This window comes from Streptomyces sp. NPDC101165 (assembly GCF_044768135.1).
Lineage (GTDB): Bacteria > Actinomycetota > Actinomycetes > Streptomycetales > Streptomycetaceae > Streptomyces.
In genome coordinates this window covers 57,672-154,543 of the sequence record NZ_JBIWPG010000013.1, presented here as the reverse complement: position 1 = coordinate 154,543, position 96,872 = coordinate 57,672, and the positions used below count along the sequence as shown (strand labels likewise).

The 96,872-nt window shown below is 70.9% G+C and carries 88 protein-coding genes, 1 pseudogene and 1 riboswitch (1 of these 90 only partly in view); of the genes and pseudogenes, 46 read left to right on the top strand and 43 right to left on the bottom strand.

The window, feature by feature from the left end:
- The first annotated feature begins 426 nt into the window (after positions 1-426).
- Positions 427-1,968, top strand: coding sequence for an RNA polymerase sigma factor (locus ACIRVH_RS27825; protein ID WP_403958335.1), 1,542 nt, complete (start codon positions 427-429; stop codon positions 1,966-1,968).
- Between the two features lie 122 nt (positions 1,969-2,090).
- Positions 2,091-2,951: a serine protease gene (locus ACIRVH_RS27820; RefSeq protein WP_403958332.1), complete on the top strand. Its 861-nt coding sequence runs from the start codon at positions 2,091-2,093 to the stop codon at positions 2,949-2,951.
- A gap of 102 nt (positions 2,952-3,053) precedes the next feature.
- Here the strand turns inward: ACIRVH_RS27820 and ACIRVH_RS27815 are convergent, their stop codons facing one another.
- The gene (locus ACIRVH_RS27815) at positions 3,054-3,284 is read right to left on the bottom strand and encodes a hypothetical protein (protein ID WP_403958330.1); all 231 of its coding nucleotides are present in this window, start codon (positions 3,282-3,284) and stop codon (positions 3,054-3,056) included.
- 440 nt (positions 3,285-3,724) lie between these two features.
- On the opposite strand from ACIRVH_RS27815, the gene ACIRVH_RS27810 reads away from it, so the two are divergent.
- From ACIRVH_RS27810 to ACIRVH_RS27785, 6 genes are all read left to right on the top strand, one after another.
- Positions 3,725-5,848, top strand: a complete 2,124-nt coding sequence (locus ACIRVH_RS27810; RefSeq protein ID WP_403958327.1) for a type IIA DNA topoisomerase subunit B — start codon at positions 3,725-3,727, stop codon at positions 5,846-5,848.
- Positions 5,849-6,130: 282 nt separating this feature from the next.
- A complete protein-coding gene (locus ACIRVH_RS27805; RefSeq protein WP_403958324.1) occupies positions 6,131-6,652 on the top strand; it encodes a DUF1453 domain-containing protein in 522 nt (173 codons plus the stop codon).
- The gene (locus ACIRVH_RS27800) at positions 6,649-7,800 is read left to right on the top strand and encodes a histidine kinase (protein WP_403958321.1); all 1,152 of its coding nucleotides are present in this window, start codon (positions 6,649-6,651) and stop codon (positions 7,798-7,800) included. Before ACIRVH_RS27805 ends, ACIRVH_RS27800 begins: the two co-directional genes overlap by 4 nt.
- The gene (locus tag ACIRVH_RS27795; protein ID WP_403958318.1) at positions 7,797-8,480 is read left to right on the top strand and encodes a response regulator; all 684 of its coding nucleotides are present in this window, start codon (positions 7,797-7,799) and stop codon (positions 8,478-8,480) included. Before ACIRVH_RS27800 ends, ACIRVH_RS27795 begins: the two co-directional genes overlap by 4 nt.
- 69 nt (positions 8,481-8,549) lie before the next feature.
- Positions 8,550-9,098, top strand: a complete 549-nt coding sequence (locus ACIRVH_RS27790) for a DUF485 domain-containing protein (RefSeq protein WP_403958315.1) — start codon at positions 8,550-8,552, stop codon at positions 9,096-9,098.
- Positions 9,095-10,687 carry a cation acetate symporter gene (locus tag ACIRVH_RS27785; RefSeq protein ID WP_403958313.1) on the top strand — a complete coding sequence of 531 codons (1,593 nt, stop codon included), beginning with the start codon at positions 9,095-9,097 and terminating at the stop codon, positions 10,685-10,687. The genes ACIRVH_RS27790 and ACIRVH_RS27785 overlap by 4 nt, the downstream gene beginning before the upstream one ends.
- Before the next feature lie 49 nt (positions 10,688-10,736).
- Here ACIRVH_RS27785 and ACIRVH_RS27780 read toward each other — a convergent pair whose 3' ends face one another.
- Positions 10,737-11,429 carry a response regulator gene (locus ACIRVH_RS27780; protein ID WP_403958310.1) on the bottom strand — a complete coding sequence of 231 codons (693 nt, stop codon included), beginning with the start codon at positions 11,427-11,429 and terminating at the stop codon, positions 10,737-10,739.
- A 159-nt stretch (positions 11,430-11,588) separates the two neighbouring features.
- On the opposite strand from ACIRVH_RS27780, the gene ACIRVH_RS27775 reads away from it, so the two are divergent.
- The 3 genes from ACIRVH_RS27775 (at position 11,589) to ACIRVH_RS27765 (ending at position 14,422) form a co-directional block, all read left to right on the top strand.
- Positions 11,589-12,404 carry an ABC transporter ATP-binding protein gene (locus tag ACIRVH_RS27775; protein ID WP_386575892.1) on the top strand — a complete coding sequence of 272 codons (816 nt, stop codon included), beginning with the start codon at positions 11,589-11,591 and terminating at the stop codon, positions 12,402-12,404.
- A complete protein-coding gene (locus tag ACIRVH_RS27770; RefSeq protein ID WP_403958307.1) occupies positions 12,394-13,272 on the top strand; it encodes an ABC transporter permease in 879 nt (292 codons plus the stop codon). The genes ACIRVH_RS27775 and ACIRVH_RS27770 overlap by 11 nt, the downstream gene beginning before the upstream one ends.
- An 88-nt stretch (positions 13,273-13,360) precedes the next feature.
- The gene (locus tag ACIRVH_RS27765; protein ID WP_403958304.1) at positions 13,361-14,422 is read left to right on the top strand and encodes an ABC transporter substrate-binding protein; all 1,062 of its coding nucleotides are present in this window, start codon (positions 13,361-13,363) and stop codon (positions 14,420-14,422) included.
- A gap of 18 nt (positions 14,423-14,440) precedes the next feature.
- Here the strand turns inward: ACIRVH_RS27765 and ACIRVH_RS27760 are convergent, their stop codons facing one another.
- From ACIRVH_RS27760 to ACIRVH_RS27745, 4 genes are all read right to left on the bottom strand, one after another.
- Positions 14,441-15,121 carry a response regulator gene (locus tag ACIRVH_RS27760; protein ID WP_403958301.1) on the bottom strand — a complete coding sequence of 227 codons (681 nt, stop codon included), beginning with the start codon at positions 15,119-15,121 and terminating at the stop codon, positions 14,441-14,443.
- On the bottom strand, positions 15,118-16,827 hold the full coding sequence (locus ACIRVH_RS27755; protein ID WP_403958299.1) for an ATP-binding protein: 1,710 nt from the start codon (positions 16,825-16,827) through the stop codon (positions 15,118-15,120). The genes ACIRVH_RS27760 and ACIRVH_RS27755 overlap by 4 nt, the downstream gene beginning before the upstream one ends.
- A gap of 122 nt (positions 16,828-16,949) precedes the next feature.
- Positions 16,950-17,891 carry a sucrase ferredoxin gene (locus ACIRVH_RS27750; RefSeq protein WP_403958296.1) on the bottom strand — a complete coding sequence of 314 codons (942 nt, stop codon included), beginning with the start codon at positions 17,889-17,891 and terminating at the stop codon, positions 16,950-16,952.
- 54 nt (positions 17,892-17,945) lie between these two features.
- Positions 17,946-19,202, bottom strand: coding sequence for a citrate synthase (locus tag ACIRVH_RS27745; RefSeq protein WP_403958294.1), 1,257 nt, complete (start codon positions 19,200-19,202; stop codon positions 17,946-17,948).
- 113 nt (positions 19,203-19,315) lie between these two features.
- Here ACIRVH_RS27745 and ACIRVH_RS27740 point away from each other — a divergent pair, with 113 nt between their 5' ends.
- Complete coding sequence (locus tag ACIRVH_RS27740; protein WP_403958292.1) at positions 19,316-20,479, top strand: citrate synthase/methylcitrate synthase; 1,164 nt, start codon at positions 19,316-19,318, stop codon at positions 20,477-20,479.
- 122 nt (positions 20,480-20,601) lie between these two features.
- Positions 20,602-21,663 (top strand): CobW family GTP-binding protein, encoded by a 1,062-nt coding sequence (locus ACIRVH_RS27735; RefSeq protein WP_403958290.1) that lies wholly within the window; start codon positions 20,602-20,604, stop codon positions 21,661-21,663.
- On the opposite strand, the gene ACIRVH_RS27730 is transcribed toward ACIRVH_RS27735, so the two are convergent.
- Entirely contained in the window at positions 21,660-24,119 is a 2,460-nt protein-coding gene (locus tag ACIRVH_RS27730; RefSeq protein ID WP_403958288.1) for a DNA topoisomerase (ATP-hydrolyzing) subunit A, read from the bottom strand. The genes ACIRVH_RS27735 and ACIRVH_RS27730 overlap by 4 nt on opposite strands.
- Before the next feature lie 270 nt (positions 24,120-24,389).
- Here ACIRVH_RS27730 and ACIRVH_RS27725 point away from each other — a divergent pair, with 270 nt between their 5' ends.
- The 4 genes from ACIRVH_RS27725 to ACIRVH_RS27710 all read left to right on the top strand — a co-directional run bounded on the left by ACIRVH_RS27725 (position 24,390) and on the right by ACIRVH_RS27710 (position 29,217).
- A complete protein-coding gene (locus ACIRVH_RS27725) occupies positions 24,390-25,784 on the top strand; it encodes a M16 family metallopeptidase (protein WP_403958286.1) in 1,395 nt (464 codons plus the stop codon).
- Complete coding sequence (locus tag ACIRVH_RS27720) at positions 25,781-27,169, top strand: M16 family metallopeptidase (protein WP_403958284.1); 1,389 nt, start codon at positions 25,781-25,783, stop codon at positions 27,167-27,169. Before ACIRVH_RS27725 ends, ACIRVH_RS27720 begins: the two co-directional genes overlap by 4 nt.
- Before the next feature lie 223 nt (positions 27,170-27,392).
- Positions 27,393-27,555: riboswitch (cyclic di-AMP (ydaO/yuaA leader) on the top strand.
- 12 nt (positions 27,556-27,567) lie between these two features.
- Entirely contained in the window at positions 27,568-28,323 is a 756-nt protein-coding gene (locus ACIRVH_RS27715) for a M23 family metallopeptidase (protein ID WP_403958281.1), read from the top strand.
- Positions 28,324-28,521: 198 nt separating this feature from the next.
- Positions 28,522-29,217 (top strand): GntR family transcriptional regulator, encoded by a 696-nt coding sequence (locus ACIRVH_RS27710; protein ID WP_403958278.1) that lies wholly within the window; start codon positions 28,522-28,524, stop codon positions 29,215-29,217.
- 183 nt (positions 29,218-29,400) lie between these two features.
- Here ACIRVH_RS27710 and ACIRVH_RS27705 read toward each other — a convergent pair whose 3' ends face one another.
- Positions 29,401-29,682 (bottom strand): HPr family phosphocarrier protein, encoded by a 282-nt coding sequence (locus ACIRVH_RS27705; protein ID WP_403958275.1) that lies wholly within the window; start codon positions 29,680-29,682, stop codon positions 29,401-29,403.
- 177 nt (positions 29,683-29,859) lie between these two features.
- Here ACIRVH_RS27705 and ACIRVH_RS27700 point away from each other — a divergent pair, with 177 nt between their 5' ends.
- The 5 genes from ACIRVH_RS27700 to ACIRVH_RS27680 are packed head-to-tail and all read left to right on the top strand — an operon-like array spanning position 29,860 to position 35,635.
- A complete protein-coding gene (locus tag ACIRVH_RS27700) occupies positions 29,860-32,724 on the top strand; it encodes a GNAT family N-acetyltransferase (protein ID WP_403958272.1) in 2,865 nt (954 codons plus the stop codon).
- Positions 32,725-32,740: 16 nt separating this feature from the next.
- Entirely contained in the window at positions 32,741-33,151 is a 411-nt protein-coding gene (locus tag ACIRVH_RS27695; protein ID WP_403958269.1) for a hypothetical protein, read from the top strand.
- 1 nt (position 33,152) lies between these two features.
- Positions 33,153-33,749 carry a DUF5998 family protein gene (locus tag ACIRVH_RS27690; RefSeq protein WP_145882922.1) on the top strand — a complete coding sequence of 199 codons (597 nt, stop codon included), beginning with the start codon at positions 33,153-33,155 and terminating at the stop codon, positions 33,747-33,749.
- On the top strand, positions 33,749-34,939 hold the full coding sequence (locus tag ACIRVH_RS27685; protein WP_403958266.1) for an alkaline phosphatase family protein: 1,191 nt from the start codon (positions 33,749-33,751) through the stop codon (positions 34,937-34,939). Before ACIRVH_RS27690 ends, ACIRVH_RS27685 begins: the two co-directional genes overlap by 1 nt.
- A gap of 45 nt (positions 34,940-34,984) precedes the next feature.
- Positions 34,985-35,635: a thymidine kinase gene (locus ACIRVH_RS27680; protein ID WP_403958263.1), complete on the top strand. Its 651-nt coding sequence runs from the start codon at positions 34,985-34,987 to the stop codon at positions 35,633-35,635.
- 94 nt (positions 35,636-35,729) lie between these two features.
- Here ACIRVH_RS27680 and ACIRVH_RS27675 read toward each other — a convergent pair whose 3' ends face one another.
- The 5 genes from ACIRVH_RS27675 to ACIRVH_RS27655 all read right to left on the bottom strand — a co-directional run bounded on the left by ACIRVH_RS27675 (position 35,730) and on the right by ACIRVH_RS27655 (position 39,431).
- Entirely contained in the window at positions 35,730-36,170 is a 441-nt protein-coding gene (locus ACIRVH_RS27675) for a methyltransferase domain-containing protein (RefSeq protein ID WP_403958260.1), read from the bottom strand.
- Positions 36,171-36,188: 18 nt separating this feature from the next.
- Entirely contained in the window at positions 36,189-37,004 is an 816-nt protein-coding gene (locus ACIRVH_RS27670) for a glycosyltransferase (protein WP_403958257.1), read from the bottom strand.
- On the bottom strand, positions 37,001-37,456 hold the full coding sequence (locus tag ACIRVH_RS27665) for a tetratricopeptide repeat protein (protein WP_403958255.1): 456 nt from the start codon (positions 37,454-37,456) through the stop codon (positions 37,001-37,003). Before ACIRVH_RS27665 ends, ACIRVH_RS27670 begins: the two co-directional genes overlap by 4 nt.
- A gap of 312 nt (positions 37,457-37,768) precedes the next feature.
- Positions 37,769-38,548, bottom strand: a complete 780-nt coding sequence (locus ACIRVH_RS27660; RefSeq protein WP_403958252.1) for a hypothetical protein — start codon at positions 38,546-38,548, stop codon at positions 37,769-37,771.
- A gap of 295 nt (positions 38,549-38,843) precedes the next feature.
- Positions 38,844-39,431 carry a dTDP-4-dehydrorhamnose 3,5-epimerase family protein gene (locus ACIRVH_RS27655; RefSeq protein ID WP_403958572.1) on the bottom strand — a complete coding sequence of 196 codons (588 nt, stop codon included), beginning with the start codon at positions 39,429-39,431 and terminating at the stop codon, positions 38,844-38,846.
- A 321-nt stretch (positions 39,432-39,752) separates the two neighbouring features.
- Between ACIRVH_RS27655 and rfbB the strand changes: the two genes are divergently transcribed.
- Both rfbB and rfbD read left to right on the top strand, forming a co-directional pair.
- On the top strand, positions 39,753-40,727 hold the full coding sequence (gene rfbB, locus ACIRVH_RS27650) for a dTDP-glucose 4,6-dehydratase (RefSeq protein ID WP_403958249.1): 975 nt from the start codon (positions 39,753-39,755) through the stop codon (positions 40,725-40,727).
- Complete coding sequence (gene rfbD / locus ACIRVH_RS27645; RefSeq protein ID WP_403958246.1) at positions 40,724-41,620, top strand: dTDP-4-dehydrorhamnose reductase; 897 nt, start codon at positions 40,724-40,726, stop codon at positions 41,618-41,620. Before rfbB ends, rfbD begins: the two co-directional genes overlap by 4 nt.
- 21 nt (positions 41,621-41,641) lie before the next feature.
- On the opposite strand, the gene ACIRVH_RS27640 is transcribed toward rfbD, so the two are convergent.
- On the bottom strand, positions 41,642-42,430 hold the full coding sequence (locus tag ACIRVH_RS27640) for a VOC family protein (RefSeq protein ID WP_403958243.1): 789 nt from the start codon (positions 42,428-42,430) through the stop codon (positions 41,642-41,644).
- A gap of 316 nt (positions 42,431-42,746) precedes the next feature.
- Between ACIRVH_RS27640 and ACIRVH_RS27635 the strand changes: the two genes are divergently transcribed.
- Positions 42,747-43,598 carry a sulfurtransferase gene (locus ACIRVH_RS27635; RefSeq protein ID WP_403958241.1) on the top strand — a complete coding sequence of 284 codons (852 nt, stop codon included), beginning with the start codon at positions 42,747-42,749 and terminating at the stop codon, positions 43,596-43,598.
- Between the two features lie 60 nt (positions 43,599-43,658).
- Here ACIRVH_RS27635 and sepH read toward each other — a convergent pair whose 3' ends face one another.
- The 3 genes from sepH to ACIRVH_RS27620 all read right to left on the bottom strand — a co-directional run bounded on the left by sepH (position 43,659) and on the right by ACIRVH_RS27620 (position 48,034).
- Positions 43,659-44,699, bottom strand: coding sequence for a septation protein SepH (sepH, locus tag ACIRVH_RS27630; protein WP_403958238.1), 1,041 nt, complete (start codon positions 44,697-44,699; stop codon positions 43,659-43,661).
- Positions 44,700-45,507: 808 nt separating this feature from the next.
- A complete protein-coding gene (locus ACIRVH_RS27625; protein WP_403958235.1) occupies positions 45,508-46,836 on the bottom strand; it encodes a D-arabinono-1,4-lactone oxidase in 1,329 nt (442 codons plus the stop codon).
- Positions 46,796-48,034 carry an MFS transporter gene (locus ACIRVH_RS27620; RefSeq protein ID WP_403958231.1) on the bottom strand — a complete coding sequence of 413 codons (1,239 nt, stop codon included), beginning with the start codon at positions 48,032-48,034 and terminating at the stop codon, positions 46,796-46,798. Before ACIRVH_RS27620 ends, ACIRVH_RS27625 begins: the two co-directional genes overlap by 41 nt.
- Positions 48,035-48,204: 170 nt before the next feature.
- Between ACIRVH_RS27620 and ACIRVH_RS27615 the strand changes: the two genes are divergently transcribed.
- Together ACIRVH_RS27615 and ACIRVH_RS27610 are read left to right on the top strand one after the other, a co-directional pair.
- Complete coding sequence (locus tag ACIRVH_RS27615) at positions 48,205-49,332, top strand: ferrochelatase (protein WP_403958229.1); 1,128 nt, start codon at positions 48,205-48,207, stop codon at positions 49,330-49,332.
- An 8-nt stretch (positions 49,333-49,340) separates the two neighbouring features.
- A complete protein-coding gene (locus ACIRVH_RS27610; RefSeq protein ID WP_403958227.1) occupies positions 49,341-50,156 on the top strand; it encodes an inositol monophosphatase family protein in 816 nt (271 codons plus the stop codon).
- Positions 50,157-50,241: 85 nt separating this feature from the next.
- On the opposite strand, the gene ACIRVH_RS27605 is transcribed toward ACIRVH_RS27610, so the two are convergent.
- Positions 50,242-50,415 (bottom strand): hypothetical protein, encoded by a 174-nt coding sequence (locus tag ACIRVH_RS27605; RefSeq protein ID WP_403958224.1) that lies wholly within the window; start codon positions 50,413-50,415, stop codon positions 50,242-50,244.
- A 413-nt stretch (positions 50,416-50,828) separates the two neighbouring features.
- On the opposite strand from ACIRVH_RS27605, the gene ACIRVH_RS27600 reads away from it, so the two are divergent.
- From ACIRVH_RS27600 to ACIRVH_RS27585, 4 genes are all read left to right on the top strand, one after another.
- Complete coding sequence (locus ACIRVH_RS27600; protein WP_016432179.1) at positions 50,829-51,482, top strand: response regulator transcription factor; 654 nt, start codon at positions 50,829-50,831, stop codon at positions 51,480-51,482.
- 6 nt (positions 51,483-51,488) lie between these two features.
- Positions 51,489-52,757, top strand: a complete 1,269-nt coding sequence (locus tag ACIRVH_RS27595; RefSeq protein ID WP_403958221.1) for a sensor histidine kinase — start codon at positions 51,489-51,491, stop codon at positions 52,755-52,757.
- Between the two features lie 393 nt (positions 52,758-53,150).
- Positions 53,151-53,447 carry a DUF4193 domain-containing protein gene (locus ACIRVH_RS27590; protein WP_005481602.1) on the top strand — a complete coding sequence of 99 codons (297 nt, stop codon included), beginning with the start codon at positions 53,151-53,153 and terminating at the stop codon, positions 53,445-53,447.
- A 13-nt stretch (positions 53,448-53,460) separates the two neighbouring features.
- A complete protein-coding gene (locus tag ACIRVH_RS27585; RefSeq protein ID WP_403958219.1) occupies positions 53,461-54,381 on the top strand; it encodes a hypothetical protein in 921 nt (306 codons plus the stop codon).
- Between the two features lie 16 nt (positions 54,382-54,397).
- Here the strand turns inward: ACIRVH_RS27585 and ACIRVH_RS27580 are convergent, their stop codons facing one another.
- Positions 54,398-54,886, bottom strand: a complete 489-nt coding sequence (locus ACIRVH_RS27580) for a DUF3093 domain-containing protein (protein ID WP_403958217.1) — start codon at positions 54,884-54,886, stop codon at positions 54,398-54,400.
- A 112-nt stretch (positions 54,887-54,998) separates the two neighbouring features.
- Between ACIRVH_RS27580 and ACIRVH_RS27575 the strand changes: the two genes are divergently transcribed.
- The 9 genes and pseudogenes from ACIRVH_RS27575 to ACIRVH_RS27535 all read left to right on the top strand — a co-directional run bounded on the left by ACIRVH_RS27575 (position 54,999) and on the right by ACIRVH_RS27535 (position 63,467).
- Entirely contained in the window at positions 54,999-55,583 is a 585-nt protein-coding gene (locus tag ACIRVH_RS27575; RefSeq protein WP_403958215.1) for a PaaI family thioesterase, read from the top strand.
- 23 nt (positions 55,584-55,606) lie between these two features.
- Positions 55,607-56,158 carry a dUTP diphosphatase gene (gene dut / locus ACIRVH_RS27570; RefSeq protein ID WP_403958568.1) on the top strand — a complete coding sequence of 184 codons (552 nt, stop codon included), beginning with the start codon at positions 55,607-55,609 and terminating at the stop codon, positions 56,156-56,158.
- Position 56,159: 1 nt separating this feature from the next.
- A complete protein-coding gene (locus ACIRVH_RS27565; protein ID WP_403958212.1) occupies positions 56,160-56,921 on the top strand; it encodes a DUF3710 domain-containing protein in 762 nt (253 codons plus the stop codon).
- A gap of 74 nt (positions 56,922-56,995) precedes the next feature.
- Positions 56,996-57,997 (top strand): annotated as a pseudogene (locus ACIRVH_RS27560) (alginate lyase family protein); the annotation flags it as partial.
- Positions 57,998-58,075: 78 nt separating this feature from the next.
- On the top strand, positions 58,076-58,768 hold the full coding sequence (locus tag ACIRVH_RS27555) for an ABC transporter ATP-binding protein (RefSeq protein ID WP_403958209.1): 693 nt from the start codon (positions 58,076-58,078) through the stop codon (positions 58,766-58,768).
- A gap of 126 nt (positions 58,769-58,894) precedes the next feature.
- Entirely contained in the window at positions 58,895-61,453 is a 2,559-nt protein-coding gene (locus tag ACIRVH_RS27550) for an ATP-binding protein (RefSeq protein ID WP_403958206.1), read from the top strand.
- Positions 61,447-62,166, top strand: coding sequence for a response regulator (locus ACIRVH_RS27545; protein WP_403958204.1), 720 nt, complete (start codon positions 61,447-61,449; stop codon positions 62,164-62,166). The genes ACIRVH_RS27550 and ACIRVH_RS27545 overlap by 7 nt, the downstream gene beginning before the upstream one ends.
- Before the next feature lie 131 nt (positions 62,167-62,297).
- Positions 62,298-62,696, top strand: coding sequence for an OB-fold nucleic acid binding domain-containing protein (locus ACIRVH_RS27540; protein WP_145882904.1), 399 nt, complete (start codon positions 62,298-62,300; stop codon positions 62,694-62,696).
- A 3-nt stretch (positions 62,697-62,699) separates the two neighbouring features.
- The gene (locus ACIRVH_RS27535) at positions 62,700-63,467 is read left to right on the top strand and encodes a DUF3159 domain-containing protein (protein ID WP_403958201.1); all 768 of its coding nucleotides are present in this window, start codon (positions 62,700-62,702) and stop codon (positions 63,465-63,467) included.
- 60 nt (positions 63,468-63,527) lie between these two features.
- Here ACIRVH_RS27535 and ACIRVH_RS27530 read toward each other — a convergent pair whose 3' ends face one another.
- Positions 63,528-64,196 (bottom strand): TrkA family potassium uptake protein, encoded by a 669-nt coding sequence (locus ACIRVH_RS27530; protein WP_145882902.1) that lies wholly within the window; start codon positions 64,194-64,196, stop codon positions 63,528-63,530.
- Positions 64,196-64,867: a TrkA family potassium uptake protein gene (locus ACIRVH_RS27525; protein ID WP_145882901.1), complete on the bottom strand. Its 672-nt coding sequence runs from the start codon at positions 64,865-64,867 to the stop codon at positions 64,196-64,198. The genes ACIRVH_RS27530 and ACIRVH_RS27525 overlap by 1 nt, the downstream gene beginning before the upstream one ends.
- Before the next feature lie 436 nt (positions 64,868-65,303).
- Between ACIRVH_RS27525 and ACIRVH_RS27520 the strand changes: the two genes are divergently transcribed.
- Both ACIRVH_RS27520 and ACIRVH_RS27515 read left to right on the top strand, forming a co-directional pair.
- Positions 65,304-67,352, top strand: a complete 2,049-nt coding sequence (locus ACIRVH_RS27520; RefSeq protein ID WP_403958197.1) for an APC family permease — start codon at positions 65,304-65,306, stop codon at positions 67,350-67,352.
- A 141-nt stretch (positions 67,353-67,493) separates the two neighbouring features.
- Positions 67,494-68,822, top strand: coding sequence for a class I SAM-dependent RNA methyltransferase (locus ACIRVH_RS27515; RefSeq protein ID WP_403958195.1), 1,329 nt, complete (start codon positions 67,494-67,496; stop codon positions 68,820-68,822).
- On the opposite strand, the gene ACIRVH_RS27510 is transcribed toward ACIRVH_RS27515, so the two are convergent.
- A complete protein-coding gene (locus tag ACIRVH_RS27510; protein WP_403958192.1) occupies positions 68,774-69,787 on the bottom strand; it encodes a bile acid:sodium symporter in 1,014 nt (337 codons plus the stop codon). The genes ACIRVH_RS27515 and ACIRVH_RS27510 overlap by 49 nt on opposite strands.
- Before the next feature lie 76 nt (positions 69,788-69,863).
- Here ACIRVH_RS27510 and ACIRVH_RS27505 point away from each other — a divergent pair, with 76 nt between their 5' ends.
- From ACIRVH_RS27505 to ACIRVH_RS27495, 3 genes are read left to right on the top strand one after another with little or no spacing between them, the layout of a single operon-like run.
- Positions 69,864-70,517: a response regulator transcription factor gene (locus ACIRVH_RS27505; RefSeq protein ID WP_403958190.1), complete on the top strand. Its 654-nt coding sequence runs from the start codon at positions 69,864-69,866 to the stop codon at positions 70,515-70,517.
- Positions 70,508-71,776, top strand: a complete 1,269-nt coding sequence (locus tag ACIRVH_RS27500; protein ID WP_403958187.1) for a sensor histidine kinase — start codon at positions 70,508-70,510, stop codon at positions 71,774-71,776. The genes ACIRVH_RS27505 and ACIRVH_RS27500 overlap by 10 nt, the downstream gene beginning before the upstream one ends.
- Positions 71,777-71,814: 38 nt before the next feature.
- Positions 71,815-73,089: a hypothetical protein gene (locus tag ACIRVH_RS27495; protein ID WP_403958184.1), complete on the top strand. Its 1,275-nt coding sequence runs from the start codon at positions 71,815-71,817 to the stop codon at positions 73,087-73,089.
- 280 nt (positions 73,090-73,369) lie between these two features.
- On the opposite strand, the gene ACIRVH_RS27490 is transcribed toward ACIRVH_RS27495, so the two are convergent.
- The 6 genes from ACIRVH_RS27490 to ACIRVH_RS27465 all read right to left on the bottom strand — a co-directional run bounded on the left by ACIRVH_RS27490 (position 73,370) and on the right by ACIRVH_RS27465 (position 78,519).
- A complete protein-coding gene (locus ACIRVH_RS27490; RefSeq protein ID WP_403958181.1) occupies positions 73,370-74,146 on the bottom strand; it encodes a polysaccharide deacetylase family protein in 777 nt (258 codons plus the stop codon).
- Positions 74,147-74,177: 31 nt separating this feature from the next.
- On the bottom strand, positions 74,178-75,317 hold the full coding sequence (locus tag ACIRVH_RS27485; protein WP_403958178.1) for an acyltransferase family protein: 1,140 nt from the start codon (positions 75,315-75,317) through the stop codon (positions 74,178-74,180).
- Between the two features lie 12 nt (positions 75,318-75,329).
- A complete protein-coding gene (locus ACIRVH_RS27480) occupies positions 75,330-76,133 on the bottom strand; it encodes a class I SAM-dependent methyltransferase (protein WP_403958174.1) in 804 nt (267 codons plus the stop codon).
- Between the two features lie 90 nt (positions 76,134-76,223).
- Positions 76,224-77,180 carry a transporter gene (locus ACIRVH_RS27475; protein ID WP_403958171.1) on the bottom strand — a complete coding sequence of 319 codons (957 nt, stop codon included), beginning with the start codon at positions 77,178-77,180 and terminating at the stop codon, positions 76,224-76,226.
- Positions 77,177-78,091, bottom strand: a complete 915-nt coding sequence (locus tag ACIRVH_RS27470; RefSeq protein ID WP_403958168.1) for an ATP-binding cassette domain-containing protein — start codon at positions 78,089-78,091, stop codon at positions 77,177-77,179. Before ACIRVH_RS27470 ends, ACIRVH_RS27475 begins: the two co-directional genes overlap by 4 nt.
- Entirely contained in the window at positions 78,088-78,519 is a 432-nt protein-coding gene (locus tag ACIRVH_RS27465; protein WP_403958166.1) for a GntR family transcriptional regulator, read from the bottom strand. Before ACIRVH_RS27465 ends, ACIRVH_RS27470 begins: the two co-directional genes overlap by 4 nt.
- A gap of 302 nt (positions 78,520-78,821) precedes the next feature.
- On the opposite strand from ACIRVH_RS27465, the gene ACIRVH_RS27460 reads away from it, so the two are divergent.
- Positions 78,822-79,502 (top strand): phosphatase PAP2 family protein, encoded by a 681-nt coding sequence (locus ACIRVH_RS27460; protein WP_403958163.1) that lies wholly within the window; start codon positions 78,822-78,824, stop codon positions 79,500-79,502.
- Between the two features lie 17 nt (positions 79,503-79,519).
- On the opposite strand, the gene ACIRVH_RS27455 is transcribed toward ACIRVH_RS27460, so the two are convergent.
- The 15 genes in view from ACIRVH_RS27455 to ACIRVH_RS27385 are tightly spaced (at most 13 nt apart) and all read right to left on the bottom strand, a layout consistent with a single transcriptional unit that may run on beyond the window.
- Positions 79,520-80,854 carry a glutamate-1-semialdehyde 2,1-aminomutase gene (locus ACIRVH_RS27455; RefSeq protein ID WP_403958161.1) on the bottom strand — a complete coding sequence of 445 codons (1,335 nt, stop codon included), beginning with the start codon at positions 80,852-80,854 and terminating at the stop codon, positions 79,520-79,522.
- 7 nt (positions 80,855-80,861) lie between these two features.
- Positions 80,862-81,413, bottom strand: a complete 552-nt coding sequence (gene rfbC, locus ACIRVH_RS27450; protein ID WP_403958158.1) for a dTDP-4-dehydrorhamnose 3,5-epimerase — start codon at positions 81,411-81,413, stop codon at positions 80,862-80,864.
- Positions 81,410-82,642: a polysaccharide pyruvyl transferase family protein gene (locus tag ACIRVH_RS27445; protein WP_403958155.1), complete on the bottom strand. Its 1,233-nt coding sequence runs from the start codon at positions 82,640-82,642 to the stop codon at positions 81,410-81,412. The genes rfbC and ACIRVH_RS27445 overlap by 4 nt, the downstream gene beginning before the upstream one ends.
- Entirely contained in the window at positions 82,639-83,586 is a 948-nt protein-coding gene (locus tag ACIRVH_RS27440) for a glycosyltransferase family 2 protein (RefSeq protein ID WP_403958153.1), read from the bottom strand. Before ACIRVH_RS27440 ends, ACIRVH_RS27445 begins: the two co-directional genes overlap by 4 nt.
- Positions 83,583-84,872, bottom strand: a complete 1,290-nt coding sequence (locus ACIRVH_RS27435) for a hypothetical protein (RefSeq protein ID WP_403958150.1) — start codon at positions 84,870-84,872, stop codon at positions 83,583-83,585. Before ACIRVH_RS27435 ends, ACIRVH_RS27440 begins: the two co-directional genes overlap by 4 nt.
- A 5-nt stretch (positions 84,873-84,877) precedes the next feature.
- Entirely contained in the window at positions 84,878-86,152 is a 1,275-nt protein-coding gene (locus ACIRVH_RS27430) for a DUF4910 domain-containing protein (protein ID WP_403958147.1), read from the bottom strand.
- Positions 86,149-87,174 carry an NAD-dependent epimerase/dehydratase family protein gene (locus tag ACIRVH_RS27425; RefSeq protein WP_403958144.1) on the bottom strand — a complete coding sequence of 342 codons (1,026 nt, stop codon included), beginning with the start codon at positions 87,172-87,174 and terminating at the stop codon, positions 86,149-86,151. Before ACIRVH_RS27425 ends, ACIRVH_RS27430 begins: the two co-directional genes overlap by 4 nt.
- A 3-nt stretch (positions 87,175-87,177) precedes the next feature.
- The gene (locus ACIRVH_RS27420; protein ID WP_403958141.1) at positions 87,178-87,825 is read right to left on the bottom strand and encodes a PIG-L deacetylase family protein; all 648 of its coding nucleotides are present in this window, start codon (positions 87,823-87,825) and stop codon (positions 87,178-87,180) included.
- Positions 87,822-88,643, bottom strand: a complete 822-nt coding sequence (locus tag ACIRVH_RS27415) for a glucose-1-phosphate cytidylyltransferase (protein WP_403958139.1) — start codon at positions 88,641-88,643, stop codon at positions 87,822-87,824. The genes ACIRVH_RS27420 and ACIRVH_RS27415 overlap by 4 nt, the downstream gene beginning before the upstream one ends.
- Entirely contained in the window at positions 88,640-89,875 is a 1,236-nt protein-coding gene (locus tag ACIRVH_RS27410) for a class I SAM-dependent methyltransferase (protein ID WP_403958136.1), read from the bottom strand. Before ACIRVH_RS27410 ends, ACIRVH_RS27415 begins: the two co-directional genes overlap by 4 nt.
- On the bottom strand, positions 89,872-91,113 hold the full coding sequence (locus tag ACIRVH_RS27405; protein ID WP_403958133.1) for a glycosyltransferase: 1,242 nt from the start codon (positions 91,111-91,113) through the stop codon (positions 89,872-89,874). Before ACIRVH_RS27405 ends, ACIRVH_RS27410 begins: the two co-directional genes overlap by 4 nt.
- A 2-nt stretch (positions 91,114-91,115) precedes the next feature.
- Complete coding sequence (locus tag ACIRVH_RS27400; protein WP_403958130.1) at positions 91,116-92,357, bottom strand: O-antigen ligase domain-containing protein; 1,242 nt, start codon at positions 92,355-92,357, stop codon at positions 91,116-91,118.
- Position 92,358: 1 nt separating this feature from the next.
- Complete coding sequence (locus ACIRVH_RS27395) at positions 92,359-93,879, bottom strand: right-handed parallel beta-helix repeat-containing protein (RefSeq protein WP_403958127.1); 1,521 nt, start codon at positions 93,877-93,879, stop codon at positions 92,359-92,361.
- Between the two features lie 13 nt (positions 93,880-93,892).
- A complete protein-coding gene (locus ACIRVH_RS27390; protein ID WP_403958124.1) occupies positions 93,893-95,857 on the bottom strand; it encodes an alginate lyase family protein in 1,965 nt (654 codons plus the stop codon).
- Positions 95,858-95,859: 2 nt separating this feature from the next.
- Positions 95,860-96,872, bottom strand: the final stretch of a protein-coding gene (locus ACIRVH_RS27385) for a bi-domain-containing oxidoreductase (protein WP_403958121.1). Its footprint extends 1,159 nt past the window's final position; the window shows 1,013 of its 2,172 coding nt (coding positions 1,160-2,172); its start codon lies beyond the right edge, outside the window — the gene reads right to left on this strand; its stop codon occupies positions 95,860-95,862.

The window sequence follows — 96,872 nt, the reverse complement described above, 5'->3', positions numbered from 1 at the left end:
GGCGGGGGCCCCCGGCCGGCGGCGGGGGGGGGGGTGGGGGGGGGGGCGGCGGGCCCGGCCCCCCCGCCCCCCCCCCCCCCCCCCCCCCCCCCCCCCCCCCCGCCCCCCCCCCCCCCCCGCGGCCGGCCGCCCATGCCGGTGGAGTGGTCCCGGCCGGTACAACAGTGATCTCGTCTGCCCATGTCTGACCGCTTTTGACCGCTTACGGGGTGTGACTCGGGCCACGCAGATTGGGCGTAACGCTCGCGGGAGCAGCGCGATGACCTAAGAGGTGACAGCCGCGGAGGGAATACGGACGCCATGACAGGCGCTGTGCATCTTCCCGGCCCCCGCCCGCTCCGTCGGCCCATCCCCAGGCCGGTGGTCGGCTCCTGTCCGCTGTGGACGGGGCCGGAAGCCGTTTTCCAACGTTCCGAGAGGTTGTTCGTGTCGGCCAGCACATCCCGTACGCTCCCGCCGGAGATCGCCGAGTCCGTCTCTGTCATGGCGCTCATTGAGCGGGGAAAGGCTGAGGGGCAGATCGCCGGCGACGATGTGCGTCGGGCCTTCGAAGCTGACCAGATTCCGGCCACTCAGTGGAAGAACGTACTGCGCAGCCTCAACCAGATCCTTGAGGAAGAGGGTGTGACGCTGATGGTCAGTGCAGCAGAGCCCAAGCGCACCCGAAAGAGCGTCGCAGCGAAGAGCCCGGCGAAGCGCACCGCCACCAAGACGGTCGCGGCGAAGACGGTGACCACCAGGAAGGCCACCGCCACCACGGCCGCCCCGGCCGTGCCCGCCGCCCCGGCAGCCGACGACCCCGCCGAGGAAGTCGCACCCGCCAAGAAGGCAGCAGCCAAGAAGACGACCGCCAAGAAGGCGGCCGCGAAGAAGACCGTCGCCAAGAAGACGGCCGCCAAGAAGACCACGGCCAAGTCGGACGACGCCGAGCTGGCCGAGGACGAGGTCCTCGAGGAAACCAAGGCCGCCGACGAGCCCGAGGGCACCGAGAATGCCGGCTTCGTACTCTCCGACGAGGACGAGGACGACGCTCCCGCCCAGCAGGTCGCCGCAGCCGGTGCCACAGCCGACCCGGTCAAGGACTACCTCAAGCAGATCGGCAAGGTCCCCCTGCTCAACGCCGAGCAGGAGGTCGAGCTGGCCAAGCGCATCGAGGCGGGTCTGTTCGCCGAGGACAAGCTGGCGAACGCCGACAAGCTCGCCCCGAAGCTGAAGCGCGAGCTGGAGATCATCGCCGAGGACGGCCGCCGCGCCAAGAACCACCTCCTGGAGGCCAACCTCCGTCTGGTGGTCTCCCTGGCCAAGCGGTACACCGGCCGCGGCATGCTCTTCCTGGACCTCATCCAGGAGGGCAACCTCGGTCTGATCCGCGCGGTGGAGAAGTTCGACTACACCAAGGGCTACAAGTTCTCCACGTACGCCACCTGGTGGATCCGTCAGGCGATCACCCGCGCCATGGCCGACCAGGCCCGCACCATCCGTATCCCGGTGCACATGGTCGAGGTCATCAACAAGCTCGCGCGCGTGCAGCGCCAGATGCTCCAGGACCTGGGCCGCGAGCCCACCCCGGAGGAGCTGGCCAAGGAACTCGACATGACCCCGGAGAAGGTCATCGAGGTCCAGAAGTACGGCCGCGAGCCCATCTCGCTCCACACCCCGCTGGGTGAGGACGGTGACAGCGAGTTCGGTGACCTCATCGAGGACTCCGAGGCCGTCGTCCCCGCCGACGCCGTCAGCTTCACGCTTCTGCAGGAGCAGCTGCACTCCGTTCTGGACACCCTGTCCGAGCGCGAGGCAGGCGTTGTCTCCATGCGTTTCGGTCTCACCGACGGTCAGCCGAAGACCCTCGACGAGATCGGCAAGGTCTACGGCGTGACGCGTGAGCGCATCCGTCAGATCGAGTCCAAGACCATGTCGAAGCTGCGCCACCCGTCGCGTTCGCAGGTGCTGCGCGACTACCTCGACTAGGTCCCGGTCGTACGACGACGAAGGCCCGGCTCCCCTCGCGGGAGCCGGGCCTTCGTGCTGCGCGCAGTCGTGCGGTGACTGACTCTGGGTGTTCCAGCACCACCGCAGAGTGAGGAGCATGCATGCGCCGTTCCATTGCCCGGGCCCTGATCCGGCCCCTGGTCCTGGCGGCCACCATGACCGCCATACCCCTGATGGGAGCTGCCCCGGCGACCGCCGACAGCGTGGTCGTAGGGGGTTTTCCGATAGAGATTTCGCAGGCGCCGTGGACCGTGGCGCTCTCCAGCCGTGACCGGTTCGGGGGTACGCGCGCGGGGCAGTTCTGCGGCGGCGTGGCGGTCTCCCGGACCACCGTGCTCACCGCGGCCCACTGCGTGGACGAGGAGGTCCTGGGAGCGCCTCCGAACGAGGCGCGCGACTTCAAGGTCATCGCAGGCCGCACGGACCTGCTGTCGGGTGAGGGCGAGGAGATCGCCGTACAGAGCACCCGGGTGAATCCGCGCTACAACCCGGTCACCAACTCCGGCGACTTCGCCGTGCTCACGCTTGCAGCACCGCTGCCGCAGAGTGCGGTCGTGGCCATGGCGTCGGCGGGCGATCCGGCATACAAGGCGGAGACACAGGCCCTGGTCTCCGGATGGGGCGACACGACGGGCGGCGGCACCTACGCGCATCGGCTCCACGCCGCACGCGTACGGGTGCTGGCCGACGATCTGTGTGCTCGTGCCTACCCGGGCGGCCTGGACGGCGCCTACCGGGCCGACTCCATGCTCTGCGCCGGAGAGGTCGCGGGCGGTCCGGACGCCTGTCAGGGCGACAGTGGCGGCCCTCTGGTGGCCTCAGGGCGGCTGATCGGGCTCGTTTCCTGGGGGAGCGGCTGTGGGCGCCCCGGTAGCCCTGGTGTCTACACGCGTGTGTCCGACGTCCTGCGCACGCTGAAACCGGCCCTCGCCGGTCCACAGAGGCCCCACAAGGGCACCTGAGGGACTGCGTAGGGCATGAGCACGGGCGGCCGCTCCTGGTGGTGAGGAGCGGCCGCCCGTTCGCTGGCCTGTGCCAGGGCTGGCTCGTCGTGGTGCGAGATGTCAGCGCTCTTCGTCGGAAGCGGAGCCAGGAGCGGTCGTCAGCCGCTCCGTCTCGTCCTGTATCTCGGCGGCGATCTTCTTGAGTTCCGGCTCGAACTTGCGACCGTGATGGGCGCAGAAGAGCAGTTCTCCGCCGCTGAGCAGGACCACGCGCAGGTATGCCTGGGCGCCGCAGCGGTCGCAGCGATCGGCGGCCGTCAGTGGGCTCGCGGGGGTCAGAACAGTAGTCACGTCGCCTCTTCTCTAGCTCGACGAGCTGTCGTACCAGGGTCAACATCCAACCAGCCCGAAAACGTTCCCGCTCGTGGCTTTTCCTCGAAAAAATCTTTCCGGGGCTGCTGTCTGCTGCCGGTTGGCGGCGAATGTGCCGTAGTGCGTGTCTTATGTGCTTACGGTTTCGCGCTGTCTTGGGTTCACGTCCTCCCGGCCGGGTTGCCGGTTGTTCATGAGGACGTGCCCGGAGCCTAAATGGTTCATGCCTCCAAGGGAACGTGATATGTACTTCACTCCATCGAGGGATCGAACATGCATGCGAGCCTGCACTAGGCTGACATCCAGACGAGGGTGGCGTTACAACGGCTCTACCAGGCCTCGGTACCCTCTGAGCGGCGACCGAAGCCGCCCCCTTACCCAAAAGGGGGTCACCTGAAATTCAGCGAGGAGCGAACCGCGTGACCGCCGATACGTCCGTGCCGTCCACAGCGCTGCTGGCAGGAGCAGACCGGGACGGTTCCAACTACACCGCGCGGCACCTGCTCGTCCTCGAGGGCCTCGAGGCCGTGCGCAAGCGCCCGGGCATGTACATCGGCTCGACCGACAGCCGCGGTCTGATGCACTGCCTGTGGGAGATCATCGACAACTCCGTGGACGAGGCCCTCGGTGGCTACTGCGACCACATCGACGTGATCCTCCACGACGACGGCTCCGTGGAGGTGCGGGACAACGGCCGCGGCATCCCCGTGGACGTGGAGCCCAAGACCGGCCTGTCCGGCGTCGAGGTCGTGATGACCAAGCTCCACGCCGGCGGCAAGTTCGGCGGCGGCTCCTACGCCGCCTCCGGTGGTCTGCACGGCGTGGGTGCCTCCGTGGTCAACGCGCTCTCGGCCCGTCTCGACGTCGAGGTGGACCGCAGCGGCCACACCCACGCCATCAGCTTCCGGCGTGGTGTGCCGGGCGCCTTCCGAGGAGACGGCCCGGACGCGAAGTTCGAGTCCAAGAGCGGGCTGGCCAAGGGCAAGAAGATCCCCAGGACCCGTACCGGTACGCGTGTGCGGTACTGGGCCGACCGGCAGATCTTCCTGAAGGACGCCAAGCTCTCCCTCGAGACGCTGCACCAGCGTGCCCGGCAGACCGCCTTCCTGGTGCCCGGCCTCACGATCGTCGTCCGCGACGAGTTCGGCCTCGGCGAGGGCGGCAGCAAGGGCGAGGAGTCCTTCCGCTTCGACGGCGGCATCAGCGAGTTCTGTGAGTACCTGGCCAGCGACAAGCCGGTGTGCGACGTCCTCCGCTTCTCGGGGCAGGGCACGTTCAAGGAGACCGTCCCGGTCCTGGACGAGCACGGCCAGATGACCCCCACCGAGGTCACGCGTGAGCTGGGCGTGGATGTCGCGATGCGCTGGGGCACGGGCTACGACACCACGCTGAGGTCCTTCGTCAACATCATCGCCACCCCCAAGGGCGGCACCCACGTGACCGGCTTCGAGCAGTCCATCACCCAGACGCTGAACGACGTGCTGCGCGCCAAGAAGATGCTGCGTGTGGCCGAGGACAACATCGTCAAGGACGACGCCCTCGAGGGTCTCACCGCCGTCGTCACCGTGCGCCTGGCCGAGCCGCAGTTCGAGGGGCAGACCAAGGAGGTCCTCGGTACCTCGGCGGCCCGCCGCATCGTGAACAACGTGGTCTCCAAGGAGCTGAAGGCGTTCCTGACCGCCACCAAGCGTGACGCGGCCGCCCAGGCCCGGGTCGTGCTGGAGAAGGCGGTCGCCGCCGCCCGTACGCGCGTCGCGGCCCGCCAGCACAAGGACGCCCAGCGGCGGAAGACCGCTCTGGAGTCCTCGTCCCTGCCGGCCAAGCTCGCCGACTGCCGCAGTGACGACGTCGACCGCAGTGAGCTGTTCATCGTCGAGGGCGACTCCGCGCTCGGCACGGCGAAGCTGGCCCGGAACTCCGAGTTCCAGGCGCTGCTGCCGATCCGGGGCAAGATCCTCAACGTGCAGCGGTCTTCGGTGACCGACATGCTCAAGAACGCCGAGTGCGGCGCGATCATCCAGGTCATAGGAGCCGGGTCGGGCCGTACGTTCGACATCGACGCGGCCCGCTACGGCAAGATCATCATGATGACCGACGCCGATGTGGACGGCTCCCACATCCGGTGCCTGCTGCTGACGCTGTTCCAGCGCTACATGCGGCCGATGGTCGAGGCGGGCCGGGTCTTCGCCGCGGTGCCGCCGCTGCACCGCGTCGAGCTGATCCAGCCGAAGAAGGGCCAGGACAAGTACGTCTACACGTACTCGGACCGTGAGCTGCGCGACAAGCTCATGGAGTTCCAGAGCAAGGGCATCCGGTACAAGGACTCCATCCAGCGCTACAAGGGTCTGGGCGAGATGGACGCCGACCAGCTGGCCGAGACCACGATGGACCCGCGCCACCGCACCCTGCGCCGGATCAACCTCTCCGACCTGGAGGCCGCCGAACAGGTCTTCGACCTGCTCATGGGCAACGACGTGGCGCCGCGCAAGGAGTTCATCTCCAGCTCGGCGGCGACACTGGACCGGTCGCGGATCGACGCGTAACCGCTGAGCCGGGCTTCGGCCGACCGGGCCGCTCACCAGGAGCGGGCCGGTCGGCCGGTGCGCGTGGTCGCTCCGTGCAGCGAACGCTCTCGGCCGGCCGCCCCGACCTCCCGAGCAGCGCCCCACCGCAGGCCTCTCCACCCGTGGGTGGAGGCAGGCCGGTCGCCGGATTCCACCCACGATCCACCCCTGCGCCGATCTCCTGACCTGCGCATTTCCGTAACTTCGAAGGCGTCGGAAGCACTCGCTCCCGACACCACCTTCCCGCTTACGGAGGCTGTGATGTCCGGGCTCGTCAACGTGTTGATGATCGTGGCCGTCGTCGCCGTGGTGGTCGTGCGGCAGTTCCGTGCCCGTGCGATCGACACCGACCGACGCTGGTGGCTGCTGCCCGTGATCCTCGCGGTCATGGCGTTGCGCGAGCCCGGCATACTCGACGCCCACCACCGCGCCGGATCCGCCGTGCTGCTCGCCGTGGAGGTGCTTATCGGCCTGGCCACGGGCGCCGGCTGGGCCTGGACCACCCGGATCTGGACGGCGTCGGACGGTGTCGTGTGGACCAAGAGCACCAAGGCCAGCGTCGTCGTCTGGCTCGTCGGCATCGCCCTCCGGGTCGGTGTCTTCGTCCTCGGCATGGCGTTCGGTGTGCACCAGGACAGCTCGGCGCTGATGCTCGGCCTCGCCGGCACCCTGCTCGTCCGTGCCGGGTTCCTGGTCTGGCGGGCCCGGTCCCTCGGCTCCGCGAGCCGCCCGGCCCCGGCGTACGGTGACGGCATGCGGTCGGCGTGGGAGGAGAGGGTGTGAAGGACAACGCCTGGACGCGCTGGCCGTCGCGAGAGGCGCTCGGCCGGGAGGGGACCAGCCGCCCCCGGCGCATGATCGCCTGGGCCGTCAGGCTGCTTGTGATCGCCCTGCTCCTGTGGAGCGCCTTCAGCCAGAAGCACGTCGGCATCTGGGGCGCGCTCGCGGCCGCGTCGGGAGTCGTGCTGGCCGGCATCGTTTCCTGGGCCTTCTTCCGCACCACCTACGAGCACCGACTGCTGCCGTCCCTGGGGCTCATCGGCGTGCTCCTGGGAATCGCGCTCGCGGCCCAGGCCACCGGGTTCAAAGGACCGGCCCTGCTGATCTGGTGCGGCTGCGGGGTCTCCGCCCTGGAGCGGATGCCCATCGCGGCCGCTCTGCCGGTGACGTCGGTGGCACTGGCCTCGTACTCCGCGTCCAACAACGACGTGTGGCTGACCACGGCCGCCACGGTGGCGGGCATGGCCCTCGCCGGATACGTCCTGCGACTGGACGCGGAGGCCCGGGGCGGCGCGCAGCGGCTGCTCGCCCAGGAGCGGGCCGCGAGGGCCGCCGAGGCGGAGTCGGCGGCGCTGGGCGAGCGGGCGAGGATCGCCCGGGAGATCCATGACGTGCTGGCCCACAGCCTCTCGGCACAGCTGGTCCACCTCGAGGCCGCCCGGCTGCTGATCGAGCGCGGCGCCGACCGGGAGCAGATCCTGGAGCGCGTGGTGGCGGCCCGGGGCATGGCCCGCGACGGCCTCGCCGAGACCCGGCAGGCGCTGTCCGCGCTGCGCGGCGAGCTGACCCCGCTGGAGGACTTCCTGACCGAACTCGTCAGCGGGTCCGACGGCGCCGAGGTCACCGTCACGGGTGAGCGCAGACCCCTGCCCGCCGAGGCGTCCCAGGCCGTGCGCCGGGTGGCGCAGGAGGCACTGACGAACGTCCGCAAGCACGCCCACGGCGCCAAGGTGCACCTGCGGCTCGACTACGGCCCGCACGAAGTGACCCTGGGTGTAAGGGACTCGGGCGGCCTGCCGGGCGAACTGACCGGGTCCGGCGGCGGGTACGGTCTGCTGGGGATGCGTGAGCGCGCCGAACTGCTGGGCGGCTCGCTCGACGCGGGGCCGGACGAGGAGGGGTTCCTGGTGACGTTGAAGGTGCCGGTATGACGGAGGCGGAGGGGGAGAGGAAGCCTGCGCGGGTGGTCGTCGCGGACGACCAGACCGTGGTGCGGGAAGGCATCGTGATGCTGCTCGGGCTGCTGCCCGGTGTGGAGGTCGTGGGTTCCGCGGGGGACGGCGAGGAGGCCGTGCGGCTGGTCGGGGAACTCGCCCCCGACGTGATCCTGATGGACCTGCGGATGCCCCGCTGCGACGGCGTGGAGGCCACGCGCCGGATCCGGGCCCGGTACCCGGGGACCCAGGTCGTGGTGCTCACCACGTACGCGGACGACGAGTCGCTGTTCCCCGCGCTGCACGCGGGAGCCCGGGGCTATCTCACCAAGGACGCGGGTGGCGACGAGATCGTGCGCGCCGTGGAGAGCGTCCTGTCGGGGGACGCGGGACTGTCGCCGAGCGTCCAGCGCCGACTGCTGGAGCGGCTGTCGGAGCCCGAGCCCAAGCCGGCCGAGGCCGAGGCGCCCGACGGGCTGACCGCGCGGGAGACCGAGGTCCTGGTGCTGATCGGCGAGGGGCTGAGCAACCAGGAGATCGCCCGCAAGCTGCACGTCTCCACCGCGACGGTGAAGACACACATCAACAACCTCTTCGCCAAGACGGGCCTCAAGGACCGGGCGCAGGCGGTGCGGTACGCGTACGGGAAGGGACTGGTGCGGCCCCGCGCCGAGTGAGTCACCTGATGGGGTGAAGAGCCGAGGGAAGAAGAGTCAGGGAACTTCCCGATCTGTCCATCCTTGGACATGCAGTCAAGCAACGGTCGTGCCCGCGGAGCCGGGGACGGTTCCGGGGACCCGGCCGAGAGCCAGGAAGACCCCGGCACGGTGTCCCGCGACGCGAGGTACGAGGACCCTTGGTACGACGCCCTGGCCACCGGCTGGGGCGAGCTGGACGGCGCCGGTGCGCCGGCACGGGCCGTACCGTCCGCGCGCGGGGAGCAGGACCCAGCGGATCTTCGCGCTCGTAACGTGTACGTCGAGGTGCAGCGCAGCGAGGCCTTCCAGGAGGTGCGCAGCAGGTACCGGCGGTTCGTGGTGCCGGGGGCCGCCGCCTTCCTCGCGTGGTACGTGGGGTACGTGGTCACTGCGACGACCGCTCCCGGCCTCATGGCCCGTCCCGTGGTGGGAGCGGTGAACGTGGCGATGCTGGCGGGGCTCGGGCAGTTCCTGACCACGTTCCTGTTCACCTGGGCCTACGCCCGGCATGCGCGGCTGCGCCGGGACCGGGCGGCGCTGGAGCTGCGCTGGGACACCCAGGAACTGACGCGCGGAGCCCGGGGAGGCGCCTCGTGACCGGCGATCACCAGATGCTGGCACTCATGCTGTTCAGCAGTTTCGTGGCCGTCACCCTCGGGATCACGACATGGGTGAGTCGCAGGCGGCAGGGTTCGGCGGAGGAGTTCTACGCCGGCGGGCGGCTCTTCTCCCCGATGGAGAATGGTTTTGCCATCGCGGGCGACTACATGTCGGCCGCCTCCTTCCTGGGGGTCACCGGGCTCATCGCGCTGTTCGGCTACGACGGGCTGCTGTATGTGGTGGGCTTCCTCGTGGCCTGGCTGGTCGTGCTGTTCCTGGTGGCTGAACTGGTGCGCAACTGCGGGCGGTTCACCCTGGCCGACGTGGTGGCCGCCCGGATGAGCGAGCGGCCGGTGCGAATCGCCGCGGGAACTTCCTCGGTCACGGTGTCCGTTCTGTATTTGGTGGCGCAAATGGTGGGCGCGGGCAGCCTGGTGGCGTTGCTGCTGGGGCGGACGAGCGGGGCGGCCCAGGCCTGGACGGTCATCGGCGTGGGCGCGCTGATGGTGATCTATGTGTCCCTGGGAGGCATGCGGGCCACCACCTGGATCCAGATCGTGAAGGCGGTCCTGCTGCTCGGTGGGACGGTCGTGCTGACCGCGCTGGTGCTGGTGCGGTTCCACGGCGACTTCGACCGGCTGCTGGTCACGGCCGCGGAGCGCAGTGGTCACGGGAGCGCGTTCCTGGCGCCGGGACTGAAGTACGGCGGCAGCTGGACCGCCCGACTCGACTTCATCAGTCTGGGGCTCGCGCTGGTGCTGGGAACGGCAGGGCTGCCGCACATCCTGTCCCGCTTCTACACGGTGCCCACCGCGCGGGCGGCCCGTCGCTCGGCGGTGTGGTCCATCGGGCTGATCGGCGGCTTCTACCTGATGACGGTCGTCCTCGGCTTCGGGGCCGCCGCCGTGGTGGGGCCGGACGCCGTGAGCCGCTCGAACGCGTCCGGGAACACAGCGGTACCCCTGCTGGCGCTCGATCTGGGCGGCGGCGCCGGTTCCACCGGTGGAACGGTTCTGTTCGCGGTCGTCGCAGCCGTCGCCTTCGCGACGATCCTCGCGGTGGTCGCCGGGATCACCCTCGCCTCCTCGGCGTCCGTGGCGCACGATCTGTACGCGTCGCTGCGGCGGCGGCACGTCAAGGCGCGCAGTGAGGTGGCGGTGGCGCGGGTCGCGGCGGTCGGTATCGGCGTCGTCGCGATCGCCCTGGGTCTGCTGGCCCGCGACCTCAACGTCGCCTTCCTGGTGGGCCTCGCCTTCGCCGTGGCCGCGTCCGCGAACCTCCCGGCGCTGCTCTACTCGCTGTTCTGGCGTGCCTTCACCACACGCGGTGCGGTGTGGGCCGTCTACGGCGGGCTGATTCCCGCGCTAGGTCTGGTGCTCCTGTCCCCGGTGGTGTCCGGCAGCCCGGACTCGCTCTTCCCGGACGTCGACTTCCAGTACTTCCCTTTGCAGAACCCGGGCATCGTCTCCATCCCGCTCGGCTTCCTCGCCGGCTGGCTGGGCACCGTCACCTCGGAGGAGTCCGCGGACGAGGCCAAGTACGCGGAGACCGAGGTGCGGTCGCTGACCGGGGCGGGAGCCGTCTAGCCGGCGGCGTCCGCACGGCCGTGGCCCGGCAGACGGCCACCCGGCCGCCCTACGGCGCCACCCACGCGTACCGGTGTTCCGGGCGGCCGGTGTCGCCGTACTTCAGCGAGAGGCGGAGGCGGCCCGCCTGTTCCAGGTGGCGGAGGTAGCGCTGGGCCGTGGAGCGGCTCAGGCCGGTTCGGGCGGCGACCTCGTGGGCCGACAGCGGCTGGTCCGCGTGGTGCAGGACGCCGCAGATGAGGTCCGTCGTGGGCTCCGAGTGGCCGCTGGGCAGGCCCGGCGCGGACGGCGCGGGAGACGTACGCAGGGCGCCGAAGATCCGGTCGACCTGTTCCTGGCCCGTCAGACCCCGGCCGCCCACCCGGTCGACGGTGCGGCGCAGGGCCGCGTAGGAGTCCAGCCGGGTGCGCAGGGCGGCGAAGGTGAAGGGTTTGACCAGGTAGTGCAGGGCGCCCAGCCGCATCGCCTGCTGCACGGTCGTCACGTCGCTGGCCGCCGTGATCATGATGACGTCGGTGCCGTGGCCCTGCTCCCGCATGCGGTGGACGAGTTCGAGGCCGGTCAGGTCCGGCAGGTAGTGGTCGAGCAGGACGAGGTCGATGGCGCGGCGTTCGACGGCGGCCAGGGCCTGGGCGGCGCTGTGCGCGCGGGCGGTCACCCGGAAGCCGGGAACCTTCCCCACGTACTTGGCGTTTATCTCAGCGACGCGGAAGTCGTCGTCCACCACCAGGACGTCAATCATCAGGCCTCTCCTTCAAGGCCGGCGAGCGTTAAGCCCGTGTTTCGTGCTCCGCAGTTGTAGCGCGAGCAAAATGAGCACAACAGGCTCTTGCGAGCAAAAGAACAGCTTGTGCTCACAAGACTGCAGCTGTGGCCGGGGCCACACCTACCGTCCCGGCCCATGAGCACAGACACCAGCCCCGCCATCGAGCTACGGGGCGCGAGCAAAACCTTCAGGACCCCGTCGGGGGGTCTGCACACGGCCGTGCGCGACCTGGACCTCACCGTGCGGCGTGGCGAGTTCGTGGCCGTCGTCGGACCCACCGGCTGCGGGAAGTCCACCACGCTGACCCTCGTCAGCGGCCTGGAGGAGCCCACCGAGGGCGAGGTGCTGGTGGCCGGGCAGCCGGTCGACGGCGTCGGCGACAAGGTCGGCTTCGTCTTCCAGCAGGACGCCACCTTCCCCTGGCGGACGGTCCTGTCCAACGTCATGGCCGGCCCCCGCTTCCGGGGCGTGCCCAAGGCGGAGGCCAGGCAGAAGGCCCGCGAGTGGCTGGCCCGTGTCGGACTCGCGGCCTTCGAGGACCGCTACCCGCACCAGCTCTCCGGCGGCCAGCGCAAGCGTGTCGCCCTCGCCGCCACCTTCGTCAACGACCCCGAGATCCTGCTCATGGACGAGCCGTTCTCGGCGCTCGACGTGCAGACCCGCGCGCTGATGTCGGACGAACTGCTGGAGCTGTGGGAGGGCACCGGCGCCTCCGTCGTCTTCGTCACCCACGACCTCGAGGAGTCCATCGCGCTGGCCGACAAGGTCGTCGTGATGACCGCCGGGCCCGCGACCGTGAAGCAGGTCTTCGACATCGACCTGCCGCGGCCGCGCAAGGTCGAGTCGGTGCGCCTGGAGCCGCGGTTCATCGAGATCTACCGCGAGATCTGGGAGTCCCTCGGCGAAGAGGTCCGCATCACCCGCGAGAGGGGTGCCGCGAATGTCGCCTGACGTCATGCCCGAGGCCCAGGTCGCGCTGACCATGACCGAGCCCGGCAACAAGACGGACCGTACGCAGTCACGCGTGCGCGCCGCCCGCAGACGCAAGGCCGTCGTCATGGGCGCCCGCGTACTGCTCCTGATCGCCGTCCTCGGCCTCTGGGAGGCGCTCTCCCGGGCCAAGACCATCGATCCGTTCAACTTCTCGATGCCCTCGAAGATCTGGGACCAGATCTGGACCTGGGTGATGCACGGGACCGCCCAGGGCTCCCTCGGCGAGCAGATCTGGGCCACGGTCCACGAGGCACTGCTCGGCTGGGTGCTCGGCGTGGTCGCCGGTGTCGTGTGCGGTATCGCCCTCGGGCGGATCGCCTTCCTCGCCGACGTCCTCGGTCCGTACATCAAGGTGCTCAACTCGATACCCAGGATCGTCCTTGCCCCGATCTTCGTGATCTGGTTCGGACTCGGCCCCGCCTCCAAGGTCGCGTCGGCCGTGGTGCTGGTGTTCTTCCCGGTGTTCTTCAACGCCTTCCAGGGCGCCCGTGAAGTCGACCGCAACCTGGTCTCCAACGCCCGGATCCTCGGCGCGAGCGACCGCAGGGTGACGCTCCAGGTGGTCATCCCGTCGGCCACCTCGTGGATCTTCACCAGCCTCCACGTCAGCTTCGGCTTCGCCCTCATCGGCGCCATCGTCGGCGAGTACATCGGCGCGACCAAGGGCATCGGCCTGCTCGTCGCGCAGTCGCAGGGCACCTTCAACGCGGCCGGCGTCTACGCCGCGATGGTCATCCTCGCCGCCGTCGCCCTCGTCGCCGAAGGGCTGCTCACCTTCGCCGAGCGCCGCATCTTCCGGTGGAAGCCGTCGGGCTCCGACAGCTGAACGCCCCCGAGCCACCCCCCCCTTGCGAACGCTTCTCCGAGCCACCCCCCTTTCCCCGCACCGCCCTCTCACAAGGACGTGAACCGCCATGCGCAAGTCCGCCAGATACACCACCCTGGCCGCCGCCGGTCTGCTCGCCCTCTCCTCCCTCACCGCCTGTGCCAGTGACGCGGCGAGCACCGCCTCGGCCGGCTCCGGCAGCAAGGGCGACGGCAAGGGGACGAAGGTCAAGATCATGGTCGGTGGCCTCGACAAGGTCATCTACCTGCCCGCGATGCTCACCCAGCGGCTCGGCTACTTCGACACCGAGGGCCTCGACGTGGAGCTGCTGAGCGAGCCCGCCGGCGTCCAGGCCGAGACCGCGCTCGTCTCCGGCCAGGTGCAGGGGGCGGTCGGCTTCTACGACCACACCCTCGACCTCCAGGTGAAGGGCAAGTCCGTGGAGTCCGTGGTGCAGTTCTCGCACGCACCCGGCGAGGTCGAGGTCGTCTCCGACAAGGCGGCGGGCGACATCACGTCACCCAAGGACTTCAAGGGGAAGAAGCTCGGCGTCACCGGTCTCGGATCCTCGACCGACTTCCTCACCAAGTACCTCGCCGTCAAGAACGGCGTGAAGGTCAGCGAGTTCACCCCGGTCGCCGTCGGTGCCGGACCGACCTTCATCTCGGCGCTCCAGCAGGGCGCGATCGACGGCGGCATGACCACCGACCCGACCGTCGCCACCATCCTGGACAAGAAGGCCGGCAAGGTCCTCCTCGACATGCGCACCCCCGAGGGCTCACAGGAGGCGCTGGGCGGGCCGTACCCGTCGTCGAGCCTGTACATGCAGACGGACTGGGTCAACAGCCACAAGGACACCGTCCAGAAGTTGGCCAATGCATTCGTCAAGACGCTCAAGTGGATGTCCACCCACAGCGCGGACGAGATCGCGGCCAAGATGCCCGCCGACTACTCCCAGGGCGACAAGGCGCTCTACGCCGCGGCGATCAAGAGCACGCTGCCGATGTTCACCAAGGACGGCGTGATGCCCGCGAACGGCCCCGAGACCGTCGAGAAGGTCCTCAAGTCGTTCAACCCCGCCATCCAGAACGCCAAGGTGGACCTGAGCAAGACGTTCACGACCGAGTTCGTCGAGAAGGCGGCCGAGTGACGGCTCGCTGACGCCCGCTCAGGCGCGGGTCGCCCACACGTAACGGTGTTCCGGGCGGCCCGCGTCGCCGTATTTGAGGGTCAGCCGGGCTCGTCCCGTGCGCTCCAGGAGCTTGAGGTAGCGCTGGGCGGTCTGACGACTCACCCCGGTCCGCTCGGCGATCTCCTGGGCGGACAGCGGCCCCTCGGCGCTCATCAGGGACTGGCGCACCAGCTCGGCCGTGGTGGGGGAGTGCCCCTTGGGCAGCTGCGGCTCCGACGGCGCCGACAGGGCGCCGAAGATGCGGTCCACCTCGGCCTGTTCGGCCTCGCCGCCGCCGTCCAGCGTGCGGCGCAGCCGGGCGTACGCCTCCAGCTTGGCCCGCAGCCCGGCGAAGGCGAACGGCTTCACCAGGTACTGCAGGGCGCCGTGCCGCATGGCCGCCTGGACGGTCGACACGTCCCGCGCGGCCGTCACCATGATCACGTCGGTCTGGTGGCCGCGCCGGCGCATCTCCTGGACGACCGCGAGCCCGGTGTCGTCGGGCAGGTAGTGGTCCATGAGGACCAGGTCGAGCCGCGGGAGCGTCTCCAGCCGGCGCAGCGCCTCGGCCGCGTTGTGCGCCTCAGCGGCCACATGGAAGCCGGGCACCTTCTCGACGTAGGCGGCGTTGACCCGAGCGACCCGCACGTCGTCGTCCACGACCAGGACCTCGATCATCGCGCCTCCTCCTCGGCGGCGGTGGGAACATCCCCGGGGGCCGGCTCCCCGGGCCCCGTGAGGACCGGCTGCCCGGACCCCGTGAGGGCCGGTTCCGGCTCGGTCAGTGCCTCGGGCAGGACGACCGTGAACTCCGCGCCTCCGCCGTCCGCCGCGCCCACCTCCGCGCTCCCGCCCTGCCGTTCGGCGAGCCGGCGCACCAGCGAGAGCCCGAGGCCCCGCTTGCCGTGCGCGGGCGGCTTCTTGGTGGACCACCCCTCCGTGAAGATCAACTCACGTTGGTCCTCCGGGATCCCGGGCCCGGTGTCGTGCACGCGGAGGACGACCGTACGGCCCTCGGTGCGCAACTCGACCTCCACGCGCGCGTGCGGAGTGCCCGCGACCGCGTCGAGCGCGTTGTCCACGAGATTGCCCACGACCGTGACCAGACCCCGGGGGTCGATCAGCCGGTCCGGGAGCCGGGTGCGCTCCGACACCCACAGGGCGACCCCCCGTTCGGCCGCCACGGTCGCCTTGCCGACCAGCAGGGCGGCGAGCAGTGGGTCCTGGATCTTCTCGGTGACCTGCTCGGCGGTGACCCGGTGGTCCCCGACGACCTCGCCGACGAACTCCACGGCGTCGTCGTACATCTCCAGTTCCAGCAGCCCGAGCAGGGTGTGCATGCGGTTGGCGTGCTCGTGGTCCTGGGCACGCAGGGCGTCGATCAGGCCGCGCGTGGAGTCGAGTTCGCGGCCCAGCTGCTCCAGTTCGGTGCGGTCGCGCAGGGTGGCCACGGCGCCGCCGTCGTCCGTGGGCATGCGGTTGGCGACCAGGACGCGCTGGCCGCGCACGGTCAGAAGGTCGGTGCCGGTCACCCGCCCGGCCAGGACGTCCGCCGTACGACCCTCGCCCAGCGCTTCGTCCAGGGACTTGCCGACGGCCTCGTCGCCGATGCCCAGCAGCCGCCGTGCCTCGTCGTTGAACAGCCGGATGCGGCCGCCGCGGTCGAGGGCGACCACGCCCTCGCGGATGCCGTGCAGCATCGCCTCGCGCTCCGCGAGCAGCGCCGCGATGTCCGAGAAGGCCAGGTCCCGGGTCTGCCGCTGCACCCGCCGGGAGATCAGCCAGGCGGCCAGCGCGCCCACCGCGAGAGCACCGCCGGCGTAGGCGAACAGCCCCGGGATCGCGCCGATCAGCCGGGCGCGCACGCTGTCGTACGCGATACCGACCGAGACCGCCCCGATGATCCGGTGGTCGGCGTCGTACAGGGGCACCTTGCCACGGGCCGAGCGGCCCAGGGTGCCCTTGTCGATCTCCATGACCTCCTTGCCGGCCAGGGCGTCGCGCGGGTCGGTGGAGACGGGGCGGCCGATCTCGCTCGGGGTGGGATGCGACCAACGGATCTTTCGCCGGTCCAGCACCACGATGTACTCGGCGTTCGTGGCGTGCCGGATCCGCTCGGCCTCCTGCTGCACCGGGCCGTTCCTGGTCGGCGGGGTGTGCTCGACGCCCTCGGCGATCTGCGGGTCCTGTGCCGTGGTCTGGGCGATGGCCAGCGCGCGGCGCATCGCCTCCTGGTCCAGCTGTTTGCTCAGCGGAGCCAGGAAGAGCCCGGTCGCGAGTACCGCGACCCCCGCGGCGATCGCCACCTGCATCAGCAGCACCTGCGAGAAGACCCGCCGGGGCAGGCCGAGGCGCAGGCGGCGTGCGGGGGGAGTGGGGCTCATACCCACGACGGTACGTGGGGGGACGGCTGTGGCCGTAGCGGGTGTGGCGTGGGTCTCTTGACCATTTCTTGAAGAAGCGGGTGGCGGGGTTCTTGGAGCAGCGGCCCCTGGAGCGGTCCGGATCAGCTCGCCAGTGCCGTCGTCCGCAACTCGCGCACGGCCACCACGTCCATCCGCGCCGGCGTCCCGAGCACCGCCGCGCCGCAGCTCTCCGGGCGCGGCGGCAGGGACGCGCCCTGGGCCACGGTGACGAGCCAGTGGCGGCCGTCGGTGTGGGCGACCACGACCTCCCAGCGCGGTGCCCTGCCCTCGGTCCGTACGACCCTCAGCGCGCCCGCCGCGTACTCGCCCGCCGTCGAGCGCACGGCCAGCTCGGCCGCCTGGCCGGGCCGGTCCCAGGCGGAGCACCCGCGGCACCCCTCGACCACCACGCGGCCCTCCTGGACCCCGTGCAGCGCCTCCTTGATGGTTCGCGCCTCCGCGCGGCCGTACGCGTAGCCGTACGGCAGGACGAGCACCGTGGGTGAGAAGCGATGACCACCCAGATGGGTGACCTCCCAGACGCCCCGCACACCGGACGAGGCCAGCTCTGCGGCGAGGGGGCGGCCCAGGAGGGCGCAGCAGCGGTCGCGCTTGCCGTTGGTGCACACGAGCGCGAGCGGGTCGCCCGGGTGCGGCCGGCCGCCCAGCGCCGTGCCGAAGGAACGGTGGTCGCCCGCGCCCAGGGCGGCGAAGTCGAGGCCGAGCAGCCGGTACGGATCGCTGGTGGTGGCTCTGTGCAGCCAGCCGGTCCCGGGGACGGTGTGGGCCACGTACACCTGCCGGGGCGCGGGCGTGCCGGGGTCGGCGTGACGGCCGGGGCGCCGGATCAGCGCGACGCGGACACCGGTTCCCTCGGCGGCGGCCTCCAGGGCACGGCCCAGCGCGGGGTCCAGATGGCTCGAAGTGAGTGCCTTGACGCCCCACGGGCCGGGCTGTTCCAGCAGCAGCCACGTCGTCGCCGTGGCAGCCGTTCCGGAAACGGGCTCGTCCAGGCTCCGGGAGACGGTCGCACACCTACTCACAGAGGTGAGCCTAACCTGACTTTGCCCGGGGTGACTTCCGGCCGTGCCCGTGCCCTACTCCGGGAGGGGCTGCGGAGGGCGCGGACCGACGTAGTGACCGCTGGGGCGCATGCGCAGCGGACGCTCGCCGTACTCCTCCAGGGCGTGGGCGATCCAGCCCGCCGTACGCGCCACGGCGAAGATGGTCTCGCCGGCCGTGGCGGGCATGCCGCAGGAGGCGGTGAACACGGCGAGGGCCAGGTCGACGTTGGCGTGCAGCGGGGCGTGGCGCGCGGTCGTGGCGACGATGTCGCGGGCCGCGAGCAGGGCGGGTTCCGCTCGCGGGAGTTGCTCCAGGAGGCCGAACAAGACCCGCGCGCGCGGGTCTTCGCCGGCGTAGAGGCGGTGACCGAGTCCGGGGACACGACGTCCCGCGCGCAGCTCGTCCGCGATCACCGGGACGGCGGTGCCCTGGTCGAGGACGTCGAGCAGCATCCGGTGGGCCAGGCCGCTGGCGGCGCCGTGCAACGGCCCCTCCAGGACGCCGAGTCCGGCCGAGACGGCCGCGTAGGCGTGCGCGCGGGCCGAGGCGGCGACCCGGACGGCGAGCGTGGAGGCGGCCAGGTCGTGGTCGACGAGCAGGGCGAGGGCGGTGTCCAGGACGCGCAGTGCCGCCTCGTCGGCGGGGCGTCCGGTCAGCCGGCCCCACAGCCGGTGGGCCAGCGGGCCGTCGTCCTTGGGGCCGTGCAGGACCGGCGGCAGCGCGGCGACGAGCGTGGGGATGAGGGTGCGCGCCGTGCCCAGCACGGCCTCCTCGGACAGGTCGAAGCGCAGCGGGTCCTCGGCCGCCGCGGCGATCGCCGCCACCCGCAGCCGGTCGGTGGGGGAGGTGTGCTCGGGCAGGGCGCGCACGGCGTGTCGGGCGACCTCTACGGTCTCCTCGGGCGCGGTGAAGGTCGCGCCCCGTGTCATCCGGCCCGTCCACAGCCACTCCGCGACCTCCTCGTAGGAGTGGCGGGTGGCCAGTTCCGTGGCGTCGACGCCACGGAAGTAGTACCGGTCCTTGTCGATGAAGGTGAGCCGGGTCCGGACGGACAGATCCCCGCCGGATCCCGGACTCCCCGCCGCTTCCCGCCGGTTGCGCCGGGCGAGGGCCTCGACTTCGCGCGCCTCGAAGGTGCTGGCGCGCCCGCCCGGCTCGCGCGTGCTGCTGAGCAGGCCGCGGCTCACGTAGGCGTACACCGTCTCCGGCTTCACGCCGAGCAGTTCGGCGGTCTCCTTGGTGGTCAGCCTTCGCCCGGGACGGTCGGGAACGGCTTCGTGATCGCGCATGGAGGTCACGGTAGCCGCCTCTGCACACCTTGATGACAATACATTGATTAGATCAACGTTGACAGGGATGTCGTCAAGCATGGACAGTCGGATCAAGTCCAGGGAGGAACATCATGTCCATCAACAGGACCGCACCCCGTGTCGACGTACCGCGCGGCCTCGCGGGAGTCGTCGTCACCGACACCGAGATCGGAGACGTACGGGGGCTCGAGGGCTTCTACCACTACCGCCAGTACTCGGCCGTCGAACTCGCGCGGACCCGCGGCTTCGAAGACGTCTGGCACCTCCTCGTCCACGGTGCGCTCCCGGACGCGGAGCGCCGCGCCGCCTTCACCGCCGAGACCGCGCGACTGCGCCGGCTGCCCGAGGAGGTCCGCGCGGCCCTCCCCGCCATAGCGGCGGCGAGCCGCATCTCCGGACCGCTGGCCGGGCTGCGCACGGCGCTGTCGCTGCTGGGCGCGGCGCAGGGGTTCCGGCCGGTGTACGACATCGACGCCGACCGGCGCCGCGCGGACACCGTCGCCGTCTGCGCGGCCGTACCGACCCTGCTGACCGCGCTCCACCGGCTGGGGCAGGGCCTCGACGCGGTGGAGCCGCGCGAGGACCTGTCGTACGCGGCCAACTACCTCTACATGCTCACGGGTGAGGAACCGGACCCGCGGCGGGCCCGTGCGGTCGAGCAGTACCTGATCTCAACCATTGATCACGGATTCAATGCATCAACCTTCACCGCGCGGGTCATCGCCTCCACGGGTGCCGACGTGGCGGCCTGCCTGGTCGGGGCCGTGGGTGCACTGTCCGGGCCGCTGCACGGCGGGGCGCCCAGCCGCGCCCTCGACACCCTGGACGCGATCGGAACGCCCGACCGCATCGACTCCTGGATCCGGGAGCGGGTGCTTGCCGGCGACCGCATCATGGGCTTCGGGCATGCCATCTACCGCACGGAGGACCCCCGTTCGCGGATGCTGCGCGAGATCGCCCAGGGCTTCGGAGGTACACGCGTCGCCTTCGCCGTCGAGGTCGAGCGGCAGGTCGAGGCGATCCTCGCCGAGCTGAAGCCCGGCCGCGAACTGCACACGAACGTCGAGTTCTACGCGGGCGTGGTCATGGAACTGTGCGGCCTGCCCCGGGAGATGTTCACCCCCACCTTCGCGGCGGCCCGAGTGGTGGGCTGGAGCGCCAACATCCTGGAGCAGGCGGAGGACTCGAAGATCATCCGGCCGATTGCGAGGTACGTGGGCCCGGAGCCGCCGGTCGCGGTGCCGGCACAACTCTGAGGGACCCCCGCAAGCCGTCGGCGCCCGGCCCGGTGTGCACGCGGGCCCCGGCGGCGCCGCTCCCCGGGACGCCCCGCTCTTATCCTGGTCCGGCAGTCGGTCCACGTGAGAGAGGGCGCCCGTTGGGCAACAGCCGTACCCCGCAGCAGATCCCCGTCGTCGTGCTCGCCGGATTCCTCGGCTCGGGGAAGACCACGCTCCTCAATCACCTGCTGCACCGCAGCGGAGGCAGCCGCATCGGGGCGATCGTCAACGACTTCGGGGCCATCGAGATCGACGCCATGGCCGTCGCCGGCGCCCTCGGCGACTCGACCGTCTCGCTCGGCAACGGCTGTCTGTGCTGTGCGGTCGACGCGAGCGAACTCGACGTCTATCTGGAGCGGCTCGCCGCGCCCGACGCAGGCATGGACGTCATCGTCATCGAGGCCAGCGGCCTCGCCGAGCCGCAGGAACTCGTGCGGATGGTGCTCGCCAGCGAGCATCCCGGCATCGTCTACGGCGGCCTCGTCGAGGTCGTCGACGCCGCCGAGTTCGACGGCACCCGGGCCCGCCACCCCGAGATCGACCGGCACCTCGCCCTCGCCGACCTCGTCGTGGTCAACAAGCTCGACCGGGTGCCGGACGCCGACCGCGTCCTCGGCCTGGTCCGCTCGCTCACCGAGCGGGCCGCCGTCGTCCCCACCACCTACGGCCGCATCGACCCGGAGTTCCTCTTCGACTGCCGCCCCAGCGAGGAGCGCATCGGGCAGCTGTCCTTCGACGACCTGCACGAGCACGGCGGCGACGACCACCGCCACCTGCACACCGGCTACGACAGCCTGTCCTTCACCTCCGACGCGCCGATGGAGCCCCGTCGGCTGATGCGGTTCCTGGACAGCCGTCCGGAGGGGCTGTACCGGATCAAGGGGTACGTGGACTTCGGGCCGCACGACACCGTCAACCGGTACGCCGTCCATGCCGTCGGCCCGTTCCTGCGCTTCTACCCCGAACCGTGGCCGCCCGCCGACGCCCGCCGCACCCAGCTCGTGCTGATCGGCTCCGGCATCGAGGCGGACACCCTCGGCAAGGAGCTGGAGGGGTGCAAGAACGACGCCCCACACGCCGACGAGCACGGCATGTGGGGCGTCCTGCGGTACGTACCGGGCTCCGAGGAGGAGCCCGACGCAGTGGCGTACGAGGGCTAGAACACCGGTCCCGCGACCACCGACACCGTCTTCGCCAGCGACGTGCCCGAGCCGTCCCGGCGCGGGTCCGGCTCCGGCAGCTCCGCCGGGGTGCCGTTCTTCTGGGCCGCCCGGGCCGGGACGGGACCCGCCCAGGCCAGCGACAGGCAGTCCTCGCCCTTCAGGAACCGCTGGCAGCGCACGCCACCGGTGGCCCGGCCCTTGCGCGGGTACTGGTCGAACGGAGTCAGCTTGGCCGTCGTCTGCACGGAGTCGTCCAGCGTGCCGCGCGAGCCCGCCACCGTGAAGACCACCGCGTCGGCTGCCGGGTCGACCGCCGTGAACGAGATGACCTTCGCGCCCTCGGTGAGCTTGATGCCGGCCATACCGCCGGCCGGACGGCCCTGCGGGCGGACGATGGAGGCCTGGAAACGCAGCAGCTGCGCGTCGTCCGTGATGAACACCAGGTCCTCCTCGCCGGTGCGCAGCTCCACCGCGCCGACGATCCGGTCGCCCTCCTTGAGCGCGATGACCTCCAACTCGTCCTTGTTGGACGGGTAGTCGGGCACCACACGCTTGACGACACCCTGCTCGGTGCCGAGCGCCAGCCCCGGGGACGACTCGTCCAGCGTGATCAGGCAGACCACCGTCTCGTCGTCCTCCAGCGAGACGAACTCCGCCAGCGGTGCTCCTCCGGCGAGGTTCGGCGCGGTCGCCGTCCCGGGCAGCTGCGGCAGGTCGACCACGTTGATCCGCAGCAGGCGGCCCGCCGAGGTCACCGCGCCGATCTCACCGCGCGCGGTCGCCGGGACCGCCGAGACGATCACGTCGTGCTTGGTGCGCCGGGCGTCGGCGTCCTCCGCGAACGGCTCGTTGTCCGCCGTACGGGCCAGCAGCCCCGTGGAGGACAGCAGCACCCGGCACGGGTCGTCGGCGACCTGCAGCGGGACGGTGGCCACCGGCGCGCCGGCCGACTCCAGCAGGACCGTGCGCCGGTCGGTGCCGAACTGCTTGGCCACGGCGGCCAGTTCGGTCGAGACCAGCTTGCGCAGCTCCGTGTCCGAATCCAGGATCCGGGTCAGCTCCGCGATCTCCGCAGTGAGCTTCTCCTTCTCCGACTCCAGCTCGATGCGGTCGTACTTGGTGAGTCGGCGCAGCGGCGTGTCGAGGATGTACTGCGTCTGGACCTGGCTCAGCGAGAACCGCTCCATCAGGCGCTCCTTGGCCTGCGCGGAGTTCTCGCTGGAGCGGATCAGCCGAATGACCTCGTCGATGTCGACCAGCGCGGTCAGCAGACCCTCGACCAGGTGCAGACGGTCACGGCGCTTGCCGCGGCGGAACTCGCTGCGGCGCCGCACGACGTTGAAGCGGTGGTCGAGGTAGACCTCCAGCAGCTCCTTCAGGCCCAGGGTGAGCGGCTGCCCGTCCACCAGGGCCACGTTGTTGATGCCGAAGGACTCCTCCATCGGAGTGAGCTTGTACAGCTGCTCCAGGATCGCCTCCGGCACGAAGCCGTTCTTGATCTCGATGACCAGACGCAGGCCGTGCTCGCGGTCGGTGAGGTCCTTGACGTCGGCGATGCCCTGGACCTTCTTCGCGTTGACCAGGTCCTTGATCTTGGCGATCACCTTCTCCGGACCGACCGTGAACGGCAGTTCGGTGATGACCAGGCCCTTGCGGCGGGCGGTCACGGCCTCGATCGAGACCGTCGCGCGCATCTTGAAGGTGCCGCGGCCCGAGGCGTAGGCGTCCCGGATGCCGTCCAGGCCGACGATCCGGCCGCCGGTGGGCAGGTCGGGACCCGGGACGTGCCGCATCAGCGCGTCCAGGTCGGCGTTCGGGAACCTGATCAGATGGCGGGCGGCCGCGATGACTTCGCGCAGGTTGTGCGGCGGCATGTTCGTCGCCATGCCGACCGCGATGCCCGAGGAGCCGTTGACGAGCAGGTTCGGGAAGGCGGCGGGCAGCGCCACCGGCTCCTGCTCCTGGCCGTCGTAGTTGGGCGTGAAGTCGACCGTGTCCTCGTCGATCGACTCCGTCATCAGGCTCGTCGCAGAGGCCATCCGGCACTCGGTGTACCGCATGGCGGCCGGCGGGTCGTCGTTGCCCAGCGAGCCGAAGTTGCCGTGGCCGTCGACCAGCGGGAGGCGCATCGAGAACGGCTGGGCCATGCGCACCAGGGCGTCGTAGATCGACGCGTCGCCGTGCGGGTGCAGCTTGCCCATGACCTCGCCGACGACCCGGGCGCACTTCACGTAGGCACGGTCGGGGCGCACGCCCATCTCGTTCATCTGGTACACGATCCGGCGGTGCACCGGCTTGAGGCCGTCACGGGCGTCCGGCAGAGCGCGCGAGTAGATGACCGAGTACGCGTACTCAAGGTAGGAGCCACGCATCTCGTCCACGACGTCGATGTCGAGGATCTTCTCCTCGTACGAGTCGTCGGGCGGCGGGGTCTTCGTGCTGCGGCGGGCCATCCTGCCTGGCTCCTTGCTGAAGCGTTTGACGGATCTGACGCGGACCATTGTGGACCGAGGCACTGACAACCCGGGCCACGACCCGGTCCGTGCGGTTCTGCCCGGTGCCGGAAAGCCGTCCCAGGGCACGCCTGACGCAGGCTACGCGATCCGCTGTGGGCGTACGTCCGGCGGGAACTTCGCCGAGGCCCCGCACGCTTTGCATACAGTGGCAGGACCGGCAGGAAATCAGCGGTTTCGACGACCGCCTCCGCTCGCGAAGGGACGTACATGCCCATGGGTCACACGACCACAGCCGAGGCAGGCTCCGGGGGCCTGACAGCGACCGAGCACCGCCTGGCCAACGGTCTGCGCGTGGTGCTCTCCGAGGACCACCTGACCCCGGTGGCAGCGGTGTGCCTCTGGTACGACGTCGGCTCCCGCCACGAAGTCAAGGGACGCACCGGCCTGGCTCACCTTTTCGAGCACCTGATGTTCCAGGGGTCGGCGCAGGTCAAGGGAAACGGCCACTTCGAGCTGGTGCAGGGCGCCGGCGGCTCCCTGAACGGCACCACCAGCTTCGAGCGCACCAACTACTTCGAGACCATGCCCACCCACCAGCTGGAGCTCGCTCTCTGGCTGGAGGCAGACCGCATGGGCTCCCTGCTCACCGCCCTGGACGACGAGTCCATGGAGAACCAGCGGGACGTCGTCAAGAACGAGCGCCGCCAGCGCTACGACAACGTGCCCTACGGCACCGCGTTCGAGAAACTGACCGCCCTCGCCTACCCGCAGGGCCACCCCTACCACCACACGCCGATCGGCTCGATGGCGGACCTGGACGCGGCCACCCTGGAGGACGCGCGCCAGTTCTTCCGCACCTACTACGCGCCCAACAACGCGGTGCTCTCCGTGGTCGGCGACATCGACCCCGTGCAGACCCTCGCCTGGATCGAGAAGTACTTCGGGTCGATCTCCTCCCACGACGGCAAGCCCGAGCCCCGCGACGGCTCCCTGCCCGAGATCATCGGGGAGCAGCTGCGCGAGGTCGTCGAGGAGGAGGTCCCGGCGCGCGCCCTGATGGCCGCCTACCGGCTCCCGCAGGACGGCACCCGCAAGGCGGACGCGGCCGACCTCGCCCTGACCGTCCTCGGCGGCGGCGAGTCCTCCCGCCTGTACAACCGGCTCGTGCGCCGCGACCGCACGGCCGTCGCGGCCGGCTTCGGTCTGCTGCGCCTGGCCGGCGCGCCCTCGCTCGGCTGGCTGGACGTGAAGACCTCCGGTGACGTCGAGGTGCCGGTGATCGAGACCGCGATCGACGAGGAGCTGGCCCGCTTCGCCGAGGAGGGCCCCACGGCCGAGGAGATGGAGCGCGCCCAGGCCCAGTTGGAGCGCGAGTGGCTGGACCGGCTCGGCACGGTCGCCGGCCGCGCCGACGAACTGTGCCGGTTCGCCGTCCTGTTCGGCGATCCGCAGCTCGCCCTGACCGCCGTCCAGCGCGTCCTCGAGGTGACCCGCGAGGAGGTCCAGGAGGTCGCCAAGGCCTGTCTGCGCCCCGACAACCGCGCGGTCCTCGTCTACGAGCCGAAGCACCCGGAGACCGTCCAGGACGCCGACGTCCCCGAGGACCCGGAGCAGGAAGCCACCGTAGAGGCCGGCAACGACAACGAGGAGACGGCCAAGTGACCGAGCTCGCCACGATGGACTTCCACCCCCAGCCGCAGCCGGGCGAGGCCAGGCCGTGGGCGTTCCCCGCTCCCGAGCGCGGCACGCTGGACAACGGCCTGACCGTGCTGCGCTGCCACCGCCCCGGCCAGCAGGTCGTCGCCGTCGAGGTGCTGCTGGACGCGCCCCTGGACGCCGAGCTGCCCGCCCTGGAGGGCGTCGCCACGATCATGGCGCGGGCCTTCTCGGAGGGCACCGACAAGCACTCCGCCGAGGAGTTCGCCGCCGAGCTGGAGCGGGCCGGCGCCACGCTCGACGCGCACGCCGACCACCCCGGCGTCCGCCTCAGCCTGGAGGTCCCGGTCTCCCGCCTGGCCAAGGGCCTCGGCCTGCTCGCCGACGCCCTGCGCGCGCCCGCCTTCGACGACAGCGAGGTCGAGCGGCTGGTCCGCAACCGCCTGGACGAGATCCCGCACGAGCTGGCCAACCCGGCCCGCCGCGCCGCCAAGGAGCTCTCCAAGGAGCTGTTCCCGGCGACCTCGCGCATGTCGCGGCCGCGCCAGGGCACCGAGGAGACGGTCGAGAAGATCGACGCGGCGGCCGTACGCGCCTTCTACGACCGCCATGTGCGGCCCGCCACGGCCACCGTGGTCGTGGTCGGCGACCTCACCGGCACCGACCTGGACGAGCTGCTCGCCGACACCCTGGGCGCCTGGACGGGCACCCCGGCCGCGCCGCGGCCCGTGCCGCCGGTGAGCGCCGACGACACCGGCCGGGTGGTCATCGTCGACCGGCCCGGCGCCGTCCAGACCCAGCTGCTCATCGGCCGGATCGGGCCCGACCGGCACGACCGCGTGTGGCCCGCCCAGGTGCTCGGCACCTACTGCCTCGGCGGCACCCTCACCTCCCGCCTGGACCGCGTCCTGCGCGAGGAGAAGGGCTACACCTACGGCGTGCGCTCCTTCGGGCAGGTCCTGCGCTCCGCGCCGGACGGCACGGGCGCCGCGATGCTCGCCATCAGCGGCTCCGTGGACACCCCGAACACCGGTCCCGCGCTGCAGGACCTGTGGACGGTGCTGCGCACGCTCGCGGCGGAGGGCCTGACCGACGCCGAGCGGGACGTCGCCGTGCAGAACCTGGTCGGTGTGGCGCCGCTGAAGTACGAGACCGCGGCGGCCGTCGCGAGCACGCTGGCGGACCAGGTCGAGCAGCACCTGCCCGACGACTTCCAGGCGACTCTGTATCAGCAGCTCGCCGGCACCGGCACCGTGGAGGCCACCGCGGCGGTCATCAACGCCTTCCCGGTGGACCGCCTGGTGACCGTCCTCGTCGGTGACGCGGCCGAGATCAAGGCACCGATCGAGGCGCTCGGCATCGGCGAAGTCACCGTCGTGGCAGCCGAGTAGAGGCTGTACGGCGCCCCGCGCGCGTGGGGCCCTGACGATCCGACGGGTCGTCAGGGCCCTTTGTTGTGCGCAGCCCTTCCCCAGATGTCCGAATTGGGGCAGAGGTTGCCTGTCTGACCTGTGGGATGCGCTACAAAAGCCCGGATCCGTTTGGGGATCGAAAGTCGGGCCGCATAGCGTCGACCGGGCTGTTCGTCAGGCAGTGCGCCGCGCCCGCGGCACCGGACAGTCATCGCCGAGTCCCCCTACGGCGCGAGCCAGGGGAGCCGGGGACCCACGCAGTCCCTGGGGTGAATCGGACGCCCGCGCACCTGCGAGGGGGTCCGTAGGAGACCTTCCTGCTCCGAACCCGTCAGCTAACCCGGTAGGCGAGAGGGAAGGAAAGGACCAGCCACTTCATGGCGTTCATGTACGCCACCGGGAAGCACCGCAAGCCCGGCCGGGTCAAGCGCACCACCGTTCAGGCGGCCGGTGTCGCGGCCCTCACCACCACCGGTGTCGTCGGCACCCTGGCGGCCTCCCCGGCGCTCGCCGCGGACAACTCCGTCGAGGACACCGGCCTCACCCCGGTCATCACCGTCAGCGACACGGTGGCCGAGCAGATCGACGCCCAGGCCGAGGCCCAGCTGGTGGCCGCCCGGCAGAAGGCGGCCGAGGAGGCCGCGGCCAAGGTGGCCGCCGAGGAGGCGAAGAAGGAGCGCGAGGCCCAGGCCCGCGCCGCGCGAGAGGCCGAACGCAAGCGCCTGAACGCGTTCGTCGCCCCGATCGCGCACTCGTACGTCTCCACCGGCTACAAGGCCAGCAGCTCCCTGTGGTCCTCCGGTTCCCACACCGGCATCGACTTCCACGCGGCCAGCGGGACGTCCGTCCACGCGGTCGGCGCCGGCACGGTCGTCTCCACCGGCTGGGGCGGCGCGTACGGCAACCAGATCGTGATCCGGATGGCCGACGGCATGTACACCCAGTACGGCCACCTGTCGTCCATCGGCGTCGTCGTGGGCCAGAAGGTCCTCCCGGGCCAGCAGATCGGCCTGTCCGGCGCGACCGGCAACGTCACCGGACCGCATCTGCACTTCGAGGCCCGTACGACCCCCGAGTACGGCTCGGACGTCGACCCGATCGCCTATCTCCGTCAGCACGGCGTGAACGTCTGACGCTCCGGCGCACGACATCCCGAAGCCCCGGCTCACGAGCCGGGGCTTTCGCCGTTTTTCGCAGCGCCTGCGGCATCCGCTGTCCAAAAAATATCCATGGATTCCGGCCTCCCGTCGGAAATTCCGGCTCATTGCAATAGAGTCACGGAACACACGTCCATCGTCGACGTTTCACGGGGATTAAGGCGGAGGTCGGTCATGCGTATTCCGGCGCACTCGGTGTGCACGGCGATCCGGGACGACATCGTCGCGGGTGTCTACGAGCGCGGCGGCCGCCTCACCGAGGAAGTCCTCGCCCGCCGCTACGGCGTCTCGCGCGTCCCCGTCCGTGAGGCCCTGCGCACCCTGGAGGCGGAGGGCTTCGTGGTGACCCGGCGGCACGCGGGCGCGTGCGTGGCCGAGCCGACCGAGCAGGAGGCCGCCGACCTGCTGGAGATGCGCACGCTCCTGGAGCCGCTCGGCGCCTCCCGGGCCGCCCAGCGGCGCACCGAGGCCCATCTGAAGGTGCTGCGGGGGCTGGTCCGGCTGGGCCAGGAGCGGGCCAGGCGGGGCAACAGCGACGATCTGCGCTCGCTGGGCGGCTGGTTCCACGAGACGCTGGCGCAGGCCTCCGGAAGCCCCTCGCTGTCCTCGATGCTGACCCAGCTGCGGCACAAGATCGCCTGGATGTACACGGTGGAGGCGCCGCCGAGTCCGGTGGACTCCTGGGCGGAGCACGGCGCGATCGTGGACGCGGTGGCACGCGGCGACAGCGAGCGCGCGCGGGCGATAACGGCGATGCACACCGAGCGCGCGACGGGTGCGCACCGGTTGCGGTTCACCTCGGGCGGGGACCGTTCCGAGCGTGTGAGGAACTCGCAACACGCCGTAAACATGCCGAGCCTGCGGCATTAACACGGGCGCCGTATACAAAGAGGAGATATTCGGTGGGCGGGTATTTTCGCTGCCCTTTTCCCGGCGCGCCGTGAATTCACGGTCGTGTGCCCCCGGTGTGCCTGCGGTGAATTCTCCGGACCGGGCGCCAAAAACGCGGAAGCCGCGCCACCCGGAAAGGGTGACGCGGCTTCATGGCATACCTCAGACGGTCTCGGGGAGCTCTTCCAGGCCCTCGGAGACCAGCTTGGCCAGACGGTCCAGGGCGATGTCCGCGCCCTCGGCGTCGGAGGCGAGGACGATCTCCTCGCCGCCCTGGGCGCCCAGGCCCAGGACAGCCAGCATGGAGGCCGCGTTGACGGGGTTGCCGTCAGCCTTGGCGATCGTCACCGGGACACCTGTGGCCGTGGCGGCCCGGACGAAGATGGAGGCGGGACGGGCGTGGAGGCCCTCGGCCCAGCCGACGTTGACGCGGCGCTCAGCCATGTGTTGCTGCCCTTCGGTGTTCAGGGTTGTCTAGACCAGTTTCCCATATCGCGAAGCGTGCCCGGAGCGGTCCTTCGTCCCGCTCCGGTGTGACATCGGACCGCGGCCTCGGTCCGGCTTCCGTCCTCCACAGACTGCCTCGCGCCGTTGTCGTACGCGAGCCTTACTCTGGGGCCCATGCAGAGCCCGGCGGACCGGCAGGACCGGCACGAGTACCCCGCCCACTGGGAGGCGGACGTGGTGCTGCGCGACGGGGGTACCGCGCGCATCCGGCCCATCACCGTTGATGACGCCGACCGCCTCGTCAGCTTCTACGAGCAGGTCTCGGACGAGTCGAAGTACTACCGCTTCTTCGCGCCCTACCCACGACTCTCCGCCAAGGACGTCCACCGCTTCACTCACCACGACTTTGTGGACAGGGTGGGACTTGCCGCCACGATCGGCGGCGAGTTCATCGCCACCGTACGCTATGACCGGATTGGTGCCGACGGTCTGCCCGCCTCCGCGCCCGCCGACGAGGCCGAGGTCGCCTTCCTGGTGCAGGACGCCCACCAGGGCCGCGGGGTCGCCTCGGCCCTCCTGGAGCACATCGCCGCCGTCGCCCGCGAGCGCGGGATCCGCCGCTTCGCCGCCGAGGTGCTGCCCGCCAACAACAAGATGATCAAGGTGTTCACGGACGCCGGGTACACGCAGAAGCGCAGCTTCGAGGACGGCGTCGTACGCCTGGAGTTCGACCTCGAGCCCACCGACCGCTCCCTCGCGGTACAGCGAGCACGGGAGCAGCGCGCCGAGGCCCGTTCGGTACGGCGGCTGCTGGCACCCGGCTCCGTCGCGGTCGTCGGCGTCGGCCGCACGCCCGGCGGGGTGGGCCGCAGCGTCCTCGGCAACATCCGGGAAGCCGGCCATCCCGGCCGTCTGTACGCCGTGAACAAGGCCTTCCCCGAGGACCTCAAGGACGTCGACGGGGTGCCCGCACACCGCTCGGTGCGGGACATCGAGGGCCCGGTGGACCTCGCCGTCGTCGCCGTACCGGCCGAGCACGTGCCCGCGGTCGTCTCCGAGTGCGGCGAGCACGGGGTGCAGGGACTGGTCGTCCTGTCCGCCGGGTACGCCGAGAGCGGGCCCGAGGGGCGCGAGCGGCAACGGGCCCTGGTCCAGCTCGCGCGCGCGTATGGCATGCGGATCATCGGCCCGAACGCCTTCGGTGTCATCAACACCGCGCCGGACGTCCTGCTGAACGCCTCGCTCGCCCCAGAGATGCCCCGCCCGGGCCGCATCGGCCTGTTCACACAGTCGGGGGCCATCGGCATCGCGCTGCTGTCCCGGCTGCACCGGCGCGGGGGCGGCGTCACCGGGGTCACCGGGGTGTCCACCTTCGTGTCCGCCGGGAACCGGGCCGACGTGTCCGGCAACGACGTCCTCCAGTACTGGTACGACGACCCGGAGACCGACGTCGTCCTGATGTACCTGGAGTCCATCGGCAACCCGCGCAAGTTCACCCGCCTCGCCCGGCGCACGGCGGCGGCGAAGCCGCTGGTCGTGGTGCAGGGCGTCGGCTCCGCTCCGCAGGGGCACGCGGTACGGGCCACCCGGCTGCCGCACGCGACCGTCTCCGCTCTGCTGCGGCAGGCCGGGGTGATCCGGGTCGACACCATCACCGAACTGGTCGACGCGGGGCTGCTGCTCGCCCGGCAGCCGCTGCCCGCGGGGCCGCGCGTGGCGATCGTCGGGAACTCCGAGTCGCTGGGGGTGCTGACGTACGACCGCTGTCTCGCGGAGGGGCTGCGGCCGTCGCCGCCGCTGGACCTGACGACCGGGGCGACGGCGGAGGACTTCCATCGGGCGTTGTCGCGGGCGCTGGCGGACGAGACGTGTGACGCCGTCGTCGTCACGGCGATCCCCGCGATCGGAGAGGGGTCGCCGGGGGACGCGGAGCTGGCGGAGGCGCTTCGGTCGGCCGCGGCCGCCGTTCCGGGTAAGCCGGTCCTCGTGGTGCACGTGGAGCTCGGTGGGCTTGCGGAGGCGTTGTCGGCTGCGGCCAGTACGTCACCACAGGCCCTCGCGAAGGCACCCGGGGTTGAGGGCGGCGCCCACCCGTTCCACCCCGCGGACCGACTGCCCACCGAGGCGGCGGCCGCACCCGAAAGCCCCGAAAGTCCCACCCCCGAAGGCGCCGACTCCCGCCTCATCCCCGCCTACCCCGCCGCCGAGCGCGCCGTCCGGGCCCTTGCCGAAGCCGTGAAATACGGGCAGTGGCGACGGGAGGCCGCCGATCCGGGCAAGGTGCCGGAGTACGACGACATCGACGAGAAGGGGGCGGCCGAGCTGATCGGAGGGCTGCTGGAGCGTGGGCAGGGACTCACGATCGGGCAGGCGGAGACCTGCGAGCTGCTCGAGAAGTACGGCATCCACGTGCGCCGGGCGCTGGCCGCCCCCACCCCGGACGCCGCCGCCGAGGCCGCCCGCGCCCTCGGCTACCCCGTGGCCCTCAAGGCCACTGCCCCGCACCTCAGGCACCGGGCCGACCTGGGCGGCGTACGCCTCGACCTGGCGGACGAGGAGCAACTGCGGAGGGCCTACGCCGAGTTGACCGAGCTGTTCGGGCCGCCCGAGGAGCTGCGGCCGGTGGTTCAGGGGATGGCGCCCCGGGGCGTCGACACGGTCGTACGGGCGGTGATCGATCCGGCTGCCGGAGCCGTGCTGTCCTTCGGCCTCGCCGGGGCCGCCTCGCAGCTGCTCGGGGACATGGCGCACCGGCTGATCCCGGTCACCGACCGGGAGGCGACCTCGCTGGTGCGGTCCATCCGGACCGCGCCGCTGCTGTTCGGCTGGCGCGGCTCCACACCCGTGGACACGCCCGCGCTGGAGGAGCTGCTGCTGCGGGTGTCCCGGCTGGTGGACGACCACCCCGAGGTCGTCGCCGTCACGCTGGAGCCGGTCGTCGTCGCCCAGCACGGCGTGAGCGTCCTCGGCGCCACCCTGCGGCTCGCCCCGCCACCCGCCCGCGACGACCTCGGCCCGCGCACACTGCCGGCCTACTGAGAGGGAGGGGGACCGCATGGAGATCGCCGGCCACCGGCTGCCCGAGGGCAGCTGGTGGGACTGGGAAGTGATCGTCCGGGACGGCGGGTGGCTGCGGCTGGCCGCCGGGTACGACCTCACCTACCACCACGGCCTGGAGCTGGTCTTCGGCGCCCCGCTCGTCTCCTGCCCGCCCAGCTTCCAGGACCCCGTCTTCCGCGCCCCCACGGCCGAGGAGACCGCGAGCCTGGTGCGCGCCCTGGGCGAAGCACCGCCCGTCGTCGTCGCGTTCGAAGCGGATGCCGGCGGGCGCGAACGCCTCTCCTGTCTGATCGCCGCCGAGAGCCTGGACATCCTGTCCGGGGTCGTCCCGCGGCAATCGCGCACGGGTGCGAAGGCCGCCACAGGTGCGCACGACTGGCCCGGACCCCCCTTGCCCACGGATTAAGATGGACGCCATGGCCAAGACCAGTACGACGACCCAGGGGCTGCGCACGGCGATCGAGCGCAGCGGCTACTACCCGGCCCTCGTTTCCGAGGCGGTGGAGGCCGCTGTGGGCGGCGAGCCGATCCGGTCGTACCTGGTCCACCAGGAGACGACGTTCGACCAGAACGAGGTGCGGCGGCATGTGACCGTGCTCGTCCTCACCGGCAACCGGTTCATCGTCAGCCACACCGACGAGCAGGCCGCCGACAGCACCTCCCCGACGCCGTACGCCACGACGTCCACGGAGTCCGTGAAGCTCGGCCGGATCTCGTCGGTCGTGGTCAGCCGGGTCGTCGCGAACCCGGAGCAGTACACGCCGGGCACGCTGCCCCGCGAGGTCGTGCTGACCATCGGCTGGGGCGCGGTCAGCCGTATCGACCTGGAGCCCGCCGCCTGCGGCGACCCCAACTGCGAGGCCGACCACGGCTACACGGGCAACTCCACGGCGGACGACCTCAGCCTGCGCGTCAGCGAGGCCGGGGACGGCCCGGAGACGGTGCGCCAGACGCTCGCCTTCGCGCAGGCCATTTCCGAGGCGACCGCGGACATCACGCGCTAATGGCCCAGACTTACTCCTGGGACCACCCGGAACCGCTCGCCCTGGACACCGCGCCGCTGCCCGAGTACGGCAGCGGCTCCCTCGCCGACCTCCTCCCGACCCTGGCCGCAGGCCTCGGTGTCCCCGGCACGACCGCCACGATCACGGAACTGACCCCGGTGGACCGGGCCTGTGTCTTCCTGGTCGACGGGCTCGGCTGGGAGCAGCTCCGGGCGCACCCCGACGAGGCTCCCTTCCTCACCTCGCTGCTCGGCAGCTCGCGCGGCGGCACCGGACGCCCGCTCACCGCCGGCTACCCGGCGACCACCGCGACCTCCCTGGCCTCCGTCGGCACCGGCCTGCCCCCGGGCGCCCACGGACTGCCCGGCTACACCGTCCGCAACCCGGCCACCGGCCAGCTGATGAACCAGCTCCGCTGGCAGCCGTACACCGACCCCCGCCCCTGGCAGCCGTACCCCACGGTCTTCCAGCTGGCGCACGAGGCCGGGGTGCACTCCGCCCAGGTGTCCTCGCCCACCTTCCAGCACACCCCGCTGACCAAGATCGCGCTCAGCGGAGGCACCTTCCACGGACGGCTCACCGGCGAGGACCGTATGGACCTCGCCGCCGAGCAACTGGCCGCCGGTGACCGCTCCCTGGTGTACACGTACTACGCCGAGCTGGACGGTGCCGGACACCGTTACGGCGTCGCCTCCGACACCTGGCGCGGACAGCTCATGTGCGTCGACCGGCTCGCCCAGCGCCTCGCCGAGCAGCTGCCCCCGCGCAGCGCCCTGTACGTCACCGCCGACCACGGCATGGTCGACGTCCCCTTCGACGAGCAGCACCGCATCGACTTCGACGAGGACTGGGAGCTGCGCGCCGGAGTCGCCCTGCTCGGCGGGGAGGGGCGGGCGCGGCACGTGTACGCGGTGCCGGGCGCCGAGAACGACGTACTGACCGTCTGGCGCGAGGTGCTCGGCGAGCAGTTCTGGGTGGCCTCGCGGGACGAGGCGATCGCGGCGGGCTGGTTCGGGCCGCAGGTGGACGACCGGGTGTACGCGCGCATCGGTGACGTGGTCGCGGCCGCGCACGACGACGTCCTGATCATCGCCTCCGAGCGGGAGCCCAAGGAGTCGTCGCTGGTCGGCAACCACGGTTCGATGACCCCTGCCGAGCAGCTCGTCCCGCTGCTCGAAGTACGCTCCTGACCGTCCCTGCCCTGTGACCACTCCCCGAAAGGTGCTCAACTCCTCATGCCCGAGCTGGTGTTCTTCTCCGGAACGATGGACTGCGGGAAGTCGACACTGGCTCTCCAGATCGCGCACAACCGTTCGGCTCGCGGTCTGCAGAGCGTGATCTTCACGAGGGACGACCGTGCGGGGGAGGGCAAGCTGTCCTCGCGCCTGGGGTTGGTGACCGAGGCGGTGGAGGCGACGCCCGAACTGGATCTCTACGCGTTCGTGGTGGAGCTCATGTCGCGAGGCGGCAAGGTCGACTACGTCATCGTGGACGAGGCCCAGTTCCTGCTGATGGAGCAGATCGACCAGCTGGCCCGGATCGTGGACGATCTGGGCCTCGACGTGTTCGCGTTCGGCATCACCACGGACTTCCGGACCAAGTTGTTCCCCGGTTCGCAGCGTCTGATCGAGTTGGCGGACCGGGTCGAGACGCTGCAGGTCGAGGCGATGTGCTGGTGCGGGGCACGGGCCACCCACAACGCGCGGACGGTGGGCGGCGAGATGGTCGTCGAGGGCGAGCAGGTCGTGGTGGGCGACGTGGGCGTGGCTGCGGAGATCGTCGGGTACGAGGTTCTGTGCCGCCGTCATTACCGCAAGCGGATGACGAGTGCGGCGGCGCGAGCGGCGGCACTGTCGCCCGACGTGCTGCCGGTCACGTCCAGCTGACCTGTGCTGTCACGGCGAGGCCGGGCAGTGGGCATGACGGACGCCGTCCGTTGGTCGCTCTGCCCGGCCGGCACCGCCCGAAGCGACGCAGGCATCACACCATCAGAAGACCGCCGCACCGCTCCGCGCCGTCCTTGACCGCGATCAAGTTGGCCTGCACGTAGGAGATGTTGTTCGTGGAGTGCCATTCGGTCGGGTAGTAGGTGACCAGTCGTGAACGCTGGAACCGGGCCTCGATCTCGGGTACGAAGGCGCGGTACTGGTTGTCGGTGTAGTACCAGAACGAGTTCTCGTTGTAGTACGCGACATGCGTCGGGTCCTGGTAGGCGCCACGGCCGTCGGAGCTCGGTGTCAGAGAAAGAAGCATGCCGCCCGGCGCCAGCAGGCGGTACAGCTCGTTGATCAGCGGAATCTTCGCCGGCACGTGCTCCAGGAAGTCCACAGCGCGGAGCAGTCCGACCGAACCGTCGGGGAGCTCCAGCGGCTCGGGCAGCGTCGCGACGATGTCGACGCCGTCCCTCGGGTACTGGTCCACTCCCAGGTAGCCGAGCGGCTATCGGTGCGCAGCACCGAGGTCCAGCGCATGCAGACCGCGCCGCTCGGCCCAGGCGAGCATGGTGGGCTCGATGTATTTGTCGTACAGAGCGACGGTCTCGTGCTGGATGTGCGCGTTGATCTCGGCGTCGCGCTGGGTGTTGTCGGGGTGCATCCGCTGCAGATAGAGGCAGCGAGGGATGTGGTGGAATTCGCCCGCCTGGAAGAGACGGCACATCAAGTCCTGGTCGTCCAGCACCGTGCGCGTGGCGTCATAACCGCCGACCTGCTCGTACGTGTCCTTGCGGAACGCCCGCACATGGTTGGGGGCGTACCAGATGTACGACACGTTGTGCGGAGTCGGTGCCATGGCGTGGGACTGCAGGAATCGGCGACCGTCGACGTCCACCTCCTCGTACTGCCAGCCGTGCGCCGCGTTGAACCGCGAGTCGTCACGGCCTCCGTCCTCCGTGACATGAGCCGTGTTGCTGTAGACGAAGACGGCGTACGGATTCTCGTCGAAGGCCTTCGCCAGTTCCGCCAGACAGTCCTTCGCCAGCAGATCGTCGTGGTCGAGCTCGACGAGGATCTCGCCGCGCGCCAGTTCGCAGGCGCGGCGCTTGGCCGCTCCGACCCCCTGCAGTTCGTCGGAGATCTCCACCCGGACACGGTCGTCGGGGTGCTCCGGCCGCCATCGCGCACCGTTGTTGAGAAGCACGATCCACTCCCAGTCGGAGCAGGTCTGCGCTTGCAGCGTCGCGAGGGATTCGTCCAGGAAACGCGGTCGGTGGCTGGGGGTGAAGACGGAGAACTTCGGGGTCGGGGATGAGGTCATCTTCCGGTACCTGTCTGAGTGGCTGTCGGTGTTGCACGCGCGGAATCCCGGAACTGCTCCGGGACGAGCTGCTGGATGGACCGGTCGGTACGGACGGCGCGGCCGAAGGCGTCGTCGGCCTCGCCGTCACGGCCCTTCTTCGCGAGGGCCTGCCCAAGGTGCAGGTAGGCCGTGGAAGCCTTCGGATCGGCGCTCACGATGCGCCGGTAGATTGCGATCGCTTGATCGGTGTCGCTCGACTCGAGCAGGATCGCCTTGTTGTAGAGGGCCGATTCGAAATCCGGATCGACGTCGAGGGCGTGGTCGTACAGTGCGCGCGTCGGCCGTTCTGTTGTCGGACTGAGCGATGACGCCGAGGTTGTACCAGGCGTGTTTGTTGGCGGGATCCAGGTCCAGGACCTGCCTGAAGCTCTTGGCCGCAGCAGAGAGATCCCTGTTCTCGCCCTGCTCAATGCCGCGTTGGAGCAGTTCGTCCGCTCTCGGCACGGGCTTGGCCGCTGATGCCGCGGGTCTGGATGCAGCCGTGGGTGTGGTCCTCGAACCACCGTTGAGGAGGTGGACCCAACCGGCCGCCACATTGGCGACCACGACGGCCGAGGCGAGTGCCGTCCACAGTCCCGTCCGCCTTTTCACGGGGATCCCCCTCGCCGATCCGACAACTCGACTGACTCGGCCGACAGGGACGAGCACGGGAATCGGCCGAGGCCGGCGCTCGGTTGACCCGAGCGCCGGCTCGCCGGCCCTGAGGCTCACGGCCGGTGGGTCTACGACGTGCAGATCACGTACGCGGTAACAGTGCGGGAGTTGCCGCTGCTGTTGCGCTCGACGACCTGCCAGCCAGTCGCCGGAGTCGACGTGGTTCCCCCCGTGGGGCGGCTGGTCTGGAACGTGGACGCGGTTGAGGTCGACTGGAATCCGCCGCCGACAGCGTTTGGCCAGCCGGCTGGGCACGAGACAGGGACGGTGATAGAAGCGGCGGAACTCGTGGAGGATGCCGTCCGGACGTTGCTCTGCGCCCCGAGGGGCGAGCCTTGGTTGCCTTGGAAGCCCTGGAAGACCTGGAAACCTCGGTTGCCCTGGAAGCCTTGCTCGCCTTGGTAGCCCTGTTCGCCCTGTTCGCCCTGGGTGCCCGAGCCTGAGTCGCCCTTCTGGCCTTGGTACCCCTGGTTGCCTTGGTTGCCCTGTGCGCCTTGGGCGCCCGAGCCCTGCTTTCCCTGGCAGCCCTGGCAGCCCTGGCAGCCCCGGGCACCCTGGCAGCCCCGGGCACCCTGGCAGCCCCGGGCACCCTGGCTGCCCTGAGCGCCTTGTGCTCCCTGATGCCCTTGCTGGCAGTCGTGCGGCTTGGACGTGCCGTTGTCCCGGCACTCTCCGTCTTCTCCTCCGTAACTGCCGTAACCGCTGCCACCGGCCATCCGTCGGGCGCGGGGCTTGAAATCCGCGCTCGATGCGCCATTCGGTCCCGGCACGCCGACGGCGTAATCAGAACTGGCCTTCTCGATCGCAGCGGCCGGGGTGGTCACCGAGGAAGCGAGGTTGATCGCCAAGCCGAGAGTTCCCGCCGAAAGCAGCGTGGCGGTCTGGACTCAAGATCTGCGCAGAGATTGAGGTCTCATCACAGAACATTCCTGCAGAGCTGAAAGCTGATGCGTGGATACACGCCGATTTCATCGGTGCGTAGGGGGATTACTGCGCAGGCCTCCGCGAGGAGCGTGAGTGGGCTACTCGTAACCGTCGTTGGACTACGTCGATTCCAGCTTGCGGTATCCCAAATTCACTGTACGGCTTATGCTTTCTGAACTCTGGGTTGACGGTGTGGGTATCAGCGAATTCCACTGCACTTCATTCCTTTGGCGCACGAGTTGCCGGGCAGGCGTCGTACGAGGGCAGCATTCCCCTCTCCAGCGCCTCCGCCAGGGACGGTGCCGTCGAGTCCCTGTCGGAGAGTTGGGGCGTGTCGGCCGGCCACTCGATGCCCAGGTCCGAGTCGAGCGGGTGGACCGCGTGTTCGCCCGCCGGTCTGTACGTCTCCGAACACAGGTAGACCAGCGTCGTGTTGTCGGTGAGCGCGCAGAAGCCATGCCCCAGACCCTCCGGGAGGTAGACCGCGCGACGCTCGACGTCGTCCAGCCGGACGCCCTCCCAGCGGCCGAAGTCGGGCGAACCGACCCGCAGGTCGACCACCACGTCCAGCACCGCACCGCGCACGCAGGTCACGTACTTGGCCTGCCCGGGCGGCACGTCGGCGAAGTGGATGCCGCGCACCACGCCCTGGGCGGACACCGAGAGATTGCCCTGGGCGAGTCGCAGTGGCCGGCCCACGGCCTCGGTCAGCCGGTCGAAGCGGTACCACTCGGTGAACAGCCCACGCCGGTCGCCGTGCAACTGCGGGACGATCTCGAACGCGCCCTCGATGGTCAACTCGCGGATTTTCACCGCGCGCCCTCCTTCAGTAGGTGGAGAAGGTACTGGCCGTCCCTGCTTCTGACTTCCGTGATCTCCAACTCCCCGCGAGCGCCGGGAAATGCATACGCCGTACGCCGGCGGGTCGGCGACAGGGTAGGCGAAAACCCTGCCGCATTTCATGTAGGCATGCTGGTCGGCGGTGTGGTGGCGATCGGTATCATGCAACTGGCCATCTCCGGAGTGGAATTCGGATAGTAGATCATCGGTTAATCGAAAACTGGCAGTAGTTATGTGGAATTTGAGCTCGGTTCGGACACGTGCCGCGTGCGCTACACTCCGCGGACCATGCGCATCCTGATCACCGGCGGTGCCGGATTCATCGGCTCCGAGTTCGTCCGCTCCATGCTGAGCGCGGATATCGACTGCAGGATTACCGTCCTGGACCAAATCACTTATTCGGGTGTCGAGGAAAACCTCGCGCCGGTGGCTCACCTTCCGGCGTACACCTTCGTCCGCGGCGACATCTGCGACAGGGACACGGTGGACGCGGTGACAGCGGGCCATGACGCGATCGTCCACTTCGCGGCCGAGTCCCACGTCGACCGTTCCATCGAGGGCGCGGTACCGTTCGTACGGACCAATGTGGTCGGCACCCAGGTGTTGTTGGACGCCGCGCGCAGGCACGGCGTCGGCCGGTTCGCGCATGTGTCCACCGACGAGGTGTACGGCTCGATCGACGTGGGCTCCTGGACGGAGAAGTCGCCGCTCGCCCCCACCTCGCCGTACTCCGCCTCGAAGGCCGGCTCCGACCTGCTCGCCCTGGCCTGCCACCGTACGCACGGCCTGGACGTGGTCGTGACCCGCTGCTCCAACAACTACGGGCACCACCAGTTCCCGGAGAAGGTCATCCCGCTGTTCATCACCCAACTGATCGACGGTCAGAAGGTGCCGCTCTACGGTGACGGCGCCAACGTCCGCGACTGGCTGCACGTCTCCGACCACTGCCGCGCCATCGAACTGGTGCTCCGGGGCGGCCGGGCCGGCGAGGTCTACCACATCGGCGGGGGAACCGAGATCACCAACAAGGAGCTCACCGGCATGCTGCTGGAGGCGACCGGGCGCGGCTGGGAGATGGTCCAGCAGGTGCCCGACCGCAGGGGGCACGACCGGCGGTATTCCCTCGACATCACCAAGATCCAGGAGGAGTTGGGATACCGGCCCCGGATCTCCTTCGCGGAGGGCCTGGCCGCCACGGTCGACTGGTATCGCGAAAACCGTGCCTGGTGGGAGCCGCTGAAGGCCCGGGCGGCGCTGTCATGACGCGCTGGCTGATCACCGGCGCAGGCGGGATGCTCGGCCGCGACGTGCACAGTCTGCTGGCGGACAGGCAGGTCACGGCCCTCGACCGCGCCGCCCTCGACATCACCGACCCCGAGGCCGTGCGCGCTGCGGTCGCCGGGCACGATGTGGTGATCAACTGCGCAGCCTGGACGGACGTCGACGGCGCCGAGTCCGCGGAGGCCGCGGCCACCGCCGTCAACGGAACAGGCGTACGTCACCTGGCCGTCGCCTGCCGGGACAACGGTGCCCGCCTGCTGCACGTCTCCACCGACTACGTCCTGTCCGGAGACGGCACCGAGCCCTGTCCCGAGTCGGCCCCGACCGCACCGGTCAACGCCTACGGCCGCAGCAAGCTGGCCGGCGAACAGGCGGTCGCCGAACTTCTCCCCGACACCGGCTACATCGTGCGCACCGCCTGGCTGTACGGCGAACACGGCCGCAACTTCGTCACCACGATGCTCGGCCTGGCCCAGCGGAGGAACACCGTCGACGTGGTCAACGACCAGCAAGGACAGCCCACCTGGACCCGCGACCTGGCTCGACTGCTGCTCGCCCTCGGCAGCGCCGACCAGGCCCCACCCGGCGTCTACCATGCCACCGCGTCCGGTCACACCACCTGGTACGGCCTGGCCCGCGCAGCATACGAACTCGCCGGCCTCGACCCCGACCGCGTCCGCCCGACCACATCTTCGGCCTTCCCCCGCCCCGCCCGCCGACCCGCGTACAGCGTCCTGGGCCACGCCCGGTGGACCGCGGCAGGCCTGCCCGAACTCCCCGACTGGCGCGCATCCCTCACCGAGGCGATGCGCTGCCCGTCGTTCAGCTCGCTCGCGCGTGAGGCGGTTCCTTCGTACCGGTCATCGCCCCATTGAGGATGCCGGGCGGCGGCCGCTTCACCTCCCCTGGACCACCGAGAAGACCGCTCCCTCCGGATCCGCCACCGTGGCGACCCGCCCGTGCTCGCTGTCATGGGCCGGCCCGAGCACCCGGCCGCCCAGCTCGGCGACCTGCCGCAGCGTCGCGTCGACGTCCGCGACCTCGAAGTACGTCAGCCAGTGCGGCCCCCGGTCCCGGGGCAGACCGTGGCCGACGCCGTGGATACCGGCCACCGGACGCCCCCCGATGCGCAGGGTCAGGTAGTCGAAGCCGGCGGACAGCACCGGCTCCTCCTCGTAACCGAACACCACTTCGTAGAACTTGCTGACGCTCTCCGTCTCGAAGGTGAGCAGCTCGTTCCAGGCGGGGGTACCGGGGACGCCGCTGAGCGACGTGCCGAAGTGGGCGCCCGCCTGCCAGATCCCGAACACCGCCCCGGTGGGGTCGGCCGCGATGGCCATCCGCCCGGCCTCGGCCGCGTCCAGCGGTCCGACGGCCACCGTGCCGCCGCACAGCCGCACCTGGTCGGCCGTCTGGTCCACGTCGTCCGAGGCGAGGTAGGGCGTCCAGGCGACCGGCAGCCTGCGGTCCGGCGGCAGCTGGCCGATGCCCGCCACCTCGTGCCCGTCCAGCAGCGCCCGCACATAGGGGCCGAGCTGCTGCGGGCCCGGCCGGAACTCCCAGCCGAACAGCTCCCCGTAGAACTCCTCGGTCGTGGCCAGCCCGTGCACCATCAGGCTCACCCAGCAGGGCGTACCCGGCGTGTGCCGCGCGTGCGGACCGGCCGACTCCCGTGCCTCGGTCATCGATCACTCTCTCCCCGGCCCCTCGCGGTGGCCGTGTCGCTTCCGCTCCCCGGAAGGGGTGTGCCGCTGGCGCGTGCACGCCCGTGCCGGTACCCACATCCTCCGGCGTGCCGCGTACCGTGCGCCGATGCCCGGGCGGTACCCCTGGGAGGATGTCCGATCTGCCGTCTTGGGACGCTTCCTGACGGTGGCCGACGGGTGTCCGTCAGCGGTACAGCGTGTGCCCGATCCCGTACGCCTCGTGATCGAGCCTGCCCGGCGGAGCAGAGTAGCCGGACCTGGACGCCTCGGCCACCCCTGACGTAAGGATGGACCCATGACAGCCATCATCACCGCGACCGAACTCGCCGCCGACCTGACCGGGGGGCGCCCGCCCGTCCTGCTGGACGTCCGCTGGCAGCTGACCATGGCCAAGGCCGCGGGCGCCCCCGCCTTCGACGGCCGGGCCGAGTACACGGCCGGGCATCTCCCCGGCGCGGTCTTCGTCGACCTGGACCGGGAGCTGGCCTCGGCCCCCGGGGAACACGGTCGCCATCCGCTGCCCGACCTCGAGGAGTTCGGCGCGGCCATGCGCCGCGCGGGCGTGTCGGCCGGCCGGCCGGTCGTCGTCTACGACGGCGGACAGGGCTGGGCGGCGGCGCGCGCGTGGTGGCTGCTGCGCTGGACGGGTCACCCGGACGTGCGGGTCCTCGACGGCGGGTTGCCGGCCTGGCAGGGCCGGCTGTCGACGGACGTGCCCGACCCGGCGGAGGGCGACTTCGAACCGGCGCCCGACGCGGCCGGGTTGCTCGACGCGGACGGAGCCGCCGCCCTGGCTCGCTCGGGCGTGCTGCTCGACGCGCGCGCGGGGGAGCGGTACCGCGGCGAGGTGGAGCCGATCGACCGGGTCGGCGGGCACATCCCCGGCGCGGTGTCGGCGCCGACGAACGAGAACGTGGGCCCGGACGGCCGTTTCCTGCCCGCGGCGGACCTGCGGGACCGCTTCAAGGCCCTGGGCGTGTCCGAGGAGGCGCCGGTGGGCGTCTACTGCGGCTCGGGCGTCTCGGGCGCGCACGAGGTGCTGGCCCTCGCGGTCGCGGACATTCCGGCGGCGCTGTACGTCGGCTCCTGGTCGGAGTGGTCCTCGGACCCGTCGCGTCCGGTCGCGGTGGGGCCGGACCCGCAGTAGCCAACGGAAAAAGTGGGGGCACGCACGCGTGCCCCCACTTCATACGGCCGTACGGCCGGTTTACTCCTGTTTCTTGCGCCGGGTCCCGAACACGATCTCGTCCCAGCTCGGTACCGCGGCGCGGCGGCCCGGGCGGACGCCGTCGGCCTCGGCCTGGCGGTCGGTGGCGCCGATGAGCCGGTCGCGGTGGCTGCCCACCGAGCGGGGCATGAGCACGTCCGCGTAGGCGGAGCCGGCCGAGGCGGCGGGCGCCGGGGGCTCCTCCGTCGCGGGTTCCTCGACGGGCTCCTCCGGGGACTCCACGGGCCGTTCCGGGACCACCAGGTCGCCCCGGAAGCTCGGCACCGCCTCCAACAGGCTGGTGAGCGAGTCGCGTTCGCCCGTGCTCTCCTCGGCGGGCTCGGACGACTGGGCCGGCAGGCTCGGCCGCTCCCGGTCGCCCCGGTCGAGGGCACGGTCCATCGAACGCTCGCGCGGCAGCCTGGCGATGCGCGGGACGAACGGGAAACTCGGCTCCGGTACGGCGAGGTCGTCGGACTCGCCGATCAGCGAGCGCGCCTCGTCGTCCACGGCCTGGACGAGCCGCCTGGGCGGGTCGTAGGTCCAGCTCGCCGAGTGCGGTTCGCCCGCGACCCGGTAGACGAGGAGGACCTCCCAGGTGCCGTCGTCGCGGCGCCAGGAGTCCCACTGCACGGTGTCCTTCTCGGCACCGCGCAGCAACAGCCGCTCCTGGACGGTCTCGCCGAGCAGCGGACCGGAGTTCTCGCCGGGGCGGCGGACCGGGGTCTTACGGGCCCGCTCGGCCATGAAGGCGCGCTCGGCCAGTACCGGACCCTCGAAGCGCCGCACCCGGTCGACGGGGATGCCGGCGAGCTGAGCCACCTCTTCCGCGGTGGCACCCGCACGTATACGGGCCTGGATGTCGCGGGGGCGGAGATGGCTCTCCACCTCGATCTCGATCTGACCGAGGCGCGGCCGGTCGCCGCGCACCGCGGCACGCAGCCGTTCGTCGATCGGAAGCGTGTACTCCGTAGAGTCGGCAGCCTTGAGCACCAGCCGTGTGCCGTCATTCGAGACGGCCACGACACGCAGTTCGGGCATGGGGACCTCCCGGGTGGTGCCTGCCGACGTCACGTGCGTCGCTGCTTCCGCTAGTCGAGTGTGGCCTGCCCGGGTGCAGCCTGCCACAACCTTGCCGAGTTGCCCGGCGTGTCGGGCGCTGGCCCTGAGTCGCCGTTATGGCACGGTTACCTATTCGCAACGCTAAGTGACGAACTTCATCACCCTGTGCAACAAGCCCCCTCCCGGCGGTCCTGCAAGGCCGCGGACACCCTGGTGGGAGACCGGACCCAGGGCTCGCAACAGTACTCCATTCGGACCACGTGCGTGGATTGGCGCGCCGCCCAACTTCTCGTAAGGGATGCGACTTGGCCGTACGCAACCCGGTTTGCCGATCATGAACGTGGCGAACTTCACGCAATCCCCAGAAACGGAACTAATGGTTTCGTCCGGGGAGCGGATCCGGGAGGCCCCGGGCCCCGTCCGGCAGAACGGCCGTAGTAGGGCGACCAAGTGTCACCGGCTCCGGGCCAGCTCACCGAGGGGACCGTCCACCGCGCGCGGGTAGCGGAGCTCGAAGCGCCCGGTCCTCGCGGCCACCCTCGTTTTCGGCGTCACCATGGCCGGGGCCGGGGTCCGTCCTCCCCGAATTCCGGTGAGGGCACGACCTCTTCGGCCCCATCGCCCCTTCGACCCACTCGTCGTATTCGGACGTGCCCTCGACGGGTGCCGACGACGGCAGCGGTGCGACCCACGGCGCGACGCCCGCGCCGAGCGACCCGGGAAGCGGGGAGCCGAGCGGCGGCGCGGCCGCCCCGGCCCCCACGCGCAGCGGGTGCTCCGGCGACGCCTACGCCCCCAGAACCCTCCGCAAGTAGTCGTTCTGGAACAGCCGTTCCGGGTCGAGACGGTCCCGCAACGCCGTGAACTCGCCGAAGCGCGGGTACGCCTCGGCGAAGTACTCCGCGTCCCGCGTGTGGACCTTGCCCCAGTGCGGCCGGCCCTCGTGCGCCGTGAAGATGCGCTCGGCGGCGGTGAAGTAGGCCTGGTACGGCGTGCCCCGGAACATGTGGACGGCGATGTACGCGCTGTCCCGGCCGCAGGCGGTGGACAGGGTGATGTCGTCGGCCGGGGCGGTGCGCACCTCGACCGGGAAGCTGACGCGCAGACCGGAGCGGTCGACCATGGCCTTCAGTTCGCGCAGTGTGTCGGTCAGGGCCGCGCGCGGGACGGCGTACTCCATTTCCACGAAGCGCACCCGGCGCGGAGAGGTGAAGACCTTGTAAGGGATGTCGGTGTACGTCCGCCCGGACAGCGCCTTGCTGGAGATCTGGGCGATCGCCGGAACGGTCGCGGGGGCGGCGCGACCGACCCACTGGGCCACCTGGAAGACGCCGTTGGAGAGGAACTCGTCCTCGAACCACCCGGCCAGCTGCCCCACGGGCTGCTCGGGGCCCGCGCTGCGATTGTTCCGCTTGGTGTTGGTGTTGCCGGTGTGCGGGAACCAGTAGAACTCGAAGTGCTCGTTCTCGGCCCACAGTTGGTCGAACTCGGCCAGCACCCGCTCGAAGGGCATCGGCTCCTCGCGCGCGGTGAGCAGGAAGAGCGGCTCCACCGCGAAGGTGATCGCGGTGACGATGCCGAGCGCACCGAGGCCGATCCGGGCGGCCGCGAAGATCGCGCGTTCTTCTTCGGTCCCCTTCTCCGAGCAGCTGAGCACCGAGCCCTCGGCGGTGACGAGTTCGAGCGCCTTGATCTGGGCGGCGATCGAGGCCGACTCGCGGCCCGTGCCGTGGGTGCCCGTGCTGGTGGCGCCGGAGACGGTCTGCTCCATGATGTCGCCCATGTTGGTGAGCGACAGGCCCTCGCGCGCCAGGACCGCGTTGAGTCTCTTGAGCGGGGTGCCCGCCTCGACCGTGACGGTCATGGCGTCCCGGTCGATGGTGCGAATGCCGGTCAACAGTTGAGGGCGGATCAACACACCGTCGGTGGCGGCGATGGACGTGAAGGAGTGTCCGGTGCCGACCGCCTTCACCTTCAGGCCGTCCTCGGCCGCCTTGCGCACGGCCGCCGCCAGTTCCTCCACCGAGGCCGGCTCGACCTGCCGGGCGGGGCGGGCGGCGACATTGCCGCCCCAGTTACGCCAGGTGCCGTTCTTCGCGCTCGCTGTGGTGCTCAACGGTGCCTCCCCGACCCGCGGCCGGCCTGCGGAGCCGGCGGTACCCCAGGAAACCGACCGCGACCGCGACGGCTCCGGACACGACCGGAACCCCGTACCCGGCACGCGCGCCGGCTGCGTCGATCACCCAGCCGGCCACGGAGGAGCCGAGCGCCACGCCGACCGCGAGGCCGGTGCTCACCCAGGTCATGCCCTCGGTCAGCTTCGCGCGAGGTACGTGCTCTTCGATGAGGGACATCGTCGTGATCATCGTCGGTGCGATGGACAGCCCTGCAACGAACAGCGCCACGGCCAGAAGCGGCAAGTTTCCGACCAGTAGGAGGGGGATCATACTCACGGCCATCGCCCCCACGCCCAGCAACCAGCGACGTTCCGGGGCTCCCGAGAAGCGCAGCAGCCCGAAGACGGCACCCGCGACACAGGAGCCGGCCGCGTACAGCGCCAGCACCACGCTCGCGGCCGCCTTGTGGCCGTGCTCGTCGGCGAAGGCGACGGTGACCACGTCGACCGCCCCGAAGATCGTCCCCGTGGCCACGAAGGTCGCCACCAGGACCTGGAGCCCGGCCGAGCGCAGCGCGCTGCCGCCGTCGTGCCGCTCGCGCGGGTGCGACTCCGGCTCGGTGGCGCGCTGGGCGGTCAGCCAGAAGACGCCGACGGCCAGGAAGCAGGCCGCCAGCAGGGGGCCCGCCTCCGGGAACCAGGCCGTGGACAGGCCGATGGAGATGATCGGCCCGAAGATGAAGCACACCTCGTCCACCACCGACTCGAACGAGTAGGCGGTGTGCAGCTTCGGTGTGCCCCGGTACAGGGCCGCCCAGCGGGCCCGGATCATCGCGCCCAGGCTCGGCACCGTGCCGATGCCGGCCGCGCAGACGAACAGCACCCAGTCCGGCCACCCGAGATGCGCGGTGAGCAGCAGTCCGGCGGCCGCCAGGAGTGCCACCAGGGTCGCGGGGCGCAGCACCCGGCGCTGGCCGTGCCGGTCCACCAGCCGGGATATCTGCGGCCCGACCGCGGCGGCGGACAGGGCGATGGTGGCCGACAGCGCGCCCGCGAGGCCGTAGCGCCCGGTGAGCTGGGAGACCATCGTGACCACGCCGATGCCCATCATCGACAGTGGCATCCGGCCGACGAAGCCGGCCGCGGAGAAGCTCTTGGTGCCGGGCTCGGCGAACAGGGCGCGGTAGGGGCTGGGCACGTGGTCTCCGGGGCATCGGTAAGGCGCGAATGCGGCTGATACAGCTTACGAGTTAGGTGACCCTAATTGCACCAGGAATCACAGCCGGAAATACCGGACTAAACCGGCTGGAACTCGACTCTTCACCCCGCTGTTGCCCGGCCGTCAGAGCCGGGTGACAGGATCGACTCATGCCAGACGCGCTCGATGCCACCCCGTACGACGCCCTGCTCCTGCTCTCGTTCGGCGGCCCCGAAGGCCCCGACGACGTGGTCCCGTTCCTGGAGAACGTCACGCGTGGGCGTGGCATCCCCAAGGAACGGCTCAAGGAAGTCGGGCAGCACTACTTCCTGTTCGGCGGGGTCAGCCCGATCAACGACCAGAACCGCGCCCTGCTGGACGCCCTGCACAAGGACTTCGCCGAGCACGGCCTGGACCTGCCGGTCTACTGGGGCAACCGCAACTGGGCGCCGTACCTGACGGACACCCTGCGCGAGCTGGTCGCCGACGGCCGGCGTCGCATCCTGGTGCTCGCCACCAGCGCCTACGCCTCCTACTCGGGCTGCCGCCAGTACCGCGAGAACCTCGCCGACGCGCTGGCCACCCTGCAGGCCGAGGGCCTCGACCTGCCGAAGATCGACAAGCTGCGGCACTACTTCAACCACCCCGGCTTCGTCGAGCCCATGGTCGACGGCGTGCTGCGCTCCCTGGCCGAGCTCCCCGAGGACGTCCGCGACGGCGCCCACATCGCCTTCAGCACCCACTCCATCCCGACCGCGGCCGCCGACACCTCCGGCCCGGTCGAAGCCCACGGCGAGGGCGGCGCGTACGTGGAGCAGCACCTGGACGTGGCCCAGCTGATCGCCGACGCGGTCCGTGAGCGCACCGGCGTCGACCACCCCTGGCGGCTCGTCTACCAGTCCCGCTCCGGCGCCCCGCACATCCCCTGGCTGGAGCCGGACATCTGCGACCACCTCGAGGAGCGGCACGCCGCAGGCGCCCCGGCCGTCGTCATGGCGCCCATCGGCTTCGTCTCGGACCACATGGAGGTCCTCTACGACCTCGACACCGAGGCCACGGCCAAGGCCGAGGAACTGGGCCTCCCGGTGCGCCGCTCGGCCACCGTGGGCGCCGACCCGCGGTTCGCCGCGGCGGTCCGCGAGCTGATCCTGGAGCGGGCCGCCGTGGAGCGTGGGCAGGAGGTCACGCCGTGCGCCCTCGGCGCGCTCGGTGCGAGTCACGACCTCTGCCCGGTCGGCTGCTGCCCGGCCCGTGCCCCCCGCCCGGCCGCCGCGGGCGCCGACAGCCCCTACGCGTGAGGAGACCCGTGACCGACGCCCTGCACAGGGAACTGCTCGACCTGGCCCAGGAGGCCGCCCGCCGCGCCGGCGAGCTGCTGCGGGACGGCCGTCCCGCCGACCTGGCGGTGGCCAGGACCAAGTCGAGCCCGATCGACGTCGTCACCGAGATGGACATCGCGGCGGAGAAGCTGATCACCGGCCTGATCTCCGACCGCCGCCCGGCCGACGGCTTCCTCGGCGAGGAGGGCGCCGACACCGTGGGCACCAGCGGCGTCCGCTGGGTGATCGACCCGCTCGACGGCACCGTCAACTACCTGTACGGGCTGCCGACCTGGGCCGTGTCCATCGCGGCCGAGCTGGACGGCGAGACCGTCGTCGGGGTCGTCGCGGCGCCGATGCGCGGCGAGACCTACCACGCGGTGCGCGGCGGCGGTGCCTGGGCCACGGGTGCGTGGGAGGGCGAGCGGGCGCTGTCCTGCCGCCCCGCGCCCCCGCTGGACCAGGCGCTGGTCTCCACGGGCTTCAACTACGTCGCCGAGGTCCGCGCCCGCCAGGCCGAGGTGGCCGGCCGGCTGATCCCGCTGCTGCGGGACATCCGGCGCAGCGGGTCGGCCGCGGTCGACCTGTGCGACGTGGCCGGCGGCCGCCTGGACGGGTACTACGAGCGGGGACTCAACGCCTGGGACGTCGCCGCCGGGGATCTGATCGCGCGGGAGGCGGGCGCGCTGACCGGTGGACGGCCCGGAGAGCGCCCGTCACGTGATCTGACGGTCGCGGGCACGCCGGGCGTCTTCGAGCCCCTTCAGCGCCTGCTGGAGGACTTCGGGGCCTGGCACGACTGACGGGACCGCTCCGGCGCAGGACGCGAGAACGACGGAACCCCCCGGCGCTGGATTCGCCGGGGGGTTCCGCTGTGCTGCGGGCCGTTCAGACGCGTGACGCGCCGACCTCCACACCGTGTTCGGCGGCGAGGCGGCGCAGGTCGTCGAGCTCGGCCTGCTCCACCTCGGCGAGGAAGTCGTCGCCCTCGTCACGAGCCCGCGTCAGGTCGGACTCGGTCGCCCTTATGCGCTGCAGAAGTCCTGCGGTGAATGCGTCCATGCTGCGCCCCCTCGTCCTGGGTCGTGGGTCGGTGGCACGGGGGTGTGCCGTTCGGAAGGGGCGATCACGTCTCTTGCGGGTGCCCAGCGCTGCCCTGCCGGGCGGCGACGGTGCCGGACACCCACGCCCGCTCTGCGGAAGCGGACTGTGATGTACCGCATGGTGTTGCGGCACATGCAGAGCGTGATCGCGGGGTGTAAAGCCGTCCTCCCCCCACGTCCTTCCGCGGAAACCTCAACCGCCAGAGAAAATCCCGCATTCCCGCTACGGGAGCCGGATCCCTGCGGCCCGGACCCCGCCTTACAGCCGACTTATGGCCGAAAAGGGCAGGATGGAGGTCACATCCCACGGACACCCCTGCCCGCGCGCGCTCACTGAGCGCTACGCGGGTGGACACAGGAAGGACAAGCGACGTGCGCGTACTCGTCGTCGAGGACGAGCAACTGCTCGCCGATGCGGTGGCCACCGGACTGCGCCGGGAGGCCATGGCCGTCGACGTCGTGTACGACGGTGCGGCCGCCCTGGAGCGCATCGGCGTCAACGACTACGACGTGGTCGTCCTCGACCGCGACCTCCCGCTCGTGCACGGCGACGACGTCTGCCGCAAGATCGTGGAGCTTGGCATGCCCACGCGCGTGCTCATGCTCACCGCGTCCGGCGACGTCAGCGACCGCGTCGAGGGCCTGGAGATCGGCGCCGACGACTATCTCCCCAAGCCGTTCGCGTTCAGTGAGCTGATCGCGCGCGTGCGCGCCCTCGGACGCCGTACGAGCGTGCCTCTGCCCCCGGTCCTGGAGCGCTCCGGCATCAAGCTCGACCCCAACCGCCGCGAGGTCTTCCGCGATGGCAAGGAGGTCCAGCTCGCGCCCAAGGAGTTCGCGGTCCTGGAGGTGCTGATGCGCAGCGAGGGCGCGGTCGTCTCGGCCGAACAGCTGCTGGAGAAGGCCTGGGACGAGAACACCGACCCGTTCACCAACGTGGTCCGTGTGACGGTCATGACGCTGCGCCGCAAGCTCGGCGAGCCGCCCGTGATCGTCACCGTGCCCGGCTCCGGCTACCGGATCTGATCCGCCGTGGCCTCGACACCCGCGCCCGCCCAGGCGCCCCCGAAACCCACCTGGGACCCCCGGCGGCCGCAGCCCCCCTTCCCGTGGCTGCGCCCGACCATCCGGATACGGCTCACGCTGCTGTACGGCGGCATGTTCCTGATCGCCGGCATCCTGCTGCTGTCGATCATCTACCTGCTGGCCGCGCAGGCGATCACCACCGGCAACATGCCGCCGTTCCGGATCGTCAGCTTCAACCAGGGCTCCCAACTGAAGATCACCAGCGACTACTGCCCCGCGATCAACATGGCCGGGAACACGTCCGGTCTGTCGCTCCAGGACTTCAACGACGCGATCAGCCACTGTGTCGACCTGCGGCGCCAGTCGGCCCTGGACGACCTGCTCAGCCGTTCGCTGCTGGCCCTGCTGGGCCTCGCCGTGATCGCCTTCGCGTTCGGCTACGCGATGGCGGGCCGCGTGCTGTCCCCGCTCGGCCGGATCACCCGTACCGCCCGTCAGGTGGCCGGGTCGGATCTGTCCCGCCGGATCGAGCTGGACGGCCCGGACGACGAGCTGAAGGAGCTGGCGGACACCTTCGACGACATGCTGGAGCGGCTGGAGCGCGCCTTCACGGCCCAGCAGCGCTTCGTCGGCAACGCCTCCCACGAGCTGCGCACACCACTCGCGATCAACCGCACGCTCCTGGAAGTGCACCTGTCCGACCCGAACGCACCCGTGGAGCTGCAGCAGCTCGGCAGGACGCTGCTGGCCACCAACGAGCGCAGCGAGCAGCTGGTGGAGGGCCTGCTGCTGCTCGCCCGCAGCGACAACCAGATCGTCGAGCGCAAACCGGTCGACCTGGCCGAGGTGGCCGGCCAGGCCGTCGACCAGGTGCACGCCGAGGCGGCGGCCAAGGGCGTCAAGATCCGCGGTGAGCGCAAACCCGCGGTGGTGCAGGGCAACGGCGTGCTGCTGGAGCGGGTCGCGCTGAACCTCGTGCAGAACGCCGTGCGCTACAACGTGGCCGAGAACGGCTGGGTCGAGGTCACCACGGAGGTGGAGCACGGGCAGGCGGTGCTGACCGTCTCGAACACCGGGCCGGTCGTGCCGGCGTACGAGATCGACAACCTCTTCGAGCCCTTCAGACGGCTCCGTACGGAGCGCACGGGCAGCGACAAGGGTGTGGGCCTCGGCCTGTCCATCGTCCGGTCCGTGGCCCGCGCGCACGGCGGCCACATCGTGGCGCAGCCCCGCGAGGGCGGCGGCCTGGTGATGCGCGTCACCCTGCCGGTGTGACGCAGATCCGACACACGCGGAGGATGTTCGCTTTGCGCGGAATTTTCTGGGCACCTGATCAGGTTGACCCTGTGTGATCAATCACATGGGCGGATTTCCAGCCATGTACTCTCCGTGATCATGACAGGAGCCGTAAAGCCGGGAAAATCCTGGTTTTCAGGGCTCTTGATCACGGGAAGTACACGGTGAGGCGCCTTTGAGGTGCGGCATTCGAACCGTGTACGGTCCTCACCGCCATCCAAGCCGATCACTCTTGAGGTGTCGGGTTGGGTGTCGATTGAGTAACAGACCTTGATGTGAGGCAAAATCTCCGCCTCAGGTCGGGCACAAGTCCGGCCTCTCACGCGTTACGTGCGCTGGAGACACCGCAGACACCCAGAGGGGGAGAGCGACATGGCAACCGATTACGACACTCCACGCAAGACCGACGACGACGTCGACTCGGACAGTCTCGAAGAGCTGAAGGCCCGCCGGAACGACAAGTCCACCTCAGCGGTGGACGTCGACGAGTTCGAGGCCGCAGAGGGCCTCGAGCTGCCGGGCGCCGACCTCTCGAACGAGGAGCTGGCCGTCCGTGTGCTGCCCAAGCAGCAGGACGAGTTCACGTGCATGAGCTGCTTCCTGGTGCACCACCGCAGCCAGCTGGCCAGGGAGAAGAACGGTCAGCCGATCTGCCGCGACTGCGACTGAGGACGGGTCGGCCGTGACTGGCTCGACCCCTCCACGGAAGCGCCGCTTCCCTCTGCCGGGAGCGGACAAGGGGCCGTACGACGGCCCTCACGGCACACGTGACGACGAGCGGGGCTCACCCGGTGTGGGAGCCTCGCTCGACCCGGCGTCGGGCCCAGAAGGCCTGCCGACGCCGGTGTGGCGGCCCGCGCCTGTCGCCAGGCGGCGGGTCGCGGTGATCCGTGACAAGGCCCGGGATCTGGCCCGGGAAGGCGCCCGTATGGGCGGCAGCCGCGCGCGGGCGGGGCTGGCGTACCTCACGGACCGGATCATCGAGATCGCCCCGCGTGTCCCCGTACGCGACCTCGCGACGCTGCGCAGGCAGTTCCCGGGCCTCGGGCCCGAGGAGATCGCCGACAAACTCGTGGCGGGCGCGGCCGGCGCGACCTCGACGGTCGGGGCCGGGATCGGGGCTGCGGCGATGCTGCCGGTGCCCCCGGCCATGCCGACCGAGCTGGCCGCGGAGATCACCGGGGTCGCTGCGATCGAGCTCAAGCTGATCGCCGAGCTCCATGAGGTGTACGGCCTCAGGCCGCCGGGGAACCTGATGGCTCGCAGTACCGCGTACCTGTCCTCCTGGTCGGGGGAGCGCGGGATCGACGTGATGAAGCCGTCGTCGGTCAACACGGCCCTCGGGGGCCAGATGAAGCGCGAGCTGCGTCAGCAGATCATGAAGCGGATGGTCAGGGACCTGCCCAACCTCATGCCGTTCATGGTGGGCGCGGCGGTGGGGGCGGTCATGAACCGCCGGGACACCAGGAAGCTGGCCGGGCGGGTCCGGGCGGACCTGCGGAAGATCCAGGTGCCGTGGGACGAGCTGTCCGAGCTGCCGCCGCTGGAGAAGCCCGCGCGGCCCCTGAAGCTGGACGAGCCTCCCGAGGACTGGGGGGACTGACGTCCCCCGCACCCGGTTACGCCTGCTGGTCCTTCGCCTGGTCGCTCACCCGGTGCTTCGCCGCCTCGATGGCCGCCGCCAGCCGCTCCGGCTCCCGCGTCGACAGGTACAGGTACGGCGTCGGGTCCTGCGGGTCCGTGACCTCCACGCGCAGGGCCCTCGGGATGTAGGCGCGCAGCAGCAGGAACGCGCGGGTGTCGGCCTTGTACGTGCGCCAGGCGCGGGCCTCCTCCGGGTCCAGGATCTCCGCGTCGCCGAGTGCCGACACCGGGATCTTCGCCTCGCCCGCGATCAGGGAGTCGCCCACGACACGGATGCGCAGGGAGCCGTACGCACTGGCCACCACCGCGGCCGCGGCCGTACCGCCGACCAGGCCGCCGAGCAGCGGCAACGTGCCGAACGGGAGCAGGATCAGGGCGAACGAGAGGCCCACGAGGAAGCTGATCAGCCACCACGAGCGGGGGGCGGTGAGGCGTTCTTCGTAGGGGGTGGCGGAGAGCTGCATGGGGCCAAGCTTGGCACGGTATCCGGATATCGCCGGAGTCGGGGCAGCCGGCGCGAAGCGCTGCCGGGCAGGGCGATGGTGGGTGACGGGTGGGCGGGTAAGGTCTGCGCCTGTGAGTGGTAGTTCCGCAGCTCTTCAGCCCCCCGCCGACGCCGTGCAACCGGTACGGCACCCCGATGCTCCCGCACCCGGCGAGCTTCTCGGTGCCCACTACGAACACTGTTTCGGGTGTGGTCCCGCACAGTCGCACGGCCTGCACCTGGAGGCGCGTGCCGGTGCGGGGGTCTCGCTGACCGCCGAGTTCACCGTCAAGCCCGCCCACCAGGGCGCCCCGGGCCTCGCGCACGGCGGAGTGCTGGCCAGCGCCCTCGACGAGACCCTCGGCTCGCTGAACTGGCTGCTGCGGACCATCGCCGTCACCGGCCGGCTGGAGACCGACTTCGTGCGGCCGGTCCCGGTGGACACCACCCTGTACCTGGAGGCGGAAGTCACCGCCGTGGCCGGGCGGAAGATCTACTCCACCGCCACCGGCCGGATCGGCGGCCCCGACGGGCCCGTCGCCGTCCGCGCGGACGCCCTCTTCATCGAGGTGAAGGTCGACCACTTCATCGACCACGGCCGCGAGGAGGAGATCCAGGCCGCCATGAGCGACCCGGACCAGATCCGCCGCGCCCGCGCCTTCGAGGTGAACCCGTGAGCTTCGAGCACTCCCTCGGCCCGCTGCGCCGCGATCCCCTGCACGTGCTGATCCGCCGCGTCGACCCGGACGTACCGCTTCCGGCGTACGAGCACCCCGGGGACGCCGGAGCCGATCTGCGGACCACCGAGGCCTGCGAACTCGAGCCCGGTGAGCGGGCCGTACTGCCCACGGGAGTGTCGATCGCCCTCCCGGAGGGGTACGCGGCCTTCGTGCACCCGCGTTCCGGGCTCGCCGCCCGCTGCGGTGTCGCCCTCGTGAATGCCCCGGGGACGGTAGATGCCGGGTACCGTGGGGAGATCAAGGTGATCGTGGTGAATCTCGACCCGCGTGAGGCAGTGCGGTTCGAGCGCTTCGACCGGATTGCCCAACTGGTCGTCCAGCAGGTCGAGAGGGTCCGCTTCCAGGAGGTGGCGGAACTTCCCGGCTCGGCGCGGGCCGAAGGGGGCTTCGGGTCCACCGGTGGCCACGCCTCGGTGGGCGACGAAAGCGGCACAAGCGGTCCGGCCGCCATGGGCGGCGGGACGGGTGGGAATCGATACGCTTCGGTCGTATCCGACCGGGAAGGACAGTGACGTGTTCGGACGTCGCAAGAAGAAGGGTGCCGCCGAGGACGCGGCCGGCGAGGCCGAGCAGGTCGTCGACAGCGTCGACACCGAGGCGGACGAGGAAGAGGCCGAGCGTGAGCGCGTCCGGCTGGAGCCCGAGCCCCGGCCCGACGGGCCGTGGGACAGCACCGAGGTGCGCGAGCCGGGCGAGGGCCGGGTGGACCTCGGCGGCGTTTTCGTGCCGGGCGTCGACGGCATGGAGCTGCGGGTCGAGGTCGCCGGTGACGCGATCGTCGCGGCGACCGTGGTGCTGCGCGACAGCGCCATCCAGCTCCAGGCCTTCGCCGCGCCCAAGCGCGAGGGCATCTGGGGCGAGGTCCGCGAGGAGATCGCGGGCGGCATCACCCAGCAGGGCGGCATCGTCGACGAGGTCGAGGGTCCGCTGGGCTGGGAGCTGCGCGCCCAGGTACCGGTGCAGCTGCCGGACGGCACCAGCGGCTTCCAGGTCGTGCGGTTCGTCGGTGTGGACGGCCCGCGCTGGTTCCTGCGCGGTGTGATCTCGGGTCAGGCCGCCGTGCAGCCGCAGGTCGCCGGCCTGCTGGAGCAGATCTTCCGGGACACCGTCGTGGTCCGCGGTGAGGGCCCGATGGCGCCCCGCGACCCGATCGTCCTCAAGCTGCCGAACGACGCCCAGATGGTTCCCGAGGGTGTCCAGCAGGAGGAGGGCTCGCGCTTCTCCGGCGGCATGGGCCAGCTGCAGCGCGGACCGGAGATCACCGAGGTCCGCTGACAACGCGACGACGAAGGGCCGTACCCCACGGGGTGCGGCCCTTTCGCATGCGTGCGTGCCGGACCCCTTGACGGAAGAGCGCGTACGACCAGATGACGGCGAGCCCGTACGCCGACCTGAACCGCACGCCCAAGCCGCGGGCCACCGTGGAGTGCGGCTCCTACTCCAACCCCGACTACGGCTGTACCGACGAGCGCGAGGACGCGATAGCCGCCTACACCGACGCGCTCGCCTGGTACGTCACCCGCGACACGCGCTACGCCCAGAAGGCCATCCAGATCATGGACGCCTGGTCGGCCACCATCACCGGCCACACCAACAGCAACGCGCCCCTGCAGACCGGCTGGGCGGGCTCCTCCTGGCCCAGGGCCGCCGAGATCATCAAGTACACGTACCCGGGCGGCTGGACCAACCAGGGCCGTTTCGCGACCATGCTCCGCAACGTCTATCTGCCGGTCGTCATCAAGGGCTCCAACTCCAACGGCAACTGGGAGCTGTCGATGACGGAGGCGGCCGTCGGCATCTCCGTCTTCCTCGACGACAAGGCGTCGTACGACACCGCCATGGCCAGGTTCCGCACCCGTGCCGCCGCGTACGTCTACCTCGGCTCGGACGGCGCCCTGCCGAAGACCGTGCCCAGCCAGAACCTGGACACCCGTGACAAGATCGTCTCCTACTGGCAGGGCCAGTCCACCTTCGTCACCGGGCTCACCCAGGAGACCTGCCGGGACTTCGTGCACACCGGGTACGGCATCTCCGCGATCTCGCACGTCGCCGAGACCAGCCGGATCCAGGGCCAGGACCTGTACGGCACCGACGTCGGCGAGCGGCTGCGGCAGGCGCTCGGTTTCCAGTCCAAGTACCAGCTCGGCGCGGCCGTCCCCGGCCGGCTGTGCGGCGGCTCCCTCAAGCTCGGGCTCGGCCCGGTCACCGAGGTCGGCTACAACGCCCTGCACAACCGCCTCGGCATCGCCATGACCAACACCCAGACGCTGACCCTGAACAACCGCCCGGCCGGCAGCAACAACCTCTTCGTCGCCTGGGAGACCCTCACCCACGGCGACAACCCGAACTGAACCGTTGAACGGCCGGGCGTCCCGCGGCGATACTGGCGCCCGGCCCACGGGCGACACGGGGGACACGGGGGAGGCGGAATGAGTCAGGTGCTCACCGAGACCATGGTGCGCGTCGAGGACGTCCACAAGTCGTACGGGCGCGGCGCCGCCGCCGTCCATGCCCTGCGCGGGGTCTCCTTCGAGGTCCCGCGCGGCGAGCTCGTCGCCCTCAAGGGGCGCTCGGGCTCCGGCAAGACCACCCTGCTGAACATCGTCGGCGGACTCGACACCCCCGACCGGGGGCGGGCCGAGGTCGACGGGCAGGATCTGGCCGGGCTCGGCGAGAGCGGGCTGCTGGAGCTGCGCCGGGACCGGATCGGGTTCGTGTTCCAGTCCTTCGGGCTCATCCCGATCCTCACCGCCGCCGAGAACGTCGGCGTACCGTTGCGGCTGCGCCGGGCCGACCCGCGCGAGCGCGAGGAACGCGTCGACCTGCTGCTCTCCCTCGTCGGACTCGCCGACCACGCGGCCCAGCGGCCGGGCGAGCTGTCCGGCGGCCAGCAGCAGCGCGTCGCCATCGCCCGCGCCCTCGCGAACCGCCCCGCCCTGATCGTCGCCGACGAGCCCACCGGCCAGTTGGACGCCGAGACCGGCCACGCGGTCATGGAGCTGCTGCGGGCCGTCGTCCGCAGCGAGGGGGCCACCGCGCTGGTCGCCACGCACGACGCGACCCTGCTCGACCTCGCCGACCGGGTGCTGGAGCTGCGCGACGGGGAGATCCTCGAGCACTGAAGGCCTCGGCCCCCATCAGAGTTGCGTCAAAGACCCCTGTTGACCGGGCCATCGTCCCGTTTGTCAGCATCGTTGGCCGTAAGGTCGACGCTGCGTACCCAGCAGTTACCGGAAGACAATGGGGCCATGGCACGCGGCAAGCTTCGGATCTACCTCGGCGCGGCACCGGGCGTGGGCAAGACCTACGCCATGCTGTCCGAGGCGCACCGCCGGGTGGAGCGGGGCACCGACTGCGTGGTCGCCTACGTCGAGCACTACGGCCGGCCGCGCACCGAGGTGATGCTGCACGGCCTGGAGCAGATACCGTGCCGGGAGCTGGAGTACCGGGGCGCCACCTTCGGCGAGATGGACGTCGACGCGGTGCTGCGCCGCGCCCCCGCCGTCGCCCTCGTGGACGAACTCGCCCACACCAACATTCCCGGCTCGCGCAACGCCAAGCGCTGGCAGGACGTCGAGGAGCTGCTCGCGGCCGGGATCGACGTGATCTCGACCGTCAACATCCAGCATCTGGAGTCCCTCGGCGACGTCGTGGAGTCGATCACCGGGGTGCGGCAGCGGGAGACGGTGCCCGACGAGGTCGTACGGCGGGCCGGCCAGATCGAACTGGTCGACATGTCGCCGGAGGCGCTGCGCCGCCGTATGGCGCACGGCAACATCTACAAGCCCGATAAGGTCGACGCGGCCCTCTCGAACTACTTCCGGCCCGGGAACCTGACCGCCCTGCGCGAGCTGGCGCTGCTGTGGGTCGCCGACCGGGTCGACGAGTACCTGACCGAGTACCGCACCGAGCACCGGGTCTCGACCATCTGGGGTTCGCGCGAGCGGATCGTGGTCGGCCTGACCGGCGGCCCCGAAGGGCGCACCCTGATCCGGCGCGCCGCACGGCTCGCCGAGAAGGGCGCCGGCGGCGAGGTCATGGCCGTCTACATAGCCCGCAGCGACGGCCTGACCTCGGCCTCCCCGAAGGAGCTGGCCGTCCAGCGCACCCTCGTGGAGGATCTGGGCGGCACCTTCCACCACGTGGTCGGCGACGACATACCGGCCGCGCTGCTGGACTTCGCGCGCGGTGTCAACGCCACCCAGATCGTGCTCGGCTCCTCGCGCCGCAAGGCCTGGCAGTACGTCTTCGGACCCGGCGTCGGCGCCACGGTCGCCCGGGAGTCCGGCCCCGACCTCGACGTCCACATCGTCACCCACGGGGAGGTCGCCAAGGGCCGCGGACTGCCCGTCGCCCGAGGTGCTCGGCTCGGCCGGACCCGGATCATCTCGGGCTGGCTGGTGGGTCTGGCCGGTCCGGCGATCCTGGCGGTGCTGCTGAACACCGTCGACCTCGGCCTCGCCAACGACATGCTGCTGTTCCTGGCCGTCACCGTCGCCGCGGCCCTGCTCGGCGGCCTGCTGCCCGCCCTGGCCTCCGCGGCCCTCGGCTCGCTGCTGCTGAACTACTACTACACCCCGCCCCTGCACCGGCTGACCATCGCCGACCCCAAGAACATCGTCGCCATCGCGATCTTCTTCGGGGTCGCCGTGTCGGTCGCCTCGGTGGTGGACCTCGCCGCCCGGCGCACCCACCAGGCCGCCCGGCTGCGCGCGGAGTCCGAGATCCTCTCCTTCCTCGCCGGCAACGTGCTGCGCGGCGAGACCGGCCTGGAGGAGCTGCTGGAGCGGGTCCGCGAGACCTTCGGCATGGAGTCCGCCGCCCTGCTGGAACGGGCGGGCGACGTCGAGCCGTGGACCTGCGCGGGCCGCGCCGGATTCGGGCCCACCCTGGAGCGGCCCGAGGACGCCGACGTCGACATGCCGATCGGCGACCACATGGCGCTCGCCCTGACCGGCCGGGTGCTGCCCGCCGAGGACCGCCGGGTGCTCGCCGCCTTCGCCGCACAGGCCGTCGTGGTGCTGGACCGCCGGCGCCTCCAGGAGGAGGCCGACCAGGCCCGGGCGCTCGCCGAGGGCAACCGCATCCGCACCGCCCTGCTGGCCGCCGTCAGCCACGACCTGCGCACCCCGCTCGCCGCGATCAAGGCCGCCGTCTCCTCGCTGCGCTCCGACGACGTGGCCTGGTCCGAGGAGGACCAGGCGGAGCTGCTGGAGGGCATCGAGGAGGGTGCCGACCGGCTCGACCACCTCGTGGGCAACCTGCTCGACATGTCCCGCCTCCAGACCGGCACCGTCACCCCGCTCATCCGCGAGATCGACGTGGACGAGGTGGTCCCGATGGCGCTCGGCGGCGTACCCGAGGACAGCGTCGACCTGGACGTCCCCGAGACGCTGCCCATGGTCGCCGTCGACCCTGGCCTGCTGGAGCGGTCGGTGGCCAACCTGGTGGAGAACGCCGTCAAGTACAGCCCGAACGGACAGCGCGTCCTGGTGTCCGCCAGCGCCATAGTCGACCGCGTCGAGGTGCGCGTCGTGGACCGCGGGCCCGGGGTCCCGGACGAGGCGAAGGACCGCATCTTCGAGCCCTTCCAGCGCTACGGCGACGCCCCGCGCGGCGCCGGGGTCGGCCTCGGCCTCGCGGTCGCCCGCGGCTTCGCCGAGGCCATGGGCGGCACCCTGAACGCCGAGGACACGCCGGGCGGCGGGCTCACGATGGTGCTCAGCCTCCGTGCGGCAGCATCGCGTCCCGGGGCCCTCCCCCTCGGGGAGTCCAGCACAGAACCAGAGAGGCAGACCCAATGCTGAGCCCCACTGGGGGGACCCCCCAGACCCCCACGAGGGTGCTCGTGGTCGACGACGAGCCGCAGATCGTGCGCGCGCTCGTGATCAACCTCAAGGCGCGCAAGTACGAGGTCGACGCGGCCCCCGACGGCAGGACCGCCCTCGAACTCGCCGCCTCCCGCCACCCCGACGTGGTCGTCCTCGACCTGGGCCTGCCGGACATGGACGGCGTCGAGGTGATCAAGGGGCTGCGCGGCTGGACCCGCGTCCCGATCCTGGTCCTGTCCGCCCGCCACTCCTCGGACGAGAAGGTCGAGGCGCTGGACGCGGGCGCCGACGACTACGTCACCAAGCCCTTCGGCATGGACGAGCTGCTGGCCCGGCTTCGGGCCGCCGTACGCCGGGCCGAGCCGGTCGGGCCGGGCGAGGACGACGTGACGACCGTGGAGACCGAGGGCTTCGCCGTCGACCTGGCCGCGAAGAAGGTCAACCGTGCCGGCAAGGACGTCCGGCTCACCCCGACCGAGTGGCACCTGCTGGAGGTGCTGGTCCGCAACACCGGCCGCCTGGTCAGCCAGAAGCAGCTGCTGCAGGAGGTGTGGGGGCCGTCGTACGGGACGGAGACCAACTACCTGCGGGTCTACATGGCCCAGCTGCGCAGGAAGCTGGAGACGGATCCGTCGCACCCGAAGCACTTCATCACGGAGCCGGGGATGGGGTACCGGTTCGAGAAGTGAGCTGCGGGGCGGCCGGGGGTCCGGGGGTTGTCCCCCGGGGGGATGCAGCATCACGGAGCCGGGGATGGGGTACCGGTTCGAGAAGTGAGCTGCGCTACGGCGCCGTCGGTGGGCCCCGGTACGCTTCAGATATGACTGCTGTTCCTCGTTCCCAAAAGCCGGCCGGCCGGTTCCGGCGGATGCTCGACCGGCTCTCCACCTCTCAGGAGGACCTGGAGTCCGAGGAGCTGCGGGAAGACGCCGAGACCGCGGGATGCACCCGTATCGGTGACTGCCTGGACCGCCAGATCGTCACCGTAACTGGTACCTTGCGCACGGTCACCCTGCGGCCGCGCGCCGGGGTACCGGCCCTGGAGGCCGAGCTGTTCGACGGCTCGGCCGCGCTGGACGTGGTGTGGCTCGGCAGGCGCTCCATCGTCGGCATAGAACCGGGGCGCAAGCTGATCGCATCGGGCCGGATCTCCATGAGCCGGGGCCGCCGGGTGCTGTTCAACCCGAAATACGAACTGCGACCCCTCGGACGGGAGTAGCCGGTGACGTCCCTCGACAAGCCGACCGAAGACACCGAACAGACTCAGTCGGACGACGCCCGCGCGGTCACGGAGGCCGCGCTGTTCGAGGCGTTCGGCGGTGTCCGAGGCATGGTCGAGACGGTCCTGCCCGGTCTCCTCTTCGTCGCGATCTTCACGATCAACAAGGACCTGCACATCTCGGCGATCGCCGCGCTGGCCGTGTCCCTGGTGCTGGTCGTGGTCCGGCTGGTGCGCAAGGACACCGTCAAGCACGCCTTCAGCGGTGTCTTCGGCGTGGCCTTCGGCGTCCTGTTCGCGATGTTCACGGGCAACGCCAAGGACTTCTACCTCCCCGGCATGCTCTACACGCTGGGCATGGCGCTGGCCTACATCATCACGACCCTCGCCGGTGTCCCCCTGATCGGTCTCATCCTCGGCCCGATCTTCAAGGAGAACCTCTCCTGGCGCACCCGCAACCCCGGCCGCAAGAAGGCCTACGCGAAGGCCAGTTGGGCCTGGGGCCTGATCCTGCTCGCCAAGTGCGCGATCCTCTTCCCCCTGTACTGGTGGGCCAACACCGCCCAGCTCGGCTGGGTGCTGGTCGCCCTGAAGATCCCGCCGTTCCTGCTGGCGGTCTGGCTCACCTGGGTCTTCCTCGCGAAGGCGCCCGCGCCGATCGACGTGTTCGCGGAGATGGAGGCGGAGGAGAAGGCCGAGAAGGAGCGCGAGGCCGCGCTGGCCGCCGAGGGCGGCGAGCCCACGGGCGGACGGCACCGCCGGGACGCGTAGCCGGCCGTCGTACGACGAGAAAGGGCGCCCTGGGTTTCCAGGGCGCCCTCTCTCATGGGTTCAGCTCTCGCGCCGCACCGACAGCAGCTCCTCCAGCTGCTCCTCCCGGGCCTGCGCGGCCACGAAGAGGAGTTCGTCGCCCGGCTCCAGGGAGTCCTCCTTGGACGGGGTCAGAACGCGGTTGCCGCGGATGATCGTGACCAGGGAGGTGTCCTGCGGCCACTCCACGTCGCCGACCTGGGTGCCGGCCAGGGCCGACTCCTCCGGCAGGGTCAGCTCGACGAGGTTGGCGTCACCGTGGCTGAAGCGGAGCAGGCGGACCAGGTCGCCGACGCTCACCGCCTCCTCGACCAGGGCGGACATCAGGCGTGGCGTGGACACGGCCACGTCGACGCCCCAGGCCTCGTTGAACAGCCACTCGTTCTTGGGGTTGTTCACCCGGGCGACGACGCGCGGAACGCCGTACTCCGTCTTCGCGAGCAGCGAGACGACCAGGTTGACCTTGTCGTCGCCGGTCGCGGCGATCACGACGTTGCAGCGCTGCAGCGCCGCCTCGTCCAGGGACGTGATCTCACAGGCGTCGGCCAGCAGCCACTCCGCCTGCGGCACCCGCTCCACCGAGATGGCGGTCGGTGCCTTGTCGATCAGCAGGATCTCGTGGCCGTTCTCGAGCAGCTCGCCCGCGATCGAGCGGCCGACGGCGCCGGCTCCGGCAATGGCGACCCTCATCAGTGACCGCCCTCCTCTTCCGGGCCCGCGGCGAATGCCGCTTCGACCTTGTCGACGTCGTCCGCCCGCATCATCACGTGGACGAGGTCGCCCTCCTGCAGCACCGTCTGCGAGGTGGGCAGGATGGCCTCGCCCAGGCGGGTCAGGAACGCCACGCGGACGCCCGTCTCCTCCTGCAGCTTGCTGATCTTGTGGCCCACCCACTTCGGGGAGGCGTGCACCTCGGCGAGCTGGACGCCTCCGGTGGGGTCGCGCCACAGCGGCTCGGCACCCGAGGGCAGCAGGCGGCGCAGCATCTGGTCGGCCGTCCAGCGGACCGTGGCCACGGTGGGGATGCCCAGGCGCTGGTAGACCTCGGCACGGCGCGGGTCGTAGATACGGGCGGCCACGTTCTCCACACCGAACATCTCGCGGGCCACGCGCGCGGAGATGATGTTGGAGTTGTCGCCGCTGGAGACGGCGGCGAAGGCGCCGGCCTCCTCGATGCCCGCCTCGCGCAGGGTGTCCTGGTCGAAGCCGACCCCGGTGACCCGGCGGCCGCCGAACCCGGGGCCCAGCCGGCGGAAGGCGGTGGGGTCCTGGTCGATCACGGCGACCGTGTGTCCCTGTTGCTCCAGGGTCTGGGCAAGAGCGGAACCCACTCTCCCGCAGCCCATGATGACGATGTGCACGACCGTCCTTCCGGTGTCCAAAAGTTACTGCTCAGCATCAGGGTCTCAGACCGACGCCCAAAGCTACACACGAGTGGTTCGGGGCGGGCACCCCTGTGCCGGGGTTTCCCGCGATCACCGGATGTGATCACCCGACGACGTTCGCGGCGCGCCGCTCACCTGCGGGTGGCCGACGGCGCCGACCTGCGAGTGATGCTGCGCACGCTGAACAGGGTCAGGATTCCGAGGGCGACCAGGGCGACCGTGGCCCCGATCAGCTCTGCGGTCGCGGGCATGGGACCTCCGAAGTGCGATGACAGGCGGGGTCTGCCATCTAGACACGGAGGGTGCGCGAACCACGGAATCCGCAGTTCCGGGCGCCCGTGATTTCACTCAGGAGGCAGAACCGGGATGCCGGGTGGGCGGCTGCCTGTTCGAAGGCCTACCATCCTCTGTCGTGTCCAAACTGACCGACGTGCCCAAACGGATCCTGATCGGGCGCGCACTGCGCAGTGACCGGCTGGGCGAAACGCTCCTGCCGAAGCGCATCGCACTCCCCGTCTTCGCCTCCGACCCGCTGTCCTCCGTCGCCTACGCGCCGGGGGAGGTCCTGCTGGTCCTGTCCATCGCGGGCGTGTCGGCCTACCACTTCAGCCCCTGGATCGCGGTCGCGGTCGTCGTGCTGATGTTCACGGTCGTCGCCTCGTACCGGCAGAACGTCCACGCCTACCCGAGCGGCGGCGGTGACTACGAGGTCGCCACCACCAACCTCGGCTCCAAGGCCGGCCTCACCGTCGCGAGCGCGCTCCTCGTCGACTACGTCCTGACCGTCGCCGTCTCGATCGCCTCCGGCATCGAGAACCTCGGCTCGGCGGTCCCCTTCGTGGTGCAGCACAAGGTGCTCTGCGCCGTCGCCGTGATCGTCCTGCTGACGCTGATGAACCTGCGCGGCGTGAAGGAGTCGGGCAAGCTCTTCGCGATCCCGACGTACGTCTTCGTCGGCGGCGTCTTCATCATGATCGCGTGGGGCGCGTTCCGGGGCCTGATCCTCGGCGACACCATGCAGGCGCCGACCGCCGACTACCACATCAAGGCCGAACACCAGGGCCTCGCGGGCTTCGCCCTCGTCTTCCTGCTGCTGCGCGCCTTCTCCTCCGGCTGTGCCGCGCTCACCGGCGTGGAGGCGATCTCCAACGGCGTCCCGGCCTTCCGCAAGCCCAAGTCGAAGAACGCGGCGACCACGCTTGCGGCGATGGGCCTGCTGGCCGTCACCATGTTCTGCGGCATCATCGCCCTCGCCATGGTGACCAAGGTCCGCATGGCCGAGAACCCGGCCACCGACCTGATCCACAACGGCGTCGCCGTCGGCTCCAACTACGTCCAGAACCCGGTGATCTCCCAGGTCGCCGAGGCGGTGTTCGGCAAGGGCAGCTTCCTGTTCATCGTGCTCGCGGCAGCCACCGCCCTGGTCCTGTTCCTGGCGGCCAACACGGCGTACAACGGCTTCCCGCTGCTCGGCTCGATCCTCGCCCAGGACCGCTACCTGCCGCGCCAGCTGCACACCCGCGGCGACCGCCTCGCCTTCTCCAACGGCATCGTGCTGCTCGCCGGCGCGGCGGCCCTGCTGACGGTCATCTACGGCGCCGACTCCACCCGCCTGATCCAGCTGTACATCGTCGGTGTGTTCGTGTCCTTCACGCTCAGCCAGACCGGCATGGTCAGGCACTGGAACCGCCACCTGGCGGCGGAGCGCGACCAGGCCAAGCGCCGCCACATGGTCCGCTCCCGCGCGATCAACGCGTTCGGTGCCTTCTTCACCGGCCTGGTGCTGGTCGTCGTCCTGGTCACGAAGTTCACGCACGGCGCCTGGGTGGCCCTGCTCGGCATGTGCATCTTCTACGCGACGATGACCGTGATCCGGAAGCACTACGACCGCGTCGCCGAGGAGATCGCGGCCCCCGAGGGTCCGAGCGACGACAGTGTCCGCCCCTCCCGCGTCCACTCGGTCGTCCTCATCTCCAAGATCCACCGCCCCACCCTGCGCGCCCTGGCCTACGCCAAGCTGATGCGCTCGGACACCCTGGAGGCGCTCACCGTCAACGTCGACCCGGCGGAGACCAAGGCACTGCAGGAGGAGTGGGAGCGGCGCGGCATCGACGTACCGCTGAAGGTCCTCGACTCGCCGTACCGCGAGATCACGCGGCCGATCATCGAGTACGTCAAGGGCCTGCGCAAGGAGTCCCCGCGCGACGCGGTCTCCGTGATCATCCCCGAGTACGTGGTCGGCCACTGGTACGAGCACCTGCTGCACAACCAGAGCGCGCTGCGCCTGAAGGGCCGCCTGTTGTTCACGCCCGGCGTGATGGTGACCTCCGTCCCCTACCAGCTGGCCTCCTCCGAGGCGGCCAAGCTGCGCGCCCGCAAGCGGCAGGAGTGGAACGCTCCGGGTGCGGTGCGGCGTGGTCCGGCGACGGAGCGGCCGAAGGAGTCGGCGGTCAAGGACTGAGCGTCCTCCGGCGTCAAAGGAAGGCCGTAGACTGGTGGGCTGTTGTCACGCCCACCGGCTGCGGCTGCTTCCTTTTCCTTCCCGAAGCACCGTTCCCGACTTCCCTTCCCGATTTCCTTCCCGATCTGGAGTCACCCCACCATGCAGGCAGAACCGACCAAGTCTCTGGTGGGCGAGGAGTACGAGGTCGAGATCGGCCCCGTCGCCCACGGCGGCCACTGCATCGCCCGTACCTCCGAGGGCCAGGTGCTGTTCGTCCGGCACACGCTGCCCGGCGAGCGGGTGGTGGCCCGGGTGACCGAGGGCGAGGAGGGCGCACGCTTCCTGCGGGCGGACGCCGTCGAGATCCTGGAGGCATCCAAGGACCGCGTCGAGGCTCCCTGCCCCTTCGCCGGCCCCGGCCGCTGCGGCGGCTGCGACTGGCAGCACGCCAAGCCGGGCGCCCAGCGCCGGCTGAAGGGCGAGGTGATCGCCGAGCAGCTCCAGCGACTCGCGGGCCTCACGCCCGAGGAGGCGGGCTGGGACGGCACGGTGATGCCGGCCGAGGGCGACAAGCTCCCGGCGGGTCAGGTCCCGCAGTGGCGGACGCGCGTGCAGTACGCGGTCGACGCCGACGGCAACGCCGGACTGCGCCGCCACCGCTCGCACGAGGTCGAACCGATCGATCACTGCATGATCGCCGCGCCCGGTGTCACCGAACTCGGCATCGAGGACCGGGACTGGGCCGGCATGGCGTCCGTCGACGCGATCGCCGCGACGGGTTCCCAGGACCGCATGGTGATCCTGGAGCCCCGGCCCGGCGCCCGGCTGCCGCTCGTCGAACTCGACCGGCCCGTCTCCGTCATGCGCGTCGACGAGAAGGACGGCGGCATCCACCGCGTCCACGGCCGCGCGTTCGTGCGTGAGCGCGCCGACGACCGCACCTACCGCGTCGGCAGCGGCGGTTTCTGGCAGGTCCATCCGAAGGCCGCCGACACCCTGGTGAAGGCCGTCATGCAGGGCCTGCTGCCGCGCAAGGGCGAGATGGCCCTCGACCTCTACTGCGGCGTCGGCCTCTTCGCCGGCGCCCTGGCCGACCGCCTCGGCGAGAAGGGCGCGGTCCTCGGCATCGAGTCCGGTAAGCGGGCGGTGGAGGACGCGCGCCACAACCTGGCCGACTTCCCCCGGGTCCGTATCGAACAGGGCAAGGTCGAGTCGGTCCTGCCGCGCACCGGCATCACCGAGGTCGACCTCATCGTCCTCGACCCCCCGCGCGCGGGCGCCGGCCGCAAGACGGTCGAACACCTCTCCTCCCTCGGCGCCCGCCGCATCGCCTACGTCGCCTGCGATCCCGCTGCGCTGGCCCGGGATGTGGCGTACTTCCGTGAGGGCGGGTACCGGGTGCGGACGCTTCGGGCGTTCGATCTGTTTCCGATGACGCATCACGTGGAGTGCGTGGCGATTCTGGAGCCGGTCGCCAAGGGCTCCTGACCTGCGATCTTCCGAGGCCGGGCCCGTACGGCCCGGTTGGCGGCTGTCTTCTGCAGCAGGCCGTAGGCGAGGACCGGAAGCAGGAGGTGCGGTTTGTCCGGGAGCGCGGCCGTGATCAGTACTGCGCTCGCGCTGCTGTTGTTCATGCCGCAGTCGAGGGTGAGCGACGAGGCGGCGGGCGGATCCAACCGCAGCAGCCGTGCCGCGCACCGGCCGAGCACGAACGACAGCTGGCAGACCAGTGCCGCCACGACCAGCGCGGCACCCAGCAACAGGGGGCGTGGCTGGGCGACGCAAGAGCCGAGGGCGCCGCTGGCGTTGACGTACGTCAGGACGAGCGAGCCGACCAGGGCCACGGGTACGACGACTCCCGACACCTGCCTCGGCCAGGACGAGGGCAGGGCGAGCCGGACCAGGACGCCCGCCGCGCAGGGCAGCACCACGCCGACGAAAGCGAAGCCGCCGCCTGTGAGGTGACCGCTCGCCGCGAGCGAGTCGGCGTAGCCGTCGCTGAGCAGCGGGGACAGGAGCTGGATCAGCACAGGCGTGGTGAGCGGGCTGAGGAGGGTGGAGGCGAGCACCAGGCCCACCATCGTGGGCTGGTCCCCGTCGCCTTTGCCGGTCCACACGGTTGCGCCGGCGGCGACGGGCATGACGACGATCAGGATCATCGCGGTGACCAGGCCGCTGCCGCCGTCGGACTCGGGCGAGGTGTGCAGCAGGTACGCGACCAGCGGGATGACCAGCAGCGGGATCGCCAGGTGCAGAGCGAGCCCCGCGAGCAGTGCGCTCGGGCGGCGCAGCACGCGGCCCAGCTCACGGACGGGCACCTGGAGTCCGGCCGAGAACAGCACCAGCCACAGCAGGCACGGGGTGGCGGACAGAGGCAGGCGGAGCAGCGGTCCGAGCGGCAGGGTGTGGGTGTGGCGCAACCACAGGCCGGGGGCCGGCAGGAGCAGCGGCACCTACGGATCTCGCGGACTGTCAGGGCGCTGACCAGGGAGAATGGAGAACCCTCGCTGGAATACCTAGGGTCAGCGTGTGGCTTTTATTATGGTGTGCGAAGACGACGCAGCGGTGCGCGACGTCCTCAAGCGCGCACTGGAGCACGACGGCCATACGATCGCAGTCGCTTCTACGGCGGACAGCCTGCTGCGGCACCTTGAGCCGGTCCCTCACCTGGTCGTCCTGGATCTGGGGCTCCCGGACGCCGATGGCCGCGATGTCTGCTTGGCGCTGCGGGCACGTGGCGTCGATGCCCCGGTGCTGATGCTGACCGCTCTGGATGGCATGCATCACAAGGTGGGCGGCTTCGAGGCGGGAGCCGACGACTACATGACCAAACCGTTCGACATCCCGGAGTTGCTGGTGAGGGTCCGCGCCCTGCTACGCAGAACAACCGCGACGACCCCACCGAGGGGCGTCGTTCTCGATCCGGCGAAACATGTCGTGATCCACGGTTCGACGAGCGAGAGCCTGACGCCGACCGAGTTCCGGTTGTTGGGCAGGCTCATCGCTTCGCAGGGCGACGCTGTACGCCGCCACGCCCTCGTTGCTGCCGGTTGGCCGCACGGCGCGCAGGTCAGCGACAACACCCTTGACTCCTACGTTCGCCGGCTACGGACCAAACTCGGTGCGCTGGGCGTGGCCGATCGCCTGGCGACGGTCCGCGGGGTGGGCTATCGATGGGAGTGACGGGTTTCCGCGGGAGGGTTGTCGCGCTTGCGGTTCTGATTGCGACAGCGGTCGTCGCGGTGCTGGTGGTGGTCTCACACGTGTTGCTGAGCCAGGTGACCGACGCCGACGCGAACGCTCTGGCGCATACGCGTGCGGAGTCGGTGGCGGCGAACGTGACCGTACGCGGTGGCCACGTCGTGCTGATCGAGAGCAGCAACGAAGCGCTGGACACGGTCTCGTGGGTGTATGCCGATGGGCACCTCATCGACGGGATCGTGCCGGGCAGCGTCGTCGACCGCGTCGACGCGCTTGTCGGCTCCGGGCGGTCCCAGACCACCACGGTCGGCAGTCACCTTCTGTATGCCCAGCCGATCCGGCTCGAAGGCCACCACGTCATGGCGGTCGTGAGGGTGGATCTGACGCCGTACGAGACGTCGGAGCAGCGCAGCCTGACGATGTCGCTCATGTTGGGTGGCATCGCGATCCTGCTCGCAGGCGTCGTCGCACACCTCGTGGTGGGTCGTGCGTTGCGGGTGGTCCACGAAATGGCCGCTCTCGCCGACGACTGGGGCGATCACGAACCCGGGCGCCGATTCGACCTCGGCATTCCTCGCGATGAGTTCGGGGAGCTCGGGCGAACTCTCGATCGCCTGCTTGACCGCGTGGACAACGCGCTCGCGGACGAGCGCCGGCTCACCGACGAGATCGCCCACGAGTTGCGGACGCCCTTGACGGCCCTGCGGGGCGAGGCACAGTTGGCGCAACTCTCCGGTCACCAGGTGGCACCAGAGTCTGTTCTGACCGAGGTTGACCGCCTGAACACGGCGATCACGACGATTCTGAGTGCCGCCCGGACACGGATCGACGGCGATACCCGCTGCGATCTCAGGGCGGCGGCGCGACAGGCGATCGCCGGTCGCTCCATCGAACTCGCCATCCCGACCAACGTCGACGTCGCCGTGGCGACCGAACTCGTCGTGGCCGTGTTGTCACCCCTGCTGGAGAACGGACTGCGGCATGCGAGTTCGCGCGTCTGGGTCACGGGGAGCATCCAGCCCCAAGGAGTCGTGATCGATGTCCTCGACGACGGCCCGGGGTTCGATCCGGCAGAGGTTGATCGGGTCTTCGAAGCGGGCGTGACCAGCGGCGACGGGCACGGGTTGGGGCTGGCCGTGGTACGGCGTCTCGCCGCGTCCGCGGGAGTGGCAGTCCGTGCGATCGCGGACGGTCACGGTCGCGTCGAGGTGACCTTCCCTACGCCAGAGGCGATCGCGTAGTCAGGTTGTGTGCAGGTTGGCCGAGCCAACCTCGTCGCATGACAACGACAAGCGAAGCCCGCACGCACCGCAGCGGGCGGCTGATGCTGAACAAGGTTCCCGAGGTCACCATCTGGTTCTGGGTGATCAAGATCCTGTGCACGACCGTCGGTGAGAGCTTCGCCGACTGGATCAACATGAAGCTGGGCGTCGGCCTGGTGAACACGGCCTGGATCTTCACCGCGGTGTTCGTGGCGGTCCTGGGCGTCCAGCTGCGGCTGAAGCGGTACGTTCCGTTCCCGTACTGGCTGACCGTGGTCGTTGTCAGTGTCACGGGCACGTTGTACACCGACATCCTGACCGACCAGCTCAATGTGCCGCTGTGGATCAGCACCGCAGTGTTCTCGGTCCTGCTCGCCGTGGTCTTCGGCGTGTGGTGGCTGCGCGAGCGCACCCTCTCGATCCACTCGGTCACGACGCTGCCGCGTGAGTCGTTCTACTGGCTCGCCGTTCTCGTCACCTTCGCGCTCGGCACCGCGACCGGCGACTGGACCCTGGAGCTCACCGGCTGGAGCCCGGGAGTCTCGGTCATGCTGCCGCTCGGCCTTATCGTGTCGGTCACGCTGTTGTGGAGGTTCGGCGCGAACCCGGTGCTGTCCTTCTGGCTCGCCTACATCCTGACCCGCCCGCTGGGCGCCAACATCGGCGACTGGCTCGCCTCCCCCAAGGTCGCTCAGCCGGGCGAGCCGACCGGCCTCGCGCTGGGCACCTTCACCACCAGCCTGATCTTCCTCGGCCTGATCCTGGCGACCGTCATCTACCTGACGGTGACGCGCTCCGACGTGACCGAGACCTACGACGCCACGCACACCCCCCAGACCACCGCCAACCCGCGCAGGGAGCGCATCGCGCTGGCGTGCTTCGCCCTCCTCGCCGTCGCCACCGGGGGTCTGCTGGTCTGGGCGCACAGCCGGCCGCATGTCGGCCCGGCGCCGGAGGAGGACGCCACCTCCACCGTTCAGCTCGCCCCTGGCCAGGCCGTGAAGAAGTTCCCGTCCACGAAGGTCGACGCACTGAAGGCACTCGCATCGACCTCGCTCAAGGACGCACGGTCGGGTGACGCGACCGGGGCCCACGCAGCCGCCCAGTCGCTGCGAGACCTCTGGGATGCCGACCAGGCCTCGTTGCAGCCGCTGGACAACACCGGCTGGACGTTCATCGACGCCCAGATGGACCAGGTCCTGAAGACCTTCGGCATCGACCACTCGAACCCGCCGATGTCGCCGGCCCGGCAGGAGGCTGAACTCAACACCCTCCTCACAGATATGCGCTGACGGGCCGATCGGCGGCGACCACTCCCCTGAGGCCGCCGCCGATCACGCTCTCGTGGCGGGCTCGGCCGCGCTCGTCGCGCCCGGCGATCGGGTGCCCGAGTGCTTCGACGGGCCCTTGCCGTTCCGGGAGCGGAGGTCTGGCCGTTCGATCTGGTGCGGATCCGGCCGGCCCACGGTGAGCACCTGAGGCGCATGCGCTCGATCACGGACGCCCGGACGCAGTTGGACGCGGCGGCGCAGGTCTTCGAACGGCCCTCGGGCACGCGTTCCCGGCGCTTCCTCAGGGCCGGTAGACCATGCCCGGCTGCGGCTTGGCGGGGGCGAGCAGCTGCGACACCGTGACGATGGTGTAGCCGCGCTGTTCGAGCGCCTTGATGATTCCCGGGACGGCGGGCACGGTCCCCTTGTGCAGGTCGTGCAGCAGGATGATGCCGTCGCGGTGCGTCTGGTCGAGCACCCTCTGGGTGATCAGGGCCGAGTCGGTCGTCTCGTAGTCCTTGGCCGTGACGCTCCACAGCACCTGGGCCAGCCCCAACTTCCGGCAGATCTTGGCCACTTTACGGTTGGTGCGGCCCTCCGGGGGACGCATCAGGACGGGCCTCTTACCGGTGATCCTCTCGATGGCGTCCTGTGTCCGGGTCAGTTCCTGACGGGCGTCGGCCTCGGCGAGGTCTGTCAACCTGGGGTGAGTCCAGGTGTGGTTGCCGATTTCGTGCCCCCCGGCAGCGATGCGGCGCAGGATGGCGGGGTACTTCGCGATGTGGCCCTCGCCCTGCACGAAGAAGGTGGCGTGCAGGCTGTCCCGTTTGAGGATGTCCAGCAGTCCGGGGGTCGTCGTGCTGGGGCCGCCGTCGAAGCTGAGGGCCACGCACTTCACCTTGCGGCAGTCGGTTCCGGCCACCGATCCCGACGCCTTGGCGCGGGCGGCGCGCGGTGAGGTGTGATCGTAGGTCGTGACCGTCAGGGCCAGGGTCAGCGCGACGGCCAGGGCGGCGGCCACCGTCGTGACGGCGGCGATGAGTATGCGTGAGCGTCTTGTGCGCGTGTTGAAGGGCATGCGAGACCTTTCTTCGGAGGGAGTTCCGGGGTTATCGCGTGCGGGCGGGAGTCGGCGTCGCGGCCAGGTCCCGTGCCCGCATGTCGAGCGTCAGGCGATGCCTCAGCAGGTGTCCGAGACGGCGCTCCACCGTTGTCCGGATGAGCAGGGACAGCCCCAGCACGCAGACGACGGACACCGCCATCGAAGGCAGCGGCCCCAGCCCTGGAGAAGCCCGGATCAAGCCCTTGGCCAAGGGAATTCCGATGCTCTGGTGGACGAGGTAGAAGGGGTAGGTGAGTCCCCCTGCGGTGATCAGCCAGCGCCGGCGCAGCCTCGCCGGCGGTCCTTTGCCACCGGCCAGCGCCAGCAGCCCGAGACAGACCGTGAGCACGGCCGCGCACACGGCCCAGGAGGGCCGGCTCTCGCCGGGGGGCACGGTGGCGTGGTCGGCCACCCGGAGTTCGAGCACGGTGAGTTCGTAGGACCACGCGAACCCCAGCAGCAGCCACAGCAGGAGGCTCTGTCCGAACCTGTGCGTGAGGTAGAGGACGATTCCGGCCACGAAGAGGCCGGCGTACCGGGGCAGTACGAGTTCGTCGAGCAGGGGCGAGTGCAGTTCGAAGGCGATGACACCGGCCAGGAGCCAGGCTCCGCAGAAGGTCACCACCCGCCGGTACGACAGCCCGAAGATGAGCAGTACGGCCATCAGCAGGTAGAAACGGGCCTCCACCCAGAGCGTCCAGGCGACTCCGTCGATCAGTTCGAGTCCCAGTGGTCCCGGAGCCATCGTCAGGTTTCCGAGGACGGTACGGGGGTCGACAGGGGTGGCGGCGGGCCAGTGGCCCAGCCGTGAGACAAGGACGAGCGCGACGACGAGGAGGACGGCGCACCAGTAGGCCGGGAAGAGCCGTGCGATACGGGAGACGGCGAATTGTGCGGGAGTCCTGCCCCAGCAGCTCATGCAGATGACGAAGCCGCTGATGGCGAAGAAGAACTCGACGCCTAGCCAGCCGTAGCGGCTGATCTCGTGCAGGAACGGCGCAAGATCGCGGAGTTCGGTGCGTCCCCAGAAGTGTGGGGTGGGTGTCCCGAGGAAGTGGTACGCGGCCACCATGACCGCTGCCACCAGGCGGAGCCCGTCTATCGCGGCCAGGCGTGCGGGGCTGTTCCCTGGTTCGGGAGACGGCATGTCGGGACCGTCTCAGGCGGTGGGCAGCGCGGAGCGGCTGACCCGTATCTTCGACTGGCCGTGCGGGCGCTTCTCCCAGTCCTCCATGAACCGGGCGTGCAGACCGTGCCGCCGTGCCAGGGTCAGGAGGGTCTCGGTGCGGTAGTAGAAGTCCTCGTGCAGCACCTGGTGTTCGGCTCCCTCGGTGCGGTCGAAGGTGAAGTCGAAGAACCCGGTGTCGGTCAGCACCCGGTCGACGTGTGCCAGGCACTCGTCGATGACCTCGAGCGGCGAGTGGGAGAAGACGCTGTGTGCGTGGACCACGTCGAAGTGGTCGTCGGGCAGGAAGTCCAGGGTGAGGTCGCCGGTCATGGTCAGATGCGGCAGCTTGTCCTGGACTCGGCGCTCGACCAGGGTCTTCTTCGCGGCCATCAGGATGTCGGGCGAGATGTCGATGCCGTAGTAGTTGCCGGTGCCGAGGTGGTCGATGAAGCGCCAGCCGCCGCGCAGGTTGCCGCAGCCGATGTCCAGCATGCGGTGGTCGGGCCGCAGCCCGTGTTCGACGAGGTAGTCGAACTGCATCTGCCCGAGCGCCAGCCAGCGGTCGTGGGTCCGGCTGCCGACCGCGGCCTCCGGGTTGCGGCGGGTGTCCGAGGCCATCACGGCGCGGTAGTAGCCGACGTGGTCAGGGTGCTTGAGGCGCAGCCACGCGTCCCGGCCGGCCCGGCGGAGGTACGGGACGACGCGGCCGGGGTGGCGCAGGGCGTAGCCGGTCTTGTGGGTGAGGGCGGCGCGGTTGTTGCGCAGTTTCTTCGGTGACGTGGCGTCGGCGGGCATGGCGAAGCGACCTCCGTACGAAAGGCGATACCGGTGGGGGATGAGAGGGGGAAGGGGAGGGGGTGAAGTGGCTGGATGCGGTCGCCGCGGTCAGACCCGGCGGCGCAGCAGCAGCACGGCGCAGACCGTGAGCAGCGCGGCGAGGCCGCCGAGTACGGCGGTGTCGGTCCACTGGAAGGTCCAGTAGTCACCGGCCGGGTTGGCCTCGTAGAAGCGGGCCACGTACCCGTGCGCCGCCATGCACTCCCTGAGCTGGGCGCCGGACGGGAAGGGGCAGTTCAGCACGTCGTCGTGGCGGCCCGAGGCGGTGATCAGGCCGTAGTTGCCGGTCGACCACTTCTCGCCCATCACCGGTTTGGGGATGCTGCCGGCGCTGACGTAGGTGTGCGGCGGGACCAGCAGCCGCGCCCGGTGGGTCCACTCCAACAGGAGCGTCGCCGCCCCGGTCACCAGCAGGGTCAGGCCCATCGCCGCCAGTACCCGGCGGGCCAGCAGGCCCAGCAGCGTGCCGGCCGCCAGGCCGAACAGGGCGGCCGCCACGACGCGGGGGCCCGAGCCGCTCAGGGCCGTGTCGTCGTACCAGAACAGCCCGTAGCTCCGGTCGGCGGCCGGTCGCCACCACCAGGCGAACACTCCGGCGAGCAGGCCGGAGAGGACGGTCGTGATCGCCGCGGCCAGGGCGAACCGGAAGGCGAACCACTGGCCCCGGCTCACGCCCTGGGCGAGGATCATGCGGTGCGTGCCCAGTTCCCGGTCGCGGCCCAGCAGCGGGGCGCCCCAGAAGACGCCGATGAGGACGGGCAGGGCGATGTTCAGCGCCCCGAGGTACTTCAGCGGCTCGACGTCCAGCAGCAGGGGCAGGCCGGTGTCGGACCGTGTGCAGTACAGCGGCCCGGTGGCGCAGTGGTCGAACAGCCCGCTGTGCAGGGCGTCCAGCATGCCCGAGCGGTAGTACGCGGCGATCGTCGCGGCGACGACCAGGGCGGCCGCGCCGATACCGGCCGACATGCGGTGCTGCCGCCATGCGAGCCAGAGGGAGCCCTTCACGCCGCCTCCGTCTGCTCGACGAGCGCGGTGGTGGGGTGCCCCGGCTCACCGGCCTGGAGGTAGCCGATCAGGACGTCCTCCAGTCCGGGCCGTTCGACGTGCCAGTCGCCGCGCAGCGGTCCGTGCCGCCGTATCAGGGCGGTCAGCTGTCTGCCGGCGGTACGGCTCCGCACGACGGTGTGCTGTCCGGCCAGGGTGTCGGCCTGGCCGGCGGGTCCGGTCAGTACGGCATGGCTTTCGCGCAACGTGCCGGCGTCCTCGCTCAGCTCGACGCGGCCGTCCCGCAGTACCAGCACCCAGTCGCAGGTCTCCTCGAGTTCGGGCAGGGCGTGCGAGGACAGCACGATGTTCATGGCGCGTTCGGCGGCCTCGGCCATCAGCTCCGCCATGATCTCGCCTCGTGCCACCGGGTCGAGGTCGGCCAACGGCTCGTCGAGCAGCAGGAGTTCGGGCCGCTTGCCCAGTGCCAGGGCGAGCGCGACGCGCGTGCGCCGTCCGGGGGACAGTTCGCCGACGCGGGCGTGGAGCGGGATGTCGCCCTCGCGGACGATCCGCTCGGCGGTCGTGCGGTCCCACGAGGAGTTCAGCTTCTCGCCCATCAGCAGGGTGTCCGCCACGGTGAAACGGGGGTAGAGCGGCTTGTCCTGGGTGAGCAGCGCGACCCGGGCGCGGGCCTCGGGCGTGCCGGGGGCGGTGCCCAGCACGCGAAGTTCCCCGGAGCCGGGCCGCAGCAGGCCGCCGGCAAGGTGCAGCAGGGTGCTCTTGCCGGCGCCGTTGCGTCCGACGAGAGCGGTGATACGGCCGCCGGGCACGGTGAACTCGCAGTCCCGCAGGGCCCGGCCGCCGCGCCTGCGATACCGGAATCCCAGTCCCGTGGCGCACAGCGCGGCCGAGGCGTCAGGCCCGGTCATGCGTCCTCCTTCTTTCGGTCCCGGTCGCCCGGGGTTCCGCTGTCGTGCTCGTTGTCGTAGGCGTCCAGGGCGGCTGTGACCAGGGCGAGGACATCGGCCCGCTCCAGCCCTGCGGCCCGTGCGCGGGCCACCCAGTCGGTGACCTGTCGGCGCAGGGGGGAGTCGTCCTCCGATCCGGGCCGGGCGAGCGACCGCGTCACGAAGGTCCCGAGGCCACGGCGCAGTTCGACCAGCCCGGCCTGCTCCATGTCGCGGTAGGCCCGCAGCACGGTGTTGGGGTTGATGGCGGTCGCCGCCACCACCTCCCTGGCCGTGGGCAGCTTGTCCCCGACCTGCAGGGTGCCCATCCGGAGCGCCCGTTCGGTCTGCTCGATGATCTGCACGTAGGCCGGTACGCCGCTGCCACGGTCGATCCGGTAGTCGATCACGTCGCCTTCCTCGGTTCCACCATGCTTGTATTAATGAATTAATGGAAGCATGGTGGATGTCCGACGGCGATGTCAAACACCGGGGGATCGACGCTCCGCGGCTCCGGCGCGGAAGAGCGATCCGCGGACTTTCCGACAGCGGCCTGCCCCGGCCGCGTCGTTGGTTAGGGTGGCGGGCAGAGACTGATTCCGTTGTCCATGACCGGGGTGATGGACAGGCCGGCGAGTTCGCCAGGTCGGACACGACGGGGGGCTCATCGGTGGGGAGTTGGCGCGCGCAGAAGCCCGGACGCGGTGGGCGGGTGACCGGCCGGTCGACGCCCGCGGTGCTGCCCCCACCGCTGCGCGTGTGGCTCGGGCCGATTGCGGCCCTCGCCACGCTGGTGGTCGTCGCGCTCGGGGTCCTGTACGCCGGCGACAGCAAGCCCGGCACGGTGGACGCGCGGATCGGGGCGGCCCTGGACGGAGTGGGTCCGCCCTGGCGGCATGTCGCCCTCGCCATGGACTTCTTGGGGGAGCCCGGGGGATCGGTGCCGCTGGTCGTGGCCGTCGTGGCGGGCTGTCTGTTGCTACGGCGTCCTCGTGCCGCGGTGCTCGTCGTCGCCGGCGTCGGCATCGCCGTGGGGACGGCGACGCTGCTCAAATCCGTGGTGGGACGCACCATCCACGACGGGCACCTGTCCTACCCGAGTGGGCACACCGCCTTCCTCACCACGCTCGCCCTCGCGGTGGCGCTGCTCGCGACCGGCCGGCTCGGCCTCGGCAGGACGGCCGGCACGTCGCTCGTGCTCGCCGCGGCGCTGGTTGCCGGCGCCGCCATGGGCTGGGCGCAGGTCGCCCTGGGCGCGCACTACCCGACCGACGTCCTCGGCGGCTGGTGCACCGCGCTGGCGGTGATGCCGGTGACCGCGTGGCTGGTCGATCGGATGGCTGACCGGCTGATCGACAGGAAGGCCGACGCCGGTCGGCAGGAGCATCGCTGACGTCACGTCACATCAATTCACGCCAAGCGGCGGAACACGGGCTTCACCGGGCGTCCGCCCAGCCAGGGGGTGGGGTCGCCGGCGTCCAGTGCCTTCCGGTACACCGCACAGGCCTGGGCCACCACGTCAACGGTGTGATCGATGTCGGCGTCGTCGAGCGCGCTGCTCACCACGAGCGACGGGGCCAGCACCCCGCCCGCGAGGAGTCGGCGCAGGAACAGGGTGCGGTACTCCTGCGACGGCTGCAGGTTCTCGTCGAGGGTGGCGAAGACCAGGTTGCTGGCCCGGCCCCGGACGACGATGTGGTCGCCGACGCCCATGCCGGCCGCGGCGGCGCGGACACCGTCGGCCAACCGCTCGCCGAGAGCGTGCAGCCGTGCGGTGACGCCCTCTTCGACGTACGTGGTGAGCACGGCCATCGCGGCCGCCAGGGAGTGCGTCTCCGCACCGTGCGTGGTCGACAGCAGGAACACCCGGTCGCCGTCTCCGCGCAGCCCGCCCAGCTCCATCAGTTCGCGGCGCCCGGCCAGCGCGGAGACGGCGAATCCGTTGCCCAGCGCCTTGCCGAACGTGGAGAGGTCGGGGACGACGCCGTACAGGCCCTGGGCGCCCGCCTCGGACCAGCGGAAGCCGGTGATCATCTCGTCGAAGACCAGTACGCAGCCGTGCCGGTCGGCCAGCTCGCGCAGGCCGGCGAGGTAGCCCGGCGGGGGCTCGGTGTGGGTGGCGGGTTCGAGGATCAGGCAGGCGACCTCGTCCTGGTACCGGGTGAGCAGTTCCTCCGTGGCCGCCAGGTCCCCGTAGGGGAAGGACACGGTGAGTCCGGTGGTCGCCGCCGGGATGCCGGCGGACATCGGCGTGGTGCCGATGAACCAGTCGTCGACGGAGAAGAACGGATGGTCGGCGCAGATGGCCACCCGTGGGCGCCCGGTGGCGGCGCGGGCGAGGCGCACCGCGGCGGTGGTGGCGTCGGAGCCGTTCTTCGCGAACTTCACCATGTCGGCGGTCGGCACCGTGGCCAGGAAGCGTTCCGCGGCCTCGACCTCCACGATGGACGGCCGGACGAAGTTGCTGCCGCGGTCGAGTTCCCGCCGCACCGCCTCGATCACGCGTGGGTGGGCGTGGCCGAGGCTGACCGACCGCAGGCCGGAGCCGTACTCGATGTAGCGGTTGCCGTCGACGTCCCACACATGGGCACCGTGGCCGTGGCTGATGACCGGGGCCAGGTTCTCGGGGTACTGGTCGTCGCCCTTGGCGTAGGTGTGCGCGCCCCCGGGGATCAGGGCGTGCAGCCGCTCGTTCGCCGTCCGCGACCGGGGCAGGAGGAGCTCTTGGGTGTCTTCGGTGTCCACGCCCACCTCAACTTTCTCTGTGCTTCAGGACCTCGGCGAGGCTCGGCGCCTCCCGGTCCCGCTGGGACATCGATGTGACCGGCAGCGGCCAGGGAACGGCGAGCTCCGGGTCGGCGAAGGCGATGGTCACGTCCTCGGCCGGATCGTGCGGGCGGTCGATCCGGTACGAGGTGTCGGCGGTCTCGGTCAGCGCCTGGAAGCCGTGCGCGCACCCCGCCGGGATGTACAGGGTCGCCTGCGTGTCGCCGGACAGCTCGAAGGAAGCCACGTTGCGGTAGGTCGGCGAGTCCGGCCGCAGGTCCACGACGACGTCGAAGATCCTCCCGTACGAGCACCGCACCAGCTTGGCCTCACCGGCGCCGGAGCGCAGGTGCAGGCCGCGCAGCACACCCCGGACCGAGCGGGACAGGCTGTCCTGGACGAAGGCGTCCGGGTCGAGGCCCACCGAGCGGACCACGTCGGCGTCGAACGTGCGGCAGAAGAAGCCGCGTTCGTCGGCGTACGGCGTCGGCTCGAAGAGGTACGCGCCGGTGATCTGAGGGACTTCGATCGCCTTCATGGAGCCTTCCGCGGGGCGTGGGGGTGGACGTTCGACGGGAACAGGGACGTGGTCAAGGCGGTGAACTGATGGACGAGTTGCTGCGCGGCGGCCCGGTTTCGCTCGGCGAGGGTCTGCCGTAGCTCCGCCGCGTGCTTCTCCAGCTCCCGGAACTGTTCGAGCAGCCGGTCGGCGTCGACCTCGCGTGCCGGATGGCAGTACGCGCCGAGGCCCATCCGGTCCATGAGCGCTTCGCTCTTCGCCGCATAGCAGAGGGCGAGCACGGGCGTTCCGGTCTTCAGCGCGCAGATCAGGTTGTGGTAGCGGACGGCCACCACGGTGTCGGCGGCCGTCATCTCGTTCATCAGGTCGGCCAGTGACGCCGGCTCGGCAGCGGTGACCAGCGGCGAGTCCACCGCGTCGAGGATCGCGGCGACCACCGACGCATCGCAGTCGTCGCCGGTGAGCAGCCGGACCGGCCTGCCCTCCTCGACCAGCGTGCGGACGAACCGGATCGTCCCGTCGAGGTAGCGCCGGTATATCTCCTCGGCCCGGGCGCGGTCGTCGTTGCCGCCGTGGAAGTCCATGACACCGAGGCAGACCGTGCCCGGCGAGCCCGAAGGCGCGCTCGTCTCCGGTGCCGGCAGGGCGAACGCGAGGTCCGGGTAGACCTCGTCGCGAGCGGTGTCCACGCCCATCGCCCGCATCGCGTCGCGGGACTGGGCGTCCCGGTACGAGCGGTACGCGGCCAGCCGCCCGGACCAGCGCACCAGGGCCCGGGTGGGCCGGTTGCGGATCTCGGCGGCGCCGACGCTGACCAGCGCGACCCGGGTGCGCAGCAGCCGGCCACTCGCACAGAGCAGGAACAGTGAGTACGGGAAGCCCCACGGCCGCAGCGGCAGCGTGGCCTCCAGGACGCCCATGCCCGGCACGATCACCACGTCGTGCCGGCGCACCCAGGCGGCGGTGCGGAAGACGTCGACGAGTTTGCCCAGACCCTTCGCCGCGATCGCGCCCGCACGTGACGCGGTCCGGTACTCCGCGCGGTTCCAGTGCAGCCGCGTGGCGGGGATCCCGAACTTGGCCGTCACCGCCCCGGGTCCGCCGCACAGGGCGTCCACGACGGCCTCCGAGTGCTCGGCGCGGAGGTACCCGAGGATGGCCTCCAACGACCCGTCGTTGCCGAGGTTGCCGGAGCCGAGCAGGCCGAACACCCCGACGCGCACCGGAGTTTCGTCCGTTGCCGTCATGCTCGCCTCCCCTCACGTCCGGCGACGAGGGCGTCGACGGAGACCGTGAGCAGGGCCGGGTCGACCGGGGCGCGGTCCTCGACCCGCTCGCCGGCGCCCGGCCGGACCCGGCTGGTCATCCAGGCGGCCAGGTGGCGGTAGCACGCGCGCCGGTCGACCGGGGACAACGGCGCCCGCCGGATCGCCGAGGCGAAGCCCCAGACGTACTCGGCGAGCAGCCGGGGCGTCGGGTGCAGCGGGCCTGCCCGGCGCGGGTCCAGGTTGACGCACCGGGCGCGCTTGGACGGATTCGCCCGCTCGGCGCGGGTGGGGTGGTCGCGGCGGAAGTACAGGAGTTCCGGCACCTGGTGGAATCGCCCGTGCAGGGTGATCTCGGCGACGAACGTGCGGTCCGCGTGGTGGTAGCTGTCCATCGGTTTCACCCGGCGCAGCATGTCGGCCCGCATCACCCCGTAGAAGTCGTCGCCACCGGGCTCGAACAGCAGACTGCGGAAGCGCTCCGGCGCGTGCGGCGAGCCGGTGGCGAGCGTGTACTCGTACGGGACCTTCACCTGGCCGTCGCCGTCGATGACCGCCTGGTCGGCGTGCGCGAGGATCACGTCCGGCCGCTCGTCCAGCGCCTCCACGCAGCGCCGCAGCAGGTCCCGGCCGTACAGGTCGTCGTGCGAGGCCCACTTGAACAGCTCGCCGCGGGACTCGGCGAACACATGGTTGTGGTTCGGCGTGGCGCCGATGTTCCGGGGCAGCCGGAGGTACCGGATGCGCGAGTCCCGCGCGACGTACTTGCGGCAGATCTCCTGGGTCCCGTCGGTCGAGGCGTTGTCGGAGATGACCAGCTCGAAGTCCTCGTAGGTCTGGCCGAGCAGGGCGTCGAGCGACTCGGCCAGGTACTCCTCGCCGTTGTACACGGGAAGGCCGATGCTCAGCCTGGGTTGGGCAGTCATGAGGTCCTCACTTCAGGGATGGGATCGCGGTGGCGCTCGCGCAGCGCGAACCGCAGTTGCAGCCACCACACGGCCGAGCCGCTGACGGTTGCGGCGGCGACGCCCCAGGCCGAGCCGACCGTGCCGCCGGCGGCCGCCCCGCCGAGCCCGCCGCTGACATAGCAGGCGGAGGCGAACAGCTGGCAGCGCAGGCTGCGCCGGGCCGCGCCGAGCGCGCGCAGCCCGGCCGCCGCGCCGGTGCCGAGGCCCGCGCCCGCGACGCCGAGGGTGATCGGCACGATGAGCTGCGAGGCGGAGTGCCAGACGGCGCCGAGCACGAGCTCGCCGAGCCGGTCCGGCATCAGCAGCAGCGCCCCGCCCCAGAGCAGCGCGGCGACGGCCTGTCCGCCGCCGAGGAGGAGGCAGAACTTCCCGAGCCGCCGCGGGGCCTGCCGCAGCACCCGTGCCGCCTCCGGGACGGTGACCAGCGACAGGCCCATGAGTACGGCCAGGAACGGGCCCATCAGGAGCTCGGCGCCGCGCACCGCGCCCACCGCGCCGATCCCGACGATCGCGCCGAGCCCGTACGCCCGCAGCTGGCTTGCGCCGCTGAGGCTGACGTTCTCGACCAGGTAGCGGTAGCCGAGATCCCGCTGCTCGCGAAGCCACCCGCGCGCCTCGGTCACCCGGGGAAGGATGCCGGACTGGAGGTAGCCGTACCCGGCGGCCACCGTGGCGGACGCGCCCCAGGCGAGCACGAACGCGGCCACGCTGCCCACACGGGCCGCCACCATCATGGCCGGGACGAGCGCGACACCCCACACGACGTCGTTGACGAACGCCTTGCGCCCGGTGCCGGCGGCGAAGAACGAGAACCGCCAGGCGTCCTGGAGCAGCAGTCCCGGCAACATGACAGCAAGGGCGGTGAACGCGGGCCCCACGCGGCCGCCGAGGCCGAGCCCGGCCACCAGACACGCCGCGCCGATGGCCGCACCGACACCGAGAGCGGTACCCGTCGACCGGGCCACCGCCCCGCGCCAGGACGCGTCCGGCACGCCGCTGAAGCGCACCACGAGCGGATCGGTGGCCAGCCCGCGGGAGACGTTGAGCACCACGCCGTACGTCACCCAGGCGAGGCTGAACACGCCGAACGCGGTCACCCCCAGCGAGCGGGCCACGTAGATGCCCACCACGAAGTTGCTCACGCTGGAGGCCGCCTGGTCGGCCAGTCCCCAGGACAGCCGACCGACGAGGGCCCGCCTGGCGGATCCGGCCGATGCCGTCGCCTGCTCCTTCTCGGTGGTCATCGGCGTCACGCCTTGATCAGCCCGGCGCCGTGCAGGGCGCCGGCCGCGGCGGCGACGGTGTCGAACGGCAGCCCGGACCGCTCGGCGACGTCCAGCAGACCGTGCTCGCCGTCGGAGAGGCTGAGCACCCAGAGCATGGCCATCTGGGCCTGCTTCGCGTCGCTGCGGCCGCCGAGCGAGTCGTACAACCCGCGCCGGCCCAGCTGTGGTTCGCCGTAGGGGCTGAGGTTGACGTAGCGCCGGTTGCGGTCCAGCACGCCGAACGCCTCGCGGCAGAGGGCGAGCGTGTCCGCCATCGCCTCCGGGGAGACGAAGTCCAGGTTGTCCGCCGAGGTGTGGTACTCGGGGTAGCCGGCGTACGGGGTCCGGCTGAGCGAGCCCACGCCGAGATCGAACCCGGGCGAGCAGAACTGCCGCTCGTCGTAGCCGTACGGAGTGAACTCGTTGACCTGGTGCGGGCGTTCGGAGGCGGCCAGCACGTGCCGCATCACCCGGTCGATCTCCGCGTCGCCGCGCCTGCTCTGCTTGTACGTCAGCCGGCCCGGGTCGCCGGCACAGGCCAGCACCAGCCCGTGCTTGACCTGTTCCACCCGCTCCGCGTTGCGGGCCAGCCAGGTGATCGCCCCGATGGTGCCGGGCGCGAAGATGAACCGGTAGGTGTAGTACGGCGTCTGCTCCGCCAGCGCCCGCGCCAGGTACGTCGCCACCGCGATGCCGGCCAGGTTGTCGTTGGCCAGCGACGGGTGGCAGACGTGGCAGGAGACGATCACCTCGTCGGCGATCTGCCCGGGGACCACGTGCTCGGCGTAGGTGAGGTGGCCGTCGGCGAGCGTGGAGTCGATGTGCACCTCGTACTCGTCGTCCGGCAGCGCGTCCAGGGTCTCCTGGGCCAGGCAGAATCCCCATTCCGGCTTGTAGTAGCTGGTGCGGTACGGCACCCAGGACGGGTGGTCCGGCAGGGTGTGCAGATGTCCGCGCAGCTCGGCCAGCGGCATGGTCGCCGACACCGGCACGCTGTAGCCGAGCACGTGCAGGCTGGAGGCCGCGAAGTCGACGACCCGGTTGCCGCTGGTGTCGGCGATGTACGCGTCCCGGATGTTCCACTCCTGCGGCACCGTCCAGTCGAGCACCTGGGTCCCGGTCGGCACCTCGTGCACCTGCAGCGGGACGTACTCGCCGACGATCTCCAGGGTGGCGCGCACACCGTCGCCGGTGATGCTCCGGCACAGCGGGTACAACCGCTCCACCAGGGAGTGCATCTCCTCGCCGACCGTGGTCATCGGCGCCACCGCAGGGTGTCGTCGACGGCGCCGGCGTCGGACGCCGAGCGCAGCACGGCAAGACGGGTGAAGCGCTGCTCGAAGTCCTCCCGGGTCAGCCCGTGTTTCCGGTAGGCGTCGGCGAGTTCGAGCGCGCCCCGCTTCACCGTCCACTCGCAGTCGAAGCCGGGCACCGCGGCGCGGAACCGGGAGAAGTCCACCCGGTACGACCGCGGATCGGCTCCGGTCTCCCCGGTGATCACCACCTTGGAGCCGGACACCGCCTCGGCGACCTGCTCCGCGATCTCGGCGACCGTGACGTTGTTGATCTCGCTGCCGATGTTGAACGCCCGGTCGTGCACCGCGTCCCGCGGCGCGGTCAGCGCGGCCGTGAAGGCCCGTGCGATGTCGGCGGCGTGCACCAGCGGGCGCCAGGGGGTGCCGTCGGAGAGCACCAGCACCTCGCCGGACAGGAGCGCGTGGCCCACCAGGTTGTTCAGCACGATGTCCGCGCGCAGCCGGGGTGAGTAGCCGAAGGCCGTGGCGTTGCGCATGAACACCGGGCTGAAGTCGCCGTCGGACAGGGCGTGCAGGTCGTCCTCCACCCGCACCTTGGACTCCGCGTACGGCGTCACCGGCCGCAGCGGGGCGTCCTCGGCCACCAGGTCGTCGCCGCCGGCGGCGCCGTAGACCGAGCACGTCGACGCGTACAGGAAGCGCCGCACCCCGGCGTCGCGGGCCAGCCGGGCGAGGTGCACGGACGCATGGTGGTTGATGTCGTAGGTGAGCTCCGGCGCCAGCGATCCCAGCGGGTCGTTGGACAGCGCGGCCAGGTGGATCACGGCGTCGACCCCGGCCACGTGTTCGGCCGTGACGTCACGCAGGTCCACCCGGTGCCCCGGCGGGTCCGCGGGCGCAGGGCCCAGCACGCAGTCGGCGAACAGGCCGGCGTCGAGGCCCACGACCTCGTGACCGGCGGCCGCGAGGACGGGGGCCATCACGGTGCCCAGGTAGCCCTGGTGTCCGGTGAGCAGTACGCGCAAGGTTCATTCCCCCAGGTCGAGAGTGAGTTTGGTGACGGCGAACGCCTCGGCGTAGCGCGCATGGCATTCGATGCCGCGGATCCGGGCCAGCCCGAGGAAGGCCTCGCGGTCGTACCAGGGCCGGTGCCGCTGGGAGGGGTAGTGCTCCTGCAGCAGCCGCACCTTCTCTTCGGCGATCTCCGGCGACAGCGGCTGGTACACCGAAGGACGGCCGAGGTCGCCGTCCCATTTGACGATCTCGTAGCCGAGTACGAGGTGGTCGCGGAACGCGGTGGTCATCAGCTTCGCCAGGCCGCGGTGGTCCTGGTGCGCGTCGTCGGTGCGCGGGGCCAGGACGAGGTCCGGCTCGGTCTGCGCACGCAACTCCTCGACCGCGCCCTTGGCCTCGTCCCAGTGCGCGGGCAGCCGTCCGTCGGGCAGTTTGTGCACGGTCAGGCGCAGGTCGGCGCCCGGGCAGAAGGCGGCGAGCGCGGCCCGCTCCTCCTGCTCGCGCTCGCTGCCACCACCGGAGAGCACCAGTGCGTCGACGCGCAGACCCGGCCGCGCGAGACACGTCGTCAGGAGTGTGCCGCCGGCACCGATGGCGATGTCGTCGCAGTGCGCGCCCACCGCGACGATCCGGTCCAGGCGCTCGGCGCCGAGCCGGATCACGCCCTCGCTCCGAAGCCGCTGCCGGTCGTGCCCGCCCCCGCGCCGTCCCGTTCCCACACGGCCCACGGGCGGTCGCCCCGGGCGTACGCCTCGTCGAGCGCGGCCCGCTCCTTCACGGTGTCGGTCGGCTTCCAGAAGCCGCGGTGCTGGTGCGCCACCAGCCGGCCGCGCTTGGCCAGTTGAGCGCATCCGTCGGCGACCAGGTCCCCGTTCTCCGGGATGTGGTCGAAGACCTCCTGGCGGAGCACGAAGTAGCCGCCGTTCTCCCACAGCGGCAGTTCGCTCACCGGGGTGATGCCCCCCACCAAGCCGTTGTCGCCCAGGTCCACGCAGTGGAACGAGGACTGCGGCGGCACCACCATCATCGACGCACCGGCGTCGCGCCCCGCGAACCGGTCGATCATCTCCGGCAGCGGGGCATCGGTGAGCACGTCGGCGTAGTTGGCGAGGAACATCTCGTCGCCGTCCAGGTGGTGCCGCACCCGGCGCAGCCGCTCCCCGATCGGTGACTCGATGCCGGTCTGCACGAACGTGATCGTCCAGTCCGAGATGTCGGTGGACAGCAGCTCGGTCCGCCCGCCGCGCAGCACGAAGTCGTTGGACGTCGTCTCCTCGTAGCTGAGGAAGAAGTCCTTGATGTGGTGCGCGCCGTATCCGAGACACAGGATGAACTCCGTGTGCCCGAAGTGCGCGTAGTAGCGCATGACGTGCCAGATCAGCGGTCGCGGGCCGACCATCGCCATGGGCTTGGGGACGTCGTCGGAGGCACCGTTGCGCATCCGCATCCCGTAACCGCCGCAGAACAGAACGACCTTCATGACCCCACCTCGACGATGCTCAGTTCCGGGACGGGAAAGACCAGTCGGCCGCCCCAGTCGTGCACGAAGGACAGCTGCTCGATCAGCTCGGCCCGCAGGTTCCACGGGAGGACGAGGACGTAGTCCGGCCGGTCGGCGGCTATCCGATCGGGCGACAGGATCGGGATGCGGGTGCCCGGGGTGAACCTGCCGTGCTTGTAGGGGTTGCGGTCGACCGTGTACGGGAGCAGGTCGGGCCGGATGCCACAGTGGTTGAGCAGGGTGTTGCCCTTGCCCGGGGCGCCGTAGCCGACGACCGTCTCACCGCGCTCGGCCGCCTCGATGAGGAACCGCAGCAGGTCCCGGCGCACCTTGGCCACCCGAGCGGAGAACTCGGTGTACCCGGACAGCTCCTGCAGCCCGGCGGCCTTCTCCCGGTCCAGTACCTCGGCGACCCCATTGGCCGGCTCGCCGGCCACCTCGGCCGGCCGGGCCCACAGCCGGATCGAGCCGCCGTGCGTGGGCAGCAACTCGACGTCCACGAGCGCGAGTCCGCCGCTCGCCAGCGCCCGGATCGCGGACGCGACCGTGTAGTACTGGAAGTGCTCGTGGTAGATCGTGTCGTACTGGTTCTCCTCGATCAGGGTCAGCAGGTGCTGCACCTCGATGGAGACCCAGCCGTCGTCGGCGACCAGGGCGCGCAGCCCCCGGGTGAACCCGACCACGTCGGGGATGTGCGCGTACACGTTGTTGGCCACGACCAGGTCCGCCGGGCCGTGCTCGGCGCGGACGTCGGCAGCGGTGGCCGGGTCGAGGAACTTCGTGAGCGTGGGCACACCCGCGTCCCGCGCCGCGGCGCCGACGTTCACCGAGGGCTCGATGCCGAGGCAGCGGATCCCGCGGTCCACCACGTGCCTCAGCAGGTACCCGTCGTTGCTCGCGACCTCGACCACGAAGGCGTCGGGGCCGAGACCCACCCGCTCCACGGCGTCCGTGACGAACGTGCGCGCGTGCTCCACCCAGGAGGTCGAGTAGGAGGAGAAGTACGCGTACTCGCTGAACGTCTCCTCCGGCGTGATCAGCGGAGGTATCTGCGCGAGCCAGCAGTCGGTGCAGACCCGCAGGTGCAGCGGGTACGTCGGTTCCGGTCGGTCCAGTTGGTCCGCGGCGAGGAAACTCTCGCACGGTGGCGTCGCCCCGAGATCGACGACGCTCGCCAGCGTCGCCGAGCCGCAGAGTCGGCATCGTGTCATCTACTGCCCCCATCCCCCCTGCTCGCGCGGGTGTCCCCGCCGCGAGTCAGTGCTGACCGTCCCGCGATCGCGGTGCGGTACTCGTCCACCAGGCGCTCAAGGCCGACGGCCGGGCTGAAGCCCTGCTCATATCGGCGCCGGGCCGCCTGGCCCATCTCCTGGTTCCGGGCCGGCCCGCCCGCGATCCTGCGTATGCAGGACGCGAGCGAGGCCGGCTCGCCCGGCCGGTGCAGCAGCCCGGTCACCCCGTCCTCGACGAGTTCGACGAAGGCGCCGTGACCGGCGGCGACGGTCGGGACCCCCGCCGCCATCGCCTCCACGACCACCAGGCCGAACGCCTCCAGCCACGTCGAGGGAGCCACCACGGCGACCGACCGCGCGACGGCCCGCCGGCACTCCTGTTGGTCGTACAGGCCGACGTACCGCACGTCGTCCCGGTCCGCGGCCCAGGCGGCCACCTCCGGCTCCAGGGGCCCCGTGCCGGCGATCACGAGCGGCACGCCGATCCCGCCGCCGGAGGCGATCTCGTCCCATGCGGTCATGAGCAGCCGTACGCCCTTGGCCTCCGCGAGCCGGCCGAGATAGAGCAGATGCTCGCCGGCGCCCGCCCGGACGACACCCGGTTCGGGCACGAAGTTGTGCTTCACCGCCAGGAGTTCGGCCGGCATGCCGGCCCCCACCAGGACCTCGCGCTGCGCCGCCGAGATGCAGAAGAAGCGCTCCACACCGGACCACCACCGCCGCCGGTTGGCCGACAGGCTGACCGCGAGCGGCACGGTCGCCAGCCGGGAGCCGCGGTAGCAGCCGTGCCGGACCGCGGGCAACGGCGTGGAGCCGACGCACTCGGTGCACGGCCGGCCGTCCCGCTGCAGCGTGCCGGGCGGGCAGACCTGGGTGTAGTTGTGCAGCGTGGCGACGGCGGGCACGCCCGCGTCGGCGCAGGCGGCCAGCACCGCGGGCGACAGCAGCGGGAACACGTTGTGGACGTGCACCACGTCCGGCCGCTCGGCGCGGAGCTGCGCCGCGAGCTCCCTGCGGACCGCCGGGTTCCACGGCACCCGCAACGGCAGCGCGGCCTTGGCCGGCAGGGACAGGGCGCCGATGTCGTCGCTGCGCCGCTCGAACAGCTCGACCCGGTGGCCGGCCCCGCGCAGCAGCGCCACCTCCTGGTCGACGACCTTGTTCTCCCCGCTCGGCTGCGCCGAGGCGTAGCGGTTGTGCACCACGAGGACGTGCATGCTCAGCCCACCTCCGTTCTCTGGGCCCAGCGCGGGACGCGCCGTCGGGGGACGTCGGGTGCCGGGAAGGGAACGGCCGGGGCGGGCGTCGCCAGCAGCGAGGCGGCCACGGCCAGATGCAGCAGATACGGCGAGGCGTCGCCCAGCCCGGCCTCGGTGTACGACGCGATCGCGCAGTAGCTGATCAGGAAGATCGCGCAGGCGCGCGACAGCGACGGCGGCCGCAGCAGCGCGATGCCGCCCAGCACGACGATGAACGCCGCCACCAGACCGACGCCGATCACACCCTGCTCGTTGTAGACGGCCAGCCAGCTGTTGTCGATCGGCAGCCCGTCGAACGACTTGTCGCCCAGGCCCACGCCGAACAGGTACTCGATGGTCGTCCGGGGTGCGGTCAGCAGAGCGTGCCAGACCTTGGCCCGGCCGGTGAGGCTGGAGAAGTTCTCCTGGCTCTGCCCGCGCAGGAACCACGTCTGCAGCGCGGAGGCGAACCCCACCGCTGCCACCGCGGCGATCGCCACCGCCCAGGTGAAGAACCGGCGGGCGGCGCCGCTGGTCAGCATGAGCGAGCCGATCGCCAGCGCCAGCCCGAGGAGCAGGCCGAGCGTGGCCGTGCGGGTGTGGGTCAGGGCGAGCAGGACGAGCGACGGCACGATGACCACCGCCGCGCTGGTCCCGTCGGTCCGGCGGTCCAGCAGGAGCAGCACGGTCAGCCCGATGATCACCGCCGCGTACTGTCCGATCTGCGGCGGGGTCAGCGGCCACAGCGCGCCGACCAACCGCCCGCCGTAGAGGTCGGGCAGGGCCGCGCCCGGTGAGGCGACCAGACCGGCGGCCACCGTCCCGAGCACCGCCAGGTACATCCGGATGTGATGCCGGACGAACGTCGTGCCGCCGTCCCACCAGCGGCTCAGCAGCCACAGCGTGCCGACGAACAGGGCCAGCCGGAAGCAGCGGAACAGAGCCCCGAACCCCGACTCCAGGTGCGAGCTGGAGATCACGCTCATGACCAGCAGCAGGGTGAGCAGGAACAGATAGGCGCTGGCCCGCAGGCGCAGCCGGAGGTTGACCGTGAGCGCCAGGGCGAAGGCCGTGACCAGCGCGCCCATGGTGACCATCTGGATGAGGGAGCGGGGCAGCGGGACGATGGTCTTCGCCCCGGCGGAGCCGAGCGTGTTGAGGACCAGCAGCCCCCAGACCGTCCCGACGATCTTCGGCGTGTGGGACGTGTGGTCGGTGCTCATCTCAACCACCGTCCTGGGCGCGGAAGGTGCTGCCCGCGTCCTGCTGGTACGGAGTGCCCTGCCACTGCCCGGAGTCGAGTATCCGGCTCGGGTCGTGGGCGACGAACTTCCAGGGTCCGACGTAGACGTTGTCGTGCCAGCGGTTGTGCTGCTTGAGGGTGATCGCCTCGGCCACCCGCTCGCCCTGGTACGGCGACCACTCCGGATAGGTGCCGTAGTTGGCCAGCACCGCCATGCGGTCGCACTTCACCGTGCAGTCGACGACGGACTTGTCCAGCACGAAGCGGTTGTTGTGGATGTCCACCCGCTGGGTCTTCCACCGGCAGTCGGCGTAGAGCGGTGCGGTGGCGATCGCCGGCTGTGCGCAGCGGTGGGTCTTCTTCACCAGCAATGTGCAGTCGCCGGACGAGGTGTTGGCCGGGCTGTTGCAGAACCGGTCGGCGTTCTCCCACAGGGTGATGCCGGACCAGTTGTTCTCCAGCACGTTCCGGTAGATGTCGATCTTGTCCGTGCGGGCCCGGACCCGTGGCTCGCCGCCGGACTCGGACAGGTAGATCGTCGCGAACGGGAAGGTGTCGCCGCGGTCGGCGTACCTGCGGCCCTCGACCCAGTTGTTCCGCCGGATCGTGTTCTTCCGGATGACCGCGTTGTAGCTGGTCTCGTAGATCAGCGCGGCACCGTCGTTGGCCTCGAGCACGTTGTCCTCGATGAGGAAGTCGTTGTTGTCGGTGTCCGCCCACAACCCGGCTCCGCGGTTGTCGTGCACCCAGTTGCCGCGCACGTCGGCGCCGTTGACGGCCCAGAACTTGACGCCTCCGGTGCAGCCGCAGCCCGGCCGCCGCCGCTCCCAGTCGTCCCTGTTGTTGCCCACGATCTCGTTGCCCTCGACCACCAGGCCGCTGAGACGGCCGGTGGCCTTGTACGCGTTCATGCCGTACTGACCGTTGCCGCGCAGGCAGCTGGCGCGGACCCGCTGGCGGTCACCCGCCATCAGCCCGGCGCCGGAGTTGTTCTGGATCGTCGCGTGCTCGATCACCCATCCGTCGGCCGAGTCATGGTTGACCACGCCCTCGTTCTGCGGCGCGACGAAACCCTGCACGGTCAGGTAGCGGATGGTGACGTTGCGGGCGGTGCCGCCGAACGCGTACTGGTTGGTCTTCCGGCCGTCGAGCACCGCGCCCGGCGCGCCGAGGTAGCTGTCCCCTTCCTTGGGGATGACCTGGGCGTAGCGGTCCGGCTCGAGCCTGTGCTTGCCCGGTCGAAGCCAGAACGTGGTGTGCGGGGGGCTGTTCCTGGTCTTCGCGGCCAGGTCACCGGCCACCGCGGGGTCGACCGTCACCGCGCCCGCCGGCGCCTTCGCCGGCCCGGCCGCGGGCCCGGCGCACACCCGGGCCACGGACGTGGCGGGCGCAGCAGCCGGCTTCGGCCGCACGGCCGGCGTGCTCTCACAGCCGGTCGCCGCCAGCAGGGTCAGCGCCAGCGGTGCCGCCGGCCACGCCCAGTGCCGCCACTTGATCCCCACGCGTCCTTCCTCCCTAGCCGCGAAACCTGAGTACGGTGGTGAACCCCTCCGTGCCATCGGCGAAGCCGGTGCCGACCAGCGTGGTGGTGGGTTCCTTGCGTCCGAAGCCGGCGGAGTACCAGCCCAGCGGCGGGTCGCTCTCGCCGCGATGCGCCCGCCAGCTCAGCTGCCCGGGCAGGTCGAGCACGGCGGAGCGGTCCTCGCCGTCCCGGGTCCAGGTGAGCACCGCCCGGTTGCCCGCCAGGTCCGCGGCGATCGCCGGGCCGAGGTGGAACGCCAGCTGCACCTCGGCCCGGTGCGGGCCGCGCACCTCGTCAACCACCCTCAGCTCCTGGCTCGCGGCCGTCAGCTCCACCCGGCGGCGATGCACGGAGCGCTGGTAACCGTCGTGCTCGGCGCACCAGCGGGCCGTCCCCCCGTCGGAGGCGCCGGATGTGTCCGCGACCAGGACGCGGCTGCGGGCATGCCGGGTCCACAGGAACGGGCCGCCGGAGACGGACTGGTCACCGCCGTCCAGCTGCAGGGTGTTGTGGCCGAGGGTCGAGCGGAAGTACTGCCGCCACTCGGGCTGCCCGTGGTAGCAGAACGTGCCCGGGTCGGCGAGCACGTCGACCCCGTCGTGCCGGACCTCCACGGACAGCGCGTCCGCGTGGGCATGCGCGGCGATGGACAGGAATCCGTGCGGACCACCGTCGCAGCGGCACCAGATCTCCTCCGGACCACGCAGGATGGTCATGCCCGCGTCGGCGAAATGCGCCGGTCGGCTTGCCGGGCGGGTCACGGCCGGTGCGGTTCCGTCCTTCGCGTAGGGCCGGATGAGCGCGGCCAGCAGCGGGGTGCGTACATCGGTGCCGGTCACCGCCGGCCACCAGGCGAGCCGGCCGAACACGGCGTCCCCGGTGGCCAGCAGCGAGGCCCAGCGGTCGGTGCCCGTGCCGTCCACCACCAGACCGTGCCCGTCGTCCGCGTCCCCCTGGCGCGGCGGCCGTAGCCGGCCGTCCACGACGGCCGCGAGTGCGTCGGTCATCCGCAGCAGCACCAGCCGGATCGACGCGGGGACCGGCACACCGGCGGCATCCGCCTCGGCCACCGCGGCCAGGCCGAGCTCCAGCACCAGTCCGTGATACTCGGTGGCCAGCTCGCGGTTGAGGCCGGAGCCGAAGGTGTTGAGTCGCAGCTGCCGCTCCAGCGACCGCAGCGCGTCGGCTCGCCAACGCTCCGAGGAGGGGAACCAGCCGAACGCGCAGGCCGCGGCGAACTGCCCGGCGGCCTCGGCGATGACGTGGTTGTTCGCCGAAGACCCCCGGCTGGGGAAGGCGGCCAGCCAGCGCTGGTGGTGCCAGATCTGGTGGCGTGCCACCGGGTTGTCCTCGAACAGAGCGGCCACGCCCGGCCAGCCGTCGAGCAGCCGGCGGATCCACACCCAGGACAGCAGCCGGATCCCCAGCTCGATGCCGCTGGTCCAGTGCACTCCGCGCAGCGGCGCGTTGCCCGCCCACCACGACCGCAGGTGCTCGGCGACTCGTTCGGCGTACCGCTCGTCCCCGGTGAGCGCGTAGGCGGCGGCGAGTTGGGTGAGGTACTGATGCCGGGACAGCTCCCAGATCTGCTTGATGTCCCCGACCGCGTCCTCGTTCCGGTACGGCACGTCGAAGGCGTAGCCCCACGGAGCCCGGCGCCCGGTCTTCGGGTCGTACCACCAGTCCGGGTCGGCCAGGTCGTCGCGGTCCGCCCCGAAGTACTCGACGTGCCCGGCCATCAGCCGGTCCGCCTCGGCGAGGAGGCGTTTCGCGGCGTCCGGCGGCACCGCGGCGATCGTCCCTGCGGGCAGTACCGCGGTGAACCGGGCGCCGGTCACGCTCGGGCAGTCCGGCCGCGCCGACCGCCACCGCCGCCTGCGCACCGCGTCGCCGACCCGGCCGCCGACCTCCCGCGGGCCCATCCGGGACAGCCGCCGCAGGTACCAGCCCGGGCTCATGGTCACAGCGCCCTCGCCAGCGTCACCGGCGCGCCGGCGGCCAGGCCGGCCTGCACGGCGAGGGTGGCCGCCGTGGTGGCGACCAGCGACTCCAGCGGCACCGGCATCGGACCGCCGGTCCGCACGGCCTTGATGAAGGCGGCCAGTTCGGCGGACTGGCCCTTGTCCCGGGCCTTGGGCAGCCGCGAACTGACCCACCGCTTGCGGCCGTATACGGAGGCACGGACGAAGTCGTCGAGCCGCAGCACCTTGCCGTCCGCGACCAGGTCCAGCGTCTCCTTGGGGAAGCCGGGGGCGCCGGTGGTGACGTAGCTGATGGTGGCGGTGGACCCGTCCGGGTAGCGCAGCACGACCTGCAGATCCTCGTTGCCGGACGTGGCGACCGCGTACACCGAGACCGGATCGTCCCCGAGCAGCCAGCTCGCCGTGTCGATGAAGTGTCCGCCCTCGCCGGCGAACCGCGATCCCTCGGTGCCCTGTTGGAGGTACCAGCTGCCGTGCGCCAGCCGGCCCGCATTGACCAGGTAGCGCAGGCTCGCCGGACCGGTCCTGGCGCCGAACCGCTTCCCGGCCTCCTGCAGCAGTGGCGCGAACCGGCGGTTGAAGCCCACCTGCAGCCGGTCGTTGCCGGACTCCTCCACCGCCGCGAGCACGCCGGCCAGTTCGTCCTCGGTGAGCGCCAACGGCTTCTCCACGAACACCGTCTTGCCGGCCAGCAGCGCCCTTCGGGTCAGTTCGGCGTGCGAGCTGTGCCGGGTGACCACGAACACCGCGTCGATGGACGTGTCGCCGAGCACGGCGTCGAGATCGGTGGTCGCCTCGGCGAAGCCGAACTTCCGCTGAGCGTTGGCCGCGGACAGCGCCGTCGTGGTGACGACCGTGGACAACTCGACGCCGTCGCGCTGTGCCAGGTGCGGCAGCAGCATCGACGTCGCGTAGTTTCCCGCGCCGACGAACGCCAGCCGCACCGGCGTCTTCGCGCCCCGGGCCGGACCCGGCCTCACGTTCACCGTGG

Coding starts and splice junctions, on each gene's coding strand:
- ACIRVH_RS27820 (WP_403958332.1), top strand. CDS start 2,091: ATGCGCCGTTCCATTGCCCGGGCCCTGATCCGGCCCCTGGTCCTGGCG.
- ACIRVH_RS27805 (WP_403958324.1), top strand. CDS start 6,131: ATGTCCGGGCTCGTCAACGTGTTGATGATCGTGGCCGTCGTCGCCGTG.
- ACIRVH_RS27795 (WP_403958318.1), top strand. CDS start 7,797: ATGACGGAGGCGGAGGGGGAGAGGAAGCCTGCGCGGGTGGTCGTCGCG.
- ACIRVH_RS27790 (WP_403958315.1), top strand. CDS start 8,550: ATGCAGTCAAGCAACGGTCGTGCCCGCGGAGCCGGGGACGGTTCCGGG.
- ACIRVH_RS27780 (WP_403958310.1), bottom strand. CDS start 11,429: ATGATTGACGTCCTGGTGGTGGACGACGACTTCCGCGTCGCTGAGATA.
- ACIRVH_RS27775 (WP_386575892.1), top strand. CDS start 11,589: ATGAGCACAGACACCAGCCCCGCCATCGAGCTACGGGGCGCGAGCAAA.
- ACIRVH_RS27770 (WP_403958307.1), top strand. CDS start 12,394: ATGTCGCCTGACGTCATGCCCGAGGCCCAGGTCGCGCTGACCATGACC.
- ACIRVH_RS27765 (WP_403958304.1), top strand. CDS start 13,361: ATGCGCAAGTCCGCCAGATACACCACCCTGGCCGCCGCCGGTCTGCTC.
- ACIRVH_RS27760 (WP_403958301.1), bottom strand. CDS start 15,121: ATGATCGAGGTCCTGGTCGTGGACGACGACGTGCGGGTCGCTCGGGTC.
- ACIRVH_RS27755 (WP_403958299.1), bottom strand. CDS start 16,827: ATGAGCCCCACTCCCCCCGCACGCCGCCTGCGCCTCGGCCTGCCCCGG.
- ACIRVH_RS27745 (WP_403958294.1), bottom strand. CDS start 19,202: ATGCGCGATCACGAAGCCGTTCCCGACCGTCCCGGGCGAAGGCTGACC.
- ACIRVH_RS27740 (WP_403958292.1), top strand. CDS start 19,316: ATGTCCATCAACAGGACCGCACCCCGTGTCGACGTACCGCGCGGCCTC.
- ACIRVH_RS27730 (WP_403958288.1), bottom strand. CDS start 24,119: ATGGCCCGCCGCAGCACGAAGACCCCGCCGCCCGACGACTCGTACGAG.
- ACIRVH_RS27725 (WP_403958286.1), top strand. CDS start 24,390: ATGCCCATGGGTCACACGACCACAGCCGAGGCAGGCTCCGGGGGCCTG.
- ACIRVH_RS27715 (WP_403958281.1), top strand. CDS start 27,568: ATGGCGTTCATGTACGCCACCGGGAAGCACCGCAAGCCCGGCCGGGTC.
- ACIRVH_RS27710 (WP_403958278.1), top strand. CDS start 28,522: ATGCGTATTCCGGCGCACTCGGTGTGCACGGCGATCCGGGACGACATC.
- ACIRVH_RS27705 (WP_403958275.1), bottom strand. CDS start 29,682: ATGGCTGAGCGCCGCGTCAACGTCGGCTGGGCCGAGGGCCTCCACGCC.
- ACIRVH_RS27700 (WP_403958272.1), top strand. CDS start 29,860: ATGCAGAGCCCGGCGGACCGGCAGGACCGGCACGAGTACCCCGCCCAC.
- ACIRVH_RS27695 (WP_403958269.1), top strand. CDS start 32,741: ATGGAGATCGCCGGCCACCGGCTGCCCGAGGGCAGCTGGTGGGACTGG.
- ACIRVH_RS27690 (WP_145882922.1), top strand. CDS start 33,153: ATGGACGCCATGGCCAAGACCAGTACGACGACCCAGGGGCTGCGCACG.
- ACIRVH_RS27685 (WP_403958266.1), top strand. CDS start 33,749: ATGGCCCAGACTTACTCCTGGGACCACCCGGAACCGCTCGCCCTGGAC.
- ACIRVH_RS27680 (WP_403958263.1), top strand. CDS start 34,985: ATGCCCGAGCTGGTGTTCTTCTCCGGAACGATGGACTGCGGGAAGTCG.
- ACIRVH_RS27670 (WP_403958257.1), bottom strand. CDS start 37,004: ATGACCTCATCCCCGACCCCGAAGTTCTCCGTCTTCACCCCCAGCCAC.
- rfbB (WP_403958249.1), top strand. CDS start 39,753: ATGCGCATCCTGATCACCGGCGGTGCCGGATTCATCGGCTCCGAGTTC.
- rfbD (WP_403958246.1), top strand. CDS start 40,724: ATGACGCGCTGGCTGATCACCGGCGCAGGCGGGATGCTCGGCCGCGAC.
- ACIRVH_RS27640 (WP_403958243.1), bottom strand. CDS start 42,430: ATGACCGAGGCACGGGAGTCGGCCGGTCCGCACGCGCGGCACACGCCG.
- ACIRVH_RS27635 (WP_403958241.1), top strand. CDS start 42,747: ATGACAGCCATCATCACCGCGACCGAACTCGCCGCCGACCTGACCGGG.
- sepH (WP_403958238.1), bottom strand. CDS start 44,699: ATGCCCGAACTGCGTGTCGTGGCCGTCTCGAATGACGGCACACGGCTG.
- ACIRVH_RS27615 (WP_403958229.1), top strand. CDS start 48,205: ATGCCAGACGCGCTCGATGCCACCCCGTACGACGCCCTGCTCCTGCTC.
- ACIRVH_RS27605 (WP_403958224.1), bottom strand. CDS start 50,415: ATGGACGCATTCACCGCAGGACTTCTGCAGCGCATAAGGGCGACCGAG.
- ACIRVH_RS27590 (WP_005481602.1), top strand. CDS start 53,151: ATGGCAACCGATTACGACACTCCACGCAAGACCGACGACGACGTCGAC.
- ACIRVH_RS27580 (WP_403958217.1), bottom strand. CDS start 54,886: ATGCAGCTCTCCGCCACCCCCTACGAAGAACGCCTCACCGCCCCCCGC.
- ACIRVH_RS27555 (WP_403958209.1), top strand. CDS start 58,076: ATGAGTCAGGTGCTCACCGAGACCATGGTGCGCGTCGAGGACGTCCAC.
- ACIRVH_RS27550 (WP_403958206.1), top strand. CDS start 58,895: ATGGCACGCGGCAAGCTTCGGATCTACCTCGGCGCGGCACCGGGCGTG.
- ACIRVH_RS27545 (WP_403958204.1), top strand. CDS start 61,447: ATGCTGAGCCCCACTGGGGGGACCCCCCAGACCCCCACGAGGGTGCTC.
- ACIRVH_RS27540 (WP_145882904.1), top strand. CDS start 62,298: ATGACTGCTGTTCCTCGTTCCCAAAAGCCGGCCGGCCGGTTCCGGCGG.
- ACIRVH_RS27530 (WP_145882902.1), bottom strand. CDS start 64,196: ATGAGGGTCGCCATTGCCGGAGCCGGCGCCGTCGGCCGCTCGATCGCG.
- ACIRVH_RS27515 (WP_403958195.1), top strand. CDS start 67,494: ATGCAGGCAGAACCGACCAAGTCTCTGGTGGGCGAGGAGTACGAGGTC.
- ACIRVH_RS27500 (WP_403958187.1), top strand. CDS start 70,508: ATGGGAGTGACGGGTTTCCGCGGGAGGGTTGTCGCGCTTGCGGTTCTG.
- ACIRVH_RS27495 (WP_403958184.1), top strand. CDS start 71,815: ATGACAACGACAAGCGAAGCCCGCACGCACCGCAGCGGGCGGCTGATG.
- ACIRVH_RS27490 (WP_403958181.1), bottom strand. CDS start 74,146: ATGCCCTTCAACACGCGCACAAGACGCTCACGCATACTCATCGCCGCC.
- ACIRVH_RS27485 (WP_403958178.1), bottom strand. CDS start 75,317: ATGCCGTCTCCCGAACCAGGGAACAGCCCCGCACGCCTGGCCGCGATA.
- ACIRVH_RS27480 (WP_403958174.1), bottom strand. CDS start 76,133: ATGCCCGCCGACGCCACGTCACCGAAGAAACTGCGCAACAACCGCGCC.
- ACIRVH_RS27470 (WP_403958168.1), bottom strand. CDS start 78,091: ATGACCGGGCCTGACGCCTCGGCCGCGCTGTGCGCCACGGGACTGGGA.
- rfbC (WP_403958158.1), bottom strand. CDS start 81,413: ATGAAGGCGATCGAAGTCCCTCAGATCACCGGCGCGTACCTCTTCGAG.
- ACIRVH_RS27445 (WP_403958155.1), bottom strand. CDS start 82,642: ATGACGGCAACGGACGAAACTCCGGTGCGCGTCGGGGTGTTCGGCCTG.
- ACIRVH_RS27440 (WP_403958153.1), bottom strand. CDS start 83,586: ATGACTGCCCAACCCAGGCTGAGCATCGGCCTTCCCGTGTACAACGGC.
- ACIRVH_RS27435 (WP_403958150.1), bottom strand. CDS start 84,872: ATGACCACCGAGAAGGAGCAGGCGACGGCATCGGCCGGATCCGCCAGG.
- ACIRVH_RS27430 (WP_403958147.1), bottom strand. CDS start 86,152: ATGACCACGGTCGGCGAGGAGATGCACTCCCTGGTGGAGCGGTTGTAC.
- ACIRVH_RS27415 (WP_403958139.1), bottom strand. CDS start 88,643: ATGAAGGTCGTTCTGTTCTGCGGCGGTTACGGGATGCGGATGCGCAAC.
- ACIRVH_RS27410 (WP_403958136.1), bottom strand. CDS start 89,875: ATGACACGATGCCGACTCTGCGGCTCGGCGACGCTGGCGAGCGTCGTC.
- ACIRVH_RS27405 (WP_403958133.1), bottom strand. CDS start 91,113: ATGCACGTCCTCGTGGTGCACAACCGCTACGCCTCGGCGCAGCCGAGC.
- ACIRVH_RS27400 (WP_403958130.1), bottom strand. CDS start 92,357: ATGAGCACCGACCACACGTCCCACACGCCGAAGATCGTCGGGACGGTC.
- ACIRVH_RS27390 (WP_403958124.1), bottom strand. CDS start 95,857: ATGAGCCCGGGCTGGTACCTGCGGCGGCTGTCCCGGATGGGCCCGCGG.